The organism is Microbacterium terregens (genome assembly GCF_039534975.1).
GTDB lineage: Bacteria > Actinomycetota > Actinomycetes > Actinomycetales > Microbacteriaceae > Microbacterium > Microbacterium terregens.
In genome coordinates this window covers 1,485,705-1,599,066 of record NZ_BAAAWH010000001.1, presented here as the reverse complement: position 1 = coordinate 1,599,066, position 113,362 = coordinate 1,485,705, and the positions used below count along the sequence as shown (strand labels likewise).

At 68.3% G+C, this 113,362-nt stretch carries 104 protein-coding genes, 3 rRNA genes and 1 pseudogene (1 of these 108 running past the window's edge); 28 read left to right on the top strand and 80 right to left on the bottom strand.

The window, feature by feature from the left end; genetic code table 11:
• From ABD655_RS07190 to ABD655_RS07135, 12 genes are all read right to left on the bottom strand, one after another.
• A protein-coding gene (locus ABD655_RS07190; RefSeq protein ID WP_344712780.1) for an NUDIX domain-containing protein crosses the window boundary here: on the bottom strand, positions 1-513 show its 5' portion. It extends 93 nt beyond the left edge of the window; the window shows 513 of its 606 coding nt (coding positions 1-513); the start codon lies at positions 511-513; its stop codon lies beyond the left edge, outside the window.
• Positions 506-2,215: a CTP synthase gene (gene pyrG / locus ABD655_RS07185; RefSeq protein WP_344712778.1), complete on the bottom strand. Its 1,710-nt coding sequence runs from the start codon at positions 2,213-2,215 to the stop codon at positions 506-508. Before pyrG ends, ABD655_RS07190 begins: the two co-directional genes overlap by 8 nt.
• Before the next feature lie 18 nt (positions 2,216-2,233).
• Positions 2,234-5,161, bottom strand: coding sequence for a hypothetical protein (locus ABD655_RS07180; protein WP_344712777.1), 2,928 nt, complete (start codon positions 5,159-5,161; stop codon positions 2,234-2,236).
• Entirely contained in the window at positions 5,158-6,849 is a 1,692-nt protein-coding gene (gene recN / locus ABD655_RS07175; RefSeq protein WP_344712775.1) for a DNA repair protein RecN, read from the bottom strand. The genes ABD655_RS07180 and recN overlap by 4 nt, the downstream gene beginning before the upstream one ends.
• A complete protein-coding gene (locus tag ABD655_RS07170) occupies positions 6,846-7,787 on the bottom strand; it encodes an NAD kinase (protein WP_344712774.1) in 942 nt (313 codons plus the stop codon). The genes recN and ABD655_RS07170 overlap by 4 nt, the downstream gene beginning before the upstream one ends.
• Positions 7,784-8,599, bottom strand: a complete 816-nt coding sequence (locus tag ABD655_RS07165) for a TlyA family RNA methyltransferase (RefSeq protein ID WP_344712772.1) — start codon at positions 8,597-8,599, stop codon at positions 7,784-7,786. The genes ABD655_RS07170 and ABD655_RS07165 overlap by 4 nt, the downstream gene beginning before the upstream one ends.
• Complete coding sequence (locus ABD655_RS07160; protein WP_344712770.1) at positions 8,596-8,763, bottom strand: hypothetical protein; 168 nt, start codon at positions 8,761-8,763, stop codon at positions 8,596-8,598. Before ABD655_RS07160 ends, ABD655_RS07165 begins: the two co-directional genes overlap by 4 nt.
• A 40-nt stretch (positions 8,764-8,803) precedes the next feature.
• On the bottom strand, positions 8,804-9,841 hold the full coding sequence (locus ABD655_RS07155) for an HAD-IIA family hydrolase (RefSeq protein ID WP_344712768.1): 1,038 nt from the start codon (positions 9,839-9,841) through the stop codon (positions 8,804-8,806).
• Positions 9,841-11,250 carry a primosomal protein gene (locus ABD655_RS07150; protein ID WP_344712766.1) on the bottom strand — a complete coding sequence of 470 codons (1,410 nt, stop codon included), beginning with the start codon at positions 11,248-11,250 and terminating at the stop codon, positions 9,841-9,843. The genes ABD655_RS07155 and ABD655_RS07150 overlap by 1 nt, the downstream gene beginning before the upstream one ends.
• Positions 11,251-11,324: 74 nt before the next feature.
• Positions 11,325-11,441, bottom strand: a 5S ribosomal RNA gene (gene rrf, locus ABD655_RS07145).
• A 134-nt stretch (positions 11,442-11,575) separates the two neighbouring features.
• Positions 11,576-14,679, bottom strand: a 23S ribosomal RNA gene (locus ABD655_RS07140).
• 453 nt (positions 14,680-15,132) lie between these two features.
• Positions 15,133-16,654 (bottom strand): 16S ribosomal RNA (locus ABD655_RS07135).
• Together the 16S, 23S and 5S rRNA genes form the textbook arrangement of a ribosomal RNA operon.
• 787 nt (positions 16,655-17,441) lie before the next feature.
• On the opposite strand from ABD655_RS07135, the gene ABD655_RS07130 reads away from it, so the two are divergent.
• The gene (locus tag ABD655_RS07130; protein ID WP_344712764.1) at positions 17,442-18,815 is read left to right on the top strand and encodes a CoA transferase; all 1,374 of its coding nucleotides are present in this window, start codon (positions 17,442-17,444) and stop codon (positions 18,813-18,815) included.
• Here ABD655_RS07130 and ABD655_RS07125 read toward each other — a convergent pair.
• From ABD655_RS07125 to ABD655_RS07115, 3 genes are read right to left on the bottom strand one after another with little or no spacing between them, the layout of a single operon-like run.
• Positions 18,812-19,657: a DUF4184 family protein gene (locus tag ABD655_RS07125; protein ID WP_344712763.1), complete on the bottom strand. Its 846-nt coding sequence runs from the start codon at positions 19,655-19,657 to the stop codon at positions 18,812-18,814. The genes ABD655_RS07130 and ABD655_RS07125 overlap by 4 nt on opposite strands.
• 37 nt (positions 19,658-19,694) lie before the next feature.
• Positions 19,695-21,002: a tyrosine--tRNA ligase gene (gene tyrS, locus ABD655_RS07120; protein WP_344712762.1), complete on the bottom strand. Its 1,308-nt coding sequence runs from the start codon at positions 21,000-21,002 to the stop codon at positions 19,695-19,697.
• 40 nt (positions 21,003-21,042) lie between these two features.
• A complete protein-coding gene (locus ABD655_RS07115; protein ID WP_344712760.1) occupies positions 21,043-21,393 on the bottom strand; it encodes a VOC family protein in 351 nt (116 codons plus the stop codon).
• Between the two features lie 174 nt (positions 21,394-21,567).
• Here ABD655_RS07115 and ABD655_RS07110 point away from each other — a divergent pair, with 174 nt between their 5' ends.
• Genes ABD655_RS07110 through ABD655_RS07100 form a run of 3 tightly spaced genes read left to right on the top strand, consistent with a single transcriptional unit; the run spans position 21,568 to position 23,654 of the window.
• Positions 21,568-22,176, top strand: coding sequence for a DNA-binding protein (locus tag ABD655_RS07110; protein ID WP_344712759.1), 609 nt, complete (start codon positions 21,568-21,570; stop codon positions 22,174-22,176).
• Between the two features lie 12 nt (positions 22,177-22,188).
• Positions 22,189-22,794, top strand: a complete 606-nt coding sequence (locus ABD655_RS07105) for a hypothetical protein (protein ID WP_344712758.1) — start codon at positions 22,189-22,191, stop codon at positions 22,792-22,794.
• Entirely contained in the window at positions 22,794-23,654 is an 861-nt protein-coding gene (locus tag ABD655_RS07100) for a CHAD domain-containing protein (RefSeq protein WP_344712756.1), read from the top strand. The genes ABD655_RS07105 and ABD655_RS07100 overlap by 1 nt, the downstream gene beginning before the upstream one ends.
• Positions 23,655-23,658: 4 nt before the next feature.
• Here the strand turns inward: ABD655_RS07100 and argH are convergent, their stop codons facing one another.
• From argH to argC, 7 genes are read right to left on the bottom strand one after another with little or no spacing between them, the layout of a single operon-like run.
• Positions 23,659-25,089, bottom strand: a complete 1,431-nt coding sequence (gene argH / locus ABD655_RS07095; RefSeq protein ID WP_344712754.1) for an argininosuccinate lyase — start codon at positions 25,087-25,089, stop codon at positions 23,659-23,661.
• Positions 25,090-25,093: 4 nt separating this feature from the next.
• Positions 25,094-26,227 (bottom strand): heparan-alpha-glucosaminide N-acetyltransferase domain-containing protein, encoded by a 1,134-nt coding sequence (locus ABD655_RS07090; RefSeq protein WP_344712753.1) that lies wholly within the window; start codon positions 26,225-26,227, stop codon positions 25,094-25,096.
• The gene (argF, locus tag ABD655_RS07085) at positions 26,206-27,129 is read right to left on the bottom strand and encodes an ornithine carbamoyltransferase (RefSeq protein WP_344712751.1); all 924 of its coding nucleotides are present in this window, start codon (positions 27,127-27,129) and stop codon (positions 26,206-26,208) included. Before argF ends, ABD655_RS07090 begins: the two co-directional genes overlap by 22 nt.
• Entirely contained in the window at positions 27,126-28,382 is a 1,257-nt protein-coding gene (locus ABD655_RS07080; protein WP_344712749.1) for an acetylornithine transaminase, read from the bottom strand. Before ABD655_RS07080 ends, argF begins: the two co-directional genes overlap by 4 nt.
• Positions 28,379-29,284 carry an acetylglutamate kinase gene (gene argB / locus ABD655_RS07075; RefSeq protein WP_344712747.1) on the bottom strand — a complete coding sequence of 302 codons (906 nt, stop codon included), beginning with the start codon at positions 29,282-29,284 and terminating at the stop codon, positions 28,379-28,381. The genes ABD655_RS07080 and argB overlap by 4 nt, the downstream gene beginning before the upstream one ends.
• A 13-nt stretch (positions 29,285-29,297) precedes the next feature.
• Positions 29,298-30,455 carry a bifunctional glutamate N-acetyltransferase/amino-acid acetyltransferase ArgJ gene (argJ, locus tag ABD655_RS07070; protein WP_344712745.1) on the bottom strand — a complete coding sequence of 386 codons (1,158 nt, stop codon included), beginning with the start codon at positions 30,453-30,455 and terminating at the stop codon, positions 29,298-29,300.
• On the bottom strand, positions 30,452-31,543 hold the full coding sequence (gene argC / locus ABD655_RS07065; RefSeq protein ID WP_344712743.1) for an N-acetyl-gamma-glutamyl-phosphate reductase: 1,092 nt from the start codon (positions 31,541-31,543) through the stop codon (positions 30,452-30,454). The genes argJ and argC overlap by 4 nt, the downstream gene beginning before the upstream one ends.
• 235 nt (positions 31,544-31,778) lie before the next feature.
• Between argC and ABD655_RS07060 the strand changes: the two genes are divergently transcribed.
• Positions 31,779-32,909: an AAA family ATPase gene (locus tag ABD655_RS07060; protein WP_344712742.1), complete on the top strand. Its 1,131-nt coding sequence runs from the start codon at positions 31,779-31,781 to the stop codon at positions 32,907-32,909.
• 30 nt (positions 32,910-32,939) lie between these two features.
• Here ABD655_RS07060 and pheT read toward each other — a convergent pair whose 3' ends face one another.
• The 10 genes and pseudogenes from pheT to infC all read right to left on the bottom strand — a co-directional run.
• The gene (gene pheT, locus ABD655_RS07055; protein ID WP_344712740.1) at positions 32,940-35,465 is read right to left on the bottom strand and encodes a phenylalanine--tRNA ligase subunit beta; all 2,526 of its coding nucleotides are present in this window, start codon (positions 35,463-35,465) and stop codon (positions 32,940-32,942) included.
• Positions 35,465-36,505, bottom strand: coding sequence for a phenylalanine--tRNA ligase subunit alpha (gene pheS / locus ABD655_RS07050; RefSeq protein WP_344712738.1), 1,041 nt, complete (start codon positions 36,503-36,505; stop codon positions 35,465-35,467). The genes pheT and pheS overlap by 1 nt, the downstream gene beginning before the upstream one ends.
• Before the next feature lie 40 nt (positions 36,506-36,545).
• On the bottom strand, positions 36,546-37,481 hold the full coding sequence (locus ABD655_RS07045) for an ABC transporter permease subunit (RefSeq protein WP_344712736.1): 936 nt from the start codon (positions 37,479-37,481) through the stop codon (positions 36,546-36,548).
• Positions 37,478-38,125 (bottom strand): amino acid ABC transporter permease, encoded by a 648-nt coding sequence (locus ABD655_RS07040; RefSeq protein ID WP_344712734.1) that lies wholly within the window; start codon positions 38,123-38,125, stop codon positions 37,478-37,480. Before ABD655_RS07040 ends, ABD655_RS07045 begins: the two co-directional genes overlap by 4 nt.
• An 85-nt stretch (positions 38,126-38,210) precedes the next feature.
• Positions 38,211-39,080, bottom strand: a complete 870-nt coding sequence (locus tag ABD655_RS07035; RefSeq protein ID WP_344712732.1) for a glutamate ABC transporter substrate-binding protein — start codon at positions 39,078-39,080, stop codon at positions 38,211-38,213.
• 89 nt (positions 39,081-39,169) lie between these two features.
• A complete protein-coding gene (locus tag ABD655_RS07030) occupies positions 39,170-39,967 on the bottom strand; it encodes an amino acid ABC transporter ATP-binding protein (protein WP_344712730.1) in 798 nt (265 codons plus the stop codon).
• A gap of 82 nt (positions 39,968-40,049) precedes the next feature.
• The gene (locus ABD655_RS07025) at positions 40,050-40,856 is read right to left on the bottom strand and encodes a TrmH family RNA methyltransferase (protein ID WP_344712729.1); all 807 of its coding nucleotides are present in this window, start codon (positions 40,854-40,856) and stop codon (positions 40,050-40,052) included.
• A 261-nt stretch (positions 40,857-41,117) separates the two neighbouring features.
• Positions 41,118-41,501, bottom strand: a complete 384-nt coding sequence (gene rplT, locus ABD655_RS07020) for a 50S ribosomal protein L20 (protein ID WP_344712727.1) — start codon at positions 41,499-41,501, stop codon at positions 41,118-41,120.
• 30 nt (positions 41,502-41,531) lie between these two features.
• Positions 41,532-41,726: a 50S ribosomal protein L35 gene (rpmI, locus tag ABD655_RS07015; protein WP_344712725.1), complete on the bottom strand. Its 195-nt coding sequence runs from the start codon at positions 41,724-41,726 to the stop codon at positions 41,532-41,534.
• 249 nt (positions 41,727-41,975) lie between these two features.
• Positions 41,976-42,554 (bottom strand): annotated as a pseudogene (gene infC, locus ABD655_RS07010) (translation initiation factor IF-3); the annotation flags it as partial.
• 287 nt (positions 42,555-42,841) lie between these two features.
• Here infC and ABD655_RS07005 point away from each other — a divergent pair.
• The gene (locus tag ABD655_RS07005; RefSeq protein WP_378721346.1) at positions 42,842-43,261 is read left to right on the top strand and encodes a DUF1844 domain-containing protein; all 420 of its coding nucleotides are present in this window, start codon (positions 42,842-42,844) and stop codon (positions 43,259-43,261) included.
• Here ABD655_RS07005 and ABD655_RS07000 read toward each other — a convergent pair.
• From ABD655_RS07000 to ABD655_RS06965, 8 genes are all read right to left on the bottom strand, one after another.
• Positions 43,254-45,191 carry a CASTOR/POLLUX-related putative ion channel gene (locus ABD655_RS07000; RefSeq protein ID WP_344712723.1) on the bottom strand — a complete coding sequence of 646 codons (1,938 nt, stop codon included), beginning with the start codon at positions 45,189-45,191 and terminating at the stop codon, positions 43,254-43,256. The genes ABD655_RS07005 and ABD655_RS07000 overlap by 8 nt on opposite strands.
• A gap of 172 nt (positions 45,192-45,363) precedes the next feature.
• Entirely contained in the window at positions 45,364-46,842 is a 1,479-nt protein-coding gene (locus ABD655_RS06995; protein ID WP_344712721.1) for a pyridoxal phosphate-dependent decarboxylase family protein, read from the bottom strand.
• Between the two features lie 126 nt (positions 46,843-46,968).
• Positions 46,969-47,748 carry an SseB family protein gene (locus ABD655_RS06990; RefSeq protein ID WP_344712719.1) on the bottom strand — a complete coding sequence of 260 codons (780 nt, stop codon included), beginning with the start codon at positions 47,746-47,748 and terminating at the stop codon, positions 46,969-46,971.
• Positions 47,732-48,478 (bottom strand): bifunctional 1-(5-phosphoribosyl)-5-((5-phosphoribosylamino)methylideneamino)imidazole-4-carboxamide isomerase/phosphoribosylanthranilate isomerase PriA, encoded by a 747-nt coding sequence (priA, locus tag ABD655_RS06985; protein WP_344712717.1) that lies wholly within the window; start codon positions 48,476-48,478, stop codon positions 47,732-47,734. The genes ABD655_RS06990 and priA overlap by 17 nt, the downstream gene beginning before the upstream one ends.
• A gap of 54 nt (positions 48,479-48,532) precedes the next feature.
• A complete protein-coding gene (gene hisH / locus ABD655_RS06980; RefSeq protein WP_344712715.1) occupies positions 48,533-49,183 on the bottom strand; it encodes an imidazole glycerol phosphate synthase subunit HisH in 651 nt (216 codons plus the stop codon).
• The gene (gene hisB, locus ABD655_RS06975; RefSeq protein ID WP_344712714.1) at positions 49,180-49,794 is read right to left on the bottom strand and encodes an imidazoleglycerol-phosphate dehydratase HisB; all 615 of its coding nucleotides are present in this window, start codon (positions 49,792-49,794) and stop codon (positions 49,180-49,182) included. The genes hisH and hisB overlap by 4 nt, the downstream gene beginning before the upstream one ends.
• Positions 49,791-50,885, bottom strand: coding sequence for a histidinol-phosphate transaminase (locus ABD655_RS06970; protein WP_344712712.1), 1,095 nt, complete (start codon positions 50,883-50,885; stop codon positions 49,791-49,793). Before ABD655_RS06970 ends, hisB begins: the two co-directional genes overlap by 4 nt.
• Before the next feature lie 58 nt (positions 50,886-50,943).
• A complete protein-coding gene (locus ABD655_RS06965) occupies positions 50,944-51,297 on the bottom strand; it encodes a LysM peptidoglycan-binding domain-containing protein (RefSeq protein WP_344712711.1) in 354 nt (117 codons plus the stop codon).
• A gap of 258 nt (positions 51,298-51,555) precedes the next feature.
• On the opposite strand from ABD655_RS06965, the gene lexA reads away from it, so the two are divergent.
• Positions 51,556-52,236 (top strand): transcriptional repressor LexA, encoded by a 681-nt coding sequence (gene lexA / locus ABD655_RS06960; RefSeq protein ID WP_344712709.1) that lies wholly within the window; start codon positions 51,556-51,558, stop codon positions 52,234-52,236.
• Positions 52,237-52,317: 81 nt separating this feature from the next.
• Positions 52,318-53,748 (top strand): hypothetical protein, encoded by a 1,431-nt coding sequence (locus ABD655_RS06955; protein ID WP_344712707.1) that lies wholly within the window; start codon positions 52,318-52,320, stop codon positions 53,746-53,748.
• Here ABD655_RS06955 and metE read toward each other — a convergent pair.
• A complete protein-coding gene (metE, locus tag ABD655_RS06950; RefSeq protein ID WP_344712705.1) occupies positions 53,738-56,074 on the bottom strand; it encodes a 5-methyltetrahydropteroyltriglutamate--homocysteine S-methyltransferase in 2,337 nt (778 codons plus the stop codon). The genes ABD655_RS06955 and metE overlap by 11 nt on opposite strands.
• Positions 56,071-57,042, bottom strand: a complete 972-nt coding sequence (locus tag ABD655_RS06945; RefSeq protein WP_344712703.1) for a methylenetetrahydrofolate reductase — start codon at positions 57,040-57,042, stop codon at positions 56,071-56,073. The genes metE and ABD655_RS06945 overlap by 4 nt, the downstream gene beginning before the upstream one ends.
• Positions 57,043-57,312: 270 nt before the next feature.
• On the opposite strand from ABD655_RS06945, the gene ABD655_RS06940 reads away from it, so the two are divergent.
• Positions 57,313-59,229 carry a S9 family peptidase gene (locus tag ABD655_RS06940; protein ID WP_344712701.1) on the top strand — a complete coding sequence of 639 codons (1,917 nt, stop codon included), beginning with the start codon at positions 57,313-57,315 and terminating at the stop codon, positions 59,227-59,229.
• Here the strand turns inward: ABD655_RS06940 and hflX are convergent.
• A complete protein-coding gene (gene hflX, locus ABD655_RS06935; protein WP_344712699.1) occupies positions 59,226-60,743 on the bottom strand; it encodes a GTPase HflX in 1,518 nt (505 codons plus the stop codon). The two genes, ABD655_RS06940 and hflX, sit on opposite strands and share 4 nt — an antisense overlap.
• Positions 60,744-60,811: 68 nt before the next feature.
• Between hflX and ABD655_RS06930 the strand changes: the two genes are divergently transcribed.
• Positions 60,812-61,453 (top strand): class I SAM-dependent methyltransferase, encoded by a 642-nt coding sequence (locus ABD655_RS06930; protein WP_344712696.1) that lies wholly within the window; start codon positions 60,812-60,814, stop codon positions 61,451-61,453.
• Positions 61,454-61,466: 13 nt separating this feature from the next.
• Here ABD655_RS06930 and dapF read toward each other — a convergent pair whose 3' ends face one another.
• The 18 genes from dapF to ABD655_RS06840 all read right to left on the bottom strand — a co-directional run bounded on the left by dapF (position 61,467) and on the right by ABD655_RS06840 (position 79,097).
• The gene (gene dapF, locus ABD655_RS06925) at positions 61,467-62,339 is read right to left on the bottom strand and encodes a diaminopimelate epimerase (RefSeq protein WP_344712695.1); all 873 of its coding nucleotides are present in this window, start codon (positions 62,337-62,339) and stop codon (positions 61,467-61,469) included.
• A 159-nt stretch (positions 62,340-62,498) separates the two neighbouring features.
• A complete protein-coding gene (miaA, locus tag ABD655_RS06920; protein WP_344712694.1) occupies positions 62,499-63,425 on the bottom strand; it encodes a tRNA (adenosine(37)-N6)-dimethylallyltransferase MiaA in 927 nt (308 codons plus the stop codon).
• Entirely contained in the window at positions 63,422-64,972 is a 1,551-nt protein-coding gene (gene miaB, locus ABD655_RS06915) for a tRNA (N6-isopentenyl adenosine(37)-C2)-methylthiotransferase MiaB (protein WP_344712693.1), read from the bottom strand. The genes miaA and miaB overlap by 4 nt, the downstream gene beginning before the upstream one ends.
• A 49-nt stretch (positions 64,973-65,021) precedes the next feature.
• Entirely contained in the window at positions 65,022-65,900 is an 879-nt protein-coding gene (locus tag ABD655_RS06910; protein ID WP_344712692.1) for an ABC transporter permease, read from the bottom strand.
• The gene (locus tag ABD655_RS06905; protein ID WP_344712690.1) at positions 65,897-66,817 is read right to left on the bottom strand and encodes an ABC transporter ATP-binding protein; all 921 of its coding nucleotides are present in this window, start codon (positions 66,815-66,817) and stop codon (positions 65,897-65,899) included. Before ABD655_RS06905 ends, ABD655_RS06910 begins: the two co-directional genes overlap by 4 nt.
• Positions 66,818-66,874: 57 nt before the next feature.
• Complete coding sequence (locus ABD655_RS06900; protein ID WP_344712688.1) at positions 66,875-67,534, bottom strand: regulatory protein RecX; 660 nt, start codon at positions 67,532-67,534, stop codon at positions 66,875-66,877.
• Positions 67,534-68,583, bottom strand: coding sequence for a recombinase RecA (gene recA / locus ABD655_RS06895; protein ID WP_344712687.1), 1,050 nt, complete (start codon positions 68,581-68,583; stop codon positions 67,534-67,536). Before recA ends, ABD655_RS06900 begins: the two co-directional genes overlap by 1 nt.
• 444 nt (positions 68,584-69,027) lie before the next feature.
• Positions 69,028-69,252 (bottom strand): DUF3046 domain-containing protein, encoded by a 225-nt coding sequence (locus ABD655_RS06890; RefSeq protein WP_344712684.1) that lies wholly within the window; start codon positions 69,250-69,252, stop codon positions 69,028-69,030.
• 77 nt (positions 69,253-69,329) lie between these two features.
• Positions 69,330-69,638, bottom strand: coding sequence for a helix-turn-helix domain-containing protein (locus ABD655_RS06885; RefSeq protein ID WP_257502690.1), 309 nt, complete (start codon positions 69,636-69,638; stop codon positions 69,330-69,332).
• A gap of 158 nt (positions 69,639-69,796) precedes the next feature.
• On the bottom strand, positions 69,797-70,291 hold the full coding sequence (locus ABD655_RS06880; protein WP_344712680.1) for a CinA family protein: 495 nt from the start codon (positions 70,289-70,291) through the stop codon (positions 69,797-69,799).
• A complete protein-coding gene (gene pgsA / locus ABD655_RS06875) occupies positions 70,288-70,860 on the bottom strand; it encodes a CDP-diacylglycerol--glycerol-3-phosphate 3-phosphatidyltransferase (RefSeq protein WP_344715728.1) in 573 nt (190 codons plus the stop codon). Before pgsA ends, ABD655_RS06880 begins: the two co-directional genes overlap by 4 nt.
• 1 nt (position 70,861) lies before the next feature.
• Positions 70,862-73,504, bottom strand: coding sequence for a DNA translocase FtsK (locus ABD655_RS06870; protein ID WP_344712678.1), 2,643 nt, complete (start codon positions 73,502-73,504; stop codon positions 70,862-70,864).
• Positions 73,505-73,579: 75 nt separating this feature from the next.
• The gene (locus ABD655_RS06865; RefSeq protein ID WP_344712676.1) at positions 73,580-74,071 is read right to left on the bottom strand and encodes a GNAT family N-acetyltransferase; all 492 of its coding nucleotides are present in this window, start codon (positions 74,069-74,071) and stop codon (positions 73,580-73,582) included.
• Between the two features lie 31 nt (positions 74,072-74,102).
• Entirely contained in the window at positions 74,103-75,779 is a 1,677-nt protein-coding gene (locus ABD655_RS06860) for a ribonuclease J (protein ID WP_344712673.1), read from the bottom strand.
• A 72-nt stretch (positions 75,780-75,851) separates the two neighbouring features.
• Positions 75,852-76,829: a 4-hydroxy-tetrahydrodipicolinate synthase gene (dapA, locus tag ABD655_RS06855; RefSeq protein WP_344712672.1), complete on the bottom strand. Its 978-nt coding sequence runs from the start codon at positions 76,827-76,829 to the stop codon at positions 75,852-75,854.
• Positions 76,830-76,973: 144 nt separating this feature from the next.
• Complete coding sequence (locus ABD655_RS06850) at positions 76,974-77,738, bottom strand: SDR family NAD(P)-dependent oxidoreductase (RefSeq protein ID WP_344712671.1); 765 nt, start codon at positions 77,736-77,738, stop codon at positions 76,974-76,976.
• 10 nt (positions 77,739-77,748) lie between these two features.
• The gene (locus ABD655_RS06845) at positions 77,749-78,291 is read right to left on the bottom strand and encodes a dihydrofolate reductase (RefSeq protein WP_344712670.1); all 543 of its coding nucleotides are present in this window, start codon (positions 78,289-78,291) and stop codon (positions 77,749-77,751) included.
• The gene (locus tag ABD655_RS06840; RefSeq protein ID WP_344712669.1) at positions 78,288-79,097 is read right to left on the bottom strand and encodes a thymidylate synthase; all 810 of its coding nucleotides are present in this window, start codon (positions 79,095-79,097) and stop codon (positions 78,288-78,290) included. Before ABD655_RS06840 ends, ABD655_RS06845 begins: the two co-directional genes overlap by 4 nt.
• 125 nt (positions 79,098-79,222) lie before the next feature.
• Here ABD655_RS06840 and ABD655_RS06835 point away from each other — a divergent pair, with 125 nt between their 5' ends.
• From ABD655_RS06835 to ABD655_RS06820, 4 genes are all read left to right on the top strand, one after another.
• Positions 79,223-79,660 (top strand): TlpA family protein disulfide reductase, encoded by a 438-nt coding sequence (locus ABD655_RS06835; RefSeq protein ID WP_344712668.1) that lies wholly within the window; start codon positions 79,223-79,225, stop codon positions 79,658-79,660.
• Positions 79,653-80,255: a DUF4395 domain-containing protein gene (locus tag ABD655_RS06830; protein ID WP_344712667.1), complete on the top strand. Its 603-nt coding sequence runs from the start codon at positions 79,653-79,655 to the stop codon at positions 80,253-80,255. Before ABD655_RS06835 ends, ABD655_RS06830 begins: the two co-directional genes overlap by 8 nt.
• Positions 80,256-80,360: 105 nt before the next feature.
• Positions 80,361-80,786 (top strand): OsmC family protein, encoded by a 426-nt coding sequence (locus ABD655_RS06825; protein ID WP_344712665.1) that lies wholly within the window; start codon positions 80,361-80,363, stop codon positions 80,784-80,786.
• Positions 80,779-81,696 (top strand): TIGR01777 family oxidoreductase, encoded by a 918-nt coding sequence (locus ABD655_RS06820; protein WP_344712664.1) that lies wholly within the window; start codon positions 80,779-80,781, stop codon positions 81,694-81,696. The genes ABD655_RS06825 and ABD655_RS06820 overlap by 8 nt, the downstream gene beginning before the upstream one ends.
• On the opposite strand, the gene ABD655_RS06815 is transcribed toward ABD655_RS06820, so the two are convergent.
• Together ABD655_RS06815 and dapB are read right to left on the bottom strand one after the other, a co-directional pair.
• Positions 81,693-82,142 carry a hypothetical protein gene (locus ABD655_RS06815; RefSeq protein WP_344712662.1) on the bottom strand — a complete coding sequence of 150 codons (450 nt, stop codon included), beginning with the start codon at positions 82,140-82,142 and terminating at the stop codon, positions 81,693-81,695. The genes ABD655_RS06820 and ABD655_RS06815 overlap by 4 nt on opposite strands.
• Positions 82,139-82,951 carry a 4-hydroxy-tetrahydrodipicolinate reductase gene (gene dapB / locus ABD655_RS06810; RefSeq protein ID WP_344712660.1) on the bottom strand — a complete coding sequence of 271 codons (813 nt, stop codon included), beginning with the start codon at positions 82,949-82,951 and terminating at the stop codon, positions 82,139-82,141. Before dapB ends, ABD655_RS06815 begins: the two co-directional genes overlap by 4 nt.
• 78 nt (positions 82,952-83,029) lie before the next feature.
• Here dapB and ABD655_RS06805 point away from each other — a divergent pair, with 78 nt between their 5' ends.
• Entirely contained in the window at positions 83,030-83,557 is a 528-nt protein-coding gene (locus tag ABD655_RS06805; RefSeq protein ID WP_344712658.1) for a GNAT family N-acetyltransferase, read from the top strand.
• On the opposite strand, the gene ABD655_RS06800 is transcribed toward ABD655_RS06805, so the two are convergent.
• The 3 genes from ABD655_RS06800 to ABD655_RS06790 all read right to left on the bottom strand — a co-directional run bounded on the left by ABD655_RS06800 (position 83,554) and on the right by ABD655_RS06790 (position 87,869).
• Positions 83,554-84,156: a histidine phosphatase family protein gene (locus ABD655_RS06800; RefSeq protein ID WP_344712657.1), complete on the bottom strand. Its 603-nt coding sequence runs from the start codon at positions 84,154-84,156 to the stop codon at positions 83,554-83,556. The two genes, ABD655_RS06805 and ABD655_RS06800, sit on opposite strands and share 4 nt — an antisense overlap.
• Before the next feature lie 95 nt (positions 84,157-84,251).
• Positions 84,252-85,286, bottom strand: coding sequence for an aldo/keto reductase (locus ABD655_RS06795; protein WP_344712655.1), 1,035 nt, complete (start codon positions 85,284-85,286; stop codon positions 84,252-84,254).
• Between the two features lie 291 nt (positions 85,287-85,577).
• On the bottom strand, positions 85,578-87,869 hold the full coding sequence (locus tag ABD655_RS06790; protein WP_344712653.1) for a polyribonucleotide nucleotidyltransferase: 2,292 nt from the start codon (positions 87,867-87,869) through the stop codon (positions 85,578-85,580).
• Positions 87,870-88,239: 370 nt separating this feature from the next.
• Between ABD655_RS06790 and ABD655_RS06785 the strand changes: the two genes are divergently transcribed.
• Genes ABD655_RS06785 through ABD655_RS06775 form a run of 3 tightly spaced genes read left to right on the top strand, consistent with a single transcriptional unit; the run spans position 88,240 to position 88,864 of the window.
• Positions 88,240-88,422: a DUF5302 domain-containing protein gene (locus ABD655_RS06785; protein ID WP_344712650.1), complete on the top strand. Its 183-nt coding sequence runs from the start codon at positions 88,240-88,242 to the stop codon at positions 88,420-88,422.
• A gap of 12 nt (positions 88,423-88,434) precedes the next feature.
• The gene (locus ABD655_RS06780) at positions 88,435-88,665 is read left to right on the top strand and encodes a hypothetical protein (protein WP_344712649.1); all 231 of its coding nucleotides are present in this window, start codon (positions 88,435-88,437) and stop codon (positions 88,663-88,665) included.
• Positions 88,666-88,678: 13 nt separating this feature from the next.
• Positions 88,679-88,864, top strand: coding sequence for a hypothetical protein (locus ABD655_RS06775; RefSeq protein ID WP_344712648.1), 186 nt, complete (start codon positions 88,679-88,681; stop codon positions 88,862-88,864).
• Positions 88,865-88,919: 55 nt separating this feature from the next.
• Here the strand turns inward: ABD655_RS06775 and ABD655_RS06770 are convergent, their stop codons facing one another.
• Positions 88,920-90,359, bottom strand: coding sequence for a cation:dicarboxylate symporter family transporter (locus ABD655_RS06770; RefSeq protein WP_344715726.1), 1,440 nt, complete (start codon positions 90,357-90,359; stop codon positions 88,920-88,922).
• Positions 90,360-90,509: 150 nt separating this feature from the next.
• Between ABD655_RS06770 and ABD655_RS06765 the strand changes: the two genes are divergently transcribed.
• From ABD655_RS06765 to ABD655_RS06755, 3 genes are all read left to right on the top strand, one after another.
• The gene (locus tag ABD655_RS06765; protein ID WP_344712647.1) at positions 90,510-91,781 is read left to right on the top strand and encodes a sensor histidine kinase; all 1,272 of its coding nucleotides are present in this window, start codon (positions 90,510-90,512) and stop codon (positions 91,779-91,781) included.
• Positions 91,778-92,461, top strand: a complete 684-nt coding sequence (locus ABD655_RS06760; RefSeq protein WP_344712644.1) for a response regulator — start codon at positions 91,778-91,780, stop codon at positions 92,459-92,461. The genes ABD655_RS06765 and ABD655_RS06760 overlap by 4 nt, the downstream gene beginning before the upstream one ends.
• Before the next feature lie 172 nt (positions 92,462-92,633).
• Positions 92,634-93,449, top strand: coding sequence for a DNA/RNA non-specific endonuclease (locus tag ABD655_RS06755; protein WP_344712642.1), 816 nt, complete (start codon positions 92,634-92,636; stop codon positions 93,447-93,449).
• On the opposite strand, the gene ABD655_RS06750 is transcribed toward ABD655_RS06755, so the two are convergent.
• A complete protein-coding gene (locus tag ABD655_RS06750) occupies positions 93,446-94,600 on the bottom strand; it encodes a N(5)-(carboxyethyl)ornithine synthase (RefSeq protein ID WP_378721521.1) in 1,155 nt (384 codons plus the stop codon). The genes ABD655_RS06755 and ABD655_RS06750 overlap by 4 nt on opposite strands.
• 179 nt (positions 94,601-94,779) lie before the next feature.
• On the opposite strand from ABD655_RS06750, the gene ABD655_RS06745 reads away from it, so the two are divergent.
• Positions 94,780-95,988 (top strand): flavin-containing monooxygenase, encoded by a 1,209-nt coding sequence (locus ABD655_RS06745; protein ID WP_344712641.1) that lies wholly within the window; start codon positions 94,780-94,782, stop codon positions 95,986-95,988.
• Between the two features lie 75 nt (positions 95,989-96,063).
• On the opposite strand, the gene ABD655_RS06740 is transcribed toward ABD655_RS06745, so the two are convergent.
• The 3 genes from ABD655_RS06740 to ABD655_RS06730 all read right to left on the bottom strand — a co-directional run bounded on the left by ABD655_RS06740 (position 96,064) and on the right by ABD655_RS06730 (position 98,956).
• Positions 96,064-96,708: an FMN reductase gene (locus ABD655_RS06740; RefSeq protein WP_344712640.1), complete on the bottom strand. Its 645-nt coding sequence runs from the start codon at positions 96,706-96,708 to the stop codon at positions 96,064-96,066.
• 1 nt (position 96,709) lies between these two features.
• Complete coding sequence (locus ABD655_RS06735) at positions 96,710-97,918, bottom strand: LLM class flavin-dependent oxidoreductase (RefSeq protein WP_344715722.1); 1,209 nt, start codon at positions 97,916-97,918, stop codon at positions 96,710-96,712.
• A gap of 156 nt (positions 97,919-98,074) precedes the next feature.
• Positions 98,075-98,956: an alpha/beta fold hydrolase gene (locus ABD655_RS06730; RefSeq protein ID WP_344712638.1), complete on the bottom strand. Its 882-nt coding sequence runs from the start codon at positions 98,954-98,956 to the stop codon at positions 98,075-98,077.
• Between the two features lie 177 nt (positions 98,957-99,133).
• On the opposite strand from ABD655_RS06730, the gene ABD655_RS06725 reads away from it, so the two are divergent.
• The gene (locus tag ABD655_RS06725; RefSeq protein WP_344712636.1) at positions 99,134-100,351 is read left to right on the top strand and encodes an acyltransferase family protein; all 1,218 of its coding nucleotides are present in this window, start codon (positions 99,134-99,136) and stop codon (positions 100,349-100,351) included.
• A gap of 93 nt (positions 100,352-100,444) precedes the next feature.
• Positions 100,445-101,527: an isopenicillin N synthase family dioxygenase gene (locus tag ABD655_RS06720; RefSeq protein ID WP_344712634.1), complete on the top strand. Its 1,083-nt coding sequence runs from the start codon at positions 100,445-100,447 to the stop codon at positions 101,525-101,527.
• Between the two features lie 72 nt (positions 101,528-101,599).
• Here the strand turns inward: ABD655_RS06720 and rpsO are convergent, their stop codons facing one another.
• Entirely contained in the window at positions 101,600-101,869 is a 270-nt protein-coding gene (rpsO, locus tag ABD655_RS06715; RefSeq protein ID WP_344712633.1) for a 30S ribosomal protein S15, read from the bottom strand.
• A gap of 306 nt (positions 101,870-102,175) precedes the next feature.
• On the opposite strand from rpsO, the gene ABD655_RS06710 reads away from it, so the two are divergent.
• The 3 genes from ABD655_RS06710 to ABD655_RS06700 all read left to right on the top strand — a co-directional run bounded on the left by ABD655_RS06710 (position 102,176) and on the right by ABD655_RS06700 (position 104,791).
• Positions 102,176-102,397, top strand: coding sequence for a DUF167 domain-containing protein (locus ABD655_RS06710; RefSeq protein WP_425561668.1), 222 nt, complete (start codon positions 102,176-102,178; stop codon positions 102,395-102,397).
• Positions 102,394-103,698 (top strand): MFS transporter, encoded by a 1,305-nt coding sequence (locus tag ABD655_RS06705; RefSeq protein WP_344712631.1) that lies wholly within the window; start codon positions 102,394-102,396, stop codon positions 103,696-103,698. Before ABD655_RS06710 ends, ABD655_RS06705 begins: the two co-directional genes overlap by 4 nt.
• 178 nt (positions 103,699-103,876) lie before the next feature.
• Positions 103,877-104,791 (top strand): DMT family transporter, encoded by a 915-nt coding sequence (locus tag ABD655_RS06700; RefSeq protein ID WP_344715718.1) that lies wholly within the window; start codon positions 103,877-103,879, stop codon positions 104,789-104,791.
• Between the two features lie 52 nt (positions 104,792-104,843).
• Here ABD655_RS06700 and ABD655_RS06695 read toward each other — a convergent pair whose 3' ends face one another.
• The 3 genes from ABD655_RS06695 to ABD655_RS06685 form a co-directional block, all read right to left on the bottom strand.
• A complete protein-coding gene (locus ABD655_RS06695; RefSeq protein WP_344712629.1) occupies positions 104,844-105,404 on the bottom strand; it encodes a YceI family protein in 561 nt (186 codons plus the stop codon).
• Positions 105,405-105,576: 172 nt separating this feature from the next.
• Positions 105,577-105,945 (bottom strand): FKBP-type peptidyl-prolyl cis-trans isomerase, encoded by a 369-nt coding sequence (locus ABD655_RS06690; protein WP_344712628.1) that lies wholly within the window; start codon positions 105,943-105,945, stop codon positions 105,577-105,579.
• A gap of 272 nt (positions 105,946-106,217) precedes the next feature.
• Entirely contained in the window at positions 106,218-107,450 is a 1,233-nt protein-coding gene (locus ABD655_RS06685; protein ID WP_344712626.1) for a PrsW family intramembrane metalloprotease, read from the bottom strand.
• 65 nt (positions 107,451-107,515) lie between these two features.
• Between ABD655_RS06685 and ABD655_RS06680 the strand changes: the two genes are divergently transcribed.
• Positions 107,516-108,382 carry a fumarylacetoacetate hydrolase family protein gene (locus ABD655_RS06680; protein ID WP_344712625.1) on the top strand — a complete coding sequence of 289 codons (867 nt, stop codon included), beginning with the start codon at positions 107,516-107,518 and terminating at the stop codon, positions 108,380-108,382.
• A gap of 69 nt (positions 108,383-108,451) precedes the next feature.
• Here ABD655_RS06680 and ABD655_RS06675 read toward each other — a convergent pair whose 3' ends face one another.
• From ABD655_RS06675 to ABD655_RS06655, 5 genes are all read right to left on the bottom strand, one after another.
• Positions 108,452-108,919 carry a DUF4190 domain-containing protein gene (locus ABD655_RS06675; RefSeq protein WP_344712623.1) on the bottom strand — a complete coding sequence of 156 codons (468 nt, stop codon included), beginning with the start codon at positions 108,917-108,919 and terminating at the stop codon, positions 108,452-108,454.
• 66 nt (positions 108,920-108,985) lie between these two features.
• On the bottom strand, positions 108,986-110,470 hold the full coding sequence (locus ABD655_RS06670) for an aspartate ammonia-lyase (protein ID WP_344712621.1): 1,485 nt from the start codon (positions 110,468-110,470) through the stop codon (positions 108,986-108,988).
• 168 nt (positions 110,471-110,638) lie between these two features.
• A complete protein-coding gene (locus tag ABD655_RS06665) occupies positions 110,639-111,550 on the bottom strand; it encodes a phosphodiesterase (protein WP_344712619.1) in 912 nt (303 codons plus the stop codon).
• Positions 111,551-111,585: 35 nt separating this feature from the next.
• The gene (locus tag ABD655_RS06660; protein ID WP_344712617.1) at positions 111,586-111,921 is read right to left on the bottom strand and encodes a peptidase; all 336 of its coding nucleotides are present in this window, start codon (positions 111,919-111,921) and stop codon (positions 111,586-111,588) included.
• Positions 111,918-113,216: an inorganic phosphate transporter gene (locus ABD655_RS06655; protein WP_344712615.1), complete on the bottom strand. Its 1,299-nt coding sequence runs from the start codon at positions 113,214-113,216 to the stop codon at positions 111,918-111,920. Before ABD655_RS06655 ends, ABD655_RS06660 begins: the two co-directional genes overlap by 4 nt.
• Positions 113,217-113,362 lie beyond the last annotated feature (146 nt).

Sequence of the window (113,362 nt, the reverse complement as noted above, 5' to 3'; positions counted from 1 at the left end):
CACTCCGGTGACGGCATCCGACAGCGGTATCCACTCGACGCGGATGTCGGCCTCTTCGGCCTCACGGGCGTGCGCGGTGCCGACCGGCGACAGTCCGCGAGCCAGGAAGACGTGCACGACCTCGTCGTTGCCCCCCGGTGTGGTGTACACGCTCAGCAGCGGTTCCCACTCGGCCGCGGTGAGGTCGGCCTCCTCGATCAGCTCGCGCTGCGCGCTCTGCAACGGGGATTCCCCGGCGACGTCCAGGAGTCCGGCCGGGATCTCCCAGTCCCGACGGCGGATGGGATGCCGGTACTGCTGGATCAGCAGCACACGCTGGTCATCGTCGATGGCCACGATCGCCGCGGCACCCGGGTGATCGACATATTGACGCACCATCTCGCCGTCGCCGTAGCGGACGGTGTCGCTGCGCACGTCCCAGACGCTGCCTTCGTAGACCAGCGTGCTGTCGAGGATCTCGGCGTCGACGGGCTCGTCGTGCAGCTCCGCCCCCGCCGCAGTGAGCTCAGCCATTCTCGACGTCGAACAGTTCGCTGGCGCGGTGTCGCTCGAGCGCCGCGCCGACGAGGCCGCGGAACAGCGGGTGCGGGTCAGTGGGACGCGAGCGCAGTTCGGGGTGCGCCTGGGTGGCGATGTAGTACGGGTGCACTTCGCGCGGCAGCTCGACGTACTCGACGAGGTTGCGGTCTGGTGACAGACCGGAGAAGAACAGCCCCGCGCTGGAGAGCGTGTCCCGGTAGGCGTTGTTCACTTCGTAGCGGTGCCGGTGACGCTCTTCCACGCGTGACGCGCCGTAGACCTCCCGCGCGAGCGATCCCTCAGCGAGCTCGGCCGGGTACATGCCCAGGCGCATGGTGCCGCCCAGGTCTCCCCCGGCGATGATGTCGACCTGTTCGGCCATGGTGGCGACGACGGGGTTGGACGTGTCGGGGTCGAACTCGGTCGAGGACGCGTCCTCGATGCCGGCGACGTTGCGCGCGAACTCGATGACCATGCACTGGAGCCCCAGACACAGGCCGAGGGTGGGGATACCCTGCTCGCGTGCGAACTTCAACGCGCCGAGCTTGCCTTCGATCCCGCGGATGCCGAAACCTCCCGGGACGATGATCCCGTCGAGTTCGCCGAGGGCCTTTGCTGCTCCCTCCGGTGTCTCGCACAGGTCGGAGGGGATCCAGGTGATGCTGACGTGCGTCTCGTGCGCGAATCCGCCCGCTTTCAGCGCTTCGGTGACGGAGAGATAGGCATCCGGCAGGTCGATGTACTTTCCGACCAGTCCGATCGTGACTTCGTGCTTCGGGTTGTGGACCGCCTGCAGCACTCGTTCCCACCGCGACCAGTCGACATCGGCCGCCTGCTCAAGGCCGAGCGCGCGGACGATGTACTCGTCGAGGCGCTGGTCGTGCAGCATCGTGGGGATGTCGTAGATGCTCGGCACGTCCACCGCGTTGACGACTGCGGCCTCGTCGACGTCGCACATGAGCGCGATCTTGCGCTTGTTCGACTCCGTGACGGGCCGGTCGCTGCGCAGCACGAGCGCGTCCGGCTGGATGCCGATCGAACGGAGAGTTGCGACCGAGTGCTGGGTCGGCTTGGTCTTCTGCTCACCGGAGGCGTTCATGTAGGGCACGAGGGACACGTGCACGAAGAAGACGTTCGACCTGCCCAGTTCGTGACGGATCTGACGTGCCGACTCGATGAAGGGCTGCGACTCGATGTCACCGACGGTGCCGCCGATCTCGGTGATGATGACGTCGGGCTTCGGTGTCTCGCCGGCCTGCAGCCGCATCCGCCGTTTGATCTCGTCCGTGATGTGCGGGATGACCTGCACGGTGTCACCGAGGTACTCCCCGCGACGCTCGCGCGCGATGACCTCCGAGTAGATCTGACCCGTGGTGACGTTGGCCGCCTGGCTCAGATTGATGTCGAGGAATCGCTCGTAGTGCCCGATGTCGAGATCCGTCTCGGCACCGTCATCGGTGACGAACACCTCGCCGTGCTGGAACGGATTCATCGTCCCCGGGTCGACGTTGAGGTAGGGGTCGAGCTTCTGCATGACCACGCGAAGTCCACGCGCGGTGAGCAGATTCCCCAGGCTGGCGGCGGTCAGCCCCTTGCCCAACGAGGAAACGACACCGCCGGTCACGAAAATGTGCCTGGTGGTGCCGTTCGAAGAAAGAGAGCCGTTGAAAGTATCCGCCGTATGAGTATCCGCCACGGGCTTTTATCCTATCAGTCAGCGTCGGCGCGAAGTTCGCCGCGCGCGCGAGCGTGCGGGAATGGACGCCGGCACGGGCGGCCGACGGGTCGCCATGAGCACCCCGAAAGACAGGACGGCGCTCACCAGCAGGCACACGATCAGGACCGCGAAGAGCGGTTCGTCGCCGCCCATGTCCTCCGTCGCCCAGAACAGGGTGAACACCTGTGCGACGGTCAGCCAGGGCGGCAGCCACCGGACGACGTCTCGCCACAGGCCCCCCTCGACACGCGCCGGCGAACGGAACGCGAGAACGAGGCCGGCGATCGCGGCCGCGATCGCGATCAACGCGAAGCTCACCGGGATGATGAGCACTGTCGCATCAGCGAGCGCGTGCACGACCCACTCGCCCTGGTTCGCGCTCGCGAATGTGCCCTCCGGGAAGAGCAGTTGAGCGCCCAGGTACGACGAGTCCGTCCACCATCCGCCCTCGTCCGGCCGGAGCTCTGAGCGGTAGACCACCGTGTCGCCCGTGGCGTCGGCCGCACCGAACTCCCGCACGGCGACGCCATCGTGCCACGGCGCGTAGTCGAGCCATCCGCTCGCGCCGGTCATCGCCGTCGCGAATCGGGCCGGCATGCGCACGGTCAGGTCGATCCGCTCGACGTCGTCCTCCACCCCGCCCCAGCCGGACTTCCACCCGGGGTTGAGCGCGGTCCATCTGAGCTGATCGTGCCATCCACCGTTCTGATACGCGGCGCCGATGACGTCGTCCATCTCGTAGCGGATGACGACCTCGTGCTCGCCTGGCCATTCGTCGCCGATGCGCGTCTGCAGCAGCGCCATGCCCTGCACCCGCCCCTGCTCGAACGGGACCGCGGCGCCGTCGATCGTCACCGACGTGATCGTCAGGCGGGTGTCGTGACCGTCGACGTGGTCCTGCCATTGCCGCAGCACCTGCGGCACGTCGCGGTAGTTCGAGCCGACGACGACCTGCAGACGTTCGGAGACCTCCATGCGCACTGTGTCGCTCTCGGAGATGAGCGTTGCGTCCGTCTCGTAGGCGTGCACGAACACGCCGTAGTCGCCCGCCAAGTCCCCGCTGTAGACGGCATCGTTGTCGGGGCGGGCGCTGCTGGCCGGCGCCCACGCGATCAGGGCGATCGACGCGACGACGGAGAGGACCGCTGCCGCGCGTACAGCGAGCCGCGGCCCGGTGATGAACGCCGGGTCGTCATGGACCTGCCGGGCGATGCCCTCCTCCGAAAGCAGCCGGCGCATGAGCCGGCGCGCACGTCGAGGCGGAGCGAAGAGAACGGCGTAGGGCAGCAGCGGATCGCTCAGCGAAGTCCGTTCGTCGCCCGATGTCTGGTCCAGGTAGAGCTCCAGTCCGAGCAGGTGCTCTCGGGCCAGCGCGCCACGATGCGTCAACGGCAGTACGGACAGCGCGAGCACGACGATGACCGCCGCAAGCAGGGTGGTCGCGCTCACGATCGCCACCGGCCACCAGTACACACTCAGCGCGAACTGGTGCGAGAGCTGTCGCACCAGTCCCCACTGCACGATGGTCAGTGCGATCGCAGCCCCGAGGAAGCTGTCTCTGACGAAGCCGCGAGGTACGCGTCGCAGGCCGCGCGCGAATTGCTCGCCCCACGCGGGCGCCGAGAGATACTTCGTCCACGCCGCGGGCACGTTGCCCAGCCGGCCGGCGCGCGATGTCTCCCGCACGAGGGCGCGCCGGGCGGCCGCATCGCGGGGGGCGAGCTGAAAGCGTTCGACCGCCGCTGCCAGCGGCGCTGTGAGGACCGAACGGGAGACGCGGGCGGCCAGCGCCGCGGACACATCCTTCTGCGGCCCGTACTGGCTGACGAACCATGCGCGCCCCCGCGCATCGCCCCACGCGACGGCGCGGGCGGCGAGGGCGAACAGGACCGTGACCGAGAGCAGCACCAGCGGCACGAACGGCCCGATCACCTGCAGCCAGTAGAGGGCGGACTCGGGGGGCATCACGAAGGTGCCCGGCACGAAACGGAAGGTGAACCAGAACTGCGCATGCGGCGGCATGCGCTGGTCGTTCTCCAGCGTGTAGGTCACAGCGTCGGAGGTCTCGCTGTCCGGTGTGAGCGTTGCGGAGTCACTCAGAATCAGCCAGGCGATGCCCCCGCTCGGCTGCCGGGTGTAGTCCTCGACGAGATCGGGGGCGAGGGTCACCGTCAACGCGCTGTGCGCCACTGCGTGCGGCCACGCCGGTCCGAACACATCCCAGTCCAGCACCTCCTCCCGCAGCTGCGTGGAGTCGTCCACGGCGGCGTATGCGACATCGAAGAGCGTGTAGCGCAGCACGAACTCGTGGTCGCCGCTCAGCGTCTCGTCACCGTCCAGCAGCACCGTCGTCGCCGTTGCCCCGCGGGTGACGGCCACCGGGATCTCGACGCCGTCCCGTTGCGCGCCGGTGATCTGCGGCGCCAGGTCGTGGCCCTGGTATTGGCTCGCGATCACGCGATCGATCCCGGTCTCGGTGATGTCGTCGGGGAAGAACGCATCGATGCGCTCGACCACCTCCATGCGCATTCCGCCTTGGTCATCACGCCCCACCGTGTACTCGGCAGAGAACGAACGCGCGATCCAGGTCTCCGTGGCCGTGGACGCCGAGGAGGTGATGTCCTCCAGGGAGAGCGGCTTGTTCAGCACCGGACCGAGCAGCAGGAACGCGCCGGCCACGGCGACGATCGCCCAGAAGCCGAGGGTCAGCGCTCGGATGCGTACGGATCCGTGGGAGCGAACCCAGGTCTCCAGCCGCTCCAGCAGGCCGGAGAGCGCGCCATAGAACGGTGTATGCCGACGGCTCTCGACCGGCACGGCCTCGGCGGGCGGTGTCGCGGCCGTGTCGAGTTCGTCTGCTTCGAGGGTCTGGGCGGGAGGCGAGGGAGCGGCGGCGGTCTTCTTCTTCTTGCGGCGCCAGATCATGCGGCCCTGGTCGCGAGCGTGAGCAGCTCGCGGGCGTGGCTGAGGGCGGCGTTCGAGTCAGGCATCCCCGACAACAGCCGCGCCATCTCGGCTTCGCGGTCCGCTCCGTCGAGACGGCGCACGTCGGACGCGGTCACCGAACCGTCGTTGGCTTTGACCACCGAGAGGTGATTGTTCGCGAACGCGGCGACTTGCGCGAGGTGGGTGACGGCGATGACCTGCGACGATCGGGCCAGGCGAGCGAGGCGACGGCCGACCTCGATCGCGGCGGCACCGCCGATCCCGGCATCCACCTCGTCGAAGACGAACGTCGGCACCGGATCGACGGATGCGATCACGACCTCGATGGCCAGCATGACGCGGCTGAGCTCACCGCCCGAGGCGCTTTTGGCGACCGGGCGCGGCTCGGCGCCGACGTGCGGCGCGAGAAGAATGGCGACGTCGTCCCGTCCGGTCGCGGACTCGGTGCCGGGCGTGACCGCGACGACCACGTGCGCGTCGGGCATGGCCAGGGCGTGCAGTTCGTCGGTGACCGCGTCGCCGAGGCGGACGGCGGCCTCGCTGCGGGCGGCGGTGAGTGCGGCGGCGTATTCGTCGAGGGCGGATGCCGCGGCATCCCGTTCCCTGGTCAGCCGCTCGATCCTCGCGCCGTCGTCGTCGAGTTCCGCGAGGCGGGCGGATCCGGACTCCAGAAGCGCGATCGCCGCATCGAGTGATCCGTGCGCGCGAATCAGACCCCCGAGCACCGCGCGGCGCTCCTCGACCGCTGCGAGCTCGTGCGGCCCGGTCTCGTCCAGGTCGGCCAGGTAGCCGGCGATCGCGTGCGCGAGGTCGGCGGCGCGATATCCGAGGTCGGCTACCTGCGCAGCGAGGCCGTCCAGTGCCGGGTCATGTCCACGCTCGAGCGCGCGCCGCGACTCGGCCAGCAGCACGCCCACGTCGGGGGTGTCCCCCTCACCGGAGAGCATCTCGTGTGCGGTGGCCGCCGCGGCGCGCAGCTCCTCGGCGTTGGCGAGCCGCTCGGCGCGCAGGGCGAGTTCGGCGTCTTCGCCGGACCGCGGTTCGGCCTGCTCGATCTCGGCAAGCGCGACGCGCAGTGCCTGCGCCTCGAGCATGCGGGCGTCGCGATCGTCGGTGAGCATCGTCAGTTCGCGGGCGAGCTCGCGGAGGCGCTCGTACGCGGTGCGGTACGCCCGGAGCGCGTCCTCCACCGGCGCGCCGCCGAAGCGGTCGAGCGCGTCCCGCTGGGCTGCGGCGGTGCGGAGGCGCAGCTGGTCGGATTGCCCGTGCACGACGACGAGGTGGTCGGCGAGGTCGGCCAGCACGGTGGCGGGTGCGGCGCGACCGCCGACCGTGGCGCGGCTGCGTCCTTCGCTCGACAGAGAGCGTCCGACGAGGAGCTCGGCCAGGCCACTGCCGATCGGCTCGACATCGCCGCCCGCCTCGTGGACGCGATCGGCGACGGGTCCGTGCTCCGGCACGATCCAGGTGCCGTCCACCGACGCCTGCGCGGCGCCGGCCCGTACCGCACCGGAGTCGGCGCGTTGACCGAGCAGCAGCCCCAGCCCGGTGACGACCATCGTCTTGCCGGCGCCGGTCTCGCCGGTGATCGCCGTGAAGCCGGACCCGATGGGCAGCGTGGCCTCCGCGATGACGCCGAGGTCGCGCAGGCGCATCTCCTCGATCACGGAGCCTGGCCGTTCACGCCGTTGGAGGGCGCGGGTCCGCGCCAGCCTTCGACGGGGAGGCGGAACTTGCGGACGAGCCGGTCGGTGAACGCGGCCGGGTGCAGACGCGCGAGGCGCACCGGACGGTCCGAACGACGAACGACCACACGAGCACCCGGTGGCAGATCATGCGAACGCCGTCCGTCGCACCACAGCACGCCGGTCCCATTCGTTCGCTCGAGCACCTCGATCGCCACAGTGTGCTCGGGGCCGACGACCAGCGGCTTGGCGAACAGCGCGTGCGCGGACAGCGGCACGACCGCGATCGCCTGGACGGTCGGCCAGATCACCGGTCCTCCGGCGGAGAAGTTGTATGCGGTGGACCCCGTGGGCGTCGACACGACCACCCCGTCGCACCCGAACGACGACAGCGGCCTGCCGTCGATCTCGATGACGACTTCGAGCATCCGTTCGCGGCTGGCCTTTTCGACAGTGGCCTCGTTCAGTGCCCACGTGTCGAAGATCACTTCGTCGGAGGCGTTCTTCACCCGCACCTGCAGAGCCAGGCGTTCCTCGACGGCGTAGTCGCGCTCGATCGCCCGGCGCACCGCATAGTCCATGTCGTCGCGCTCGATTTCTGCGAGGAAGCCGACGTGGCCCATGTTGATTCCGAGGACCGGCGCGGTGCCCTCTCGAACGAGCTCCGCTGCACGCAGGATCGACCCGTCGCCGCCGAGGACGATCGCCAGCTCGATATCCTCGACCGGCACATCGACCTCGAGCGTCGCGACATCCCCGAGCAGCGCGAGGGAATCGCCGAGCTCTTCGCGATCGTCGATCGACAGCACAGGTCGGGCGCCGGCCTCGCGCAGCGCGGAGACCACGCGGGCGGCTGCGGCGACCGTGTCGTCGCGGCGCGCGTGCACCACGACCAGGATGCTGCGTTCAGCCTCGTTCATGGACTCCCCGTCAGTCGGTTCACGGTGCTCAACCATTCTGTCGGATTCATCCTGGGGTCCGAGCCGTCGCCCACGGATCGGAAATACGCGATGTACTCGACGTTGCCGTGCGTGCCCGCGATCGGTGAGGCGATGACGCCGCAGGTGCCCAGACCGACGTCCCACGCCGACCAGAGCACGCCGGCCACGGCATCGGCGCGAGACGCGGCATCCGTCACCAATCCGCCCTTCACGGCGGTACGACCGACCTCGAACTGCGGCTTGACCAGAAGCACCAGATCCGCCGTCGGCGAGGCGACGGCCTTTGCGGCAGGCAGAACGTGGTTGAGGGAGATGAAGGACAAGTCCCCGGTCACGATCTGCGGTCGCTCGGAAATGCCGCTCTGTTCAGCGAGGGCCTCGGCTGTCATGTAGCGGACGTTGAATCCTTCGATCGCGATCACGCCCGGATCGGCGCCGACGGATGCTGCAAGTTGACCGTGGCCGACATCGACGGCGATCACCGGATCCGCGCCCCGCTCTCGAAGCACCTGGGTGAACCCGCCGGTCGATGCGCCCATATCGAGCGCGAGCCGCCCCTCGACCGGAAAGTCGAACGCATCCAGCGCGGCGATCAGCTTGTGCGCCGCCCGGCTCACGTAATGGTCGGTCGCCGCGACGTCGATGCGCGCGTCGTCGGCGACCTTCGTGGACGCCTTCACCACGGGGCGGCCGTCGACGCTGACCAGTCCGTCGGCGATGAGGCCGGCCGCATGGGTGCGCGACCGCGCGAGTCCCCGTGCCGGCAGAGCCGCGTCAAGACGCGTGCTCATGACTGTGCGGAAGTGCCCGCGGGCCCTGACTCGAGGCGTCGCGCAATCGCGTCGTGCAGACCTTCGTACGCGGCCGCGCGGGACGCCAGAGGCTGAGCCTCGATCACCTCAAGCGTCGACAGGAGATCCTCCTGCTCGTCATCCTGCGGCGCGGTCTGTTCCATGCCCTCAGGATACGTTGCGGAGGGGAGGAACCCGCCGACCTCACGGGCGATGGAAGGGATCCGCGTAGAGCCGCTCGGGCACCCGGAACCCGTAGATGGCCCGGCCGGTGTCCCAGATCGCCTTCGCGCCGGCGCGCAGCAGATCGACGGGATCGTCGCCCTCGGCGAGGATGCGTACATCGGCGCCATCCACGCACACCCGGGCTCCGCGGACCGTGACGACGCCGTCGCGGACGGTGGCTTCAGGGTAGGGCACGTGCAGCTGTCTCAGATCGCGCAGGATGTAGGTCGGCTGCGAACCGGCGGGAGCCGCCAAGAGGTGCTTGGGGCGGTCGATGCCGGTGAGCACCAGAGCGGAGGGCATACCGGCTCGGTTCGCGCCGAGGATGTCGGTGTCCAGCCGGTCTCCGAGAAAGAGCGGATGCCGCGCTCCGAAGCGGGCGACCGCCTCATCGAAGATCGGCACTTCCGGCTTGCCGGCGACGGTCGCCAGTCGGCCCACGGCCGTATGCACGGCGGACACCAGAGTGCCGTTGCCCGGCGCGATTCCACGTGCTTGCGGGATCGTCCAGTCCGTGTTGGTGGCGATCCACGGGATACCGCCCTCCTCTTCAGGCCGAGCAAGGGCGTAGGCGGCCTCAGCGAGCTGCGTCCAGCCGACCTCCGGCGCAAACCCCTGCACCACCGCGGCGGGACCGTCGGCCGAGCTGCGGGTGACCACGAAGCCGGCCTTGTGGAGTTCGTCGACGAGTCCATCGCCGCCGACGACGAGCACGGTCGAGCCGGGCGTCACCAGGTCGGTAAGAAGACGCACAGCCGCCTGCGGGCTGGTGACCACATCTGAGGGAGCTGTGGCCAGGCCCAACTCATTAAGGTGGTCGGCGACGGACGCGTCCGTGCGCGACGCGTTGTTGGTGATGTAGCCGAGGCGGCGGCCGGCACGACTGAGGTTCAGGCTGTCGACCGCATGCGGCAGGGCACCGTCACCGGCGTAGACCACTCCGTCCAGATCGGCGAGGACGACGTCGACGCCGTCGAGCGGAGTGCGCTCGACCGCGCGACGCGTGAACAGCGCCATCAGCCCTGGCTCTCGGAGTCGACGGCCTCCTCGTGGGCGGTCACGACAACAGACTCATCCTCAGCAGACTCATCCTCAACAGACTCATCCTCAACAGACTCATCCTCAGCGTATGAGTGGTCCTCGATGATCTCCTCGACGATGAGCACCTCGAGGTCGTCGGATCCGTTTGCCGCGTTGAGCGCCGCTTCGGCCACGTCCGCTCGTCGATGCCACTCGATCGCTTCGTCGTCACGACCCAGTTCTTCCAGAACGGTCGCCCGGGCTGCGAACAGCGCGGGGCTCCACTCGAACGCGCGATCCGGATCCAACTCAGGGATATCCAGCTCCTGGAGTGCGCGCTCGGTCTCGCCGAGGTCCAGACGCGCACCCGACATCGCAATCGCGAGCTCGACCCGCACGGACTGAGCGAGCGAGTTCCGGTCGACGGCCCGCCCGACTTCAAGCGCGCGATCCGGTCGTCCGACACCGCGCTCGCTGTCGACCATCAGCGCAATCTGATCGTCACTGCCTGATATGCGGCGGTAGGTGCGCAGTTCCCGCAGTGCGAGCGCATAGTCACCGATCGCATAGGCCGTGATCGCGGCAGTCTCTCGGACCACCCCGATGCGACCCGCACGCCGCGTCGCGGCGATGGCGTGCTGATGCGCCAGCTGCGGATCGGCATCGATCACCTCGGCCGCCATCGCGAGGTGGCGGGCCACGGCCTCGGCGTTCTCCTTGCTCAACGTCTTCAGCTGATTGCGCGCCGCGGCGTTCAGATCGTTTGCCACGACCTCATCAGGCACGATCGGCTCTTCGAACGTGGAGCGGACCGCTCGGAGTTCCTCAGGTCTTGACTGACGATCCTCTCGCCGCTCGTCCCGCCCGGCGCCGGCGCGCGGAGGGCGACTACTGCCATCGCGGGGAGTGAACGGCTTCCGCTCACCATCACGCGGCGGATAAGACTTCCGCTCACCATCACGAGCAGGGTACGGCTTCTTGTCGCCGTCGCGCTTGGGGTAGGAAGGCCGGTCGCCGTCGCGCTTGACGAACGGCTTCCGCTCACCATCACGCGGCGGATAAGACTTCCGCTCACCATCACGAGCAGGGTACGGCTTCTTGTCGCCGTCGCGCTTCGGGTAGGAAGGCCGGTCGCCGTCGCGCTTGACGAACGGCTTCCGCTCACCATCACGCGGCGGATAAGACTTCCGCTCACCATCACGAGCAGGGTAGGGCTTCTTGTCGCCGTCCCGCTTCACGTACGGCTTCTTGTCGCCGTCGCGCTTCACGTACGGCTTCTTGTCGCCCGCGCCCGCAGCACGTGCGGCACGGTCGCCCGTGTCGGAACGCGGAGCGTCTGCGGCATCACGCCGGCGCTGCGGGGGTTCGCCCTCGCGCGAGCGTCGGGTCGGATCGTCGTCTGTCATGTCCTGATCCTCCCGGAGTTGATGCGTTAACGAGAAATGGCCACCCAGCGATGGGTGGCCATTTCACGAAAGAAGTCCGGCGGTGTCCTACTCTCCCACAGGGTCCCCCCTGCAGTACCATCGGCGCTGTGAGGCTTAGCTTCCGGGTTCGGAATGTAACCGGGCGTTTCCCTCACGCTATGGCCGCCGAAACACTATTGATGTTTCAATCTTGGCAAAGCATGTTTTGCTACACGAATGTAGCGGTCGCTGCACGAATGCAGCTCATGCGGTTCTCGACCGTACATCGAGAACCACTCAGTGGACGCAAACACCTAGAACGGTGATTATCAAGTCATCGGCTTATTAGTACCGGTCAGCTACACGTGTTGCCACGCTTACACATCCGGCCTATCAACCCAGTAATCTGGCTGGGAGCCTCTCGCCCGAAGGCATGGAAATCTCATCTTGAGGCCGGCTTCCCGCTTAGATGCTTTCAGCGGTTATCCATCCCGAACGTAGCTAATCAGCGGTGCTCCTGGCGGAACAACTGACACACCAGAGGTTCGTCCAACCCGGTCCTCTCGTACTAGGGTCAGATCCTCTCAAATTTCCTGCGCGCGCAGCGGATAGGGACCGAACTGTCTCACGACGTTCTAAACCCAGCTCGCGTACCGCTTTAATGGGCGAACAGCCCAACCCTTGGGACCTACTCCAGCCCCAGGATGCGACGAGCCGACATCGAGGTGCCAAACCATGCCGTCGATATGGACTCTTGGGCAAGATCAGCCTGTTATCCCCGAGGTACCTTTTATCCGTTGAGCGACAGCGCTTCCACAAGCCACTGCCGGATCACTAGTCCCGACTTTCGTCCCTGCTCGACCTGTCAGTCTCACAGTCAAGCTCCCTTGTGCACTTACACTCGCCACCTGATTGCCAACCAGGTTGAGGGAACCTTTGGGCGCCTCCGTTACTCTTTAGGAGGCAACCGCCCCAGTTAAACTACCCATCAGGCACTGTCCCTGAACCGGATTACGGTTCTAAGTTAGATATCCAGAGTGACCAGAGTGGTATTTCAACAATGACTCCACATGAACTAGCGTCCACGCTTCAAAGTCTCCCACCTATCCTACACAAGCCACACCGAACACCAATACCAAACTATAGTAAAGGTCACGGGGTCTTTCCGTCCTGCTGCGCGTAACGAGCATCTTTACTCGTAATGCAATTTCGCCGAGTTCGCGGTTGAGACAGTTGGGAAGTCGTTACGCCATTCGTGCAGGTCGGAACTTACCCGACAAGGAATTTCGCTACCTTAGGATGGTTATAGTTACCACCGCCGTTTACTGGGGCTTAAATTCTCAGCTTCGCCTTGCGGCTAACCGGTCCTCTTAACCTTCCAGCACCGGGCAGGCGTCAGTCCGTATACATCGTCTTGCGACTTGGCACGGACCTGTGTTTTTAGTAAACAGTCGCTACCCACTAGTCTCTGCGGCCTCCAAACGCTTTCGGAGCAAGTCCTAATACGTCGAAGGCCCCCCTTCTCCCGAAGTTACGGGGGCATTTTGCCGAGTTCCTTAACCACGATTCTCTCGATCTCCTTGGTATTCTCTACCTGACCACCTGAGTCGGTTTGGGGTACGGGCGGCTTGAACCTCGCGTCGATGCTTTTCTTGGCAGCATAGGATCACCCACTTTTTATCCGCATCGTGTCTCAGCCTTGATGAGTGACGGATTTGCCTATCACTCGGCCTACGCACTTGCACCAGGACTACCATCGCCTGGCTTGGGCTACCTTCCTGCGTCACACCTGTTAATACGCTAACCGCCTCAGCATAGGGTCGTGTGCTAGGCCCAACGCCTCACCCCGAAGGGATTGGTCACTGGGATTCAGACACTTAGCATTACTGGATTGGTTTGGGCGGTTCTTCGCCGGTACGGGAATATCAACCCGTTGTCCATCGACTACGCCTGTCGGCCTCGCCTTAGGTCCCGACTTACCCAGGGAAGATTAGCTTGACCCTGGAACCCTTGGTCTTTCGGAGGACGTGTTTCTCACACGTCTTTCGCTACTCATGCCTGCATTCTCACTCGTGTAGCCTCCACGGCTGGTTCACACCGCCGCTTCGCTGGCCACACGACGCTCTCCTACCCATCAATACGGCTGGACCACGAAGGCCTACCAATAATATCAATGCCACAGCTTCGGTGGCGTGCTTGAGCCCCGTTACATTGTCGGCGCGGAATCACTTGACCAGTGAGCTATTACGCACTCTTTCAAGGGTGGCTGCTTCTAAGCCAACCTCCTGGTTGTCAAAGCAACTCCACATCCTTTCCCACTTAGCACGCGCTTTGGGACCTTAGATGGTGGTCTGGGTTGTTTCCCTCTCGACTATGAAGCTTATCCCCCACAGTCTCACTGCTGCGCTCTCACTTACCGGCATTCGGAGTTTGGCTGACGTCAGTAACCTTGTAGGGCCCATCGGCCATCCAGTAGCTCTACCTCCGGCAAGAAACACGCAACGCTGCACCTAAATGCATTTCGGAGAGAACCAGCTATCACGAAGTTTGATTGGCCTTTCACCCCTATCCACAGCTCATCCCCTCAGTTTTCAACCTAAGTGGGTTCGGTCCTCCACGACGTTTTACAGTCGCTTCAACCTGGCCATGGATAGATCACTTCGCTTCGGGTCTAGGACATGCGACTGAATCGCCCTATTCAGACTCGCTTTCGCTACGGCTACCCCACTCGGGTTAACCTCGCCACATATCGCTAACTCGCAGGCTCATTCTTCAAAAGGCACGCTGTCACCCCTACTAAGGAGGCTCCAACGGTTTGTAAGCAAACGGTTTCAGGTACTATTTCACTCCCCTCCCGGGGTACTTTTCACCTTTCCCTCACGGTACTTGTCCGCTATCGGTCATCTGGGAGTATTTAGGCTTATCAGGTGGTCCTGACAGATTCACACGGGATTTCTCGGGCCCCGTGATACTTGGGATACTCTTCGCGTCAAGAGAGGCATTTCGACTACGGGGTTCACACCCTCTATGACCGGCCTTTCAATGCCGTTCGTCTATACCTTCTTGTAACGCCGGCTGCTCGGCAGAGCAACCTGAAAAGTCCCACAACCCCGAATACGCAACTCCTGCCGGATATCACGCGTACTCGGTTTAGCCTGTTCCGGTTTCGCTCGCCACTACTAACGGAATCGCGGTTGCTTTCTCTTCCTGTGGGTACTGAGATGTTTCACTTCCCCACGTTCCCTCTACCCGCCCTATATATTCAGGCGGGAGTCACTAGGTCGGCACGCCGCCCAGTGGGGTTTCCCCATTCGGAAATCCTCGGATCAAGGTGTGCTTATCCACTCCCCGAGGCTTATCGCAGATTGCTACGTCCTTCTTCGGCTCCAGATGCCAAGGCATTCACCGTTTGCTCTTAAAGACTTGAAAATCACATGAGTTCGTCTCTTCGGCCCGGACCGAGGTCCGGTTTGAAATTGACTAATGATCTTATAAAGATCATCTTGATGAAATGATCGCGCACTCGTTCCACCAGCAAGCTGGTTTCTCGATTACGGAGATCATCTCAAAGATGCTCGCGTCCACTGTGTAGTTCTCAAAGTACGGGCGGTACCTTCCCCGCTCGCCTATGCCGGCGAACAAGAAAAGGTCCTGAGTTTCGCATGGCCCGGATCGAAATCCGAGCGCATCCGGTCCCTCAGGACCCAACAGCGTGCATGTGCGTTATCAGATGAGCGTCACGGTTCCGGCTGCAAGCAGCGTACTGAGTGAAGAACGTCGTCCTTCGCACCTAGTCAAATGTTCCACCCATGAGCTACCAGTCGAGAACGTGTGTCTCGAATCTGGCTCTGGAAGGCCCGAAGGCCTCCAAGTGCTCCTTAGAAAGGAGGTGATCCAGCCGCACCTTCCGGTACGGCTACCTTGTTACGACTTAGTCCTAATTACCAATCCCACCTTCGACGGCTCCCTCCACAAGGGTTGGGCCACCGGCTTCAGGTGTTACCGACTTTCATGACTTGACGGGCGGTGTGTACAAGACCCGGGAACGTATTCACCGCAGCGTTGCTGATCTGCGATTACTAGCGACTCCGACTTCATGAGGTCGAGTTGCAGACCTCAATCCGAACTGGGACCGGCTTTTTGGGATTCGCTCCACCTTACGGTATTGCAGCCCTTTGTACCGGCCATTGTAGCATGCGTGAAGCCCAAGACATAAGGGGCATGATGATTTGACGTCATCCCCACCTTCCTCCGAGTTGACCCCGGCAGTATCCCATGAGTTCCCACCATTACGTGCTGGCAACATAGAACGAGGGTTGCGCTCATTGCGGGACTTAACCCAACATCTCACGACACGAGCTGACGACAACCATGCACCACCTGTTTACGAGTGTCCAAAGAGTTGACTATTTCTAGCCCGTTCTCGTATATGTCAAGCCTTGGTAAGGTTCTTCGCGTTGCATCGAATTAATCCGCATGCTCCGCCGCTTGTGCGGGTCCCCGTCAATTCCTTTGAGTTTTAGCCTTGCGGCCGTACTCCCCAGGCGGGGAACTTAATGCGTTAGCTGCGTCACGGAATCCGTGGAATGGACCCCACAACTAGTTCCCAACGTTTACGGGGTGGACTACCAGGGTATCTAAGCCTGTTTGCTCCCCACCCTTTCGCTCCTCAGCGTCAGTTACGGCCCAGAGATCTGCCTTCGCCATCGGTGTTCCTCCTGATATCTGCGCATTCCACCGCTACACCAGGAATTCCAATCTCCCCTACCGCACTCTAGTCTGCCCGTACCCACTGCAGGCCCGAGGTTGAGCCTCGGGGTTTCACAGCAGACGCGACAAACCGCCTACGAGCTCTTTACGCCCAATAATTCCGGATAACGCTTGCACCCTACGTATTACCGCGGCTGCTGGCACGTAGTTAGCCGGTGCTTTTTCTGCAGGTACCGTCACTTTCGCTTCTTCCCTGCTAAAAGAGGTTTACAACCCGAAGGCCGTCGTCCCTCACGCGGCGTTGCTGCATCAGGCTTGCGCCCATTGTGCAATATTCCCCACTGCTGCCTCCCGTAGGAGTCTGGGCCGTGTCTCAGTCCCAGTGTGGCCGGTCACCCTCTCAGGCCGGCTACCCGTCGACGCCTTGGTGAGCCATTACCTCACCAACTAGCTGATAGGCCGCGAGCTCATCCCTGACCGAAGTTCTTTCCAGCTGCTGAAGATGCCTTCGCAGCTCGTATCCGGTATTAGACGCCGTTTCCAGCGCTTATCCCAGAGTCAGGGGCAGATTGCTCACGTGTTACTCACCCGTTCGCCACTGATCCAGAGAGCAAGCTCTCTTTCACCGTTCGACTTGCATGTGTTAAGCACGCCGCCAGCGTTCATCCTGAGCCAGGATCAAACTCTCCGTAAAAGAATTTTGCTGCGATCGAACCGGAATGGGTTCGGCCGAGCGAGTTTGATCTGACGATCGGATGTCATTACTGACATTTCCGTTTAATCTCAAAAGAATCTCATCGGTCAGACAAGCTGACCGCGAGGTTTTTTGGCATTTGACAAGTGCACGCTGTTGAGTTCTCAAGGATCGGATGCTCCTGCTTTCAGCCTTCCGGCTGTCTTTCAGGGCAACTTCTCTATCTTATTCTTCGTGACCCGCTTGTCAAATCGGCGCTTTTCGACGTTTCCGTCGGAAGTGCAATCATCGACCGCATCTCACGAAGAGTGATCAGGTGCCCTGCGCTTCGGCGTATCAGCCGGTCCGCGGGGCAACTTCTCTATCTTACCCCGTTCCGTCAGCCTGTCAAATCGGGCTGTCCGTGACGATCGAACGTCAGCGAACAGCACTCAACGACAGCTTCGAGGAGTGGGGACCTCCATCCTAAACCCGGAGGCACGAACTCTCAATGAGAGATCTGAAGGATGGGGGGTGGTTCTCCACTTGAGGGGGGTGAAGCTTTTCGGCCTCTCCGCTTCCCTGTGGGGCGAACAATCAATAGATTACGTTGGCTTTGACGGGGCTGGCAAATCCGGGCCGTCGCCCGGGCGTGTCTGCCTGGTCGGAGGGCATTTCCGGCGCCCGAGGCGTGCCCAGCTGCGCCGAAGGATCAGGTGGCCGGCGGGCCGGCACGGGCGTAGCCTCCCCCCATGGCCGCGCCCGCGCATCCACCCGTCCACCGGTCTGTACTCGCCGAGGGCGTGGCGTGACCGGCCCCGCTTCCGCCCGGCACCGACTGCTCCGCCGCGTGTGGGCGTCGCTCGCCGGGCATCCCTCGTTCCTTTCCGCACCTCTCGAGACAGGACGGGCGGTTCCCCTGCCGGCGCGCACGGATGTCGCTTCCTTGGCGTGGGCGAGCGTTGCCGCCGCCTCACTGGCCGCAGCCACCCTGACCGGCGAACGCCCCATCACCCTCGATCCGGACCGCATCGCGGTGTCGTACACCAGCGAGCGGCATCTCCTGCTGAACGGCGAGCGGCCGTCCGTCTGGGCTCCCCTGTCCGGCTTCTTCCGGTCATCGGATGGGTGGGTGCGTACGCACGGAAACTATCCGCACCATGCGACGGCGTTGCTGCGCGGACTGGGACTGCCACCCGAGGCAGACGCGGAGTCGGCGGCCGCAGCCCTGCGCGGAATGCCGGCGGGCGTCGCGACGCAGGCGATCACCGCGGCCGGCGGCCTGTGCGTGGGCGTGTCCCATGAGAACGCGGCGGTCGATGCGACGCTGCGTCGCGCTCCGGTCGTCGATCTGCGGCAGGGCGGCGCTGCGCTCCCCCGTCTCCGCGACTCGCGTATCGCGCAGGCGCCACTACGCGGCATCCGCGTCCTTGACCTCACTCGCGTGATCGCCGGGCCGGTCGCGACGCGTACGCTCGCGCTGCTCGGTGCAGACGTGCTGCGAATCGACCCCCGCGCGCTTCCGGAGCCGGAATGGCAGCACCTGGACAGCGGCCACGGCAAGCGTTCCACACTCCTCGATCTGAATGCGGCAGATGATCGCGGAGCCTTCGATCGGCTGCTGGCATCCGCTGACGTCGTGGTCACCGGGTATCGGGCCACCGCGATGGACCGACTGGGCCTCGGGCCTCAGCGGCTCGCCGCGCAGTACCCCGGCCTGATCGTCGCGCGCCTGACGGCGTGGGGGGCGGAGCCCGCCGTCGCCGATCGTCGCGGATTCGACAGCCTCGTCCAGGCCGCCAGCGGGATCGCCTGGATCGAATCCTCCGACGGCGAGCGCCCTGGCGCACTGCCCGCGCAGGCGCTTGATCACAGCGCCGGCTACCTGCTGGCAGCGGGCGTGATGTCGGCCCTTCGCGCTCAGGAGACCGACGGGGGAACGTGGATCGTGGACGTATCGCTCCGGCGCATCGCGGCCGAGCTGCTCGGCATGCCGCGCACGCCCTCGCCCGAGCCGTCCGATGCGCCGCTCGACCCCGCTCCGCATCTGCAGGAGTTCGCGGTGGATGGGCGCTCGGTCATCACGACCGGTCCGGCACTCGCGTACGACGGTGGCCCGAACGCCTATCTTCCGCCGCGACCCTGGGGACGCGACACGCCGAACTGGTCCGAACTGCCCTAGGCGACGCGCACCGACCGGCGCGCGCGCAGAAGCTGGACGAGGACGGCCAGCACGAGGGTGAGGCCTCCCCACAGCGCACACGCCGGCGGAAGAACGCGATAGGCCAGGTGTGCGATCGTCCAGCTCCCGGTAAGTGGGCCGTATGCCACCAGGCCGATGACCCATGCGACGAACAGAAGCACAGGCAGCGAAAGCCACCACCCCCAGCGGGCGACCGCCGGCAGCACACGGCGGATGGACGGACCCGGGTTCCGGCGTGCCAGCCAGAGCATCGCCCATACCGCGATGACCGCGACTCCGACCACCGACGACCCGTGCTGCAGCCACTTGTACCCGGCGAGCGGACCCCACAGTCCTTCCAGCACGGGAAGCACCTGGACGCCCCAGCGTCCCTCGTGCGTGAACAGGTCCCATGCGATATGGCTGAGGACCCCGAGAACGAGGGACGCCAGCAGGAGCAGGATGCCGCGCACCGACGACCGGCTGCGGTCACCGCTGCCAGAGAGAGCGTGTTCCCGGTCGCGTCGGACACCGAAAGTCTCGCGGAGCGCCTCGGGCGGCGCGGCATCCCAGTCCGCCGGCAGGCGCTGGGCCAGCCGATCGGGACACAGATCACGGACCGATGGCCGCAGTACGCAGCGCCAGATCAGGAGCAGCGCGAGTGCGAGCGCGACGGTCAACGGCAGCCACCGCAGATCGTGCGTGAGCCCGTAGTGCAGCGGCAGACCGCGCACGAACAGCGGAAGATCCGGTGTCATCGCACCGACCGCGATCGCCGCCGGCAACAGCGGCGTGCGCACGAATGGCAGCGCGACGACCGCGTGGCTCGGGGTGAACGGCATGCTTCGGTCTGCTCGTCCGAGGGATCTGCGCCGAGGCTCAGCGCCCGGTGATGAACACGCCGGCCAGCGTCTTCTTTCCACGGCGCAGCACGGACACTCCCCCGGGCAGCGACCCGGCCACCACGGCCGCGTCGTCGGGCACTTTCACCCCGTCGACGCTGACCCCACCCTGTGCGATGGCGCGACGCGCCTCGCTGAGGCTGGCGACGAGGCCGGTTTCCATCAGGGCGTTGACGACCGGCGTCCCCGCAGGGAGGTCGGCGTGCGGCAGTTCGCGGAGCGCGCTCTGCAGCGTCTCGGCATCCAGCGCTCGCAGATCCCCCTGGCCGAAGAGCGCCTCGGATGCCGCGATCGCCGCGGCCGCGGCATCCGGACCGTGCACGAGGGCGGTCACCTCGAGCGCGATGCGTTTCTGTCCGATCCGGCGGAACGGCTCGGCCCCATGGGCTGCCACGACCCCTTCGATCTCGGCGCGCGTGAGGAAGGTGAAGACTTTCAACCGATCGGCGACGTCGGCGTCGTCGGTGTTGAGCCAGAACTGGTACATCGCGTACGGGCTCGTCAGCTTCGAGTCGAGCCAGATCGCGTTGCCCTCGCTCTTGCCGAACTTGCGGCCGTCGCTGTTCGTGATCAGCGGCGTGCCGATCGCGTGAACGCTCTCGCCCTCGGCGTGATGGATGAGATCGACGCCGCTGGTGAGGTTGCCCCACTGGTCGCTTCCGCCGGTCTGGAGCACGCACCCGTATTGCAGGTAGAGCTCGCGGAAGTCCAGTCCCTGCAGGATCTGGTAGCTGAACTCGGTGTAGCTGATGCCCTCGTCGGAGTTGAGCCGCGCGCTGACGGCCTCCTTCTTGAGCATCTTCCCGACCCGGTAGTGCTTGCCGATCTCCCGGAGGAAGTCGATCGCGCTCAGCGGCGCGGTCCAATCGAGGTTGTTGACCATGCGGGCGGCGTTCTCGCCGTCGAAGCTCAAGAAGCGCTCCACCTGCGTCTGCAGGTAGCCGACCCACTCGCCGACTGTCTCCTTGGTGTTCAGCACGCGTTCGGCCGTGGGGCGCGGGTCCCCGATGAGTCCGGTCGAACCGCCCACCAGCCCGAGCGGCTTGTGGCCAGCCAGCTGCAGACGTCGCATGACGAGCAGCTGGACCAGGTTGCCCAGGTGCAGACTCGGTGCGGTCGGGTCGAACCCGCAGTAGTACACGATCGGCGGCCCTGCGAGCAGCGCGCGCAGCGCATCCTGGTCGGTGGAGACATGCACGAGCCCGCGCCACACCAGCTCATCCCAGACGTTCTCGAACGACGGGTCGATGGCGGGTTCGCTCGAGGTCAGGGCGGGAGAAGACACGCGTGCCAGGTTATCAGCGGCCCGCGCGCCTCCCACGCGGTCAGGCCGCGGCGATCTCGTCGAAAACTCCGATAAGGTTGCCCTCGGAGTCCTTGATGTAGACCCACCGCGAGTTCTCGCTGAGCGGTTGGATGTCGCCGACCTGTTCGCCGCCGGCGGCCACCGCCCTCGCGACGGTGTCTTCGATGCGGTCGACCGTGAACACCACCGTCGGATGCGGCGTCGCCCCGCGCAGATGCAGATCACCGTTGATGCCCTCGCTGCGGGGCTGCCGCAGCATCCCCATCTCGTCACCCCAGGGCTCATAGTCGAATCCGAGGACCGAGGTGTAGAAGGCCTGCGCCCGCGCGATGTCGTCGACCGGGATTTCGAAGTGCTCCACTTTCGCCATGCCCCGACGTTTCCACAGCGCACGCGTTGCGTCCAGATCGGCTAAGGCACTCAGCTTCATTCGTGAGATGTAAGCCTGCGGGCTGTCGCGAACGACCGATCTGGCGAAGGGAAGTTAAGTCTTGTAACCTGATCTCAACGAATCAAGTCAATTGACTTATTTCTGGGAGGGATCATGTTCGTTCTCACCGCGGACCAGCGAGACAGCAGGAACAGAGCCGATCTGGTGCCGGCGGGAGTGGATATCGTGCAGCGGGTGGCCGGGCATCGGCTTGCCATCCCGGTCCAGCGCAACGCGGGCGACGAACTTCAAGCGCTCACCGGCAGCGCCCCTGCGGCGTTGGCCATCACGCTCGCACTGTTGCGCGACGGAGGGTGGAGCGTCGGAATCGGCGCAGGAGTGGTCGAGACGCCGCTTCCCGACGACATCCGAGCCGGACGGGGGCAGGCATTCGTCCTGGCCCGCGACGCGGTGGATCGAGCAAAGGGCGCACCGGGCCGAGTGGCGGTCTCCTCCTCCGATGCCCTCGCCGCTCAGGATGCCGAGGCCTACCTCCGCCTGCTCGTGGACGTGCGGGATCGCCGGTCCGCGCAGGGATGGGAGGTCGCCGATCTGCTCGCCGAGGGACTGACGCAGAAGAGCATCGCCGCCCGGTTGGGAATCACGCCCACGGCAGTGAGCCTGCGGGCCAAGGCCGGGGGGCTCCGGCTCGAGGAGGCCGCCATTCCTGCGCTCGAGCGCACACTGGCGAGCCTTGACGGGGTGCGGCGACAGGCACCGTGAAAGACTGACCGCATGCCCGTGCTCTTCCCCGAGGCGATCATCGTCGCACTGCTGTCGATCTTCCTGTTCCTGTCGATGTGCGCGGCCCTGGTGCTGATCACACTCAGCCTGCGGCGCCCTGCGACCGCGCCCCTCGTCGCCGCCGCCACGCTGGTGCTGCTCGCATTGATCGTGGTCGTGGTCTCGCCTGTCAATGTCCCGCTTCTGATGGGGCTGATCATCGCCGTCCTGGGCACCGCCGTCGCCGTGCTCGGCGGGAACCCGGTCACCCGACGGATCCTCGAGATCGCGACCCACGGCCGAGTGCGGGACGGAGCCAACGGCGGCATCATGCTGGATGCTCAGGCCGCGGGCATCACCGACGGCACGGAGTCGGCCGGCTCGACCGAGGTCCTGCGCGGGGGGACCACGATCGGCTACCTCGAACGACTCGCGGTCGTGATGTCACTCATCGTCGGCTTCCCGGAGGCACTGGCCATCGTCGTGGCGATCAAGGGCGTCGGTCGATTCTCGGAGCTGGCCGCGGCAGAGGCTCGCGAGAGATTCATCATCGGGACTCTCTCGAGTCTGCTGTGGGCGTGCATCGTCGGCGCCTTGGTGCGACTCGCGATCTGGTGATGGTCCGATCACCTGCGTACGGGGACACCCTCGGATCCCTCGTGCAGGCGTACGTTCGCGAGCAGTGCCGAGTCGTCCACGACGCCCGGCTCCCGATCGCATCCCGCGACGAGAGCGTTGTGCACCCGGTGCGCGTGGCCATCCGGCGACTGCGCGCGACGCTTCGCACATTCCGAGGGGTCTACGACGCCGACGTCGGCGCCGGCTTCGCCACGGAGCTGCGGTGGGCGGGTCTGCTGCTCGGCGAACTGCGGGATCTGCAGGTTCTCTCCGAGCGCTTCGACGACCCGGGGAGTTCGGCGGGTGCTGCTGCACACCTGATCGCAGAAGAGATCGAACGCGACCGCGCAGACTCATGGGACCGCGTGACAGAAGCCCTGAACGGCGCCCGGGGCGCGGCTCTCTATGCGGAGGTCGCGCGCTGGCACGACGATCCGCCGTTCGACGTCGGCTCGGACCGTCCTGCGGACCGCGCGCTGCAGAAGATCGAGAAGACCGACGCGCGGTTGCGAACGCGCCTGCGTCGAGCTCGCGCCGCCTCCGCGGCGGGCGATCCCGCTGCCACCGCCCTACTGCACTCGGCCCGCAAGGCCGGTAAGCGTCATCGGTATGCGATCGAGCTCGCTGAGCCTGTCATGGGCGCCGGTGCCGTGTATGCGATCGAGCGGAGCAAGGCGCTGCAGGACGCGCTCGGCGAGCATCAGGATGCCGTCGTCGCCCTCGCATTCCTGCGCCGCCTCGACGGGGAAGGCCGCCACGGCGAGGCGGCGACCGCGCTGTCCGACCTGATCGCCCGCACGCGCGAGAGCGCGGACGATACCGCCGGTGTGATCAGCGAAGTCGACCGGATCCGCGGCTGAGTCGCTACAGACCGAGCGCGTGAGCCGCTGCCTGCACGCGCGAGATCAGCTCCGCCCGCTGCTCGGCCACGCGCACGGGCGCTGTGCCGCCGACCCCGTCGCGGCTGGCGACCGATCCTTCGATAGTGAGCACGTGCCGGACATCAGGCGACAGGTGCGACGAGACCGAGGCGAGCATCTCGTCCGTGACCTGGTCGAGTTCGAGACCGCGCTGCTCGCAGAGCTTCACGAGCGACCCGGAGATCTCGTGCGCGTCGCGGAACGGCACGCCCCGTTTCACGAGCCATTCGGCGACATCCGTCGCGAGCGAGAAGCCCTGTGGCGCGAGCTGCGCCATCCGCGCCGTGTCGAACCGCAGGGTGGCGACCATGCCGGCGAAGGCGGGAAGCACCAGCTCGAGGGTGCGGACCGAGTCGAACACAGGCTCCTTGTCCTCTTGGAGGTCACGGTTGTAGGCCAGCGGCAGGCCCTTCAGCGTGGAAAGGAGGCCGGTCAGGTTGCCGATCAGTCGTCCGGCCTTGCCGCGGGCGAGCTCGGCGATGTCGGGGTTCTTCTTCTGCGGCATGATGCTCGACCCGGTCGAATACCCGTCATCGAGCGTGACGAAGCCGAATTCGCGCGTGTTCCACAGGATGATCTCCTCCGCGAAACGCGAGATGTCCACGGCGATCATGGCGGTGATGAATGCGAACTCCGCCACGACGTCCCGCGCGGACGTGCCGTCCAGCGAGTTCTCCGCGGGACGGTCCATCCCCAGCTCGCGCGCGATCAGCTGCGGGTCCAGTCCGAGCGTCGACCCGGCCAGCGCGCCCCCGCCATAGGGCGAGACGGCTGCGCGGGCGGACCAGTCACGGAAGCGCTCCAGATCGCGCACGAGCGGCCAGGCATGCGCCTGAAGGTGGTGCGCGAGCAGCACCGGCTGCGCGTGCTGAAGATGAGTGCGCCCCGGCATGATCGCTTCGGGGTGCGCCTCGGCCTGCGCCACGAGGGCGTCCACCACCCGAAGGATGTCGCGGGCGACCGTGCGCGAGTGATCCAGCAGATACATGCGGACCAGCGTCGCGATCTGGTCGTTGCGGCTCCGCCCGGCGCGCAGCTTGCCGCCGAGCTCCGGACCGACCGTGACGATGAGCGCCTGCTCGAGGGCACCGTGCACGTCCTCGTCGTTCGGGCCCGGAAGCAGGGTTCCATCGACGATTCCGCGCGCGAGCGTGTCCAGTCCGGCGTGCATGGCCGCTTCCTCGTCGGCGGTCAGATAGCCCGCGGCCGCGAGCGCCTTGGCGTGGGCGTGCGAACCTGCGATGTCGTAGAGCGCGAGATCCCAGTCGAAGTGGGTCGAGCGGCTCAGCGCGGCCAGCTCCGGAGAAGGTCCGGTCGCGAACCGCGCACCCCACAGTGCGCCCTCGTTGGTGCCTTCGCCCTTCGTATCGCTCATCCGCTCAGCCTATCCGCGCGCGCACCAGCGCCCGCGCGAGCCGGTCCATCGCCCATTCGAGCGGACCACGACCGATCAGCAGCGCCCATGCGGTGCAGCCGGCCACCAGGCCGATCGTCAGGGGCCAGAACGGCTCCAGGTCGCGGAACCCGCTCAGGTCGCCGGAATTGCCGAGGATGACCGTGGCGGCGATCGCCCAGACCACGAGCTGCGCGGTGTAGGCCGTGAGCGGCATGGCGCCGACGGCGCGCAGCGGCAGGACCACCCAGGTCAGGATCGTGCGGCACACGAGCAGGCAGAGCCCGATCACCGCGAGCGCGAAACCACCCGAGCCGATCACTTCGAGGACTCCGCTGGAGTGCGGATCGGCCGTCCACACCGCGCCCCAGAACGTGACCGCCTCCGTGGGCTGATGGGCACCGCTGACGCCGTGCAGCCCGTAGCCCACCACCGCGAGGATGGATCCGGCGCCCAACAGCCAGAGCTGAACCTCAGCGCGAAGGATGCCGGAGCGCGCCGCGCCGATACCGGCGACCACGAATGCGATCCAGACCGGGAAGGGGTAGTGCCATCCGAGGGCGTTGTCCAAGAGCCACCCGCCGGGCGTGAGCCAGATCGGCAGGTGGTCCAGGTAGACGACGACGAACGGCATCACGAGGGCGAGCCCTCCGGCGAGAAGGAACAGCGCGCGGGCGCCGAGCGCGACGAGCGGCACGGCGAGCAGGAAGAGGACCGCGTACGCGGGAAGGATCACGAAGACGGGGACTCCGGTGGCGATCAGCAGGATGCCGATCACCCACAGCACAGCGGCCCGGACGACGAGGCGGCCCCGGGCTACGCGCAGCTGCGCACGCGGCAGCGGGTTCCGTCCTCCCGTCACCAGCCCGATCGACACGCCGGCGAGTGTCGCGAAGAGGATCGATGAGCGTCCATCCACGACCCCGACCCATGTCGACGCGTCGTCGAAGTCGAACTCCGCGATCCACAGCAGGTGCGCAGCGATCATGCCGATGACCGCGAGACCACGGGCCAGGTCTATTCCGGCGATCCGCTGCGGCCCGTTGAGCCGGTCCCACCGGGATGCGAACCATCCGGTCGCCTCTGCCGGGGCCGGCGCTACTCCTGGCGAAGAAGCCACACCAGGAGCGCCTTCTGTGCGTGGAGTCGGTTCTCGGCCTCGTCCCACACGACGCTCTGGGGGCCGTCGATGACCTCGGCTTCGACTTCGTAGCCGCGGTCCGCGGGAAGGCAGTGGATGAAGATCGCGTCCGGCTTCGCCAGTGACATGAGCTCACGGGTGACCTTGTATTGGCCGAGGTCTCGCAGGCGTGCCAGCTTCTCCTCCTCCTTGCCCATCGACACCCAGGTGTCCGTGACGATGACGTCGGCGCCCGCGGCGGCCTCGATCGGGTCGGTGTAGAGCGTCAACGATCCGCCGGTCTCGGCGGCCCGGCGGTCGGCGTCGGCGACGACGTCATCGCGGGGCGAGTAGGACTCCGGGGATGCGACGCGCACGTGCATACCGGCCGTCACTCCGGCGAGCATGTACGAGTGGGCCATGTTCGAGCGACCGTCGCCGAAGAAGGCGAGAGTGAGCCCGCGCAGCTCGCCCTTGTGCTCTTGGATCGTCAGCAGATCCGCGAGCAGCTGGCAGGGGTGGAAGTCATCGCTCAGAGCGTTCACCACGGGTACGCGGGTACCCGCGGCCATCTCCTCCAGGCCCGCCTGCGCGTAGGTGCGCCAGACGATGGCCGCCACCTGCCGCTCGAGCACGCGCGCCGTGTCCGCCGGCGTCTCCTTGCCGCCGAGCTGGCTGTTCGCGGTCGAGATGATCAGCGGGGTTCCCCCGAGGTCGGCGATCCCGACGGCGAAGGAGACCCGCGTGCGGGTGGATGACTTGTCGAAGATCACGGCGACGGTCTGCGGGCCGGCAAGCGGCTTCAGCTTCCACCGGTCCTTCTTCAGGGCGACCGCGAGGTCCAGGATCTCGGACTGCTCCGCGGCGGTCAGGTCGTCGTCGCGCAGCAGGTGACGTGTCATGCGGAGACCTCTCTCGCCGTGCCGCCGACACCGGCCCGGGTGGACGCGTCGAGCACGAGGGCGTCCTCCACGGTGCGCAGTGCCGCGGTGAACAGTCGCACGAACTCGTCGATCTCGACGTCTCCGATGTTCAGCGGGGGGACGAGCCGGATGGTCTCGTCGTTCGGCGCGTTGATGATGAGTCCGTGCTCCTGCGCGGCGGCGACGACCGCCTTGGCGACCGGATGCCGCAGCCCGATGCCGATCAGGAGGCCTTGGCCGCGGCATCCGCCGACCAGTGTCGAGTCGATCGCGCCGATGGCCGTGCGCAGCTGACGCCCGCGCTCGGCCGAGTTCGCCACCAGACCTTCGTTCTCGATCTCACCGAGGACCGCGCTGGCGACGGCGGTCCCGAGGGCGTTGCCGCCGAAGGTCGAACCGTGCGTGCCCGGGTAGAACAGGTCGCTCGCCGCGCCGAACGTGATGAGCGCGCCGATCGGAAACCCTCCGCCGATGCCTTTGGCCACGGTCACTGCGTCGGGGGTGATGCCGGCGTGCTGGAAGGCGAACCACTCCCCCGTGCGTCCTGCACCGGTCTGGATCTCGTCCACGATCAGCAGCGCCCCGTGCTCATGAGTGAGCGCGCGGGCCGCCCTCAGGTACCCGTCGGGAAGATCGAGCACGCCCGCCTCGCCCTTGATCGGCTCGACGAAAACGGCGGCTACGCGGTCATCCAGCGCCGCCTCCAGTGCCTCGATCGTGGAATCGATGAACTCCACGCCGGGAACCATCGGAAGGAACGGCTCTTGCATGTACGGCTTGCCGGTCAGCGCGAGCGTGCCCATGGTGCGCCCGTGGAACGCGTCGGTCAGCGCGAAGATGCGGGGACGCGCGGCCTTTCCCTCTGTCGCGGCGCCGTGGAGGCGGGCGAGCTTGAACGCCGCCTCGTTGGCCTCGGCGCCGGAATTGCCGAAGTACACGCGCCCGGAATCACCGGTGCCGGCCAGGCGCTTCAGTCGCGAGGCGAGCTCCAGCTGCGGGAGGGTGGCGAAGTAGTTCGAGACGTGCGCCAGCGTTGCCGCCTGGGTCGCGATCGCCTCGACGAACACCGGGTGCGCGTGCCCGAGCGAGTTCACCGCGATGCCGGCGAGGAAGTCCAGATAGCGTCGCCCGTCGGCATCCCAGAGATACGCGCCTTCACCGCGGACGAACAGTTCCATCCGCTCGCCGAAGCTGCGCACCAAATCGCGCCCTGCGTCATCCTGCCAACTCATCCGAGGACCACCTCTGTTCCGATTCCCTTGCTGGTGAAGATCTCCACGAGCACCGAGTGCGGCACGCGTCCGTCGATGATCGCCGCCGTCTCCACTCCGCCCTCGACCGCGTCAAGACAGGCCTGCATCTTCGGGATCATGCCCGACTCGAGCGTCGGGAGGATGCTGCGCAGCTCGGTCGTGCTCAGGTGCGAGACGAGCGAGTCCCGGTTCGGCCAGTCGGCATAGAGCCCGGGCACGTCGGTGAGCACGACGAGCTTCGCGGCGCCGAGCGCGACCGCCAGCGCGGCGGCGGCGGCGTCGGCGTTGACATTGAGCGAGTGCCCGGGCCGATCGAGGTCGGGCGCGATGCTGGAGACGACGGGGATGCGGCCGGCGGCGAGCTGGTCGAGCACGGGCTGAGGATCGACTTCGACGACGTCGCCGACGCGCCCGAGATCGTGCTCGACCCCGTCGAGGATGACGCCGCGCCGACGGCCGCCGAACAGTCCGGCGTCCTCGCCGGAAAGGCCCGCGGCGTGCGGTCCGTGCGCGTTGATCTTGGCGACCAGCTGCGGGTTGATCTGCCCGGTCAGCACCATCCGCACGACGCCGATGGCCTCGGTGCTGGTGACACGGTAGCCGCCCTTGAACTCGCTCGGGATCGCGAGGCGATCCAGCATCGACGAGATCTGCGGTCCGCCGCCGTGGACGACGACGGGCTTGACGCCGACGTAGCGGAGATAGGCGATGTCGGACGCGAACGCGTCCTGCAGTTCGTCGCTGACCATCGCGTTGCCGCCGTACTTGATCACGATGATCTGGTCGTTGAAGCGCTGCAGCCAGGGCAGCGACTCGATCAGGGTCGCTGCTTTGGCGCTCGCATCGGCGGGGTCGGTGACCTGCAGGTCGATGTCGGTCATCTCAGGTGCTCGTTCATGATGCGTAGGCGCTGTTCTCGTGCACGTAGTCGTGCGTCAGATCGTTCGTCAGGATCGTCGCCGACGCGTCGCCGACGCGGAGGTCGATGAGGAGGTCCGTCGCCCGCGGGGTCAGGTCCACGTCATCGCGGGACGCGTCGGGACCGCCTTTGCTGCACACGCGCACGCCGTTCATCCAGACATCGACGTCATAGGGGTCGAAGGCCGCGTCGGTGGTGCCGATGGCTGCCAGGACCCGGCCCCAATTGGGGTCATTGCCGAAGATGGCCGCCTTGAAGAGGTTGTTGCGGGCGACCGAGCGGCCCACCTCGACGGCGTCGGCCTCGGATGCCGCGTGCACGACCCGGATGGCGATGTCGTGCGAGGCACCCTCGGCATCGCCCTGGAGCTGCGTGGCGAGGTCGAGGCAGACCTCGGCGAGCGCCGCGGCGAAGTCCTCGGCGGTCGGCGTGACGCCGGAAGCACCGCTGACCATGAGGGTGACCTGATCGTTGGTCGACATGCAGCCGTCCGAGTCGAGGCGGTCGAAGGTCACTCCGGTCGCCTGACGCAGCGCGGTGTCGGCGGCGGCGGCGTCGAGCACGGCGTCGGTCGTGATCACGACCAGCATCGTCGCCAGCCCGGGTGCCAGCATCCCGGCGCCCTTCGCCATGCCGCCGATGGACCAGCCGTCCCGCCCCACGACCGAGCGCTTTGGGCGCGAATCGGTGGTCATGATCGCGAGGGATGCCGCTTCGCCGCCGTCGGGGCTGAGCGCGGCGATGGCTTTCGCGGTGCCGTCGAGCACTTTCGCGCGGAAGACCTCATCGCCGGTGCCGATCAGCCCGGTGGAGCAGATCAGGACGTCGCCCGAACTCACGCCGAGCAGTTCCGCGGCTCGCTCGGCGGTCTGGTGCGTGGTCTGGAAGCCGAAGGTGCCCGTGAAGCAGTTCGCGCCGCCGGAGTTCAGGACGATCGCCTCGACGACGCCGTCCTGGATGGCCTGCTGCGACCACAGGATCGGGTTGGCCCTGGCGCGGTTGGAGGTGAACACCGCGGCGCCGACCTTGAGGGGACCACGGTTGACGACGACGGCGACGTCGGTCTTCCCGGTGGACTTCAGGCCCGCCGCGACTCCGGCAGCGTCGAACCCCCGGGGGGCTGTGACGCTCACGGCGCGAGTCCGTTGACGCTGAGCGCGCGACCCTCGGGCAGCCCGAGCGCGAGGTTCATGGACTGGATTGCGGCCCCGGCGGTGCCCTTGACCAGATTGTCCACGGCCGCGACCACGACGACGCGGTTCGCGTCCCGGTCGATCGCCAGGCCCAGAAGCGCCGTGTTGGCGCCGAGAACGTCCGCGGTCCGTGGAAAACGGCCGGGGGGCAGCAGCTGCACGAAGGTCTCGTCGCCGTATGCCGCCTCCCAGGCGTCGCGGATGTCGGCATCCGTCGCCCCACGAGAGATCGGAGCCGTGCTCGTGGCCAGGATGCCCCGCGCCATGGGCACGATGATGGGCGTGAAGGAGATCCGGATGCCGGCATCGGCGGTCTGCGCCGCACCGGATTCTGCTGCTCGCGCTGGATCGCCGGCTCGTGCGCCGGCCAGCGCCTGGCGGATCTCGGGGATGTGCCGGTGCGCGCCGCCCACCGCGTAGGGGTTGGCGCTGCCGAGGATCTCGCTGGCCAGCAGGTCGGTCTTCAGGCTCTTGCCTGCGCCGGAGGGCCCCACCGCGAGAACCGTGACGATGTCGGACGTGTCGATGACTCCTGCCGCGACGCCGGGCGCCAGGCTGAGGCTCACCGTGCTCGCGTTGCATCCCGGCGCGGCGATGCGCCGGGCGCCGACGAGGCGCTCTCGCTGCTTGGCTCCGCTGACCAGCAGCTCGGGGACGCCGTACTCCCACGGCTCGTGGAAGTCACCCCCGTAGAACTGGTCCCAGTCACTGCGGGCCACGAGGCGGTGGTCGGCTCCGGCGTCGATGACCAGGGGCGTGTCCGACAGCGCGTCGGTGAACCGTCCGGATTCCCCGTGCGGCAGCGCGAGGAAGACGATGTCGTGCCCGGCCAGCACCTCGGGCGCCGTCTTCTGCAGCGTCAGGTGGGCCAGCGACCGCAGATGAGGCTGCTGCTGAACGAGGTCCTGTCCCGCGTTCGAGTGCGCGGTGACGGTACGGATCTCGACGTCGGGATGCGCGGCGAGGATCCGCAGGATCTCGCCGCCCGCATAGCCCGAGGCGCCGGATACGGCGACCGAATATGTCATGGATTCAACCTTAGAGTCTGGGGTCGGGGCCCTTCGACGGGCTCAGTGCTCCGGCGACGCCCACGGCTCCCTTTCCCAGGGTGCGCGGGGTCGCCTAGAGTCGGCGTCCGTCCAGACGTCGGCGCGCGGGAGCGACGCTCGGTACGAGCGTGGCGGAGAAGTGCGCTGCCGAAGGCATGGGGCGACGATAGCCCCTGCGGCGCCGGCCCTGCAAATCGCCTGCGATGATGACTCCGTGCTGACCACCGTTGCCGTCGCCGGCTACCGATCCTTGCGTGATGTCGTGCTGCCGTTGGGGTCGCTCACGGTCGTCACCGGCGGAAACGGTTCAGGTAAGTCCAACCTGTACCGCGCCCTTCGGCTGCTGGCTGCGGCGGCGAGCGGGGCGCTGGTGCCCGCCGTCGCGAGGGAAGGCGGCCTGCCGTCGCTGCTGTGGGCCGGACCGGAGACGGGCGGGCCGGAGGGCACACGGCGACAGGGACCGGTCGCCGTGCAGCTCGGCTTCGCCACCGACGCCGTGGGCTACCTCGTGGACCTCGGCATCCCGCAGGTCGACCCGCAGAGCCTGTTCGCCCGGGATCCGGAGCTCAAGCGGGAGCAGGTCTTCGCAGGGGCGGTCCCCCGCCCCGCGTCGCTTCTGCTGGAACGGCAGCGCGGTGTCGTGCGCGTGCGCGAGGGGTCGTGGCGGATGCTGGATCAGCAGCTGGCGCCGTGGGAGAGCATCGTCACCGACCTGGCCGACGCGGAGGCGGCCCCGGAGCTGCTTTCCCTGCGGCGCACGCTGAGCGGGTGGCGGTTCTACGACAACTTCCGCGTGGACGCGGACTCCCCCGCGCGGCAGCCGCAGGTGGGCACGCGCTCGCCGACGCTCGCGCACGGAGGCGAGAACATCGCAGCGGTGTGGGCCACGATCCAGGATGCCGGGCACGGCAGTGCGCTGGCCTCGGCCGTCGCCGACGCCTTCCCCGGGTCGACGGCACGGGTGGAGTCCGTTGACGGCCGGTTCCGGCTCGTGATGCGCCAGCCGGGTCTTCTGCGGGAGCTCGACGCGGCCGAGCTGTCGGACGGGACGCTGCGCTACCTGCTCCTGTGCGCAGCCCTGCTGCCGGCACAGCCGGCGCCGCTCATCGTCCTGAACGAGCCGGAGGCCAGCCTCCACCCGGATCTGCTGGAGCCGCTCGCGGATCTGGTGGTGACAGCATCCGCTCGTTCACAGGTCGTGGTGGTCACGCACGCGGAACGCATCAGCACCGCGCTGGAGCGCGCCGGCGCGGTGACCCACCGTTTCGAGCCGCACGCGGCCGGAACGCGTATCGCGGGCCAGGGTGCGCTGGATCGTCCACCCTGGCATTGGGGATCACGCTGAGTTCCGCGCCCGGACCTGCGAACGCCGGCGCTACTCGCGCAGCGTCGCACCGAATCTCTCCGCCGCGACGGCGACTCCGGCGAGCTTGGCCTCGGTGGCCTCGGCAGCCGTCAGCGTACGGTCGGGGGCGCGGAAGCGCAGCGCGAAGGTGAGGCTCTTCGCGCCCTCGGGCACGCCGGCGCCGCGGTAGTCGTCGACCAGTCGCATCGACTCCAGCAGCGCGCCTGCGCCGTCGGCGACGACCGCACGGACCGCCGCGGCGGGCACGTCGGCACCCACGACGAGGGACAGATCCTGCGTTGCGGCGGGATAGCCGGACAGCGACTCCGCGACGACCTTCTCGCCCGCGAGCGAGAGGATGAGATCCAGGTCGAGCTCGGCGACGATCACGCGACCGGGCAGATCCGCGGCTTCGGCGACGGCGGGAAGAAGCTCGCCCGCGTATCCGACCGCGGTCGCACCCACCGACAGCACGGCCGTCCGCCCGGGATGCAACGCGGCGCGCTCGCCCTGGGACACGTCAAGGCTCACGCCGGCGGCGGAGGCGATCGTGCGCGCCGCGTCGAGGGCGTCCGCCAGACCAGCCGCCTCCGCAGTGGTGCCCGGCTGCTTCGGCGTGATCGAGCCCGCCAGCAGCACCGCGACGTGACGGTGCTGCGGCGGGATGGACGCATCGAGCGCAGTCAGGGTCGCGGCATCCGGGCGAACCGCGAGGGGCGGCACGAACGGCGTGCCGTACGTCACCCCGGGCTCCGGCAGGAACACCGCGCCGGTCTCGAAGATCTGGAGGTCGGTGAACCCGCGCGCGACGTTGCGGTGCGCGACGCGCAGCAGCGCCGGCACGAGGCTGCGGCGCAGGAACGGCGCCTGCCCGTCGAGCGGGTTCGCGAGCTTGACGCTCGGCAGATGCCCACCGGACGCGGATCCGTGCAGATCGTTCTGGTCCGTGGTGGTGAACGGGAAGGACGGCGTCTCGACGTAGCCGGCAGCGGCGAGCGCGTTGCCCACGCGGCGTCGACCCTGTTGCGCGGCCGTGAGTCCGCGACCCGACGGCGGAGTCGGAAGCAGAGAGGGGATGCGGTCGTACCCCTCGATGCGGGCGACCTCCTCGGCCAGGGTCCATTTGTCGGTCAGGTCGGGACGCCACGAAGGCGGTGAGACCACCAGCTCGTCGCCGCGATCGTCCACGTCGCAGCCGATGAGCCGCAGCGCACCGATCACCTCCGACGTCGGATAGTTCACGCCGATCAGACCCTGCACGAAGCCCACCGGCAGCACGATCTGCGACCCCGCCCACGGGGCGAACAGCGCTCCGCCGAGCGCGTCGATCGAGCCGCCGGCGAGCTCGACCATGAGGTCGGCCACCCGCTGGGCGGCCACGAAGGGGATGTTCGGATCGACGCCGCGCTCGAAGCGCCGGGATGCTTCGGAGGGCAGCTTGTGGCGACGGGCGGTGCGTGCGATGGAGATGGGGTCGAAGATGGCGGCCTCGATGAGGACGTTCTTCGTCTCTGGACCCATCTCGGTCGTCCCGCCGCCCATGACTCCGGCCAGTCCGATGGGACCGGATTCGTCGGTGATGAGCAGATCCTCCGGATCGAGCGCGCGGACTTTGCCGTCCAGCGTCTCGAGCTTCTCGCCGGGGGTCGCGCGACGCACGGTGATGCCGCCGGACAGCTTGTCCAGGTCGTAGCCGTGGATCGGGTTGCCGAGCTCCAGCATCACGTAGTTCGTGATGTCGATCAGCACACCCAGCGAGCGGATGCCGGCAAGACTCAACCGCGCGGTCATCCACGCGGGCGTGGGTGCCGCGGCATCCACGCCCCGCACCGTGCGCACGACGAACTCCGATGCCCCCACGCGGCCGCGGATCGGCGCGGCGTCCTCGACGGCGAGCGCGAAGCCCGCACCGGGCTCGACCTGGTGCGGCGGGCGCAGCCCCGGATCGCGGAAGGTCGCGCCGGTCGCGTGCGAGTATTCGCGCGCCACTCCACGGATGGACAGCGCGTAGCCGCGATCCGGGGTGACGTTGATCTCCACGGCGACGTCGTTCAGACCGAGCAGCTCGAGCGCGTCGGTTCCCACGGGTGCGTCGATGCCCAGAGTCGCGAGGCGGAGAATGCCATCGTGCTCCTCACCGAGGCCGAGCTCTCTGGCCGACGCGATCATGCCGTCGGAGACGTGACCGTACGTCTTGCGCGCCGCGATGGGGAACGGCCCGGGGAGAACGGCACCCGGGAGCGTCACGACGACCTTGTCGCCGACGAAGAAGTTGCGCGCACCGCACACGACACCGTGCACCGCCGGGCCCCCGTCCGCGGCGACCATGCCGTCGGGCGCGACCCGCACCTGGCACCACCGGATCGTCTTGCCGTTGGACTGGGGCTCCTCGACGAATTCGAGCACCTCGCCGACGACGATCGGCCCGGACAGCTCGAAGCGGTGGATGTCCTCCTCCTCGAACCCGACGCGCACCAGCGCGGCGAGCACCTCCTCGGGGGTCGCATTCACCGGCACGTCGACGTACTCGCGCAGCCATGAGAGTGGGACGCGCATCAGACCACCATCCCGAACTGCTCGCTGAAGCGGATATCGCCCTCGGCCATGTCGCGCATGTCCTGCACGTCGCTGCGGAACATCAGCGTCCGCTCGATGCCCATTCCGAAGGCGAAGCCGGAGTACTGCTCGGGGTCGATGCCGGCCGCCCGCAGCACGTTCGGGTTGATCATGCCGCAGCCGCCCCATTCGATCCAGCGCGCACCGCCCTTGAAGGTGGGGTGCCACAGGTCCAGCTCCGCCGACGGCTCCGTGAACGGGAAGAAGTTCGCGCGGAAGCGGGTCTTGGCCTCGGGTCCGAACAGCACGCGGGCCGCGTGGTCGAGCGTGCCCTTCAGATGCGCCATCGTGATGTTCTTGTCGATGACGAGCCCCTCGAACTGGGTGAACACCGGCAGATGGGTCGCGTCGAACTCGTCGGTGCGGTAGACCCGCCCCGGGCAGAGGACGTAGATCGGGATCTCGCGCTCCAGCATCGACCGCACCTGTACGGGGCTGGTGTGCGTGCGCATCACGAGGTGACGCTCCACCGGATCGACGAAGAACGTGTCCTGCATCTGACGCGCAGGATGATCGGCGTCGAAGTTGAGGGCGTCGAAGTTGTACCACTCGTGCTCGAGTTCGGGGCCCTCGGCGATCTCCCACCCCATGCCCACGAAGATGTCCGCGATCTGCTCCTGCAGGAGCGAGATCGGATGCCGCGCCCCGACGCGCGCGCGCGACGGCAGCGCGGTGACATCCACGCGCTCCGCTTCGAGCCGCGCCGCGGTCTCGGCTTCGGCGATCACGCCCTCGCGGGCAGCGAGCGCCTGGGTGACCCGGCCGCGTGCCTGACCGATCAGCTTGCCGAACTCCGCCTTGTGCTCGGGAGCGACTTCGCGCATGCGGGAGTTGAGCTTCGCGAGGGGTGAGGCCTCTGCGGTGTGCGCCGCGCGCACTGCTTTGATGGCAGCGCTGTCGGATGCCTCGGCGATGGCATCCAGAGCGGCCTGGGCGGCGGCATCCACCGCCTCGGGCGTGATTTCGGGAAGGTCAGACACGAGAAGCGAGTCTACCGAGGGCGGAGAGGCCCGTTCCGCATCAGCGCGGTGCGGAACCCTCGGATTGCTTCGCCGCAGCGGTGGCCTCGGCGACCAGGATCGCCTGCGTCGGATCCAGTGGCTGCGCCGGGCCCTTCGCCTTGCGTCCGCGCATGCCACCGCTCGCGGTGCGGCGGGACAGCCAGCGGGCGAACCAGGACAGCGTGAGGTTGATGGCGAGATAGATCGCCAAGGTCACCGCGAACAGCGAGAACAGGTATCGGTTGCCGTAGAAGCTGCCGAGGTTGTTGATGTTGTTGCGGATGATCTCGTTGTAGCCGACGATGTAGCCGAGCGAGGTGTCCTTCAGGAGCACCACGAGCTGGGCGACGATGATCGGCAGCATCTGACGGAACGCCTGCGGGAACTCCACGAGCATCTTGGACTGGAACTCGCGCATGCCCACGCTGAGAGCCGCCTCGCGCTGGCCGCGCGGCAGGGCGACGAGACCGGCGCGCAGGATCTCGCCGATCAGCGTGCCGTTGTAGAGGATCAGCGCGATCACGACGGCCCAGAAAGCACCCGTCGATGCGATCAGCAAGATGAACAGCATCATCAGCAGCACGGGCATGCCGCGCAGGAACTCGATGATCCACGCCGTCGGCACGCGCACCCACGCGATGGTGGAGCTGCGCATCAGCGACAGCACGATGCCGAGCGCGATCGCGCCGACGCCCGCCACGGCCGCGGCCTGGAGTGTGGCGACGACGCCCTCGCCGATGAAGGCCCACACTTGCGGGTCGGCGAAGATGTTCCACCGCGTGCCGTCGAACATCCCCGGCAGGGTGATGCCGCCGGACTGGCGCGGGGCGGCCAGGAGGGTGTACACCCAGAACCCGCCGGCCAGGATGAGCAGGAGCGCGACGATCGAGATGACGAGGGAGATCCTGCGTGCCCGCGGTCCGGGTACGTCGAACAGCACGCTGTTGCCGCTCATCGCCGCACCACCCATCGCTTCTCGAGTCGCCCGGCGAAGTAGCCGAGGGGCACGGTGATGACCAGGTAGAGCAGGGCTGCGGTGAACAGGATCTGAAGCACGATGTTGCCGTTGTCGTTGGCCAGTTGACGCGTGGTGGCGAACAGTTCGACGACGAAGAAGCCGCCGGCGACCGACGTGTTCTTCGTCAGTGCGATGAAGACGTTGATCAGCGGAGGCACCGTCATCCGGAACGCCTGCGGCAGTACCACCAGGCTGACGGTCTGACCGAAGCCCAGCCCGATGCTGCGCGCGGCCTCAGCCTGGCCGATCGGCACGCCGTTGATCCCGGACCGCAGCGCTTCGGCGATGAAGGGCGAGGTGTAGTAGGTCAGGGCGAGGAACGCGAGGATCAGGTACGGCGCCCGCACGCCCAGCATCGGCAGCACGAAGGCGGTGAAGATGAAGACCAGCGTGAGCGGGGTGTTCCGGGCGATCTCGACCCAGAAGGCGGCGAACATGCGCAGCGACGCGACCGGCGAGATGCGCATCGCGGCGATCAAGGTGCCCAGGATGAGCGCGGCGATGCCGGCCACCACGAGCAGGAGCAGCGTCACACGGAAGCCCTCCCAGAACTCGGGCATCAGCGACCACAGCTGTTCCATCGGGCCTCCTCTCGTGGGTGGGTCGGCATGCGGGGGGTGGGATGCCCCGAGGCGGCCTCAGGGCCGACCCGGGGCATCCGGTCGATCAGTAGCGGTCGACTGCGGGCGGGTCGATGAACGGCAGCACTGTGCCGGCCGTCGCATCCCATGCCGCTTCGTAGCGTCCGTCTTCGAAGGCCTTCTCGAGCACGTCGTTGATCCACATGCGGAACTCGGTGTCATCGAGGGCCAGGCCGATGCCGTACGGCTCGTCCGTGAACGGCTCGCCGACGACCTTGAACTCGCCCTCGTTCTGCGCGGCGAGCCCCGCGAGGATGACGTTGTCCGTCGAAACGGCGACGACCGTGCCGTTGCGCAGCGGCTCGAGGCAGTTCGAGTAGGTGTCGGTCAGGACGACCTCGGCACCCAGTGCCTCGAGGTTCGCGGCGGGGGTCGATCCCGTCACCGAGCAGACCGGCTGCCCGACGAGGTCCTTCTCATCCGCGATGTCCTCGTTGTCGGCGAGCACGAGGATCGACTGACCGGCCATGTAATAGGGCCCTGCGAACGAGACGACTTCCTTGCGCTTGTCGTTGATGGTGTAGGTCGCCACGACGATGTCGACCTCACCGTTCTGGATGAACGGCTCGCGGTTGGCGGAGACCGCTTCCTTCCATTCGATGTCGTCCTGCGCGATGCCGAGCTCGGCGGCGATGATCTTGCCGATCTCGACGTCGAATCCCTCGGGACCGTTCGGACCGTTCAGGCCGAACAGGGGCTGATCGAACTTCGTTCCGATCGTGATCGTACCGGCCTCGGCCAGCGCTGCCATCGTGCTGCCTTCGGCGAACGTGGGAGCCGGCTCGGGGGTCGCCGTTGCGTCTCCGCCGGCGTCTCCGCCACCCGAGGCGCACCCGGCGAGCGTGAGCGCGCCCGCGGCAGCCAGCGCAATCAGGGTGAGTCGTGTTCTCTTCATGTCCTACCAGTCCTTTGCTGTGGCCGGACCGCTTGTGGCGGCCCATTCGTTTCGTGGGTCCTGGCCGCGGTGCAGCGGCCGAGGTTGCATCAGTGCTCGAGGATCTTCGACAGGAAGTCCTGCGCCCTCGCGCTCTGTGGGTTTGTGAAGAACTCCTCAGGGGTGGCCTCTTCGACGATGGCGCCGTCGGCCATGAACAGCACCCGGTCCGCGGCTTTGCGCGCGAAGCCCATCTCATGGGTGACGACGATCATGGTCATGCCGTCCTTGGCGAGACCGATCATGACGTCGAGGACCTCGTTGATCATCTCCGGGTCGAGCGCGCTCGTCGGTTCGTCCATCAGGATCAGCTTCGGATCCATGGCGAGCGAGCGCGCGATGGCCACGCGCTGCTGCTGACCGCCCGACAGCTGCGCCGGCATCTTCTTCGCCTGGTTCGCGACACCGACTCGGTCGAGCAGCGCCATCGCCTTCTCATCGGCCGCCTTGCGGGAGAGCTTGCGCACCTTGATGGGACCGAGGGTCACGTTCTCGAGGACGCTCTTGTGCGCGAACAGGTTGAAGGACTGGAAGACCATGCCGACGTCGGCACGAAGGTGCGCCAGCGCCGTGCCCTCCTCGGGAAGCGGCACGCCGTCGATGGCGATCTTGCCCGAGTCGATGGTCTCGAGGCGGTTGATCGCGCGACAGAGCGTGGATTTTCCGGAGCCGGAGGGACCGATGACCACGACGACTTCGCCGCGGTTGACCGTGGTGTTGATGTCTTTGAGGACGTGAAGGTCCCCGAAATGCTTCTCGACGTGCTCGACGACCACGAGCGGTTCGCCGCGGCGAACGTTGATATTCGAGGTCCTCGGCGCCGCTGCGGGTGATTCCGGTGTCGCCATGGTGCCCACACTATTGGCCGCGCGGGCGTCGGCGTGGATACTCCGCGCGAGCTTTACCGGACTGTAACAGGACGCGAACAGCTCAGGACGGCTCGCCGGACCGCTGCGCGAACGCGGTTTCGTACAGGCAGACACTCGCGGCGGTCGCCAGGTTCAGCGATTCCGCACTGCCGTAGATGGGCAGGCGCAGTGACAGATCGGCCAGCGCCAGGGCATCGTCATCGAGGCCGCGCGCCTCGTTGCCGAACAGCCACGCGGTCGGCTCCGCGAGCAGCGATCGTGCGGCCAGGAAGTCTCCGCCGCCGATATCGGCCGCCACGACGCGCACGCCCGCGGCGCGGGCGCGGTCGACGGCGTTGACGAGGTCCACGCCGACGGCGATGGGCAGGTGGAACAGCGAGCCGGTCGTGGCTCGTACGACCTTGGGGTTGTACGGGTCGACGGTGCGGCCGGTGAGGATCACGGCGTCTGCGCCCGCGGCATCCGCTGCCCTGATGATCGTTCCCAGGTTGCCGGGATCGCGCACTTCTTCGCAGATCGCGACCAGCCGGGGCGAGGCGGCGAAGATCTCGCGCAGAGAGGAGGGCGTCTGGCGGGCGACCGCGACGATCCCCTGTGGGGTGACCGTGTCGGCCATGGCGTCCAGGACGGCCTCGGTCGTGAAGACGACCTCGACACCGGAGTCGCGCGCGGAGTCGCGCAGGTCGCCGTGCCGCTCGAGAGCGGACGGCGTGGCGAACAGCTCCAGAACGGTTTCGGGACGGTACGCAAGGGCTTCGCGAGCGGCCTGGGGGCCTTCGAGCAGAAAGAGCCCCGTCTCCTGTCGCGCGCTGCGCTTGGTCAGCTTGGCCACGGCACGAACGCGGGGCGAGCGCGGGTTCTCGAGCACTCGTTCAGTGTAGGGCCGAGGCGCACTGGCCCTCTCCACTGCGCGTGTCAACCGCAGGCCCCGCGTCTGCCGCCCGATCCCTGGCGCCCCGCGTCTACGGCCCCGCCCTCTTCTTGTTCACTTGCGCTGTTTGTACGCCCCGAGGCCCCTTTCGCGTACATCCAGGGCAAGTGAACAGGGTGGATGCCGCGAACGACGCCACCGGACACGCGGAAGGGGCGCCCTCCCGAAGGAGGACGCCCCTGCACCGGATGCCGGAAACTACGCCGTCTTGGGCGCGTTCACGTCGCCGGGCAGTGCTGCCTTTGCGGTCGCGACGAGCGACGCGAAGGTCGCCGGCTCGTGCACGGCGAGCTCGGCCAGCATGCGCCGGTCGACCTGCACACCCGCGAGGCCGAGGCCCTGGATGAAGCGGTTGTACGTCATGCCGTTCGCACGAGATGCGGCGTTGATGCGCTGGATCCACAGGCGGCGGAAGTCGCCCTTGCGCTTGCGACGGTCACGGTACGCGTAGACGAGCGAGTGGGTGACCTGCTCCTTCGCCTTGCGGTACAGGCGCGAACGCTGACCCCGGTAACCGGAGGCGCGCTCGAGGATGACGCGACGCTTCTTGTGGGCGTTGACGGCCCGCTTGACTCTAGCCATTTCTCATGTTCCTAACGTGATTCGGCGCGTTCAGCGACCGAGAAGCTTGTTGGCCGTCTTGGTGTCGGCCTTCGACAGGACCTGGTCCTGGTTGAGGCGACGTGTGCGCTTGCTGGCCTTGCCCTCGAGGTTGTGGCGCATGCCGGCCTGCTGCTTCATCAGCTTGCCGCTGCCAGTGATCTTGAAGCGCTTCTTGGCACCCGAGTGGGTCTTCTGCTTCGGCATCTCATCGTTCCTTTTGTTGAATGTCGCCCTGCTGGGCGTCGTTGTGCATCCCCGCAGGGCGGGAGTCTGGGGCGGCTACTCGGCGGTCGCCGGCGCCGGTTTGGTGTCGCTGTCGCTGTCGCTGTCGCTGTCGCTGTCGCTGTCGAGATCGTCGTCGTCATCGAGCTCGTCGTCGTCGTCGAGCTCGTCGTTGTCGTCAAGCTGGTCGTTGTCGTCGAGATCGTGGTCGTGGTCGTCGTCGTGGTCACCGGACGATGAGCCGCGCGAGGCTTCCTTGTTGGCGACCCGCTGTGCGTTCTGCTCGGTCTTCAGCTCGGACTTGTTCTTGTGCGGTGCGACCACCATGACCATGTTGCGGCCGTCGATCGTGGGGCTGGATTCGACCGTTCCGAACTCCGCGACGTCCTCAGCGAACTTGCGCAGCAGGCGTACGCCCTGCTCGGGACGGGACTGCTCCCGGCCGCGGAACAGGATCATGGCCTTCACCTTGTCGCCGCCCTTGAGGAAGCCCTCGGCGCGCTTGAGTTTGGTTATGTAGTCGTGGGCCTCGATCTTCAGACGGAACCGGACCTCTTTGAGGATGGTGTTGGCCTGATTGCGCCGGGCTTCCTTGGCCTTCTGCGCTGCTTCGTACTTGAACTTCCCGTAGTCCATGATCTTGACGACGGGCGGCTTCGAGTTGGGAGCCACCTCGACAAGGTCGAGATCGGCATCCTGCGCCAGACGCAAGGCAACCTCGATGCGTACGACGCCGACCTGCTCTCCGTTCGGGCCTACGAGGCGGACCTCGGGCACGCGGATGCGGTCATTGGTGCGGGGATCGCTGATGCGGAACTCCTCTTCGTGCGGATGTCAGCCACCGCGACACGGGATGTATCACGGGCGGAAGAGAGACTCGATTCCACCCGCACGACGCGCAAGCGCCGGCTTCCTGCACCCGATATCCCCTGCGCGGCGTTTTACGTCCGTGCCTTGGAGCTACTCCGGCCGCAAGCGGACGGAGCGGAGTGCGTGACCCGGTAGCCTGGAGCGGCAAGCGCGGGTGGGATGTGAATCCTCTTTCGGTCCGAAGCACAGCGCTCCGGAGCCCGCCAAAGTCTAGCAGAGAGTGACACGTGGATACGATTCCGGCCCCCGATGACGACCTTGAAGCCGGGAAGGTGGCACAGGATGCCGAGCGCCAGGCCCGCTGGGAAGCGCAAGATCGAGCGGCATCCGCCGCCACGCGAGACATCGCGGACGTCCCCGCCGTCGAGGTGATCACCACCGCGGCCGTGCACCTGATGAGCGCCGCTGCGGTCAAGGTCGGCCTCGCCGACGACCCGTCGACGCAGACCGACCTTGATGAGGCACGCAAGCTCATCAACGCGCTGGCCGGCCTCATCACCGCAGGGGCGCCGGAGATCAGCGACATGCACGCGCGCTCACTGCGCGATGGCCTGCGCTCGCTTCAGCTCGCGTTCCGGGAGGCCTCCACGATCCCCGACCCGATCGGCAAGGGCCCCGGCGAGAAGTGGACCGGACCCGTCAACTGACCGGGACCGAGACCGACGATGCGACGGTTGGTGCCGTCGTATCGCGCCGACGCGCTTGAGCCTCGTCCTGTGCGAGGACGATGATGGCGTCGCCGGGCTCATAGGCGCGCCGCTCCGTCTTGAGCGGATTCAGGTGCACGCCGTACGCCGCCACGCTGGAATACGCATCAGAGGCGACGCGGTATCCGATCGCCGTCTCGCCACGCGCTGAAGCGGCCGCGACGACCGTGTAGAAGTCCACCGTCATCCCCGCAACGATGTACAGTTCCGCGGGCCGCAGGTAGATCTCGACGCCCGAGCTGGAGAACAGCTCGGCGAACACGGAGACGAGGTCCTCGCTCTCGCTGATCTGCGAGAGCATCAGGCTGACCAGCCGGTCACTCACGATGAAGTCATCCGCTCGGGTGACCTCGGCCAGCTCACGGTTCCTGTCATCGAGCATTTCGCTGACGATGTTGAGGCTGACGGCCTGCTTGTCAGCGATGTCGCGCAGGTGCAGGAGAGTGACGAGCGTCCGGGCGTCCGCCGCCTGGATCCCCAGCTCGCGGTATGCCAGGACGAGGACGTGGTCGAAGCCGACGATGTTCAGCGCGTCCAGGACCGCGCGGCTGGTCGAGTCCACGCTGTGGAAGGACACGTCCACGCCCGCCGGGACGCGCAGCTGGGGTGCGACGACGTCGGCCGCGATGCAGACCGTCGACCCCGGCGCGACGTAGGCGCCGAGTTCGTCGAGCATCGTCTGCATGCTCGAGTTGTAGCCGAGGATCAGCGTGTGCTCGGGGCGAGCGGGACTGGACACGGCCAGGCGCATCGCGCTTTCATCGGGAGCTCCGCGCTCGGACGTGCGGATCGTGCTGTCATCCTCGGCGATGACGATGAGCCGGTCGCCCGGCTCGATCAGGTAGTCGGCCGGCGGGTTGAGCTGCACGACCGCGTCACGCTGGATGCCCAGGACGGTGGAGGCGGCGAAGCGGTATTGGGCATCGAGGTAGGACGGCCCGGTGAACGGCGTCGCGTCCGTGAAGTAGATCTCGTCGCCGGCGAAGTCGAGCAGTTCCGTGTACACGGCGCTGAGTCCGCTCTGTCGGCAGGTCTGCACCGTCATGCGGCTGACGAGTTCGCTCGCAAGCAGCCAGTGCGCCCGCCCGCGCGCGACCAGGCCCGCCGCTTCGAGGTTGCGTGGGTCGCGCAGCTCGGCGACGATCCGCGGAATGTCATCCTCGGCCGCATGACGCGTGAGCGCCAGAGCGATCTTTATCACCGCCGCATCCGGGTCCGCCTCATCGTCCGACGGGAGGATGACGACACTGCGGGCCGCGCGAGGACTTGCGATCGTCAGGTCGAGCACCGACATGGGGTCGCCCCGCCGGCAGATGATCGCCGTTCTGCCGGGGTTGGGTACACGCGCGCGGATCTCCTCCTCCATCTCGAGCTTGTCGCGATCGGCGAGGATGACGATGACGCTCCGCCGGCGCGACTCGTTCGCAACGCAGATCTCCGAGACGATCGGGAAGAGCTTGCCGCTCCAGCCGAGGATCAGGGTGTGGCCCTCTTCAACGACGCGCGAACGCCCGTTGCGCAACGACGCCATCTTGTCGTCGAACGCGCCCGAGACGATGCCGATCAGACTCGCGACGATGACGAGCCCACCGATCGTGACCACGAGCATGAGGATCCGGAAGCCCCATCCGGTGTCCGCCCCCATTGTTCCGGGGTCGAGCGTGCGCATCAGGTTGCCCCAGACGACGTCCCAGAAGTCGCCCTCTTCGACGCCGTCGGGGAACACGCGGAACACCACGATAACAAGCGCGATGAACAGCACGAACGCGATCGTCGCGGCGCCGAGCAGCGCCATGATCGCGATGGTTCCCCGCGCCATCCAGTTGTCGAACCGATACTGCAACCGCGCGCGCACGCCCAGTGTGTCCATCTCGTCCCCCACGTCCACGGTCGCCCCCGGCGCACCGCACCCCCCGGCACCCCACGCGTGGGGCAACCATAGCGTCTCCCGACTGACGGCCTGCGCTCGCCTCAGCGTGCGCGGCCCGAGGCGTCGACCATCCCGGTCGGCAACGGCCTCGGCGAGAAAGGGACCGGACCCGTCAGCGGACCGGGATCGGCGGCAGATCTCGGATGCCGATGGCCACCGCCCCGCGAGCCACCGCGTCGACGGTGCGACGCACGGCCTCGGCGTCGGTGCCCCAGTTGCTCACCGCGAAACGCACCACTGCGCGACCGCGCCACGTGGAGGACGACGCCCACACGGTGCCTTCGGCCCGCAGCCACTCCCCCAGTGCGAGAGTGTCCTCGTTCTCACGCGCGGCCAGGCACACCTGCGTGAAGACGACGTCGTTGAGCACGTCGAGTCCCGGGATGCCGCGGAAGCGCTCGGCGAGCGCGAGCGCGGCGTCGACGAGCCCATCGACCAGGCCGGCCACTCCGCGGCTGCCCAGCGAGCGCAGCGCGGCCCACACCGGCACGCCGCGTGCGCGGCGCGAGAGTTCGGGGGTGTGGTCATATGGATCGGCCACGCTGGCCAACGCCGGCAGATACGCCGCGTGGGCACCGAGCGAGGCGGCCATCGCGGCTTCGTCGCGCACGATGGCCACCCCGCAGTCGTACGGCACGTTCAGTGTCTTGTGGGCATCCGTGGCCCAGGAATCGGCATCCGCGACCCCGGCGACGAGGTGTCGTGTCCGCGGGCTCGCCCCCGCCCACAGCCCGAAGGCACCGTCGACGTGCACCCACGCACCGGCCGCTTTGGCCACACCCACCGCGCGCGTGAAGTCGTCGAACGCCCCGGAGTGGACATCACCGGCCTGGAGCGCCACGATCGCGGGACCCTCGTGCTCGGCCAGCGCCGCGGCGAGCCCATCGACGTCGATGCGACCCTGCGCGTCTGCGCCGACGGTGACCGGCTCACCGAGTCCGGCGATGCGCCCGGCGAGAACCACGGATGTGTGCACGGCGTCGCCCGCGAGGAAGCGGATCGTCGGCGCACCCTGGATGCCGCGCGACGGGTCGTGGCCCCGTGCGCGCAGCACGGAGTCACGCGCCACCAGCAGGCACGACGTGTTCGCGCTGGTCGCGCCGGTGACGAAGCCGACCCCGCTGTCGGCGGGAAGCCCGAGCAGTTCGAGCAGCCAGCGCGCCGCGACCTCTTCGACCCCGGCGGTGCCGGGAGTGGGCTGACGAGAACCGGTGTTCTGGTCCCACGCCGAGACGAGCCAGTCGGCGGCGAGCGCGGCCGGATAGGCGCCGCCGATCACGAACCCGTAGAAGCGCGGTGACCCCATGGCCATCAGGCCCGGGCCGGCCGCGGCGGCGAGCTCGTCGATGACAGCCGCGGCATCGGCGCCGGTCGCGCCGAGCGGACGGTCCAGAGTCGCGAGGATGCCGTCGGCGTCCAGCTCGGGGCGTATCGGGCGCTCCGCCACCGACCCCAGCCAGGTCAGGGCGTGGCGGTGGGCGGAAGCGAGCGCCGCGCGGTACTCGGACAGCGCGCCCGTCTCGACGGGCTCAGCTGCGGGCGCGGGCGGTCGTGCGCCCGGGTTCGGTGGCGGGAAGTCATGCAGGTCCATGACCAGCATTGTGCGCCGCCGCGAGCGCATGCACCACCGTGCGCCCGACAGCGCGCCGGAAGAACGTCCGCCACGACGCGGTGCGCACAGCGCCACCCGACACGGACGGGCGGGGTGGGGGCCGGCTCAGCGCGACCGGACGAGCTTGACGGTCAGCGAGTCGACCAGGACCGCGATCCGGTCATCGGCCGCCCATCGCGTGGCCAGCCGGGCGAGGACAGCATCGAGCTCGGATTGGTCGAGCCCGTGGATCAGTTCGAGGCGCACGATCAGCTCGGGGCCGCGCAGCCGGGCGGTGGGGTCGCCCTGCTCCACCGAAAGGTCGAGCACCGCCAGTTCACCGCCGATGCTGCGCTGCAGACCGGAGAAGACCTCGGGTGACGCGAAGCTGGGCTCCCAGGGGGCGCCTTGGGCGATCGCCCACACGGCGGGACGTCGCAGCACGAACTCGGTGGCCGATCCCGGATCGATGACGATCAGGTCGGTGTCGTCCGCGGATGCCGCGACCGCTGTGCGGACACCGTCCGCCGGTACGGGGCGCGCGCCGGCATCCCACCGGCCCATGGCGGCCATGGATGTGAACACCGGCAGCACCCGTCGCCCATCGGGCGCGGCCACGGTCACGATCGACAGCTCCTGGGTCTTGTCGACGGCCAGGCCGTGGACGCCGATGCCCTCGTCGCCCCGCTCCGCCACCAGCGGGATGAGCAGCCGCGCCGTGCGATACGCGTCGATGACCGCCACCTGGTCGCCGGCACCGTCGCGGAACGCCGTGAGCGCCGCGAGGAGCGCGTCGTCGGCCGAGCCATCGTCGCCGGCGTGGGGGTTGGGCTCGAACCGGCGCCCCTCCCAGGGGACGCCCGCGGAGTCGCCCGTGTGGTCGTGCGGGTCAGTGTCCGGCGACATCCAGCGCCTCGGCGAGCGTGAACGCCCCTGCGTAAAGGGCCTTGCCCACGATCGCTCCCTCGACGCCGAGCGGCACGAGCTCGCGAAGCGCGGCGATGTCATCCAGGCTCGCCACACCGCCGGACGCGACAATGGGCTTCGGCGTCCGTGCGGTCATCTCCTGAAGAAGCTCGAGGTTGGGGCCCTTGAGCGTTCCGTCCTTGGTGACGTCCGTGACGACGTAGCGGCTGCACCCGGCCTCCTCGAGGCGTTCCAGCACATCCCACAGGTCGCCGCCCTCCTGGGTCCAGCCGCGCGCGGCCAGGGTCGTGCCGCGGACGTCGAGCCCGACGGCGATGACGTCGCCGTAGCGGCCGATGACATCGGCGGCCCACTCCGGGTTCTCCAGGGCGGCGGTGCCCAGGTTGATCCGCGAGGCTCCGCTCTCGAGCGCCGCGTCAAGGCTGCGGTCGTCGCGGATGCCGCCGGACACCTCGACCTGCACGCCACGCACCTGTTTGATCACCTTGCGGATGATCGAGGCGTTGTTGCCCCGGCCGAAGGCCGCGTCCAGGTCGACGAGGTGGATCCATTGGGCACCCTGACGCGCCCACGCCAGGGCCGCGTCCACCGGGTCGCCGAAGTCGGTCTCGGTTCCCGCCTCTCCCTGGGTCAGGCGGACGGCCTTGCCGTCGGCGACATCGACTGCCGGCAGCAGGATCAACTCAGGCATAGACGCGAAATCGTTCATAGCTCCTCATGCCGGACGACGCGGGGGCGTTGCGCTCTCGCAGATGGCACGAGTTCAGAGGTTAGTCTGGCCGAGCCCGCCGAGCCAATTGGACAGCAGACGGATGCCCGCCTCCCCGGATTTCTCGGGGTGAAACTGCGTCGCCGAGAGGGGTCCGTTCTCGACTGCTGCCAGGAAGCGCGTGCCGTGCGTGGACCAGGTGAGCGCCGGCTGCGGGAAGGGCGGCTGCACGTCCAGCAGCCACTGCTGGGCGGCGAACGAGTGGACGAAGTAGAACCGTTCGTCCTCGATGCCGCGGAACAGCCGCGAGCCCGGCGCTGCCTCGACGGTGTTCCATCCCATGTGCGGCAGGACGGGGGCATCGAGCTCGGTGATCACTCCGGGCCACTCACCGAGTCCTTCGGTGTCCACTCCGCGCTCCACCCCGCGCTCGAACAGGACTTGCATGCCCACGCAGATTCCGAGTACCGGACGCCCACCGGCAAGACGGCGGTCGATGATCTCGTCGCCGCGGCTGGCTCGCAGCGCGTCCATGACCGCGCGGAACGCGCCCACTCCGGGTACGACCAGCCCGTCGGCGTCGTCGATGAGTCCGCGATCGGCGGTGAGCCGCGCGTCCGCACCCGCCGCGGCCAGCGCCTTCACCGCCGAGTGGACGTTGCCGGATCCGTAGTCCAGAACCGCGACCAGCGGCTTGCTCGTCACAGAGCGCCCTTCGTGCTCGGAACGCCCCGCACCTCCGGATCCAGGGCCTTCGCCTGGCGGAACGCTCGTGCGAAGGCCTTGTACTCGGCCTCGGCGATGTGGTGGGGGTCGCGACCTGCCAGGACTGTGACGTGAACCGTGAGCCCGGCGTGGAAGGTGATCGCCTCGAACGTGTGACGCACGAGCGAGCCGGTGAAGTGCCCCCCGATGAGGTGGTGCTCGAAACCGAGCGGCTCGCCGCTGTGCACGAGGTAGGGACGGCCACTGATGTCCACCACGGCCTGGGCGAGCGCCTCGTCGAGCGGCACGAGGGCATCTCCGTAGCGCGAGATGCCCGACTTGTCGCCGAGGGCCTCGCGGATCGCCTGCCCCAGGACGATCGAGACGTCCTCGACGGTGTGGTGGGCATCGATCTCCGTGTCGCCGGACGCACGGATCGTGAGGTCGGTGAGGGAATGCTTCGCGAAGGCGGTGAGCATGTGATCGAAGAACGGCACGGTGGTGTCGATGTGACTGCGGCCCGTGCCGTCGAGGTCGAGCTCGAGCTCCACGGTGGATTCGCTCGTGGACCGGCGCAGCGACGACGTGCGGGGGGTTGCGAGGCCAGTCATGAGCCCGAGTCTATCGACGCGAGCGCGTCCAGGAACGCGGTCGTCTCCTGCTCGGTGCCCGCCGTGACCCGCAGGTGGTGCGGGATCCCGACATCGCGGACGAGTACGCCCCGGTCATACAGCGCCTGCCACGTCTCGGCCGAGTCCTCCACGCCGCCGAACAGAACGAAGTTCGCCCACGAGTCGTAGGGCTCGTAGCCGATCGCCTCGACGGTTGCTCCGATGCGGTCCCGCTGGGCGACGATCTCATCGACCATCTGCAGCATCGTGGAGGCGTGGCGCAGGGCGGCCGTCGCCGCCGCCTGGGTCAGCGAGCTCAAGTGGTAGGGCAGGCGCACGAGTCGCAGCGCGTCCACCAGCGCCGGGTCGGCGGCCATGTACCCCACCCGGGCGCCGGCGAACGCGAAGGCCTTGCTCATCGTGCGCGAGACGACGAGCCGCTCGCGCCCCGGCAGCAACGCGAGCGCCGATCCGGCGTCCCGAGGCGCGAATTCCTGGTAGGCCTCGTCCACGACGACGATGCCGCGGGAGGCGTCGTATACGGCTTCGATGACCTCCAGTGTCATCGGCGTGCCCGTCGGGTTATTCGGTGCGCAGAGGAAGACGACATCCGCGCCCGCCTCGGCGACCTGGAATGCGGCGCTCTCCGCGTCCACGGAGAAGTCCGCGGCCCGCGAACCGGCCACCCACGTCGCTCCGGTCGCCCGCGTCAGCAGCGGGTACATGGAGTAGGTGGGAGCGAAGCCGAACGCCGTGCGTCCGGGACCGCCGAAGGCCTGCAGGACGTGCTGCAGAACCTCGTTCGATCCGTTCGCCGCCCAGATCTGCTCCCGAGTCACGCCGTAGCCGAGATAGTCGGCGAAGCCTTCGCGCAGCTCGGTGAACTCCCGGTCCGGATAGCGGTTGACATCGCGCAGCGCCAGGGCGACGGCATCCAGAATGTCATCCGCCACCTCTTGCGGCACCGGATGCGTGTTCTCGTTCACGTTGAGAGCGACCGGCAGCGGGGCCTGCGGAGCGCCGTACGGTGTCAGACCGCGCAAATCATCGCGGAGGGGAAGATCGTCGAGGCGGATACTCACCTCGCCCATCGTAGGGCCCGCGTCTGCGCACGTCCCCCGAAGGAGCGTGCCCGAGTGCGCTCGGCCGCTACGGCGCCGAGGCGTACTCGGCCGGAATGGACAGTCGCTGACCGGCGGACACGACGACCCCATCGAGCGCGTTCAGCCGCACGATCGCATCCACGACGTCGCGCGGGTCTGCGCCGGGCGCGACCTGCTCGGCGATGGACCAGAGCGATTCGCCCGACGCCACCGTCAGTGTGGCGAACGTTCCCGCCGGAGCCCCGTCGTCAAGATTCGCGAGCGCGCTTCCACCGCTGAGGACCGCGAGGCTGAGCGCGACGACGGCCGGCAGCGCAGCGAGCGCGGCAAGAATGCGGCGACCGCGCGGCGTGAGCCGCAGTCGCGTCGCACGGTGCGCCGGGATGCTGATCGCTGTCATGTCGTCCTCCTGCTGAAAGGGAAGAGGTTCGCATTCCCGGCTCGGCCGGGAGCGGGGAATGCGAAGCTCTCTTCCGAATGTATCTTCGAAGTAATAAGATGTCAATCGCGGATGCGGGCTCGGATGTTCGAACGCGACACGCGCACGTGGTGCGGTATCGATGTGCCGTTACCGGATACGGTTTCGATAGGGACACCCCACCATGGGCCTCCGACATTCGAAGACCGATGCCCCCACGGCGAGACAGGAGCTGGGATCATGACCGAGGTGAACGGGCGCGAAAAGCCGCAGACGCGCAGGCGCAAGAGCCTGAGCGACAAGCAGCTCGCCATCCTCGAGGTCATCCAGCGATCGATCGCCCGGTACGGCTACCCGCCGAGCATGCGCGAGATCGGCGATGCCGTGGGTCTCAAGTCTCTTTCCAGCGTCACGCATCAGCTCAACCAGCTCGAGCTGAGCGGGTATCTGCGGCGGGACGCGGGCAAGACGCGCGCGATGGAGGTCTTGATCGACCTGCCCGGGATGTCCACCGAGAATCCCGCCGACAGCGCGCCGTCCGTCGGCGACGCCGCGATGGTGCCGTTGGTCGGGCGCATCTCGGCGGGCGTGCCGATCACCGCCGAGCAGCAGATCGAGGAGATCTTCCCCCTTCCCCGCCAGCTCGTCGGCAAGGGCGACCTGTTCATGCTCCGCATTTCGGGCGAGTCCATGATCGACGCCGCCATCTGCGACGGCGACTGGGTCGTCGTGAGGTCGCAGGCGGATGCCGAGAACGGTGACATCGTCGCGGCGATGCTCGATGGCGAGGCCACTGTCAAGACCTTCCGGCGCCGCGATGGGCACACGTGGCTGCTCCCCCGCAACTCCGCATTCGAACCGATCCTGGGCGACGAGGCCGTCGTGCTCGGCAAGATCGTGGCGGTCCTGCGCGCCGTCTGAGTCCGCGCAGATCCGCGCGCAGTGGTGCGGCGCGCGGATCGCATTTGCGCCACAATGGCCTCATCCGTCGGAGGAGGCCTCATGTCCGCAGCAGACGTCGACGATCTTCAGACTCAGCTCGAGACGCTGCGTGCCGAGAACCTACGGCTGCAACGCGATGCGGACCTCCGCGAGCGCCCGGTGCCGCGAAGCGGCGGAGGCGGGTGGTGGCGGGGGCTGGCATCGGCCGTGTGCATCGTCGTCGCGACGATCCTGGTCCCGGTGTCCATCGTGAGCGCCTGGGCACGGATCCAGCTCGTGGAGGAGGACGCGTTCGTCGCCTCGCTCGCCCCGCTCGTGGACGATCCGGCCGTGCAGGCTTTGATCATCGACGAGTCGATGGAGGCCATCTCCGCTCAGGTCGACTTCCAGGAGATCACTGCGGACGTGTTCGACGGAGTCGCGGCGCTGGGACTGCCTCCGCGGGCGGCCGACGCGTTGCAGCTGCTCGAGGCGCCCGCGGCCAACGGCCTGCAGAGCCTGGTGACCACGACGGTGACGCGCGTCGTCGAATCCGACGCGTTCTCCGAGGTCTGGGCCACGGCCACCCGCGCCGCCCACCGTGCCCTGGTCGGCACGGCGACCTCCGATGGCGGCGGCCTGGTGGTCCGCACGGACGAAGGCGTCGGCATCCAACTGGGGGCGGTCGTCGAGCGGGTCAAACAGAATCTCGTGGACCGTGGCCTCGGCGTGGCCGAGTTGATCCCCAGTGTCGATCGCGTCGTCATTCTCGGCGAGGGCCAGAACCTGGCGATGATCCGCACCGGATACGCGGTCGCCACCACCCTCGGGTACTGGCTGCCGGTGATCACGATCGCGCTCTTCGCGCTCGGCATCGCGATCGCCCGCCGACGCAGCGTAGCCGTCCTGGGCACCGGGCTCGGATTCGTCGTCGGGGGCGGCTCGCTCGCGGCGGTGCTGGCCGTGGGCGGGACAGCGATCGGCGGAGTAGCCGCATCGCTGGGCCTGGCCCCCGACGCGTTGAGCGTGATCTATGCGCAGCTGGTCGGCAACATGACGCAGACCGCGCTCGTGTTCGCGCTCCTGGGCGCCCTGATCGCCCTCCTCGGGTGGGTGATGGGGCGATCCGGCCCCGCGCAGGGGTTCCGGCGGACCATTCGCGGGGTGAATGCCTCGGCCCGCCGCCAGCTGGCAGCACGGGGTCTGAACACCGGCGCGTTCGGCATCTGGCTGGGCAGGCAGCGAATCCTGGTTCGGACGCTGGTGGCGGTATTGGCGGTCATCTGGCTGTTCGCACTGCGACCCGTTTCGCTGGGCGACGTCGCGCTCGTGCTCATCGTGTCCTTCGGCGCAGCCTGGATCCTGGAACTGCTGCAGCGCCGACCCGACGAGCTGAACGCCGCCTCTGCGGGCGCCCCGGTCACGGCCGGTGCGCAGGGGGACGACGCGGTTGCACCGGATGCCGAGACCACTGTGGTCGCGGCATCCGGCGACGCGCCCCTCAGACGGTGACCTCCACCCGCTGACGCACCTTGTGCGCGGCTTCCACGAGGTTCTCCAGGGCCTTGACCGTCTCGGGGTATCCACGTGTCTTGAGTCCGCAGTCCGGGTTCACCCAGAGCTGACGCAGCGGCAGTACGGCCGCGGCGCGTTCCAGGGTGGTGATTACTTCTGCGACCGTGGGCACGCGCGGGGAATGGATGTCATACACGCCGGGTCCGATGTCATGCGTGAATCCCCCGCCCGCGATGTCACCGATCACCCCGCCGCCGCTGCGGGCCGCCTCGATGGAGGTGACATCGGCGTCCAGCGCCGCGATCGCCTCGATCACCGCGTCGAAGTCCGAATAGCAGAGGTGCGTGTGGACCTGGGTCGCGGGCGCCGCGCCGGCCGTGGCGAGCCGGAAGGCGCCCACCGACCACTCCAGATAGGCATCGCGGTCCGCGCTCTTAAGGGGAAGGAGCTCCCGCAGCGCCGGCTCGTCGACCTGAACGATCCTCATGCCGGCGCCTTCGAGATCGGTGATCTCGTCGCGCAGCGCGAGGGCCACCTGACGCGCCGTCTCCTCCAAGGGCTGGTCATCGCGCACGAACGACCACGCCAGTATCGTCACCGGACCCGTGAGCATCCCCTTCACCGGGCGCTCGGTGAGCGACTGAGCGAAGGTGGACCATCCCACCGTGATCGGCTCGGGCCGCGACACGTCGCCCCAGAGGATCGAGGGGCGCGTCGCACGTGACCCGTAGGACTGCACCCACCCGTTCTCGGTCACGGCGAAGCCCTCGAGATTCTCCGCGAAGTACTGGACCATGTCGTTGCGCTCCGGCTCGCCGTGCACGAGCACATCGAGCCCGAGCTCCTCCTGCAGGCCGATCACCGCGAGGATCTCGACGCGGAGGAAGTCCTCGTAGTCCTCGGTGCGGAGCAGGCCGCGCGCGTGCTGTGCGCGCGCACGGCGGATGTCGGCGGTCTGCGGGAACGATCCGATCGTCGTGGTCGGCAGCAGCGGCAACCGGAGCGCCTCCGTCTGCGCCGTCCGACGCACCTCGTAGTCGCCGCGGACGACATCGTCTGCGCGCAGTGCCGCCGCGCGGACGCGCACGGCGGCATCTCGGACACCCGGCGCGTTGCGCCGGTCCGCGAGTGCGGCCGACGCCGCGGCGAGATCGCCCGTGAGGGCGGCCGGGCCCTCGACCAGCCCGCGAGCGAGGGCGACCACCTGGCCGACCTTCTGGTCGGCGAACGCCAGCCATGACACGAGACGAGGGTCCAGTCGAGGCTCGGCGGCGACGTCGTGCGGTACGTGCTGCAACGACGCGGAGGTCCCTGCGGACACGGCGGCGGCGCCGAGACGGCCGAGTCGCCCGAGAGCCGACCAGGAGGCGGCGAGGTCGCCCCGCCAGATGTTGCGCGCGTCGATGACTCCGCCGACCAGTGTCTTGGTCTCCAGCCCGGGGACAGCCGCGGGGACCGACCCGCGGCTCAGGTCCACCGCGAGCGCCTCGACCGGGGATGCCGCCAGCGCCCTCCACGCCGCATCCGACGGCGCGGCGTATGGGGCGGCGACGAGGATCGCCGGTCGACGGGTCCCGGCACCCAGCGCGCGGTAGGCGTGAGCGGCGGCATCCGCCAGTTCGTCCGGAGCAGCCGCGAGGTTCTCGCTGACCAGGGCGGGCTCGTCCAGCTGGACCCAGTCCGCGCCGGCCGCGCGGAGGTCGGTCAGCAGCGCAGCGTACACCGGCAGCAGATCTTCGAGACGGTCCAGGGGCCGGTAGCCCCGGGGTGCGGCATTCGACGGCTTCGCGAGCGCGAGCAGGGTCACGGGACCGACGAGCACCGGGCGGACGGCGAACCCGTCGGCGCGCGCTTCCGCCACCTGGCGGGCGAAGCGCGCGCTGGAGGGGGCGAAGAGCGTCTCGGGTCCGATCTCGGGAACAAGGTGGTGGTAGTTGGTGTCGAACCACTTCGTCAGCTCGAGCGGGGCGGTCTGCGTGTCCCCCCGCGCGGCGGTGAAGTACGCACCGAGCCCGACCGAGCCGTCTTGACCGCGGAGGCGGGCGAACCGGTCCGGGAGCGCACCGACCGCGGCCGCGGCATCGAGCACCTGATCGTAGAAGCTGAACGACTCGGGGATCGACGAGTTCTCGCGTTCGAGCCCGAGCGCGGCGAGATGCTCCCGCGTGCTGCGGCGCAGGTCCGCGGCGATCGCCTCGAGCTCCGGCTCGTCGATCTCGCCGGCCCAATGCGATTCGACGGCGCGTTTGAGTTCGCGATGCGCGCCGATGCGCGGATAGCCGAGAATCGTCCCGGCGGGGAAAGTGGGGCGGATGTCGCTCATCGTGCTGCCTCCTTGTGAGGGTGGGGGGTCAGGATGCCGGCTTCGCGGAGGACCGCGAGGACCGTGTCGTGATGGTTGAAGGCGTACAGGTGGATTCCGGGTGCGCCACCGGCGACGACGGCACGGACGAGCGCGGCCGCGTAGGCGACGCCGACCTCCCTTCGGCCGTCGGCGGTCGGCTCGATCTCGAGGGCGACCGCCAGTTCGCCGGGCAGGTCCTCGCCGCTGAGCTCGAGCACGCGGCGCAGTCGTCCGGGCGCGGTGATCGGCATGATGCCCGGCAGGATGGGAATGGTCACGCCGGCTTCACGCGCGCGGCTGACGAAGCTCAGGTAGTCGTCGGCGTGGAAGAACAGCTGGGTGATCGCGAGCGTCGCCCCGGCCGCCTGCTTGGCCACGAGAGCGTCGATGTGCTCGCGCGGATGCCGCGAGCGGGGGTGGCCGCGAGGGAACGCGGCGACCGCGATCTGAGCGCGCTCGCGTCGCTGGACGTGCGCGGCGCCAGGCAGTCCCGGCACCCTGGCCTCGGTGTACGGGACGCGCGCTGCCTGCACGCGGTCGATCAGCTGGACCAGTTGAGCGGAGCTCTCCAGATCCCCGAGGAACGCGGCGTCCTCGGATGAGCCGGCGGGCGGATCGCCGCGCAAGGCCAGAAAGCTCAGGATGCCGGCATCCAGGAATTCGCGAATGAGGGCAGCCGCGCCGGAGTACGTGTTTCCCACGCAGGTCAGGTGCGCCATGGGCTCGGTGTCGGTCGTCGCACGGATGCGGCGGAGGACCTCCAGCGAGCGGCCCCCGGTTGACCCTCCGGCACCGTAGGTGACCGACAGGAACGCCGGACCGGCATCGGCGAGGATCCTGATCGTGTCGTGCAGCGCGAGCGTCGCGGCATCGGAGCGCGGCGGGTACAACTCGAACGAGAACGGCAGCGGCGTCGGCACTGCCGGTGAGTCGGGGTGGAGCGGCATATCGCACTCTTCGGATCGATGACGGAGGCCGGACGGCCGCGGACAGCACACGGGTGCGCACTGTCATCGCGGGCGGGTGCCGGGCTCGGCTGTCGCTCCTGCCCGGATAGCTCCGGGCGACGATGGGTCGAAGTTAGCCGACCATCCGGTGGCAGGCGCCGCGTGTTTCCGCGTGTTTCGAGGTGCCTACGCGCAGATCTCTACCGCCATAGCCATCCCCGACGCGCGGTTTCGGACACCTGCATCGGCCGCGCCGAATACGGTGGGGGCATGACGAGAATCCTTCCCTTCGGCTCCTGGGACTCACCGCTCTCCGCCGCAGAAGTGACCGCGGCGACACCGCGCATCGAAGGCGCCCGCTTCGTGGGCGAGGAGATCTGGTGGGGGGAGGGGGTCCCTACCGAGGGTGGTCGGACGACCGTGCGCCGCCGTGATGCCGACGGCGCCGTGAGCGTCGTCCTGCCCCTGCCGTGGAGTGCACGCTCGCGTGTGCACGAGTACGGCGGTGCGGCGTGGACGACCACCGACGATGGAATCCTGCTGTTCGTGGAGAAGTCGGATCAGTGCGTGTGGGCACTCGTGCCAGGACAGGAGCCCCGTCGGCTCACCCCGCCCGACCAGGGGATGCGATTCGGCGGCCTCACCTGGCAGGACGGGCAGTTGCTCGCGATCCGTGAGATCCACGCCGGGTCACCGGTGCCGCAGCGGTCCATCGTTCGGATCGCGCTGGACGGGTCCGGGGTGACCCCGCTGGTCGCCGACAGCGACTTCCTCGCGCACCCGTCGCTGTCACCGAGCGGTCGCCGCCTCGCCTGGATCGCGTGGAACCACCCCGACATGCCCTGGGATCGCGCCGAACTCCGGGTGGGGCGGCTGGAGGACGGCATCGTCGTCGAGTGGACCACCGTGGCGGGCGGCAGCTCATCGCCCCTCCAGCCGGTGTGGATGGACGAAGACGATCTTCTCTACGCCGATGACACGAGCGGCCGCTGGAATCTGTGGCGCCGGCACCTGTCGGCAGCGCTCGAGGCGCATCCGGTCGCTCCGGCCGACGCCGACACCGGTGGTCCACTCTGGGTTCTGGGCAGCCGATGGTTCGCCCGGCTCGATGACGGGCGGGTGGTCGCCGTGCGCACCAACGGCGACGACGAGCTCACGCTGATCGACTCGGATGGCAGCGCCGCCGCGTTCGGTGCGCCGCTGAGCTCGGAGGTCCTCATCGAGGACGTCCGCGGTAACCGGGTGCTCGTCTCCGGGGCAGGGCCGAACTCCCCCGCGGGCCTCTGGGTGGTGGATGCGGATCGCCTCGAGGAGAGCGTGCTGGTCCGGGGCGGGTCCGTTCCATGGGGGCCCGAATGGATGCCGCAACCCCGTCCCGCGACCTTCGAGGGTCCGGGAGGCCCCGTGCACGCATTCGACTACCCGCCGACGCATCCGGACACGGACGGGCCGGACGGGGAGCAACCCCCGTATCTGCTGTACGTCCACGGCGGGCCGACCACTCACCGGGGCGGGGCGGCGTCTGGCCGCATCGCCTATTTCACCAGCCGCGGGATCGGCGTACTCGACGTGAACTACGGCGGGTCCAGCGGCTACGGCCGGGCCTACCGCGAGCGCCTGCGCGGACAATGGGGCGTCGTCGATGTGGAGGACGTCGCGGCCGCCGCGACCGGGCTGGCGAACTCGGGTGGCGCCGATCCGGCGCGGATCACGATCGCCGGCGGCTCCGCCGGTGGTTGGACCGTCCTGGCCGCGCTCGTGCAAACGGATGTCTTCGCCGCGGGCATCTCGCGCTACGGCGTCGGTGATGCCCGGGCGCTGGCCGTCGACACGCACGACTTCGAGGCACGGTACCTGGACGGACTCATCGGCCCGCTGCCCGACGCCGAGCAGCTGTACCTCGAGCGGTCACCACTGTCCCACCCGGATCGGTTCCGGGTGCCCCTGCTGCTGCTCCAGGGCGCGGAGGACCCGGTCGTGCCTCCTGCGCAGTCCGAAGCCATCCGCGACGCGCTCGCGGCACGCGGGATCCCGCACGCGTACGTCGTCTACGAGGGCGAGGGCCACGGATTCCGACGGGCGGACAACGTCGTGAACGCGCTCGAGACCGAGCTGGCCTTCTTGGGCGCGGTCTTCGGCTTCGACACGCCGGGGGTACCGCCGCTGGAGCTGAGTCGAGGCTCCTAGACCGCGAAAGGTGCGAGCTCGGCGGCCAGCCGCTCCGACACGTGGGCGTGCAGCGCCGTACCGGCAGCCTCATGCGTCTGCGACACGATGTGCCCGGACTCGTGGGCGGCCGAGACGAGGTCGCCGCGGTCGTAGGGAACGAGCGCTCGGACCTCGACGGCCGGCAGCGGAAGCGCCGCCTCGATCGCGGCGCGCAGCTCGGCGATGCCCTCCCCCGTCCGCGAGGACGCGAACAGGGCGCGGGGCTCCAGGCCCCGCAGAACCATGCGAGTGTCATCGTCGACGAGGTCGGCCTTGTTGAACACCACGATCTCGGTGATGTCCCGCGCACCGACGTCGCCGATCACATCGCGCACCGTCTGCAGCTGCGCCGCGGGGTCGGGGTGCGCGGCATCCACCACGTGCACGATGACATCGGCGTCGCCGACCTCCTCGAGCGTGGAGCGGAACGCTTCGACGAGCTGGTGCGGAAGGTTGCGGACGAAGCCGACGGTGTCGGTCAGCGTATAGACGCGACCGTCCGCGGCCTCGGCGCGCCGAACCGTGGCATCCAGCGTTGCGAACAGCGCGTTCTCGACAAGCACACCCGCGCTGGTCAGGCGGTTGAGCAGGCTCGACTTGCCGGCGTTCGTGTATCCGGCGATGGCCACCGACGGGATCGTGTTGCGCTTGCGCTCGGCGCGCTTCGCATCGCGGGCGGGAGCGAAATCGCGGATCTGACGACGCAGCAACGCCATCTTCGTGCGGATGCGGCGGCGGTCGAGCTCGATCTTCGTCTCACCCGGGCCGCGCGAGCCCATCCCGGCACCACCGGCGCCGACCTGGCCACCGGCCTGGCGGCTCATCGAGTCACCCCATCCGCGCAAGCGCGGGAGCAGGTACTCCAGCTGGGCCAGCTCGACCTGCGCCTTGCCCTCGCGGCTCTTGGCGTGCTGGCTGAAGATGTCCAGAATGACGGTCGTCCGGTCGATGACCTTGACTTTCACGACGTCCTCGAGCGCGCGCCGTTGGCTGGGGGCGAGCTCGGTGTCGGCGATCACGGTGTCCGCGCCGAGCGCGGCGACCAGGTCGCGCAGCTCCTGCGCCTTGCCGCGACCGAGGTAGGTCGCCGGGTCGGGGTGCGGTCGTCGCTGCAGCACCGCGTCGAGCACGACGGCGCCGGCGGTCTCGGCGAGGGCGGCGAGCTCGCGCAGCGAGTTCTCGGCATCCTCCTGCTCCCCCTGGGGGTGCACGCCGACGATCACGACGTTCTCGAGCCGCAGCTGCCGGTACTCGACCTCGCTGACGTCCTCGAGCTCGGTGGACAGTCCGGGGACGCGGCGCAGCGCAGCGCGCTCCTCGCGATCCCACTGTTCGCCGTCGGTGTCGGTGCGCGAGAATGCCGCCTCGTTCTGAAGCGCCTGGGCGGCACCGAACACGCGCACGCCCGAATGCGCGGCAGCGCGCTCGAGCACACGGGCGACCGGGTCCACCGGCGTCTCGTCGGTGCTCGTCGGGGTTGTCGTATCCGTCATCGGTTCCTTCCGTGATTGCCGTAAACTCTAGCTCCCCGACCGGGGATCTCCTCCGCTACGCTCTCAGGATGGGGGAGGACCACTATTTCAGCGCGTCGCCCGCCAGTGCCGAGAACCTACGTCGCGTTCGCGTGACTCTGGCCGGCTCCGAGGTCGAGGTGACCACGGCTGGCGGCGTGTTCAGTCCTGACCACATCGACACCGGTACCGCGGTGCTGCTGGCCAACACCCCTCCCCCGCCGCCCGGAGGGCATCTGCTGGATCTGGGATGCGGGTGGGGCCCGATCACGCTGTCGTTGGCGATCGATTCACCGCATTCCACGATCTGGGCTGTGGATGTCAATGAGCGAGCCCTTGACCTGGTGCAACGAAACGCCGACGCTCTCGGCCTCGCCAATGTCAACGTCGCGCACCCTGACGATGTTCCCGACGACGTGACGTTCCGAACGATCCGCTCGAACCCGCCCATCCGCGTCGGCAAGAACGAGCTCCACGGCCTGCTCGAGCGCTGGATCCCCCGCTTGGACGAACGGTCGGACGCCTGGCTGGTCGTGCAGCGCAACCTGGGATCCGATTCGCTGCAGCGATGGCTGGCAGCGTCCTTCACCCCGGGGTTCAGCGTGCACCGCGCCGCGACGGGTCGTGGATTCCGCGTGCTCAAGGTCCGACGCCACGGCACCCCGCGGACCGGCGCGATCACCCTGCCCTGACCGGGACAACCGTTCAGGCGAGCGCGACCTCGCCGGAGTAGACCAGCGTCGCCGGACCGGACAACAGCACGTGAAGGTCGCCGCGGACCCGCAGCATCCGCACACCGAGCGTGCCGCCCGGGACATCAACGGTCCATCGGTCCGGCGCTGCGGCGCCGGCCCAGTGGCGCACCGCCAGGGCGGCGGCGGCGACTCCGGTTCCGCAGCTGAGCGTCTCCCCGACGCCGCGTTCGAACACGCGCATGCGGATGGAGCCGACACCCTCCCGCACCAGCGGGTCGCTGGGGACCACGAACTCGATGTTGGCGCCGTGCGGCGGCTCCGGCTGCAGCTGCGGACGCGCCGCCAGGTCGAGGGCGTCCAGTTCCTCGGTGTTCGACAGCGCGACCACGACGTGCGGGTTGCCGACGTCGATGCCCTGCCCGGGACGGGGCACCCCGAGCCCCCGCGCGCGGACCAGGACCTCGTCCGGCTCCACCCGCCAGGGACCGAGGTCGGCTTCGAATCCGAGGTCGCTGCGGGTCACGCTCTTCACGCCGGCACGGGTGCCGATCGACAGCGGCCTCTCATCCAGCACCGCCCAGCCGGCGTCGGCGAGATAGCGGGCGAAGACGCGGATGCCGTTCCCGCACATCTCGGCCTTCGAACCGTCCGCGTTGCGGTAGTCCATGAACCATTCGGCGCCTTCCGCCGCGGCATCCGATCCCTCGTCGATCGCTGCGGAGCGCACCACGCGAAGGATCCCGTCGGCACCGATGCCGAAGCGGCGGTCGCACAGCACCGCGACCTGGTCGTCGCTGAGATCCAGCGCCCCGTCGGCGTCGGGGATCACGACGAAGTCGTTGCCCGTGCCGTGACCTTTCGTGAAGGGGACGGTCTGCGGCATCCGTCCAGCATACGGTTCTTCGGCCACCGCTCTTCGGGCGGCGACGGCAGACACGGGGACTCTCGCAGTCACGCGGTGGGCCGAGCCACGCGGACGGTCAGTCGGCGATGAGCCTCGCGACGGACTCGGTGCCTCTCCGCGCGAACGCGCGGACGCCGGTCATGACTCGAGTATCCGGTGCACCAGGTCATCGGCGTCCGCCGCTGACCACACAACGTTCGCGTAGCGCGTGAACCACGACACCTGACGCCGGGCGTAGCGCCGCGTGAGCGCCTGGGTCTCGGCGATCGCCTCGGCCCGGCTGGCGTCGCCGCGCAGCTGCGCGAGAGCCTGGGCGTAGCCGATCGCCCGCCGGGCGGTCACCCCGTCCTCGATTCCGAGGGGGCGCAGTGCATCGGCCTCGTCCACGAGTCCGTCAGCCCACATGCGCTCTACCCGCGCGTTCAGTCGCACGACGAGTTCGTCGCGGGGCGCGGTGAGACCGATCACCGTCGCGGGGCGCCAGGGAACCGGCTTCTCCGGGAGCGCTGCCCCGTGCGTCTTGCGCCCCTGTGCGAGCACCTCGAGCGCACGCACCACGCGTCGGCCGTTGCGGGGATCCACCCGAGCTGCCGTATCCGGATCCACTGTGCGCAGCCGCTCATACAGCACACCCGGTCCGTGGCGCACGAGCTCGGCTTCCAGCTGCGCGCGCAGGGCATCGTCGCGGGGCGGAAAGCGGAAGTCGAACAGCACGCTCGAGACATACAGCCCCGAACCGCCGACCAGGATCGCGGAGGAGCCTCGGTCGAGGACGCCTTCGATCGCCGTTCGGGCGGCGTGCTGATACCAGGCCACGGCCGCCTCCTGTGTGACGTCGAGGACATCGAGCATGTGATGAGGGATGCCGCGGCGTTCGCCCACCGGGAGCTTGGCCGTGCCGATGTCCATGCCGCGGTAGAGCTGCATCGCGTCGGCGTTGACGATCTCCGCGGATCGGCCCCGCGCGGCGAGAGCCTCGGCCAGGTCGAGCGACAGCTCCGACTTGCCTGTGCCGGTGGCGCCGACGACGGCGTACAGCCGCGCGTCGTGGACCGGTGCGCTCACACCCCGACGCGCAGCGTGGGCAGTCCGAGCGACACGGCACGGGGAGCGCCCTCCGAGTGGCCCCCGCTGACCGGAATCGCGCACGATTCGGCCTGGGTGCGATCCCACGCGTCGCCTGCCCGGGTGCGGCGCACGCGCAGCGGCGCCCCGTCGGTGTCCGCGAGCAGGTGGAACGGCGCCGCGTGTGTGATCCGGACCGAGACGACATCCCCGGGGCGCGGAATGTCGCTTCCCGAGGGGACCTCGAAGTGGATCAGCCGATTGTCTTCGGCGCGGCCCGTGAGACGGTGGGTCTCGGCATCCTTCTTGCCCTCTCCCATCGAGACCAGAACCTCGACCTGCCGGCCGAGCTGTGCCTGGTTCTCCTCGAGGCAGATGCGGTCCTGGAGCGCCATGAGCCGGTTGTACCGCTCCTGCACGACTTCCTTCGGAACCTGGTCGGGCATCGTCGCGGCGGGGGTGCCTTCACGGATGGAGTACTGGAACGTGAAAGCGCTCGAGAACCGCGACTGCTCCACCACGCGCATCGTCTCTTCGAAATCCTCGTCCGTCTCACCCGGGAACCCGACGATGATGTCGGTGGTGATCGCCGCATTCGGGATGCGGTCACGGACGCGGTCCAGGATGCCCAGGAACCTGTCGCTGCGGTACGAGCGGCGCATCGCCTTCAAGACGCGGTCGCTGCCCGACTGCAGCGGCATGTGCAGCTGCGGCATGACCGCCGGTGTCTCTGCCATCGCGTCGATGACATCGTCGGTGAAGGCCGCGGGGTGGGGGCTGGTGAAGCGGATGCGCTCGAGTCCCTCGATCTCTCCGGCTGCACGCAGGAGCTTGCCGAACGCCTGGCGGTCGCCGAACTCGACACCGTACGAGTTCACGTTCTGACCGAGCAGCGTGACTTCGATCGCCCCGTCCTCCACGAGCAGGCGGATCTCGTTGAGGATGTCGCCCGGCCTGCGGTCCTTCTCCTTGCCGCGCAGGCTGGGCACGATGCAGAACGTGCACGTGTTATTGCAGCCGACGGAGATCGACACCCAGCCGCTGTAGATGCTGTCGCGCTTGGTGGGCAGTGTGGACGGGAAGATCTCGAGCGATTCGAGGATCTCGAGCTCGGCCTCGCCGTTGTGCCGGGCGCGTTCGAGAAGACGAGGCAGCGAACCCATGTTGTGCGTGCCGAAGACGACGTCCACCCACGGCGCCTTGTCCAGCACCGCCTGCTTGTCCATCTGCGCCATGCACCCGCCGACCGCGATCTGCATGCCCTCCTTGCGACGCTTCACCGAGGCCAGGTGCCCGAGCGTGCCATAGAGCTTGCCCGCCGCGTTGTCGCGGACCGCACACGTGTTGATGATCACGACGTCGGCTTCTTCGCCCGTCGCGGCCCGGAGGTAGCCGGCGCTCTCCAGGGAGCCGGAGAGCCGTTCGGAGTCGTGCACGTTCATCTGACAGCCGAAGGTGCGCACCTCGTAGGTTCGGACGCGTCCGTCGGCTGCGAAGGAAGCGGGTGACGGCGCGATCGTCGTCGGCGCTGAGGACGGAGGAGTCATGATGCCCTCCATTCTACGAGCCGGGTGCGTGGACCCGGCTCGCGTCGCCTCAACGGATGCGGCCGCGGATGCGCGCCGCGGACAATGCGGTGCACACCACCGCGATGACCACAAGGATGACGACGACGAACCAAGCCGACACCACCCAGTCTCCGACGCTCAGATCGAGCCCGTAGAACGTGCGGAGCGCCTGCTCGGCGCCCGGGGCGTCGGCGGTGATCGCCGCAAGGGTGTCCTCCGAGAACTCGCGGCGCAGAAGCATGCCCGCCTGCGCGAAAGGCAGCGCCGCGACGACAGAGGCGACCGAGTCGGGAAACGCTCCGATGGGGATGTAAGCCGCTGCGATGAACCCGAGGACCGTTCCCACAATCGTCGCCAGACCCGAGAATGCGCCGCTGGTGCGAACGAAGGAGACCACGAGCGCGGACACCGACGTGAATGCGATGCACGCGAGCATCACGATCAGAACGCTTCGCCCGATCGCCGGGACGGTCAGCCAGGTTCCACGCACCACGCCCAAGTACACGACACTGACGGCGAGGACGAACACGGAGAGAATGACGGCAACCGACGCCGCCGACAGAAGGTAGCCCAGCACGAGCTGACCGCGTCGCAGAGGTGCGACGAGAAAGTCACGAAAGCGTCCGGACTGATCGTCGTCCACCAGCACCGCGAGTCCGCCCAGTCCGGTCGTGACGGTGGTGATCAGCACGATTCCGGCGAACATCCAGCTGTCGACGAACGCCTGCACGTCGGCGGTCGAGGCACCGGGGAGGGAGTTCGCGAGGTCGTCGGTCTGCAGGTTGCCGAGGAACAGCGTGTAGAGCCCGAACAGGATCACGGCTCCCAGAAGGGAGAAGAAGACGTTCAGCCGGTCGCGGAAGAAGATGCGCAGGTTGCGTCCGACGATTGCCAAGACGACGCTCATGCCGCCGCCACCTCGGCTGCGGAGCGCCCGGTGAGCGCGAGGAACACATCGTCCATCCGCCCGTGCCGGAATTCGAAGTCGCGAACGGCGTCACCGTGCGCAGCCAGGAGGCGACGAGCCGTCTGCGCCCCCTCCACGGCGATGACGACCAGGTCGCCGTCGCGGGTCGGATCCGCGCCGGCCGCGCGGGCCAGCGCGATCAGGGCCGCAGGATCGTCCGTGGTCACCGTGAGCAGGCTGCGGCTGTACTGCGCGCGCAGGCGTGCGGGCGTGTCGTCGGCGATGATCCGTCCGTCGTCGATGATGCAGACCCGCGCGGCTTCTTCGGTTTCCTCGAGATAGTGCGTCGTCAGGAACACCGTGAGGTCACTGCGGACGCTGAGCTCGTGGAGCGTATGCCACACGAGGGCCCGGCTGGCCGGATCGAGTCCCGCCGTCGGCTCATCCAGGAAGAGCACGGCGGGCTCGTGCAGCAGCGCGCGGGCGATGTCGACGCGCCGGCGCTGTCCGCCGGAGAGCTTTCCGTAGCGCCTGTCCAGGAACTCCTCCAGTCCGATCAGCCCGGACACGTCCGTGATCCTGGCCGCCAGCGATCCCGGTGCCAGGCGAGACAGACTCCCCCGCAGGCGCAGATTCTCTCGCACGGTCAAAAGCGGGTCTAGCAGCGACTCTTGGAAGACCACCCCGATCGATTCGCGGACCTGGTCGCCCTCACGACGTACGTCGTGACCCCTGACCCGGACCTCGCCGGCGTCGAAGGGAAGGACAGTGGTGAGGCATCCGATCGTCGTGGACTTGCCGGCCCCGTTCGTCCCGACGAAGGCGAACACCCCTCCGTCGGGAACGGAGAACGAGATGTCATCGACGGCGACCTTGTCCCGGTACCGCTTCGTCAGTCCGACCACTTCGATCGCCATTTCGCCCCCGTCGCGCTCCTGTCCACCGTAACGTGAGCGTCCGCCCATGGCGGGCGGTCAGCGGAACTGAACGCCGCCCCCGCCGCGTTGCTCGGTGAGGGCCGTACGCGCTGCGGTGGATGCCGCCGATCCTGAGTATCCGCGTCGCGCGAGCTGACCCATCAGGCGCCGCATGGCGGTGTCCATGTCGTAGCTGCGCAGCCCGTTGGCCTTGCTGCGTGCGTACTCCAGCGCCCGCTCATCGTCATCGTCGGGAAGCGCAGCGAGCGCCGCGTCCGCCACGTCTCTGGCGATTCCGCGCGTGCTGAGCGTTTGCGCGATCGCGCGGCGTCCCTGACCCTTGCGACTCGTACCCGCGTACAGCAGCTGCTCCGCCAGGACGGCGTCGTCGATCCAGCCGCGACTGATGAAGCGCTCGACCGTGGCCTCGACGATGGCGGGTGCGACACCGCGCTGCGCGAGGAAGGTGCGTGCCTCTCGCTCGGAGAGTGCGCTGCGGCGAAGCCGACGCGTCAGGAGCGCGTCGGCGTCCTCAGCGGAGGAACCCACCTGTTCGTCATCTTCATCGTCGACCGAGAGTTCGGCGCCGACGTCCTCGCCCGCAGTGGGCTCGAGGGGGATCGTCCAGCGCACTGGTTGCTTGTCGGCCGGCTCGGCCCCGGGCAGGTAGGTGACGGGGGCGAGTCGCTCGCCCCCGTCACCTTCGTGGGAGATCATCAGGCCGGACGCCGCGCAGCCAGCTCGTCGCTGGTGGCCTCGACGACCTTCGGCTGGCCGATGCCGAGCTTCACCTTGATCTTCGACTCGATCTCATTCGCGACATCCGCGTTCTTGAGGAGGAAGTTGCGCGCGTTCTCCTTGCCCTGGCCGAGCTGCTCGCCGTCGTAGGTGTACCACGAGCCGGACTTCTTGACGATCTCGTGCTCGACGCCGAAATCGATCAGGCTGCCCTCGCGAGAGATGCCCGTGCCGTAGAGGATGTCGAACTCGGCCTGCTTGAACGGCGGGGCCATCTTGTTCTTGACGACCTTCACCCGCGTGCGGTTGCCGATGGCATCGGTGCCGTCCTTCATGGTCTCGATGCGGCGGATGTCCAGGCGCACCGAGGCGTAGAACTTCAGTGCCTTGCCTCCGGCGGTCGTTTCGGGGCTGCCGAAGAAGACCCCGATCTTCTCGCGCAGCTGGTTGATGAAGATCATGGTGGTGTTGGTGGTGTTCAGCCCACCGGTGAGCTTGCGGAGCGCCTGAGACATCAGGCGTGCCTGCAGGCCGACGTGCGAATCGCCCATCTCGCCCTCGATCTCTGCCTTCGGCACGAGTGCGGCGACGGAGTCGATGACGATCAGGTCGATGGAGCCGGAGCGGATCAGCATGTCGGCGATCTCGAGCGCCTGCTCCCCTGTGTCGGGCTGCGAGACCAGGAGCTGGTCGATGTCGACGCCGAGCTTGGCCGCGTAATCGGGGTCGAGCGCGTGCTCGGCGTCGATGAACGCGGCGATGCCGCCCAGCTTCTGCGCATTGGCGATCGCGTGGAGCGTCAGTGTCGTCTTTCCCGACGACTCCGGTCCGTAGATCTCGACGATGCGACCCCGCGGCAGACCGCCGATGCCGAGCGCGACATCCAGCGCGATGGATCCGGTCGGGATCACTTCGACGGGCGCTCGGTCGTCGCTGCCCAGTCGCATGACCGAGCCCTTCCCGAACTGCCGGTCGATCTGGGCGAGGGCCGATTCAAGGGCCTTCTCGCGGTTTTCGGGTGAGGGCATGGCGTGCTCCTTATGCTCGCGTTCCGTCGCCTGTAGGCTGTCGCGCTCCACCCCGAGGGTCGGAGAGGATGCTGCGACAAGGCGTGTGGTGTCATCTGACGTGGTTCACGCTAGGGGCGGGCTCCGACATCGCGTCTTCGCCTCTCCCTGACGTGTGGACAACCACGCTTCCGACACCTTCTGTGCAGAAGCCTAGGTCGGCTATCGAACAGATCTTCGACGACACGCCGCGGGATCGGTTGTCGAGTAGCGCGCGCAGCGCGCGTATCGAGACACGACGACACGCCGCGGGATCGGTTGTCGAGTAGCGCGCGCAGCGCGCGTATCGAGACACGACGACACGCCGCGGGATCGGAGGTCGAGTAGCGCGCGCAGCGCGCGTATCGAGACACGACGACACGCCGCGGGATCGGAGGCAGCGCCGAGACGGACCGGCGCCGCTCGTCAGCGTCCCTTCGCCTCGACCCGCCCGACGCCGTAGCGCCGCTCGGGCGGAACGTCGGTCTCCGCGCACAGAGCGAGCCATACCTCGCGAGCGGGGATGCCGGCATCCAGAGCCTGTGCAGCCGTGCGGTTTCCGACTCCGGTCAGCACGAGGTCCGCGATCAGGGCACTGCCATTCGGACCGAATTCATCTCGGACGGCACGCTCGAACTCACTGCGTCGCATGGTTCTCCCGCTGGTTCAGGCGTTCACGCGCGGTTCTGAGCGCCCTCGACGGGCGGTTGTGCACCGGCACGCGGCACTCAGCGAAGCGAGAGTTCGGCGTCGACGGAGGCGACGAGATCGTCGGGCACGACATCGGGGAAGGAATGGATGCCTTCGATGACGGAGATCCGGTCTCCGACTTCACGCATGATCGTCGAGATGGGAACGTCGAGCGCTTCGGCGACCGACGCAAGAATCTCGCTCGACGCTTCTTTCTGACCGCGCTCGACTTCACTCAGATAGCCCAGAGCCACGCTCGCACGACTGGCGACCTGACGGAGGGTGCGGCCTTTCTGCTGCCGGAAGTCACGAAGGACTTCGCCGATCTCTTGACGTACAAGTATCATCTGGTCCCCCCTCCTCACTTCTGCTCGACTCTGTTTCCGGGTGGATAACGGTACAACACCGGTTGACGCCAATCTAATCCCGCGGGCTGTGGAATGGGTGGGAATCGCGGAATGTAACCGACCCGAAACACGAGGTATTCCCTCGCGGGCAGTTGCGCTCACGCCACCTCATCGACGGCGATCGCCAGGGCCGTGCGGGCTGCCTCGGATCGGATCTGCTCCCGCGTCCCGCCGAAGGCGAAAGCCTCGACGCGCACGGTGAGCGGGGTGGCGACCGCGATGTAGACGGTGCCCACCGGCCGGCCGCCCTGCGTTGCCGGGCCGGCGACGCCCGTCGTGGCGATGCCCACGTCCGCGGCGACCCCGCCGTGGCCGGCGAGTTCGCGCACCCCGAGGGCCATCTGCCGCGCTACGTCCGGGTGCACCGGACCCTCTGTGGCGAGCAGGTCCGGGTCCACGCGCAGCAGGCTGTGTTTGAGGTCGGTGGCATAGGCCACCAGTCCGCCGCGCAGGCAGGCCGAGGCTCCGGGGACGGAGACGAGGGATGCCGTCACCGATCCCCCGGTCAGCGACTCGGCGACGGCGAGACTCCAACCGCGCGCGACGAGGCGCTCGATGAGCTCGCGTGCCGCGGAGGACGCGGCATCCGTCACGCGACGCTCCGACCCCGACGCGCCGCGCGCAGTTCGGTGAGGACGTAGTCGATGCCGCTGGCGACCGTGAGCACCACGGCGATCGTCATCGTCACCCCGTTGACCCAGAAGATCCAGTCGCCGACCAGTGTCCACAGCGGCACGAGGGCGAGCGACAGCGCCACCGCCTGAGCGACCGTCTTGAGCTTGCCCATCCATGCGGCGGCGACGACGTGGTCGCCGGCGACGACCAGCCGGTGCACGGTGATCCCGACCTCGCGGATGAGCACGACGATCGTGATCCACCAAGGCAGCTCCCCGAGGATGGAGAGCCCGATGAAGGCGAATCCGGTGAGCACCTTGTCGGCGATCGGATCGAGAAGTTTGCCGAGATCGGTGACGATCTCGTACCGACGGGCGATGTACCCGTCGATGCCGTCGGTGGCGATCGCCACGATGAACAGCACCGCCGCCCACCATCGCAGCGCTCCGTCGGCTCCGCCGTCGGCCAGCAGCAGCCAGAGGAAGACCGGCGCGCACAGGATGCGCACGATCGTGATCGCGTTGGGCAGCTGGCGCGGCACCGCCATGTCAGTCACGCCCCGTCAGGCCCCAGGCATCGTCGTCGCCCTCGGCTTCGACCTCGAGGAGTCCCTCGAACTGGGCGTCCACCGGGTCGGCGGTGCGCGACGGAGCGTCGTCGCCGCGGAGTCGTCCGAGCACCTCGGGGAGCTGTTCCACGGAGACCAGGACGTCACGGGCCTTGGAGCCTTCGGACGGGCCGACGATCTCGCGGGATTCGAGCAGGTCCATGAGACGGCCCGCCTTCGCGAATCCCACGCGAAGCTTGCGCTGGAGCATCGAAGTGGAGCCGAACTGTGTCGATACGATGAGCTCGGTGGCGGCCAGCAGCAGCTCGAGGTCGTCGCCGATGTCGGCGTCGATCTCCTTCTTCTCCGTCGCGACGGCGACCTCGCGATACTCCGGCCGCGCCTGAGCGGTGACGTGCTTGACGACCCGCTCGATCTCGGCCTCGCTCACCCACGCGCCCTGCACGCGGATGGCCTTGGACGTTCCCATCGGCAGGAAGAGCGCGTCCCCCTGCCCGATCAGCCGGTCGGCCCCGGGCTGGTCGAGGATGACGCGGGAGTCGGTGACGCTCGTCACTGCGAAAGCCAGGCGCGACGGCACGTTCGCCTTGATCAGCCCGGTCACGACATCGACCGACGGACGCTGCGTGGCCAGCACGAGGTGGATGCCGGACGCGCGGGCGAGCTGGGTGATGCGGACGATGGAGTCCTCGACATCCCGCGGGGCCACCATCATCAGGTCGGCCAGCTCATCGACGACGACGAGCAGGTACGGGTAGGGCTTGAGGACCCGCTCGCTGCCGGGGGGCAGCACCACCTCGCCCGCGACCACCGCGCGGTTGAAGTCGTCGATGTGGCGGTAGCCGAACGACGCGAGGTCGTCGTACCGCATGTCCATCTCCTTCACGACCCACTGCAGCGCCTCGGCCGCCTTCTTCGGGTTCGTGATGATGGGCGTGATCAGGTGCGGCACGCCGGCGTACGAGGTCAGTTCCACACGCTTCGGGTCGATCAGCACCATGCGGACGTCCGACGGCTTGGCCTGCATGAGAAGGCTCGTGATCATCGAGTTGACGAAGCTGGACTTGCCTGAGCCGGTGGAGCCGGCCACGAGCAGGTGGGGCATCTTCGCGAGGTTCGCGACGACGTAGCCGCCACCGACGTCCTTGCCGACGCCGATCGTCATCGGATGGGTGGCCTTCTGTGCGGCCGCCGAGCGGAGCACGTCGCCGAGCGTCACGATCTCGCGATCCGCGTTGGGGATCTCCACGCCGATGGCGCTCTTGCCGGGGATCGGAGCCAGGATGCGCACTTCGTTGGATGCCACGGCGTAGGCGATGTTGTTGGTCAGCGCGGTGATGCGCTCGACCTTCACGCCATGCCCGACCTCGATCTCGTATTGGGTCACCGTGGGTCCGCGGGAGAACCCCGTCACCCGGGCATCGACCTGGAACTGCTGCAGGACGCTCGTGATCGCGGCCACGACGGAGTCATTGGCCGCCGAACGCGTCTTGTGCGGTGTGCCCGCCGCCAGCGCCTCGACCGACGGCAACCGGTACGTGGCCGACGGCGCCTGGCGCGGGCTGTCGCCACCGAGTCCGGACAGTCCGGGCAGTACGCCGTCATCCGGGGGCCCGGCGCTCTCGTCGTCGCGAAGGGCGGTGTCGGCCTTGCGCGCCCCGCGCGAGCCGGTGGAGACCGGGATGGGCTCGATGACCTCGGTGAGCGCCTCGGACGGAACGGGCGGCGGGGGTATGGTCACCGCGGCCTGCTCGAACCCGCCCTGACTCGCTCCGGGAGTCAGCAACTCGGTCAGGTCCTGCGACCCGATCCCGCTGTCGACGTCCTTCTCGCGACCGGTCTTGTTGCGGCGCCACCAGGGCAGCGAAGAATCCTCGTCCGCGGAGTCGGCTTCGGCGTCCGCGGGCGCCGGCTGCGGACGCTCCGCATCGAACATCCACGCGTACAGATCGCCCAACCGCCGACCGATGCGGTTCGGCGGCGTCTTCGTGAGGATCAGGATGCTGAGCGCCGTCAGGACCCCGAGCACGGCGCACGCACCGATGTCGGTGATCAGCAGCGCGAGCGGCTCCCCCACCATCCATCCGAAGACTCCTCCGGCGTCGCTCAAAGCGGGCAGGCCCTCCCGGGGCTGCGGGCGGCCTCCGCCCACGTGGCAGAACCCGGCGACCGTGACCACGAACAGCGTGAATCCGATGCCGATGCGGCCGTTGTCGTGCACCGATGCCGGATGCCGGAACAGCCAGCCCGCGAGCAGGAGCAGCAGCACCGGCAAGACGAACGCCACGCGGCCGACGAGGCCACCGGTCGTATAGGCACTGACGTTGCGCGCGATTTCGCTGCCGATGAAGAACCACTCGTTGACGGCGCCGGCGATCGCCAGCAGCACGATCAGGAATGGCAGGCCGTCCCGCCGTTGGTCCTTCTCCAGCGTCTCGGGCCCGAAGGCCCGGAACAGGCCGCCGGTGGCGTGGGCGAGGCCCATCCAGGCGCGCACGAGCAGAGGCGGTTTCTCGTCCTCGCCGACGTATCGTTTGGGAGCGGGCGCGGGCTTGCGGGCGCGCGACGAAGACGCGTTCGCGGGCGCACGACCATTCTTGGTCGGGCTTGAGCTCCTGGCCATGACCTCCACGCTACGTCGACAGAGCCGAAAAAGCCCGCAACGACGCGACCGTACCCACTCGGCCCCGGTCGCGGATCAGCGCAGGATCTTGACCATCGTGTCGCGCCCGAAGCCGCTCTGCGTCACCGCGAACCCTTCGCTGCGGTACAGCGTCACAGCGAAATTGCCCCGTTCCACGCTCAGGCTCAGGCGGGCGTAGCCATCCGCGCGAGCCCGCTCGGTGAGGGACTGCAGGAGCGCTCTGCCCACGCCGTGCGCGCGCCAGATCGGTCGCACGCCGATGATGAGCTCCGGAACGCCCGTCCCGACGTAGCCGAACCCCGGATCGCTGCGCGGCAGCAGTCGGTACCACGCCGCGCCGATGGGCGCGCCGGCCCCATCGAGCGCGAGAAACCCGACATCAGTGGGACGCTGCCACCCGGACACGTAACGGCTGTGCTCCGGAGAGGTGATCACCTGATGCTTCGGAAGCGCCGCACCCGGCCGCCAGTTGGCGGCTTCCACGACCATGTCGCCGAGGAAGCCGCCGTCGGCTTGGACGGCCGGGCGGACGCTGAAGGATGCCATCGCGCGATAGTACCGGCATCCCGAGCGTTGCTCAGGCCTCGATCACCAGCGGGATGATCATGGGCCGGCGACGCAGCTGCTGGTTGACCCAGCGGCCGATGACGCGTCGCACGACCTGGGAGAGAGCGCGCGAGTCGCGAACCCCGGACTGGGCGGCCTCGGCGAGCGCCGCGGCGATCTTGGGCTTGACGCTGTCGAAGACCGTGTCGTCCTCCGCGAAGCCGCGCGCGTGGATCTCCGGACCGGTGATGATCCGGCCGGTCGCGGCATCCACCACGACGATGACCGAGATGAAGCCCTCTTCGCCCAGGATGCGACGATCCTTCAGGTCCGCCTCGGTGATCTCGCCCACCGTCGAGCCGTCCACGTAGACGAAGCCGAGGTCGAGCTGGCCCACGACGCGCGCGTCGCCGTCCTTCAGGTCGATCACGGTGCCGTTCTCGCCGATGATGGTCCGTTCGGCCGGGATCCCGGTGTCCTGCGCGAGTCGCGCATTCGCCATGAGGTGCCGGTATTCGCCGTGCACGGGCAGGACGTTCTTCGGCTTGATGATGTTGTAGCAGTAGAGCAGCTCGCCGGCCGCGGCGTGTCCGGAGACGTGCACCTTGGCGTTGCCCTTGTGCACGACGTTCGCTCCGAGCTTGGTGAGCCCGTCGATGACGCGGTACACCGCGTTCTCATTGCCGGGGATGAGGCTGGAAGCGAGGATCACGGTGTCCCCGGGACCGGGCTCGATCTCGTGGTCGTTGTTCGCCATGCGGCTGAGCACCGCCATCGGCTCTCCCTGGGAGCCCGTCGACATGTAGACGATCTGGTCGTCGGGAAGGTCACGCGCCTTCTTGTAGTCGATGAACACGCCCTGAGGCACGTGCAGGTATCCGAGGTCCTCGGCGATGCCCATGTTGCGGACCATGCTGCGTCCGAGCAGCGCCACCCGGCGGCCGTTGGCCGCTGCGGCGTCCAGAACCTGCTGAACGCGGTGGACATGACTGGAGAAGCTCGCGACGATCACCCGACGGGGCGCCTTGGCGATGACCTGGTCCAGCACGGGACCGATGCTGCGCTCCAGCGGGGTGAAGCCGGGGACGTCGGCGTTGGTCGAGTCCACCAGGAACAGGTCGACGCCTTCCTCACCCAGTCGCGCGAAAGCGCGCAGGTCAGTGAGGCGTCCGTCGAGCGGCAGCTGGTCCATCTTGAAGTCGCCCGTGGCCAGCACCATGCCGGCGGGGGTGCGGATGGCCACCGCGAGCGCGTCCGGGATCGAGTGGTTGACCGCGACGAACTCCAGATCGAACGGTCCGATCCGCTCATGCTGACCCTCGGTCACCGTCAGGGTGTACGGCTTGATGCGGTGTTCCTTGAGCTTCGCCTCGATCAGCGCGAGCGTGAGGCCCGAGCCGATGAGGGGGATGTCCTGCTTCAGTTTCAGCAGGTACGGCACCGCCCCGATGTGGTCCTCGTGGCCGTGCGTGAGCACGACTCCGACCACATCGTCGAGGCGGCTCTTGATCGGCTCGAAGTCGGGCAGGATCAGGTCGACGCCGGGCTGGTGCTCCTCGGGGAACAGCACGCCGCAGTCGACGATGAGAAGTTTCCCACCGTATTCGAAGACGGTCATGTTGCGGCCGATCTCCCCCAGCCCTCCGAGGGGGGTCACGCGCAATGTTCCGGCCTCGAGGGCGGGTGGGTCGTACACGGTGCTGGGCATCAGTCACCTTCCTGGGGATGCCGAAGCATCCGCGCTCGCGTGCACGCCCCGCTCAGCGGGTCGCGTGCCGCATCATCTTGTTGTTCCTGGGACCTTCGGCAGTGCGCCGCCCGCGGCGGCGTTGCGGTCGGGACGGAAGTTGGAGAAATCGGCGCCGGGCACGTCGCGGACCAGCGCGAGCTCGTCCTCGATCTTGGCGGCCTCCCACTCCTCGGGACCGACCAGGGGCAGGCGGACACGAGGGCTGCTGATCCGGCCGAGGCCGTGGAGGATGTACTTCGCCGACACGGTGCCGGGTACGTGTGTCATCACGGCGCGCACGAGCGGTTCGAGCTGCTGATGCGCGGCGGTCGCCGCCGCGAGGTCACCACGGTTGACGGCATCCACGATCGCCCGGTAGGGCTGCGCGGCGATGTTGGCGGTGACCCCGATCAGTCCGGTGGCACCGATCGACAGATGCGGCAGCACGTTGGCGTCATCGCCGGAGAAGTACATCAGGTCGGTCTGGTTGAGCACGCGGCTGACCTCGCTGAAGTCGCCCTTGGCGTCCTTGATGGCCAGCACGTTCGGGTGCTTCGCGATCCGGAGGATCGTCTCGTAACGGATCGGCACCCCGGTCCGACCGGGGATGTCATACAGGATGACCGGCAGGTCGGTGGCATCGGCGACGAGGCGGAAGTGCGTCAGGACGCCCGCCTGCGTCGGCTTGTTGTAATACGGCGTGACGATCATGATGCCGTCCGCGCCCACCTTCTCGCTGGCTTTGTAGAGCTCGATCGCGTGCGCGGTCTCGTTCGACCCTCCGCCGGTGATGATCTTGGCGCGACCCGAGGCGACGTCCTTGCCGACCTCGACGAGGCGGATCTTCTCGGCATCCGTCAGCGTGCTCGTCTCACCGGTCGTGCCGGTCACGACGATGCCGTCGGCTCCCGCGGTGATCACGTCGTCCATGTGCTTCTCGACGGCGGGCCAATCGACTTCGCCGTCGGCCGCCATGGGAGTGACGAGCGCAACGAGCACCTGACCGAAGGGATTGGCGGTGTGCGTCATGAGATCAGGCTATCGGCTCGGTGCGGGCCGGTCATCCGCCGGGGCCTCGGCGGCGCCCGGCAGCAGCCGCTCCGCGGCTGGTGTCAGAGTCGGCGATCGAGGCTGCCGCGCGTTCGGTTTCGCACTCGATTGCGGCAGTGCGGATCAGCGGCCGCGTTCGCCGGCGGTCGCAAGCACACGGGCGGGCAGGACGCGGGTGAGCGCGACGAGCGCCTTGTAGCGCAGCGACGGCACCGAGACCGCCCTCCCCCGCGCGACGTCGCGCAGAGCCTCTGATACGACGACGCGGGCGTCCAGCCACATCCAGTCCGGCACGCCCTCCTCGCCCGGCGGCAAGCCCATCCGCTCGTGGAAGCCGGTGTGCGTGAACCCGGGGCAGACCGCCGTCACCGTCACGCCACGGCCCGCGTAGCGGGCGTGAGCCCAGCGGCTGAAGCTGATGAGCCAGCCCTTCGAGGCGCCGTAGGTCGATCGGGGCAGGAAGCCGGCCACCGAGGCGACGTTGACGATGCGTCCGCTCCGGCGTTCGAGCATCGGACCGAGAGCTGCGTGGGTGAGGCGCATCGGAACCTCGACGAGCAGGTCGAGGTGGCGGACCTCGTCCTCGATGTCGTTGCGGGCGAAGCTCAGTGGCAGCCCGAAGCCGGCGTTGTTCACCAGCATGTCGATGGGTCGTTCCGGATCGGTCAGCCGTCGGCGCACCCTGTCGATCTGATCCTCGACCACCAGGTCCGCCGGAAGCACCTCCGCGGTCACGCCGAACTGCGCGCCCAGCGTCGCAGCGAGATCGTGCAGCGCGTCCTTGTCGCGGGCGACAAGCACCAGGTCGGTTCCGCGGGCAGCGAGCTGACGGGCGAACTCGGCGCCCAGACCGGAGCTCGCTCCCGTGATGAGTGCAGTTCTGGACATGCGCAGAAGCTTAGGCGGATGCGGTTCGCTCGTACCGGAGGAACCGGTAGTGGATGCCACCGGCCGAGACGTGCTCCCCCCGCGCCGGGTCTACGGCGCCAAGCCGGAAGCGCTGCGGATCGATGTCCGGCGCACGCACATCGGCGGGCGCGGTGGCGAAGCCCCCCGGGTGGGTCAATTCCGTGACCTCGAGACGGTCGGCCTTGCCGAGCGTCTGCGCGAAGACCGTGCCTCCCCCGATGATCCAGATCCACTCGGGTCGATCCGACGCCGCCAGCTGCAGCGCCGCATCCACGGAATCCGCGCGGTCCGCACCCTCGGCGGACCAGTCCGCCTGGCCGGTGATGACGACGTTGCGGCGGCCCGGCAGCGGGCGATACCGCGGCGAGAGCGAGTCCCAGGTTCCCCGGCCCATCACCACTGGCGACCCGAACGTGATCTGCTTGAAGTGCGCCAAGTCCTCGGCCACGTGCCAGGGCATGCCGCCGTTTCGCCCGATCACGCCGTCGTCGGCCTGCGCCCAGATCAGGCCGATTCTCGGGGCACCGCTCATACCGCGACGGCGCCGCGGATCGCGGGGTGGTGCTGGTACCCCTCGACGACGAAGTCGTCGTACTCGTAGTCGAAGATCGACTCGGGCGTGCGGGTGATGCGCAGAGTCGGCGGCGCAAAGGGCTCGCGCTCCAGCTGCAGCCGGACTTGCTCGAGGTGGTTGTCGTAGATGTGGCAGTCGCCGCCGGTCCACACGAAGTCCCCGACCTCGAGTCCGGTCTGCTGCGCGACCATGTGGGTCAGCAGCGCATACGAGGCGATGTTGAAGGGAACGCCCAGGAACAGGTCGGCGCTGCGCTGGTACAGCTGGCAGGACAGGCGCCCGTCGGCCACGTAGAACTGGAACAGCGCGTGGCAGGGCGCCAACGCCATGTCCGGAATATCGGCAGGGTTCCAGGCCGACACGATGAGACGGCGGGAGTCGGGGTTTCGGCGGATCTCGTCGATGACCCCGGCGATCTGATCGATCGTCTCGCCGGACGCGGTCGGCCAGGATCGCCACTGCACGCCGTACACCGGACCGAGTTCACCGGAGGAGTCCGCCCACTCGTCCCAGATCGTGACGCCGTGCTCCTGAAGCCACGAGACGTTGGACTCGCCGCGCAAGAACCACAGCAGCTCGTACACGATCGATTTCATGTGCACCCGCTTGGTGGTCACCAGCGGAAAGCCCTGCGAAAGGTCGAAGCGCAGCTGTCGGCCGAACACGCTGCGCGTGCCCGTCCCGGTGCGGTCCGTCTTGAGCACACCATGCTCGAGCACGTCGCGCAGCAGGTCTTCGTAGGGGGTCGGGATGGTCGCAGACATCGAATCGATGCTATCCCTCCCCTGGAGCGGATGGCCCGGTTCCCCGGCATGAGTGTTACGGCGCGAAACGTCATAGTCGACGCATCCGGCTCTTATTCAGGCGCAAGCAGTTAGCCTGGGATGCTGTGACCCTCGTTCCCGCCCTCATCGGCCTCGCGCTGCTTCTCGCCGTGACGGTCGCCATCGGCGCGTTCGTCCAGTGGCGCCAGGGTCGCCCGCGCCGGGACATTCCGCACGAAGTGGTGCAGCCCGCGCGTCTGGGAGCGGACGCGCTCGGGCAGACCGCGACGCTGCTGCAGTTCAGCACTGACCTCTGCTCGCGGTGCCCCGGCGTCCACCGCACGCTCGCCGCGGCCGCCGACGCCCGCGACGGCGTCCTCCACCTCGACATCGATGTGACGCACCGGCCCGACATCGCGAAGCACTTCCACATCCTGCAGACCCCGACCACCCTCGTCCTGGACCGGGACGGCGCCGTGCAGACGCGGTTCGGCGGCATCCCCAACCGGGATGTCCTCGAGCTGGAACTCAATCGCCTGACCGCTGAGCCGGCGAATGTCTGATCGAGCGGATGCCGGGACCCCACGTGGCATCGATCCACGCGGCCCCCGCTTCGCCGCCGGCATCACCGCGCTGCTCCTGCTCGTCGACGTTCTTCTCGGGCTGACCGGACTGTCGACGCAGCGAAGCGGTGACGCATCGTTCGGCTGGTTCGCGTATCAGCCTCTCGCCGATGCCACGTTCCGCCCCGGGGGCGGCTGGGCGATTCAGTCGGCGACGCTCGCGCAGCGCGCGCTCGACCCGGCGTTCCTGCTCCTCGTCCTGCTTGCGCTGCTGTTCCTGTGGGGTCTCCTGGCGCCGCGGACGGCCCCGTGGGGAGTGCTGTACCGGACGCTCGTCCAGCCGCGGCTGAAGCCCCCCACCGAGCTCGAGGACCCCCGTCCGCCCCGATTCGCGCAGGGCGTCGGGCTGGTCGTGGTGACCATCGGCCTGGTCCTGCACCTCGCCGGGGTTCCCTGGGCGCTGCCGATCGCGGCGGCGGCGGCGTTCGTCGCGGCGTTCCTGAACGCCGTCTTCGGCCTGTGCCTGGGCTGCCAGCTGTACCTGCTGCTCCAGCGCGCCGGCATCGTGGGGCGCGCGCGCCCCACCGCGGCCTGACCCCGTCGACGACTGCCGGTGTCACCGGTCGCGCCGTGCCAGCCCCGCGGTTAGGCTGACGGCAAAGCGTCCGGAGCGCGGGCGCACCCCGACCAGGAGGTTCAGATGACCGTCACGAGCGAAGCCACTACCGTCTGGAAGGGCAGCTTGACCGAGGGATCCGGCACGGTCGCGTTCCAGTCCTCGGGCATCGGCACGTTCGACATCAACTGGAAGGCGCGCAGCGAGGGGTCGACCTCGGTGACGACGCCCGAAGAGCTGATCGCCGCGGCGCACGCCTCCTGCTTCAGCATGGCGTTCTCGAACGGGCTCGCCCAGAACGGCACCCCGCCCGAGTCCATCGAGACGACGGCATCGGTGACTTTCAAGCCCGGCACCGGGATCACCGGAAGCCACTTGAACGTCAACGCCGTGGTGCCCGGACTCGACCAGGACGACTTCGACCGCATCGCCGCCGACGCCAAGGTCAACTGCCCGGTCTCGCAGGCCCTCGCGGGCATCGAGATCACCCTCGAGGCGACGCTTGCGTGAACCCGCCCTACGGCGGGTGGTCGTTGCCGGCGCGTCCGGTCTGATCGGATCGGCCCTGGTCGACAGTCTCCGCGCGGACGGCATCCGGGTGACCACCCTGGTCCGCCGTCCCGCCGAGACCGCCGACGAGATCGAATGGCTGGCCGACTCGTCGCCGCTCGACCCGGCGGTTCTGGACGGCGCGGACGCGGTGGTCGGACTCAACGGAGCGTCGATCGGCCGGTTCCCGTGGACCCCGCGCTACAAGAACACGCTGCTCTGGTCGCGGATCACACCCACGCGCGCCCTCGCGCGCGCCGTGCGCCAACTCGGAGCCGACGCGCCGGCGTTCGTCTCGGCATCCGCCGTGGGGTACTACGGATCCGCGCCCGGCGCGGTGCTGACCGAACGGTCACCTCGAGGAGAGACGTTCCTCGCGGACGTGTGCGGTGAGTGGGAGAGCGCGGCGCTGGGCGCAGGCGACCGCGCTCGGGTCGCGCTCGTGCGCACGGCACCGATCGTGCATCCGCAGGGCGTGCTGAAGCCGCTCATGCTGCTCACCCGCTTCGGCCTCGGCGGACCGATCGCGCGCGGAACGCAGAAGTGGCCCTGGATATCGCTGGAGGACGAGGTGCGCGGCATCCGTCACCTCATCGACACCGATATCGACGGGCCGGTGAACTTCGCCGGACCGGCTGCGGCCAGCGCGAACGACCTGGGCTTCGCCCTGGCGGTCCGGATGAATCGACCCTTCGTGGTGCCGGCACCGGCCTGGGCGCTGCGCCTCGTCCTCGGCGCCGACGCGACCGAGGCGCTGCTGACCAGCGATGCTGCCGTGCGGCCGGCCGTGCTCGAGCGGTCCGGCTTCCGGTTCTCCCACGAGACGGTGGAACAGGCCGTGGATGCCGCAGTCGCGGCCCCGCAGGATTAGCGACGGCGCGCGCCGGTCTCCAACTGGATCGCCCGCCGCACCGCGGCGCGAGCGCGCCTCCGGTCGCCGGCGGCGTCGTAGGCGAGGCCCAGCCGGTACCACGCGCGCCAGTCGTCAGGATGCGCCTCGACCTGCGCCCGATAGGCGGGGAAGACGAGATCACCGTCCTCGCGCAGCACGCGGCCGCTGGGTCGGACTCCCACCTGGTCATCGGGCAGACCGCCCTCGGCCTCGAGCCGACGCGCGAGCTGCTCGGCGCGGATGCCGAACCACAGCTCGCGGCCCAGCGCCCAGGCGGCGATGACGGGAAGCACCACCAGGGCCGCGCCCATCGCGATCCCGATGGGCTCGCCGCTGACCAGCAGCAGCCAGGCCCGCTGCGCGACCAGGACGATGTACAGCGCGAGGAGCACTGCCATCACGGCGACGCCGATGCGCGCGCTCATGCGCCGGTGACGCGGGCGACCTGCCCCGGCACGTCGACCTCCCGGACCGGTGGTTCGGGCACCGGATGCGGGGTGCGGATGCCGATGTCGAGGAAGCTGTCCAGGCCCACGATGACGCCTCGGGCGTCGCGCGCCGCCCCGAGCGCAAGCCGGATGCCGGGGGCATACGCGAGCGCCGGGTCGACGGTGTCGTGTGTGAGCGTGAGCGACTCCCCCGGACCCGAGAGGACCACGTCCTGCCTCGCCACGACCCCCGGACGACGCAGGGAGTGGATCGGGATGCTGGCCACCTGCTGCCCCCGGGCGCGCTGGTCGACGTGCGGCGATTCGACGGGACCGACCTCTGCGCGTGCCGCGCCGATCAGCTCTGCCGTGCGCACCGCGGTGCCGCTCGGTGAGTCCACCTTCGTGTCGCGGTGGGCCTCGACGATCTCGATCGAGGGGAAGAAGGGCGCCGCGGCTGCCGCAAGCGCCGAACCCAGGACGGAGCCGAGCGAGAAGTTCGGAATGAACACCGCGCCGGTGCCCGCGGCATCCACGAGCGGGCGGATCATCGCGATGCGCTCCGCCGACCACCCCGATGTGCCGACGAGGATGTTGATTCCGCGCTCGATGGCCGATCGCACGACGTCGATCGAAACGGCCGGGGTCGAGGCATCCACGACCAGATCGGCGCCGTCGAGTTCGGACAGCTGCGACCTTGAGGTCAGCGTCGCGATGACCTCGAAGTCGTCCTCCGCGTCGAGCACACCCCGGATGATTAGGCCCAGTTTGCCTGTGCCGCCGACCAGGGCCACGCGTGTCGTCATGGACCCCATCGTATCGGCGGCGCGTCGCCGGGCCGGCGCCGCAGGGCATCCCCGGGGGCCGCGACTACGCTCGAGCACATGCCGACGATCACTCCGCTTCCGGTCGACGACCCCGCCGCGCACGACCTGCTCGCCGACTACTTCCTGATGCGGGCCGCCACGTTCCCCGGCCACACATACACCACCGTGTTCCCGGATCCGGCGGCGTTCGAGCCGCCCGCGGGCGTGTTCCTCGTGCTCGGCGAGGGCGACGCGAACGTCGGCTGTGGCGGGATCCGCCGCATCGAGGACGGGCCGCACGGTCCGCGGTACGAGCTCAAGCACCTGTACCTGCGGCCCGAAACCCGCGGCCGCGGGTGGGGCCGGCTCCTGATGGAGGATCTCGAGCGGCGCGCCGCGGAGTTCGGCGCCGCGGAGCTCGTCCTGGACACGCACCACACGCTCGAGGCCGCCGGGGGTCTGTACGAGGCGACGGGATTCGTCCCGATCGACCCGTACAACGACAACCCCAACGCGACGCGCTGGTACGGCAAGTCGCTCCGCGACAGGGCGATCGGGCGCCCGGGAACCGCCGCGCAGCCTGGCGGAGGAGAAACGCTCGCTTAGACCAACGGATCCTCGGGCAGGCCGGTGCGCAGCTCCATCGGCAGGTGGGCGAGGTCGTTGTGGGAGACCAGCGTCCACGGGCGCCCCTGCTTCTGCGCGATCACCGTCAGCCCGCAGTGCGCTTGGTTCAGAGTCATCCAGCGCCACTCGGGGGCCTGCAGCACCTCGCGGACGAACCATCCGATCACGAAATTGTGCGTGATGAGCAGCTCGTGCACCTCGCCGCTCTTGCGAACGAGGTACTCGCTGGCGGCATCCGCCATCTGCGCTCGGCCGGCGTCCACCTCCGCCTCCGTCACGCTGCCGAAGAAGGGCTCGAAGACCGCGGGAGTCTGGTCGGTCATGCCGGTGGGGACGCAGTCGAACAGCAACGACGAAGGTTCCGGCGAGAGGGACGGCATCCGCTCGGCGACGGCACGGGCGGTCTGGCTCGCACGCTCCAGAGGCGAGTGCCACACCGCGTCGAAGGGAACGCCCGACAGGCGATCCGCCAGCAGCGAAGCCTGACGACGGCCTCGCGGAGAGAGCGGTCCATCGACGAGTCCGTGCTCGGCATCCTGGTGCTCGCCGTGCCGCACGAGGTAGATGTAGTGCGTCACGCCAGCTCGCTTCGTGGGGGGTCGGGTGCTCTACGCGTACCGTCCCAGCCTATGTCACGGTGCGTTGCGGCAGCCCGTGATCGTGCCGTTCGGCGCTATTCTGACGCGCGCGCGATGTCGGCGAGCTGGACGCGGTTGAGCTGGACGCCGACGCCCTGCACCAGCTCTTCGACGTGGTTGGCGGCGTACGCGTTGACGATGGGAGCGACGATCAGCTTCTGCGCCAGCAGCCAGGCGACCGCCACCGCCGCATCGGGCACGCCCAGCTCGGTGCCCACGGCATCGAGCGCACGCAGCGTGCGGCTTCCGCGCCGGTTGATGTTCGCGGCGATCTGCGCGCCGCGCACGGACAGTCCGCCGCGCAGCTTGGTGCGATGCCGACCCGCGAGGAACCCGTGCTCGAGAGGGTGGGACGGGGTGACCGCCATGCCCTGCGCGCCGGCGACCAGACGAAGATCCGCATCGAACTCGTGCCGGCGCAGGACATTGAACGGGACATCCAGCACCGTGATGCGCGGGTAGCCGGCAGATGCGAAGATCCGGGCCTCCACGAGTTGCGTGGCCGTCAGGCCCGCCGCGCCGATCGCACGGGCCTTGCCGGAGTCGACGAGCCACTCCGCGGTGGCGAGGGCGTCCTCCAGCTCCGTACGTCCGTTGGTCGCGTCGAGATAGAGCACATCGACGCGGTCGGTGCGCAGACGGGTGAGGGATGCCTCGACCGCTCGAACCAGGTTGACCGGACCGAGACCGGGGTTGTCGGGGTGTCCGCCGATGCGAACCGTAAGGGTGATGTCATCGCGCAGGCCGCGGGAGTGCAGCCATTGGCCGATGATGTGCTCGCTGCGACCGCCGGCGAAGCTGTCGGCCGTGTGCAGCGCATTGCCGCCCCGCTCGACGTAGGCGTCCATGATCTCGTGGCTGGATTCCAAGTCGACGTTCCAGCCGAACTCGGCGCCCCCGAGGATCAGCGGGAAGATCTGGCAACCCGTCTCGCCGAGAGGCACCCGGATGCTGTCCCCCACCGGTGGTCCCTGCACGGGGATCGGCGAGGAGGGGTGCACGTCAGCGGGCCCGGTCTCGGCGTGCGCGCTCGCCGATGAGACGGCGGAGCCAACACCGAATACAGCCATGTCCCACCCCCTCACGTCAACTCCAGCGGAGCCTCCGTGTCTGCGAAGTCCGCGCCCCCCGGCGCCTTCTTCGAGGTTAGGCCGTCCAGGAACAGGAGCCGGTCATTACACTGGCCTGTCGATAAACATTAGATAACGCTTAGGTCACGAAGAAGGTATGATCCGCGCCCTGTCCACCGTTCGGGGGACAGATGGTCTAAGGCGAATGCCCGCTCCCCCGGGTGGGGGGAACGGGCATTCGGAGTCGATGAGCCGCGATCAACGGCCGCTCGAGTGTTGTGCGGCTCGGGCTCAGCCCTCTGCCGGGGCTTCCGGACCGGCGCTGGCCGCGGCACGGCCTTCCTGGTCGGCAGCCTCTTCGACGACCGGCTCCAGCGACAGCTTGCCGCGGTCGTCGATCTTGGTGATCTTGACCAGCAGCTTCTGACCGACGCTCAGGACGTCTTCGACGTTCTCGACACGCTTGCCACCGGCGAGCTTGCGGACCTCGCTGACGTGCAGCAGTCCGTCCTTGCCAGGCAGCAGTGAGATGAACGCACCGAACGTCGCGAGCTTCACGACGGTTCCGAGGAACTGCTCGCCGATCTCCGGGTTCGTCGGGTTCGCGATCGCATTGACCTGCGCACGGGCGGCTTCGGCGGCAGGGCCGTCGGTGGCGCCGATGTAGACGGTGCCGTCCTCCTCGATCGAGATCTGGGCTCCCGTCTCGTCCTGGATCGCGTTGATCGTCTTGCCCTTGGGTCCGATGAGCTCGCCGATCTTGTCGACCGGGATCTGCACGCTGATGACACGCGGTGCCGTCGGTGCCATCTCGTCCGGACCGTCGATCGCCGCGTTGAGGACACCGAGGATCGTCAGGCGGGCCTCGTGGGCCTGCTGCAGCGCAGCGGTGAGCACCGACAGTGGGATGCCGTCGAGCTTCGTGTCGAGCTGGATCGCGGTGACGAACTCGGACGTGCCGGCGACCTTGAAGTCCATGTCGCCGAGAGCGTCCTCGGCACCCAGGATGTCGGTCAGCGCGGCGTAGCGCGTCTGTCCCTCGTGCTGATCGGTGACCAGTCCCATCGCGATGCCCGCGACCGCGGCCCGGAGGGGCACGCCGGCGTTCAGCAGCGACAGGGTGGATGCGCACACGGAACCCATCGACGTCGAACCGTTGGAGCTGAGAGCCTCAGACACCTGACGGATCGCGTACGGGAACTCCTCGCGGGTGGGAAGCACCGGCACGAGCGCGCGCTCGGCGAGGAAGCCGTGCCCGATCTCGCGACGCTTGGGGCTGCCCACACGACCGGTCTCACCGGTCGAGTACGGCGGGAAGTTGTAGTGGTGCATGTAGCGCTTGTGCGTCACCGGGGACAGCGAGTCGATCTGCTGCTCCATCTTGAGCATGTTCAGCGTGGTGACGCCCAGGATCTGGGTCTCACCGCGCTGGAAGATGGCCGAGCCGTGAACGCGCGGGATGACCTGCACCTCCGCGTCGAGCGGACGGATGTCGGCCAGTCCGCGGCCATCCATGCGCACACCCTCAGCGAGGATGCGCCCGCGGACGATCACCTTGGTGACCGACTTGTAGGCCGCTGAGAACTCGAGCGTCGCGACGGCGGGCAGTTCGCCCGCCTCGACGGCTGCGAGAAGCTCCGCCTTGACGGCATCCTTCAACGCGTCGTCGGCGTTCTGGCGCTCGATCTTGTCGGCGATCTGGTAGATCGGCACGAGCTTGTCGTAGGCGCGACCGGCGACGAAGTCGTAGGTCTCCTGGCTGTACGGCAGGAAGACCGGGAACTCCTTGATCGGCTTCGCCGCGGCGTTCGCCACGACGTTCTGCGCGGCAACGAGCTGCTTGATGAAGGGCTTCGAGGCTTCGAGGCCTTCGGCCACGACCTGCTCGTTCGGCTTGACCGCGCCGGCCTTGATGAGGTTCCAGCTGCCCTCGGTCGCTTCGGCCTCGACCATCATGATCGCGACATCGTCGTTGCCGTCGGCATCGGTGACGACACGACCGGCGACGATGAGGTCGAAGACGGCCTCCTCGAGCTGGGTCACGGTCGGGAACGCGATCCACTGGTCGGCGTTCTCACCGTGGCCGGGGATGAGCGCGAGGCGAACCCCGGCGATCGGACCCGAGAACGGCAGGCCGGAGATCTGCGTCGAGAGCGACGCGGCGTTGATCGCGAGGGCGTCGTAGAACTCGCCGGGAGCGATCGACAGGACGGTCACGACGATCTGCACCTCGTTGCGGAGGCCCTCGACGAACGAGGGGCGCAGCGGGCGGTCGATGAGCCGGCAGACGAGGATCGCCTCGGTGGAGGGGCGGCCTTCGCGGCGGAAGAACGAGCCGGGGATCTTGCCCGCGGCGTACGAGCGCTCTTCGACGTCGACGGTCAGCGGGAAGAAGTCGAAGCCTTCGCGAGGGTGCTTGCCGGCGCTGGTGGCCGACAGGAGCATCGTCTCCTCGTCGAGGTAGGCAGCAACGGCGCCCTGCGCCTGCTGGGCGAGGCGGCCGGTTTCGAAACGGACAGTGCGGGTGCCGAAGCGGCCGTTATCGAGAACGGCTTCTGCAGCGGTGATTTCAGGACCTTCCAAGAGGTCTCTCCTTCTTTGTTTAAGCTCGCTCGCCCGTATGGCGCGCGAGCATGTCGGAGGAGCAGGAACAGGCAGATTATCGGCGCGCGACAGTCCGTCGCGCTGTACCTGCGCTGGTCACCAGTAGAAGACCACCGAGCTTCACCTTGCGGCGATCGAGCAGCGGCGAAGCCGCGCATCGAGATCGGGAACCCACCACAGGGGACCAGCTTGCTGCCGGCCTGCTCCGTGTAGCTCGTGTTGAATTGAGCGGATGCCCGGAGGCAACCCCAGTCAGCCTACCAGTGCGGGCTGGACGCAGAGCGGGCGCGGCAGCGGAACGGGCCGTCGAGGGTGGCGGGAGCGGCGAAGCGGTGCCTAGGCTGGGGGAATGAGCACCGAAGACAAGTCCGCCGACGCTTCCGCAGAGATGAAGCGCAAGTTCAAGGAGGCGCTCGACAAGAAGAACGCCAAGCACCGCGACGGTGAGGCGCATCTGGACGGCGACTCCACCGTGCACGGCACGCACGGCGCCGCGCAGACCAAGCGCGAGTTCCGCCGCAAGAGCGGCTGAGAGGAGCAGGCGATGGTGTTCGACCCGACGTTTCACGAGATCGACCGTGAGGCGGCGAGCCTCCCGGATCTCGCCGGTGCCGATGTGGACATCGCAGGCCGCGACCTGGATCGCGGTCTCGGCCCCGCCGACGGCGATCCCGTCGAGGAGGAGCAGGACGCCGCCGCCGAGGGGACTGTCGAGGCGGACCTCGTCTCGGCCGACGTCCCCGCTGACGAACTCCCGCCCTACGGCGAGGAGTGATCGGAGGCTCGAGATGAGCGGATTCCAGGAGCGCAATCCCGACGACGAGCGGGATGTGCCGCTCGACGACGCCGCAGAGTTCGACACTCCCCCGCCCACGCTGGACCCCCGGGAATCCGTCGAGGACGACATCGACGAGGTCCGGGCCGAGGAGCGCGAGGCGGCAATCGAGGCCGGCCAGCTCGATCCGTCCGACTGACCGCACGCACGCGCTGAGTCCGCCCGCGCGATGCGGGCGGACTCAGGGCGTCGACTCAGCGGCTGAGCGCACCGGCGGCTGCCCGGTGCTCCTTCGCCTCGGCCTCTGCGACGGCGGCCTCTTCCAGACCCTGCGTGCCCACAGCATCCTTCGAGCCGGACATGCCGTCGTGGTCGTCGCCGGAGAGCGCCGTTTCATCGAACGGCAGCTCCCCGCGCAGGACGCGGCGTGCGCGGCTCGCGTCGAACTCCTTCACCCACGTGCCGATGAGCACCGTGGCGACCGCGTTGCCGGTGAAGTTCGTGATCGCACGCCCCTCTGACATGAACCGGTCGATGCCGACGATCACACCGACGCCGTTGACCAGGTCGGGGCGGTAGGCCTGCAGTCCGCCGGCGAGCGTGGCCAGTCCGGCACCCGTGACACCCGCCGCGCCTTTGGAAGCGATGACCATGAACGCCAGCAGCCCGATCTGCTCGGGGATCGACATCGGCGTGCCCATCCCCGCCGCGATGAACAGCGAAGCCATCGTGAGGTAGATGGCCGTTCCGTCGAGGTTGAACGAGTAGCCCGTCGGGACGGTGATGCCGACGACCGGCTTCGCGACGCCGAGGTGCTCCATCTTCGCGATCAGACGCGGCAGCGCTGACTCGGACGACGAGGTGCCGACGATCAGCAGGTACTCGCGAGCGAGGTACTTCATGAGGCTGAAGATGTTGATCCGCGTGACGGCGAACAGCAGCGTGCCCAGGATGCCGAAGATGAACACCGCGCACGTGATGTAGAAGGCGATCATCAGGATGCCCAGGCTGATGATCGCCGCGAACCCCGTTTTGCCGACCACCGCGGCGATCGCACCGAACGCACCGAGCGGGGCGAGCCACAGGATCATGCCCAGGATGCGGAACACGAGCGCCTGGAGGTTCTTCACGGCGTTCATGATGGGCTCGCCCTTCTTGCCCATCTGCTGCAGCGCGAATCCCACCAGGAGCGCGATGAACAGCACCTGCAGCACGCTCTCGCCGGTGAACGCCGAGAAGAACGTCGTCGGGATGATCCCGAGGATGAACTCCTGCGTCGTCTTGGCCTCGGTGGCAGTCGCGTCGTAGGTCGAGTTCGCCATGTTCAGACCCTCGCCCGGGTGGATGAGGTTGCCGACCACGAGCCCGATCGCGAGAGCGAACGTCGTCATGATCATGAAGTACAGCAGAGCGAGACCGCCGATCTTGCCGACCGTCGCAGCCTTCGCGATGGATCCGACGCCGACCACGATGGTGCAGAAGATGATCGGCGCGATCATCATCTTGATGAGGGCCACGAAGCCTTTGCCGATCGGCTCGAGTGCCACGCCCACGTCCGGCCAGATGAGGCCGATCGTCGCGCCCAGCACCACCGCGATGATCACCGCGACATACAGCCAGGTGTGCTTGTCCCACGACGTCTTGCCGCGCCGCCAGTTGTAACCGGGGAGCTTGAACGATTGGGTTCTGGGAATCTGAGCCATCTTCGCCTCCGAAAGGAATTCGATCTTCGTGATCCGGGCCGCCGTTGCGGTGCCGTCCTGAGATCACCTTGAGCGACGGATGCCGGATGCCTCCGGTTGTGGTCGTATTGGTCTCGACGAGTGCGAAACGCGAGGAGGCGAATGGCTGCCACACGCAGAGCGAGCGCAGCATCCCGCGTGTTCCTCGCCTTCCTCGGCGCAGTCGCGGTGATCACCGTGCTGCTGGCCGTCCTTCTCGCCGTCCAGGCGCAGGCGACCGAGCGCGCCGAGGCGGAGACGGTCACCCTGGCCGTCGCCCGAACGATCGCCGAGATGCCCGACGTGCAGGAGGCCGTGACGTCCGGATCGGATGCTGCCGCCACCGCCGCGCTGCAGCCGCTCGCCGAGCGGATCATGGACGAGACGTCGATCGATTTCGTCACGATCATGACCACGGAAGGGATCCGGCTGACCCACGCGGACCCCGGACAGATCGGCAAGCGATACCTGGGCACGATCGGCCCCGGGCTGGAGGGACGCACGCTGACCGAGGAGGCGGTGGGCACACTGGGGCCGTCGCTGCGGTCGGTCGTTCCGGTGACCTCGTCGGGTGAGGTGGTGGCGCTGGTCTCGGCAGGGATCACTCTGGGCAGCGTGGGCTCCGGCGTACTGAGGCAGCTCCCGTTCGTCATCGCGATCGCCGCGGCACTCGCTGCGGTGGGGCTGGCCGCGGCATGGTTCGCGGGACGATTCACCCGCCGCATCGCCGGTGACCTGCCGGCGAGCGCGGTGCGCGACGCGGTCTCCTCCTACGAGTCCATACGCGCCCTCGGAGAGGCGCTGCGCGCGCAGACGCACGAGCACGGCAACCGCATGCACACCGCGGTCGCGCTGCTCGAACTGGGTCGCACGGACGAGGCGATCGGCATCCTCACCGAGACGTCGCGACAGAGCCAGGATCTGGTCGACCAGGTCACCGCGCGGCGGGACGGCGACCCGACGGTCGGCGCGCTCCTGTTGGGCAAGGCGGCGCAGGCTCGTGAGCGCGGAGTCGACTGGAGCGCCGAGATCGACCCGTCCGCGCCGCGCAGCGGGCTGAGGCCGGTCGACGCGGTGTCGGTGATCGGCAACCTGATCGACAACGCGCTCGACGCAGCCGCGGCCGGATCCGAGCCGCGCTGGGTCCGGGTCGTGTTCGCGCCCGCGCCGGGTGACGCGCTCAGCCTTTCGGTGTCGGACTCGGGCGATGGGGTGCACGCCGACCTCCGCGAGCGCATCTTCGAGCACGGCTTCTCGACGAAGCCCGCAGCGGCGGACGGGCGGGGCGTGGGGCTGGCCCTGGTGCGCGCGATCGTGGAGGGTGCCGGCGGCGCGGTGGATCTGACCGAAGCACCCACGACGTTCCGGGTGATCCTGCCGGGGCGGCGGCCGTGATCTCCGTGCTCCTGGTCGACGACGACGCGCTCACGCTGGAGCTGCACCGGAACTACCTCCAGCGGCTGAACGGCTTTCGCGTCGTCGCCGAGTGCACCGGGGCGCGCGCGGCGGTGTCGGCGATCCTGGAGCGTTCCCCCGCGGAAGGCATCGACCTCGTCCTGCTGGACATGACCATGCCGGATGGGACGGGGCTCGATGTCCTGCGGCACGTGCGCGCGCGGGTCGCAGACGTCGACGTGATCGCGGTGACGGGCGTGCGCGATGCCGAGGTCGTCCGGCAGATGGTGGGGCTGGGCGTGGCTCAGTACCTCGTCAAGCCCTTCAGCTTCGCGGTGTTCCGCGACCGGCTCGAGCAGTACCGGGAGTACCGCGAGCGCGCACGCGAGACGACCGGTCCGGCGACGCAGGCCGAGATCGACGCGATGCTCGGCGCGCTGCGCCCGAGCGCGCCGGCCGCACTTCCGAAGGGTCTGTCCGCCGACACGCTCGAGCGGGTCGCGGCTGCGGTGCGCGCCGGAGCGCCGATGTCAGCCGCCGAGGCGGCGACGATGCTCGGGATGTCCCGGGTGGCGGTGCGCCGGTATCTGGAGCATCTCGCCGACGCCGGTCATGTGCAGCGCTCACCACGGTACGGAACGCCCGGGCGCCCCGAGACCGAGTACCGCTGGCAGCGCTGAGCCTTTCCGCGCCGGCCCCGCCCCCTTCGTCGCGCGCGCCACACGCGCCCGGCCCCCCGTGTTCACTTGCCCTGTTTGTACACCGCGTCACGTCTTCCGCGTACATCCAGGGCAAGTGAACAGGGGTGGGAAGGGTCCCGGGAACGTCGGCCGAACCGACGAGACTGAGGACATGACGGAGGCAGCGGGGAGATACGAACCGGGATTCCTCGGTGTTGAGGTGGGGATGCCGCGGCCGCTCGACGATCGCGAGCTCAGGGAGCTGCCCTACCCGCACTTCACCGTCGTCCTCGACGCACGGCGACGACTTGCGGCCGCCACGGGCGTCAACATCGACGGGGCTTCGCTGTGGGACCTGGAACGGACCGGCGACTGGAAGATCGATCCGCGCGTGCCCGCCTCCGAGCAGGCCGGGCGCGCGCTGTACGCCGACAACGACCTCGACCGCGGGCATCTGGTGCGGCGCCGGGACCCGGGTTGGGGAACCGAGGCCGAGGCGCGCGCAGCGGCCGCGGCCACTTTCGCGTACCCGAACGCCGCACCCCAGGCATCCGTGTTCAACCAGTCGAAGGACCTCTGGCTGGGGCTGGAGGATCACGTGCTGCGGTTCGCCGAGACAACCGATCTGCGTGTCTCTGTGTACACCGCGCCGGTGTTGGACGCGGCCGATCCGGTGTACCGCGGCATCGCGATCCCCCGCCGGTTCTGGAAGGTCGCCGCCTGGGCCGAAAGCGGCGCGGACGGGGACCCGGCTCTCGCCGCCTCCGGGTTCGTGCTGGATCAGAGCTCACTCATCCGGCTCGACGACAGAGCGCTCGTCGTGGCCCGCCTCGGCTCCTTCCGCACGTTCCAGGTGCCGATCGCCGACATCGCGCAGCTCGCCGCCGTCGATCTCGGCGCGCTCGTCGCCGCCGACGTGATGCCGGTCACCCCGGTACGGGCAGACCGGTGGACCGAGCTCAGCGGCGCATCCGACATCCGGCTCTAGTCCGCAACGACCGCGTACGGCCTCTCCGCGCTGCGACGCTGGAACTCCAGGATCGCCGGGTTGCGCACCTCGCCGTCGCTGACCTCGATCGCCCGGGACAGGGTGTCGTTCGCGGACCAGGCGTCGGGCCCGGCCATGACGATCGGCAGAAAGCCGAGCAGCGCCTCGCTGATCTCCCAGCTGGCGGAGTTCCAGAGATAGGACGGGCTGTGGTCGACGGCGTAGTAGTTGACATTGCCGCCGACCGTGAACATCGGATCGGTGAAGCTCGTCGCGCGAGCCCACTCGAACGCCATCCCCTCGTCGCAGGAGACATCCACGATGAGGCTGCCGGGACGGAACGCCGCCAGGTCGTCCGTCTTCAGATAGAACAGCGGACGGTTCGGGTCCTGGAGAGTGCAGTTGACGACGATGTCGCTTTCGGCGAGGAACGGGGCCAGCGGCACGCGCCCGTCCTCTGTGAGCACCTCGCTCAGGTACGGCCCGTCGTGGTCGAACTGCATCATCTGCACCGCGTGGATCGGAGACGCCACGGATGCCGTCCGGCGATTCGTCAGCACGCGCACGTCGTGCACCCCATGCGCTCGAAGCGCGGTCACGGCGCCACGGGCGGTGGCACCGAACCCGATCACCACGGCGGTCAGGCGGCGCCCGTAGTCGCCGGTGGAACCGCACAGCTGCAGGGCGTGGAGCACCGAGCAGTAGCCGGCGATCTCGTTGTTCTTGTGGAAGACGTGCAAGCCGAAGCTGCCGTCCCCGCCCCAGTGGTTCATCGCCTCGAACGCGATGACGCTCAGCCGCTTGTCCAGCGCGAGCTGGGTCATCTCCCGGTCCTGCACGAGGTGCGGCCACCCCCACAGGACCTGTCCATCGCGCATGTCGCGCAGATCCTCGTGCTGCGGCTTGGGCAGGAGAACCACATCGGATGCCGCGATCAGAGCGCCGCGATCGAGGATGCCGCCGACGAGCGGTCGGAGTTCGTCGTCGCCGACGCCGAAGCGCTGACCGTAGCCGGTCTCGAGCAGCACACTCGATCGCAGCTCCTCCGGGATCCGGTCCAGGTGGCCGGGATGCAGGGGCACACGGCGCTCGTCCGGCTTGCGCGAGGCGCCGATGACGCCGAGGACCAGGGGGATGCGGGCAGCGATGATCGTCTTCTTCCCTCAGCGGGGCCCGAACCGACTCCGTGTCCCGACGTTATCAGGAGCGGCCCGCGGCGGACATGGAGGCCCTCGAATCGCCGGGGACGGTGCGGTACTCTGACTGCCGCCGGCGACTCACGGGGTCAATGCCCGCTGAGGATCACCGCAGATACTCGGCGGAGGCTGCCATGCGTGCGGACGTCGACGTGCTCGTGATCGGGGCCGGGCAAGCAGGTCTCGCCGTCAGCCATGGCCTGACGCAGGCGCGCATCGACCATGTGGTCCTGGAGCAGGGGCGGAGCGGTCGTTCCTGGGACGGCCGGTGGGACAGCTTCCGGCTGGTGACCCCGAACCACACGATCCTCCTGCCGGGCGGCGCGTACCGCGGCGAGGACCCGGACGGCTATCTCACACGCACTCAGATCGCGGATCATCTGCGCGCGTACGCGGCCTCGTTCGGGGCGCCGCTGGCCGAACAGACCCCGGTCACGTCCCTCCGTCGTGACGACGACGGTTTCGTCGCCGAGACTCCGGTCGGCGGCATCCGCGCTCGTCGTGTCGTCGTGTGCACGGGCGCGTACCAGCGGGAGCACCGCCCTGCCTTCCTCGAGCAGTTCGAACGGCATGTGCCCGTCGTCGGCGCAACCGACTACCGCGCCCCCGACCGACTGCCCGCCGGGCGGGTGCTCGTGGTCGGCGGGGGGCAGTCGGGATGCCAGATCGCCGAAGAACTGTCCTCCTCCGGACGCGAGGTCATGCTGGCGGCCAGCCGCGCACCGGCCCTGCCCCGCCGGGTCGCGGGGCGGGACATCGTCGACTGGCTGATCGACCTCGGCTTCTTCACACACCGGCTCGCCGACATGCCATCGCCCGCGGTGCGCGTCGCCTCCAACCCGCTCGCCGTGGGCAGTGACGACCGTCACGACCTCAACCTGCAGACGCTCGGGGCGATGGGCGTGCAGCTCCTCGGTCACGTGCTCGGCACCGAGAGCGGCCGCGTCGTCGCCGCCGACGACCTCGCCCAGTCGGTGCAGGTGGGTGCCGACGCCTACCGTCAGGTCTGCGCCGGCATCGCACGCCTCTGCGCGGAGCAGGGCGCAGCGGCGCCGAATCTGCCCGATGCTCCGACCTCGGTCCCGGATGCCGCAGAGCCTCCGCAGCTGGCCGACCTCGGCGTCGTGGTGAACGCGTGCGGCTACCGTCCGGCGTACGAGTGGATCGAGATACCGGGGATCGTCGACGAGATGGGATTCCCGGTGCAGGAGAACGGCTCCGCCGCCGACCAGGCGGGATTGTGGTTCGTTGGCGTGCCGTGGATGAGGACGCGCGGGTCACCTCTGCTGCTCGGCGTCGGCGAGGACGCGAACCTCGTGGTCGATCGCCTCTCGGCCGAATGAGCCGTGCCCCTGGTACACGCAGACACGCATCCGTCCGTCGACATCAGATGGACAGTCGACGGACGGATGCTGCCGTCACTCCCCCGCGAGGCCTCCGAGCAGGTGTCCGAACGAGCGTCCCTCGCCGAGGTAGCTGGCCGGATCGAACGGGTCGGCCTGACCCGCGGGCGTGCGCCGCGCGATCGCCTCGGCCAGTTCGGCGGCGCCGCGCTCGATGCGCTCGCCGAGCGGAGCGACCTGGTCGCCCGCGGCGCCCCAATCGCTCGATGCGGCGAACACGCCGGTGGAGACCGGTTCCGCGTGCAGATACGTGAACAACGGCCGGATCGCGTAGTCGATCGCGAGCGAGTGCCGCGGGGTGCCCGCGTTCGCACCGATCAGCACGGGCTTACCGGTCAGCGCGTCGGGGTCGAGGATGTCGATGAACGACTTGAACAGACCCGAGTAGCTCGTCGAGAAGATCGGCGTGACGGCGATGACGGCATCGGCCGAGACGACCGCGTTCACCATGGTCTCGAGCGCCGGCGGAGCGAAACCGGTGAGCAGGTTGTTCGTGATGTCGTGCGCATAGTCGCGCAGCTCGAACACGTCCACCTGCACGTCGATCTCGCGCTCGCCCAGCTGGGAGACTGTGGCGGCGGCGAGGCGATCGGCCAGCAGCCGGGTGGAGGACGGGTTCGACAGACCCGCCGAGATCACCGCGATCCTGCGCGTGGTCATCTCAGACGCCCTTCCGTGTCGCGGCGGCGCCGAAGGATGATCCCGCGGGCACCGGGGCCGCGTCCTGGTACGGCGAGCCACCGGTGAGGTTGTCGCCCCTGTTGGGGTTCGGGCGTGCCTCGCGCGGTGTCTGGTCGCCGTACTTGGCGGCCACGAGCGCCGCGTGGGTGGGAGCATCCGGCACGTCGGCGGGGCGGTTGTGAGCGAGCTCCTTGCGCAGCACCGGCACGACTTCTCCACCCAGGATGTCCAGCTGCTCCAGGACGGTCTTCAGGGGCAGGCCGGCGTGATCCATCAGGAACAGCTGTCGCTGGTAGTCGCCGAAGCGATCGCGCATGCCGGCGTAGCGGTCGATGACCTGCTGCGGCGAGCCCACGGTCAACGGAGTCATCTCCGTGAAGTCCTCCATCGACGGACCGTGGCCGTAGACCGGGGCGTTGTCGAAGTACGGGCGGAACTCCCGCACCGCGTCCTGCGAGTTGGCGCGCATGAACGCCTGGCCGCCGAGACCGACGATGGCCTGCTCGGGGGTGCCGTGGCCGTAGTGGGCGAACCGCTGGCGGTACAGCGTGATCAAGCGCTGGTAGTGCTCGGACGGCCAGAAGATGTTGTTCGCGAAGAACCCGTCGCCGTAGTAGGCGGCCTGCTCGGCGATCTCGGGCGTGCGGATCGAGCCGTGCCACACGAACGGCGGCACGTCATCCAGCGGTCGCGGTGTGGAGGTGAATCCCTGCAGCGGGGTGCGGAACTTGCCCTCCCAGTCCACGACGTCCTCGCGCCACAGCTTGTGCAGGAGCGCGTAGTTCTCGATGGCGAGCGGCAGGCCCTGGCGGATGTCCTGTCCGAACCACGGATAGACCGGGCCGGTGTTTCCGCGGCCGAGCATGAGGTCGGTGCGACCGTCGGAGACGTGCTGCAGCATCGCGAAGTCTTCGGCGATCTTGACCGGGTCGTTCGTGGTGATCAGCGTCGTCGCGGTCGAGAGGATGATCCGCTCGGTCTGCGCTGCGATGTAGGCCAGCGTCGTTGTGGGCGACGAGGACCAGAACGGCGGATTATGGTGCTCGCCCAGCGCGAAGACGTCGAGTCCGACCTCCTCCGCGTGCTTGGCGACGGCGATCGTATTGCGGATCTTCTCGCCTTCGCTGGGTGTGTGGCCGGTGGTCGGGTCCTGGGTGATGTCGCTCACCGTGAAGATGCCGAACTGCATGGCCTGGGCCCCTGCGGACGCTGTGCTGGTGTCGTTCACGTTCTTTCTCCGATTCGGGATGCCGCGGCATCCTGTTCTATTCAGTTGAATGTACCTGGTAGAACAGCGATGGAAGAAATCTATTCCCGCTGACGCCCGATGCGGCCAAGACGAAGGTCAGGGTGCGCGGAAGAGCTCGAGCATGTCGCGCACGAGCTGGTGCGGCGCGGTCTCGCACGGTGCATGTCCGGTCGGATAGACCGTCATGCGGGCTCCGATCCGCTCGGCGTACGACGCGTGCTGCGCGATCGGCCACAGGTCCTGCTCGCCGACGGCGATGAACTTGGGGATGTCGATCGCGGCGACGGCGTCGGCGACGTCGGGCATCGCCATCATGAGCCCCACGATGTCGTCGATGGCCGGGCGGCGGATTTCGCTCATCCTCTCCCTGACGAACGCGATCCGCTGCGGCGGGGTGCGGTTGAGGTTGTAGCGGATGCCCCACAGGATCAGCCCGGCGGCGCGGTGCGGGGGCATGTCCGATATCGGTCCGATGTGCTTGACCCCGCGAAAGACCTGGCCGGTCGCGGGTGGTGCCGACATCAGCGTCAGGCTCGCGAACAGATCGGGACGCTCGATGAGCGCGAGCTCTGCGACCAGGCCCGCGAAGCTGTAGCCGAGGACATGCGCCGGCGTCGCCCCGTCCTCGAGGATCGCGATCAGGTCGTCCAGGAACAGCCGGTAGTCGTAGTGATCGCGCGGCGGATCGAGGTTCTCGGGCCCGGCGCCGACCGACCCGTAGTGACCGGCGAGATCGTACGACTCGACGCGATACCCCGCCGCGAAGAACAGCGGGAAGAGCAGGACGAAATCCTCCTTGGAGCCGGCCACGCCCGAGACGAGCACGACCCGCGGCGCCTCGGGGTCGCCCAGGCGGACCCGCGCGATCGGACCGCTCGGGGTCGCGAACAGGTCGCGCACGGTTCCCTCCGGAAAGACGCGCCAATCGACATCGGGGATCGCCCGATCCTTCGCCCGCGCCTCGTCGATCGTGGTCATCGCGACGCCGAGACTATCGCGCCCCGGCGCTGATGAGGCGGACCTGCGCAGGGGCCGAGGCGACGCCGCCGTCTCACCGGGCAGGGGGGCATCGGGCATGCGGGTCTCCCTCGGGTTCGCGTTGCCGCTCGTCCCCACGGCGGCGCGCTCCCCCAGGATAGGGTGGCGAGCGCAGTGATGACCGAATCAGCGAACGCGACACCGCCTCCGGGTGCGGCCGCAGCATCCTCCGTGGCCGGTCCCCCGACGGGGAGCGGAGCCGTGCCGCGGCCCCGGCGCCGCGTTCCGTTCTGGGACAACGCCCGCTTCGCCTGCATCGTCCTGGTCGTCCTCGGACATGCCGTGCAGCGGCTGACGTACGACTCGGAGGTCGCCCTCGGGCTCTACCTGCTCGTCTACGCCTTCCACATGCCGGCCCTCGCCATCATCTCCGGGTACTTCTCGAAATCGGATCCGCCCGGCCGGCGCCAGATGGCCCGGGTGATCACGGACATCCTCATGCCGTATGTCATCTTCGAGAGCCTCTGGACGGTGACGAAGTGGCTGGTCGAAGGCCAGGCGAATCCGAATCTGACGCAGCCGTCGTGGACGCTGTGGTTCCTGCTGGCACTCGGAATCTTCCGCCTCGTCCTCCCCTACCTCGCGCTGCTGCGCTGGCCGCTGCTGTGGACGATCGTGATCTCGATCGGCGCCGGGTACCTGCCGAACATCGACTCGACCCTCTCGCTGTCGCGGACCCTCGGTCTGCTGTTCTTCTTCACACTGGGGTGGTGGCTGCGCGATCGCGACGTGGTGGAGCGACTCGGACTCCTGCGGTCCCGGCCGTGGTGGGTGTTCGCCTCGTCGGCCGTCGTCCTGGTCGTCGCCGGGTGGCTCGCCTGGTTCTTCGCGGATGTGTGGCGTTCGATGAATCTGCGGCAGTGGCTGTTCTACGACGAGAACTACTCGTCCATCGGCGGCACGGAGTGGTGGGCCGGCGGCGTGCGGCTCGCGCTGATGGGCGTCGCGCTCGTGCTGGCGACGGCGTTCTTCGCGGTGCTGCCGCGCGGGACCCACTGGTGGACGCACTTCGGCCAGTACACGATGTACATCTACCTCCTGCACTCGTTCGTGCTCTACCCGTTCCGCGAATCCGGAGTGCTGCGCGACCTGGATCCCACGTGGATCTGGCTTCCGGTCGTCATCGTCGCATCGGTCCTGATCGCGCTCGGCCTGGCGACCAAGCCGGTGCGCACGGTCTTCCGTCCCCTCGTCGAACCGCGGCCCCGGTGGCTGTTCGCCGACCCGGCCATGGCCGGCAGAGAGGGGCGCCGCTCGGATCCCACGGGCTCCCGGCGACCGCGGGACCAGCCCCGCACCGCCCGCGGGCACGCCGACCCGCGGCAGAACGGCTGATGCACGGCCCGACCGGCAGGATCGCGGGTCGCCGCCCGCTTAACCCTGTGAAACAAACGAGCGGATGCCGCGGCATCCGCCTACTGTCGCCTGATGAGCGACCTCAGCCTGCCGATCCTCGATCTGTCCCAGCTGGATGCCGGACCGCACGCCGCGTCCGCCTTCCGTGACGCCCTGCGCGCCGCAACGCACGATGTCGGCTTCTTCTACCTGACCGGCACGGGGATCTCCCCCGAGCTGGAGGTGCGACTGCACCGCGCGGCGCGCGACTTCTTCGCCCTGCCGGATGCCGACAAGCTCGCGATCGAGAACATTCGCAGCCCGCACTTCCGCGGCTATACCCGCGTCGGCGGGGAACGCACCCAGGGACGCGTGGACTGGCGCGAGCAGATCGACATCGGCCCGGAGCGGGCCGCAGTGACGGATCCGGACGCGCCGGCCTACGCCCGGCTCATCGGCCCCAACCTCTGGCCGGAGGCTCAGCCCGAACTCCGCGACGTGGTCTCGGAATGGCACGACCACCTCTCCGGCGTTGCCCGCAAGCTGCTGCGCGCGTGGGCACTCACCCTCGGCGCCCCCGAGACCTACTTCGATCAGCACTTCGGCGAGCCCTCGACGCTGATCAAGATCGTGCGCTACCCCGGAAAGGACGACCCGACTCCGCCGCCCCCGCGCCCGCTCCACGCCGCGCGGACGCGCGGCGCGGAGCCGTCGGCCGCGTGGGCGCAGGGCGTCGGTGCCCATAAGGACTCCGGCGTGTTGACCCTTCTGTGGGTGGAGCCGGGCAAGGGCGGCCTGCAGGTGCAGCGGGACGGCGAGTGGGTCGACGCGCCCGCAGTGCCGGGCGCCTTCGTGGTGAACATCGGCGAGCTGCTCGAATACGCGACCCGGGGCTACCTGATCGCGACCAACCACCGCGTCGTATCGCCGAGGTACCCCGATGACCGGATCTCGGTACCGTTCTTCTTCAACCCGGCCCTGGACGCGCGGCTGCCGATCATCGAGCTGCCCGCGGAGCTGGCCGCCGAAGCACGTGGCGTCACCCAGGATCCGGCAAACCCGATCCATGCGCTGTACGGACAGAACGCGCTCAAGTCGCGGCTGCGCGCCCACCCGGATGTCGCGGCCATCCACCACGCCGACCTGCTGGCCGCGAGCGCCGCGGCACATCCCTAGCGATCCGGGGCATGCGAAAGGCCGCCCCACACCTGGGACGGCCTTTCAGAAAGCGATTGTGCGCTGGTGCGACTAGCGGCGCAGTCCGAGACGCTCGATCAGCGTGCGGTAACGCGCGATGTCGACGTCCTGGAGGTAGCCGAGCAGACGACGGCGCTGACCGACCATCAGGAACAGGCCACGACGCGAGTGGTGGTCGTGCTTGTGCTCCTTCAGGTGTTCAGTGAGGTCCTTGATGCGCTGCGTCAGCATCGCGACCTGCACCTCGGGGGATCCGGTGTCACCGGGGTGCGTCGCGTACTCTTCGATGATCGCCTTCTTAGCGTCAGATTCGAGTGGCATAGATGGGATCCCCTTCCTGCTCATTGCGCGGCGCCCGACGCCTGATGCGTGAGCTCTGTTTATCCGCGGCCGATCGAACGGCAACCTGGAGAGTCTACCAGCCACGGGGCGGATGACGCGCACGCGGCCCGGCGGCACGGTGTGGCCCGCCCCGGGCACCCGCCGAGAGCATTGGGGGGGCTGCGTCGAGGCCCGGACGGAGGAGTGCAGCCCTGCGACCGCAACGGAAAGAGCGCTCCGAACACCGCGCCGACGCGGGGGCGGTGCGATTCGGCCGTCGCCCACGGTGGCGGCTAGCCTCGGAAGGTGCAGCTCATGGTCCGCGTCAAGCCCGGCAGCCGGCGCGGTCCGCTCGTCGAAGACACCCCCGACGGATTGGTCGTGCACGTCCGTGAACGCGCCGTCGACGGCGCGGCGAACGAGGGCGTGATCCGCGTGCTGGCCGATCACTTCACCGTCGCTCCGCGGCGCGTGAGGATCCTGCGCGGGCACGCCGCCCGCATCAAGCGCGTCGAGGTCGAGGAGTGAGCGCGCGCCGCAGCCATTTCATCGATCTCAGCCCCTTCCGAGCAAGTCCCGCGTTCACGCGCATGTGGATCGGTTCGACGCTGGCCGGCCTCGGCGGCCAGCTGACGATCGTCGCGATCATGCTGCACATGTACGAGCTGACCGGGTCGACGTTCGCGGTCGCGATGATCGCGGTCGCCGGCCTGGCACCGATGGTCGTCGCCGGACTGTATGGCGGCATGCTCGCGGATGCCTTCGACCGCCGCCGCGTCGCTCTCGTCGCCGCCACGATCACCCTCGGCTCGACCGTTCTGCTCGCCGGCGTCGCGTGGGCGCAGCTGGAGACGGTCTGGTGGCTGTACGCCCTCAGCATCGTCAACTCCGCCGCCAACACCGTCGTGATGGCCGCGCGCCAGGCGATCGTCCCGCGTCTGATCCCCCGCGAGCTGCTGCCCGCGGCATCCGCCCTCAACGGCATCACGTTCGGGATCATGGTGATGGCGGGGCCCGCTCTGGCGGGCGTGCTGGTGGCCTTCGCCGGTTACGCGTGGACCTACTCGATCGACGTCGTGCTCATGTCCTCGCTCTTCCTCGGGCTGTGGACGCTGCCGAGCATCCGGCCGGAGGGCGTCATCGTCCGCCCGGGGCTGGAGTCGCTTCGGGACGGCTGGCGGTTCCTCAAGAAGGCCTCGAACATCCGCCTGCAGTTCATCCTCGACATCATCGCCATGACGTTCGGCCAGCCGCTCGCGCTGTTCCCCGCCGTCGGGGCGGTGCTACTGGGCGGCGGCCCGATCACCACGGGGGTTCTGACTGCGTCCGTCGCGGCCGGAGCGTTCCTCTCCAGCGTGTTCTCCGGTCCGGTCGGCCGCGTGCGGCGCCAGGGCCTGGGGATCGAGCGGGCGATCATCGTCTACGGCGGCTCCATCACCGCGTTCGGGCTCGTCCTCGGGGCGGCCGCGCTGGGCTGGTTCGCCCCCGTGTCGGTCGGCGAGACGGCCCCCAACGTGACGCTCATCATCGCGGCCGCGCTGGTCCTGGCGGTCTCCGGCGCCGCCGACAACGTCAGCTCGATCTTCCGCAGCACGATGCTGCAGGCGGCGGTGCCCGACGCGATCCGCGGCCGGCTCCAGGGCGTGTTCATCGTCGTCGTCGCGGGCGGCCCACGGCTCGGCGCGCTGTACGCGGGGACCCTCGCCACCCTGGCTGCCCTCTGGTTCCCGCCCCTGCTGGGCGGGCTCATCATCATCGGGCTGGTATCGCTCCTGGTGCGGCTGAGCCCGCGCTTCCGGACGTACGACGCCGCCCACCCGGCGCCGTGAACCGGCGATTCCGCGGCGCGGCGTAGCCGGACGGTCGTCCACCGGCGGATTTCGGACGCGGCATCCGCGACAGCCCCCGAGCGGCGCGCCCCGGAGCTAGAGTCGCCGGGTGCCCACCGACTCGACCACCGCCACCTCAGCGACCAGCGACCTCGCCCGCGCGGCGAGCGGCCGCCCGCTGTCGCAGGGGTGGATCGGCGTGCAGTTCGTGCTGACCGGGGTGATCTGGGGATCCAGCTTCCTGTTCATGAAGGTCGCCCTTGAGGGGATCTCCCCCGCACAGGTCGCCTGGTCCCGATTGATCCTCGGCGGCCTGACGCTCGGCGTGTTCGTCGCGCTCCGCCGGGACACGCTCCCGCGCAGCCTCACAGTGTGGGCGCACATGACGGTGCTGGCCATCTCGTTCTGCGTCGTGCCGTTCCTGCTGTTCTCCTGGGCTCAGCAGCACGTGACATCCGGCCTCGCGAGCATCTACAACGCGACCACGCCCATCATGACGGCGGTCATGGCGGGGCTTCTGTTCCGCGTCGAGCGGCTCAAGCTCGTGCAGATCGCCGGCATCCTGGTCGGCATCCTGGGTGTGATGGTGATCATCGCCCCGTGGGACGGTCTCGATTTCAACCAGAGCCTGGTGGCGCAGTTCGCGATCCTGGGCGCCACCGCCTGCTACGGCTTCAGCCTCGCGTACATGCGCAAGTTCGTCTCGCACACAGGAATGAGCGCCCTGGTCTTCTCGTTCCTGAACATCGGCATCGCGGCGGCGATCATGATCGTGCTGACGCCGTTCATCGCTCTCACGCCGGTCGCGCTCGACCCCTGGATCATCGGCAGTGTCGTGCTGCTCGGTTGCCTCGGTACGGGTGTCGTCTACATCTGGAACCAGAACACGCTCCGCGCGTGGGGTCCGACTCGCGCCTCCACCGTCACCTACATCACACCCATCGTCGGGGTCGCGCTCGGGATCGTGATCCTGGGCGAATCGGTCTCGTGGAACGAGCCCGCCGGAGCCATCGTGGTGTTCCTCGGGATCCTGCTCGCGCAGAACCGCCTGCGGCTGCGCCGTTCGTCGCGGACGCCTGACCAGACGCTCTGACCGGACCAGAAGAGGGGGGATGCCGCGGCATCCCCCCTCTTTCAGCGTCAGGTCACGGCTGGATGGCGCCCTGCAGGTCGAGCGTGATGGTGACGTCCTTGCCGACGAGCACCCCACCGGTCTCGAGCGCGGCGTTCCAGGTCAGACCGAAGTCCTCGCGGTTGATGACGGTCGTGGCCGTCGCGCCGGCCTTGTAGTTGCCCCACGGGTCGGCTCCGAAACCACCGAAGTCGAACTCGAAGGTGACGGGCTTGGTGACGTCGCGGATGGTGAGGTCGCCGTCCACGAGCATCTCGCCCTTCTCGACGCGCACACCCGTCGAGACGAAGTCGATCGAGGGGTAGGTCTCCACGTCGAAGAACTCCGCCGAACGCAGGTGGGCGTCACGGCCCTCGTCCTTCGTGTCGAGCGACGTCGCGTCGACATGGGCTTCGACCTTGGCATCGAGCGGGTTCTCCGGCGCGATCAGCGTCGCACTCTTGATGCCGAACGCGCCGCGCACCTTGGAGATCATCATGTGGCGGACCGTGAATCCGACCTCGCTGTGGCTCGGGTCCAGCGCCCAGGTGCCGGGGCGGTAGCCGGGAATGTCGATCGTGGTGGCGTCGGTCATTGTCTGCCTTCGTGTCGGTGGTCGCCGCGGTCAGCGACGAGCTCATGGGATCCAACAGCGGCTCACGGCTGATCTATTCCCGTGAATGGAACTTCTTTCCGCTCGGTTTCGTGACAGACAGCAAAACGGGGCGGATGCCGAAGCATCCGTCCCGTTTCGGTATCGAGAATTCTCAGCCGACAGCGATGAGGTCGATGATGAAGATCAGGGTCTTGCCGCCGAGGAAGTGTCCTCCGGCCGGACCGTAGGCCAGCTCCGGCGGGATCACGAGTTCGCGGCGGCCGCCGACCTTCATTCCGGGGATGCCGTCCTGCCAGCCCTGGATCAGTCCGCGGAGCGGGAACTGAATGCTCTCGCCGCGGTTCCACGAGGAGTCGAACTCCTCGCCGGTCTCGTACTCGACGCCCGCGTAGTGAACGGTCACGGTGTCGCCGGGCTTGGCCTCGGCGCCGTCTCCGACGATCAGATCGCGGATCACGAGTTCTTCGGGGGCCGGACCCTGGGGTGCGTCGATTTCGGGTTTGGTGCGGTCATCTGTCATGAGTCCATCCAACCCGAGCGCCCGGCGATGGTCAACGCGAGCGGTGCCCGCGCGTGTCCCGCCGCAGCGCTCCCCCTGCGTCACCCCGCCGCTCGCCTGTCACGAACGGCACGCGCGCGCGGCGTGTCGCGACAGGCGAGCGGGCCCGAAACACCGTCGTGGCCTTGACAGGGGTCGCCTGCCAAGGCAACCTGAACACAGGCCAACTCAGCGCCCGGACGCACGCAGGCTTTGCCGCGGCACCGGGCGCTGGGTTCTTAATTCGGGTCGGCTCAGGGCGCGAACATCGCCGCCCGCGCTGCTCTGGTCCGAGCCAGCAGCACGTGCTCGTCCTCGCGCGCGTTCGCGTCGCGCCCGCTGATCGCGCGTTGACGCGCCGCGGCCAGGGCCGTGGCGTCGGCGACGAACTCCTTCATGATGCGGGTGCGGTCTCCCGGCAGCGTGCGAGCCCACGCGAGCGCCGCGCGCCGACCCGGTGCCGTGGCGAGCATGTCGACTTCCTGCGCGGTGAACCAGCCCGCCGTGGCGTAGTCGCCCAGCCGCGCACGGGTCAACCGCGCCTCTTCGCGCCGCAGCGCGACGATGGCGAGGATGAACCCGACGAACAGCGGGATCTGGAGCGTCAGATAGAGCATGAAGAAGTCCCCGAACACCGCGGAGCCGTTCCACAGGGCGTGCAACGCCATTGCGCCGAACATGCCGAGTACCCACGGACCCACCGCCCGGCCCCCACGCGCACCACGCCGGGCCGCCAGTCCGAGGGCGAAGCCGGTGACGCTGGTGAACATCACGTGCGCGAAGGGCGACAGGATGCCGCGCACGAAGAAGGTCACCGACACATCGCCCACCCCGCCCTCGATGAAGCTGATGGCGAAGTACTGGATGTTCTCGGTGAATGCGAAGCCGGCGCCCACCAGGGCGCCGTAGACGACGCCGTCGACCGGACCGTCGAACGCACGGCGGGCCGTCAAGAAGATCAGGTAGACGCCGAGTCCCTTCGCGAATTCCTCGACGATCGGCGCCTGGACGACGGCGGCGAACGCGTCCCGGATCTGCGAGTCGTCCGCCCCCAGGATCATCGTGATGAGGATGTCGATCCCGAGGGTGATGCCGACCGCGGCGATCGCGCCCCACGCGACGGCCAGGACCAGAAGTCCGCGCGGCTCGGGCTCCCACCGGTCGATGACGCGCACGGCCAGGAGCACTGCGACAAGGGGAACGAACGCGAGGAGCATCCCGATGATCGACGCAGCGGGACCGATGGCGTTGAGGAAGTAGCCGACCAGTCCCACCAGGATCAGCACGATGATGCCGCTGATCCACACCGGCGCGCTGCGCCCCGCCCGCGGCGACACGGGCATGGCGGGCGGCGTCGCCGTCGCGACGGGGATCGACGCTCCAGGGGCCATACGCGGCTGCGCGAGCGCGGAAGCGAATGCCGGTGGCGACAGGGGCGGTCGAGCGGAAGGTGTCCGGGCGTCGAACTGCCCCGGTGGATTCGTCATTGCCACAGCCTAGGCGGGCGCGTCCGGCCGCACCGCGACCCTGAACCGGCGGGTAGCGTAGAACAATGCGCTTCGCCCACGTCACCCTGCCTGCGCACGAGGAGCCGAGGCTCGCGGTGGTGCAGGGCGAGACGGCGATCATCGTAGAAGACCTCTTCGCCGGCGCACCCCGCTTTCTGGAGGAACTCATCGCCGGGGGCGACGAGCTGCTGGATCGGGTACGGGATGCCGCCTCCGACGCCCACACGCGGCATCCGCTGGCCGATGTCGGATTCGCCTCGGCGGTGCTCACTCCCCCGGTCGTGCTCGCGATCGGCCTGAACTACTCCGCCCACTCGAGCGAACTCGGGCTGCAGACGGACTCGACCCCCACCGTCTTCGTCCTGTGGCCCAACTCGCTGAGCGGACACGAGTCCACCACGGCCTGGCCGCGATCGCTCAGCGAGTCCATCGACTACGAAGCGGAGCTGGGCGTCATCATCGGAACGCCCGCGAAGGACGTCTCCCCGGCGGACGCGCTGTCCCACGTGTGGGGTTACACCGTCGTCAACGACATCACGGCACGCGACATCCAGTACTCCGAGGCCCAGTGGTCTCGATGCAAGTCCTTCGACGGGTTCACCCCGACCGGACCGTTCGTGGTGACGGCGGATGAGATTCCCGATCCGCAGAACCTGCACATCTGGACGGTGCTGGACGGTCACACGCTGCAGGACGCGTCGACGAACCAGATGGTGCGTACGGTGGCCACCCTCGTCTCACACCTCTCCATGTCAGCCACGCTCCTGCCCGGCACGCTGATCTCCACCGGCAGCCCCGGCGGTGCCGGGTACTCCCGCGACCCCCAGGTGTTCCTGCGGGACCGGTCGACGGTGACGGTGGGCATCGACGGAATCGGCGCTCTCACGACGCACTGCCGGATCCTGGACTGACCGCTCCGCCGCGTACGTGAAAGCGCCCGGTGCCGCGCGCGGCACCGGGCGACTCTCCCCCGAGCAGTTTCAGGAAGACGGACAGGTCAGCGTCACGGTGACGCCGCCGATCTCGTGGACACCGCTGCCGAATTCAGCGCACAGTCGCGCGTACTCGGCAGCTGCCGCTCCGAACGCGATGAACAGGAAGATTCCGACGATGATGCCGATCACCAGCAGCACCGAGCTGATGATGATCGCGGCGAGCGCCCAGCCGTTGGGATAACCGGCTTTGCGGCTCTGCACGAGCGCGACGATGCCCAGGATCAGCGCGACCAGCTGGACGAAGAACGACAGGATGAACGCGACGATGCCCATGGTCTTGCCGGGAATGGTCGGGTTCCCCGGCGCACCATAGGGCGCCGGGGGTGCCGCCGAGTAGGCCTGCTGCCCGTAGGCGGGTTGGTTCGCCGGGGGCGTCGTGTTGTATGCCGGGGGCGCGGGCGGCTGGTTGTAGTCGTGCGGGGCGGGGACGTCCGGGGTCTGGGGATCGGTCATGGCGAGCTCCTCTCAAGGGTGCTGTGACTTCGAACGCTAGCGCTCCGCGGCTCGACCCGGCAATCCTCAGATCTCCGGCGCCCACACACCGGGGTCGGGTTCCTGGGTGGACCGCGGCACGACGGGGATCGCCGCGGTGATGGTCTCCAGACCTGACAGGCGCGCCGGGGACAGCTGCTTGATGACGTCCTCACGCGACATCAGCCCGGCCTCCACGACCAGATCGGCCACATTGCGGCCGGTCAGAAGCGCGGTCTTGGCCAGTGCAGCGGCGGCGGCGTAGCCGATGAACGGCGTGAGCGCGGTGATGACGCCGACGGACGCGCCGACCATCGCACCGAGGCGTTCATGGTTGGCGGTGATGCCCTCCACGCAATTGACACGGAGCGTGTGCATGGCACGCCGCATCCACGTGATCGACTGGAAGATCGAGTGCGCGATCACCGGCTCGAAGGCGTTCAGCTGAAGCTGGCCGGCCTCCACCGCCATCGTGACCGTCATGTCGGCACCGACCACCGCGAAGGCCACCTGGTTGACGACCTCGGGGATGACCGGGTTGACCTTGCCGGGCATGATGCTCGAGCCGGCCTGGCGGGCGGGGAGGTTGATCTCGCCGAAACCGGCCTGCGGCCCGCTGGAGAGGAGGCGCAGGTCGTTGCAGATCTTGGACATCTTCACGGCGTTGCGCTTGAGCGACGACGAGAAGGACATGAAGGCGCCGGTGTCGCTGGTCGACTCCACCAGGTCGGTGGCCGTGTCCAGGTCCAGCCCACTGATCTCACGCAGATGGCGCAGGACCGCGGTCCCGTAGTCCGGGTGCGTGGTGATGCCGGTACCGATGGCCGTGGCACCCATGTTGATCTCGCACAGCAGGTACGCGTTCTCCTTGAGGCGGCTGTAGTCCTCTCCGAGGGTGGTCGCGAAACCGTGGAACTCCTGCCCGAGCGTCATCGGCACGGCGTCCTGAAGCTGCGTGCGGCCCACCTTGAGCACGTCGTGGAACTCGACCGCCTTGGTGAGGAAGGCGCGGCGCAGCAGATCGAGCTCTTCCAGCAGCGTCAGCAGGTCCAGCCCCAATCCGACCTTGATGGCCGTGGGATAGACGTCGTTGGTGGACTGGCTGCGGTTGGTGTCATCGATCGGGGACAGGAACGCGTAGTCGCCCTTCTCGCGGCCGGCGAGCTCGAGGGCGATGTTGGTGATGACCTCGTTCGCGTTCATGTTGGTCGATGTGCCGGCGCCGCCCTGGATGACGCCGACGACGAACTGGTCGTGGAACTGTCCGTCGATCACCAGCTGCGACGCCTGGTCGATGAGGTCCGCCTTGCGCGGGTCCAGCGCGCCGATCTCGCGGTTGGCACGCGCGGAGGCCTGCTTGACCATCGCGAGACCGCGGACGAGGTCCTTGTAGACGGAGATGGGGCGTTTGGAGATCGGGAAGTTCTCCAGCGCCCGAGCAGTGTGGATGCCCCAATAGGCGTCGGCGGGGATCTCGAGGGAGCCCAGCGAATCGGTTTCAGTGCGGGTGCGCGTCAGTGCGTCCAGAGCCATGTGCATTGTCCTTGTGGGTCGATCACGGCGATGTGAAGGGGTTGCTTCGACCCTACCCGCGGGAGCTTCACCGCGACCCGTACGGGGCGGACAGCGCCCACGCTGGCGCTGTACACGAAGGCCTGCACGACCGAGCGGGCACGACTGGCGCCCACGGACGGTCGCCGCTCACCGCCGGCGTTTGCGCGAGAACACCTCGAGCCGCTCGGCGGGGGTCAGCGCGGCCATCTGCGTGACCCACGCGGCCGAGAAGAAGTCGCTCGTCGGAGCGTCCACGACCGGGACGACGGCGTGCGTGATCGTTTCGTCGTACACGTGGACGAGGTGGAACGACTGTCCGGCATCCATCCCATTGACCTCGACGGCCGGGCGCGCGAGGTTCATCGTGTAGCAGGTGGCCGCCGCCACGCTGACCGGCACCCCGGCGAAGGTGCCGCTCGTCGAGTAATGGAGATGACCCGCCAGGATGCCGCGCACATCGGTGCCGGCGAGCACGTCGGCGAGGCGCTCCTGACGCTGCAGCTCGAGGATGTCGAACAGCGGCAGGTGCGACGGAAGCGGAGGGTGGTGCATCGCAATCAGCGTGCCCAGCGGGGCCGGCTCGGACAGCACGCCGCGCAGCCACAGCAGCTGGGCATCGTCCAGATCGCCGTGGTGCCAACCCGGCACCGTCGTGTCCAGAACGACAAGACGCAGACCGCCGAGGTCCCAGACTCCCGTCACCGGCTGCTCCGTGGGTTCGAGGTCGAGCAGACCGCGCCGCAGTGCGGGGCGCTCGTCGTGGTTGCCGGCCACCCACACCACCGGCGCTCCGAGCCGTTCGGCGAGCGGTTCAACCGCACGACGCAGGGCTGCGTAGGCCTCGGGCTCACCGAGGTCGGTCAGGTCGCCCGTGAACACGATCGCATCGGGGCGGATGCCGAGACGCTCCACGGCGACGAGGGCGCGGCGCAGATTCGCGCCGGCGTCGTACTGACCGGCGAGTGGGACGTCCCCGGCGAGCAGGTGCGTGTCGCTCACATGCACGATCGTGCGTCGAGCGGGGGTGTACTGCCCGAACTGCACGGGTGCCGCGTCCATGCAGTCAGCCTATGTGCGAGCGCCGACGCGTCCGATCAGCGGGTGAAGATGATCAGCACCAGGCCGCCGAGCACGGCCAGCGCGCACAGGCTGAAGCAGATGTAGGCGCCGACAGCCGCCACCTGCTTCTGCTGCGCGGTCAGGGGGCTCTTCCGCGCCGACTTCGCTGCGGCTTTGGCCGCCCGCTTCGACTCCTTCTCGGTGATGATCGCGATCGCATCCGTGAACTCCGCCGGTGCGACCACCGGCACGCGTCCGGCGCGCACGAGAAGCCGCAGCCCCAGCGAGTAGAACACCACGACGACGACCGATGCCACCAGTGCGGCGATGAAGACCTCGACGAAGGCGAGCCAGTCGATCGTGATGTTCATTTCGACTCCTCCTTCTGGGGTTCCTCGGAGCCCAGCGGCGGTTCGGCATCCTGCGGGGCGGCGGACTTCAGGAGCGCCTCGGTCTTCTGGGGCGTTCCGGCGCGCATCCTCGTGCGCGGGCGGCGTTTCGGCGGCGGATTGCGCTTCATCTTCACGGCCGTTCCGGACTCCGCGACATCGCTCATCGCGTTGGATGCCGTCACGGCGTTGCGCCGGGACAGCAGGAAGATCGTGGAGATGATCACGACGGCCGCCACCGCGTCGATCACGATGCCCCAGCCGCCGAACCAGGCCACGACCAGCGCCGCCAGGCCGCCGACGGCACCGGCGGCGGGCAGCGTCAACAGCCAGCCGACCATGATCCGGCCGACCGTTCTCCAGCGGACGGTGGAGCCGCGGCGTCCGAGCCCGGATCCGATGACCGACCCGGACGCGACCTGGGTCGTCGACAGCGCGAAGCCGAGCGCGCTGGAGGCCAGGATCGTCGCCGCGGTGGAGGACTCGGCCGAGAACCCCTGAGCCGGCTTCACATCCGTCAGGCCCTTGCCGAGTGTGCGGATGATCCGCCAGCCGCCCATGTACGTGCCCAGGGCGATCGTGATCCCGCAGGCGAGGATCACCCACAGCTGCGGATCATCCTGCGTGCTGCTCTGCCAGCCCGCGATGATCAGCGTCAGCGTGATCACGCCCATCGTCTTCTGCGCGTCGTTCGTCCCATGCGCCAGCGCCACCAGCGACGAGGTGAAGATCTGTCCCCAGCGGAATCCGTCGCGGCCGTCGGGTTTGCCGTCGAGCCGCCGAGTGATCGCATACGCGAGCCGGGTGGCCGTGAACGCGATCAGCCCGGCCGTGAGCGGCGCGAGCACCGCCGGCAGTATGACCTTTCCGAGCACGACGCCGAAATCGATGGCCATCCAGCCGGCCCCGACGAGGGTCGCCCCGATGAGGCCGCCGAACAGCGCATGCGAGGAGCTGGAGGGCAGGCCGAGGAGCCAGGTGAGCATGTTCCAGGTGACCGCGCCGATGAGACCGGCGAAGATCAGCGGCAGGAACGCCGCGGAATTGATCTCGTCCTCACGGATGATCCCGTGCGATATGGTCTTGGACACCTCGGTGGACAGGAACGCGCCGACCAGGTTGAGGATGGCGGCAAGCAGCACCGCGACTTTGGGCTTGAGCGCACCGGTCGCGATGGGCGTCGCCATCGCGTTGGCCGTGTCGTGGAAGCCGTTCGTGAAGTCGAAGAACAGTGCCAGTCCGATGACCAGCACGACGATCAGGGTTGCGGTTTCCACCGTTTGCTTTCCGAGAGAGTGAAAGTAAGGGGTACCGACGTGATCGGCGTTTGCGAACGAAGAGTTCACGGCGAATTCAGGAACCGGCAACCGGCCAGAAGAATCCTTACACCGGGCCTGTCTCCGGTCAACTCAGCTACTTGCCA

What these genes read in the sequence shown, in the direction of transcription:
- ABD655_RS07180 (WP_344712777.1), bottom strand. Translation starts at nt 5,161, where the DNA reads ATGATCTGGCGCCGCAAGAAGAAGAAGACCGCCGCCGCTCCCTCGCCT.
- ABD655_RS07170 (WP_344712774.1), bottom strand. Translation starts at nt 7,787, where the DNA reads ATGAACGAGGCTGAACGCAGCATCCTGGTCGTGGTGCACGCGCGCCGC.
- ABD655_RS07165 (WP_344712772.1), bottom strand. Translation starts at nt 8,599, where the DNA reads ATGAGCACGCGTCTTGACGCGGCTCTGCCGGCACGGGGACTCGCGCGG.
- ABD655_RS07160 (WP_344712770.1), bottom strand. Translation starts at nt 8,763, where the DNA reads ATGGAACAGACCGCGCCGCAGGATGACGAGCAGGAGGATCTCCTGTCG.
- ABD655_RS07155 (WP_344712768.1), bottom strand. Translation starts at nt 9,841, where the DNA reads ATGGCGCTGTTCACGCGTCGCGCGGTCGAGCGCACTCCGCTCGACGGC.
- ABD655_RS07150 (WP_344712766.1), bottom strand. Translation starts at nt 11,250, where the DNA reads ATGACAGACGACGATCCGACCCGACGCTCGCGCGAGGGCGAACCCCCG.
- ABD655_RS07125 (WP_344712763.1), bottom strand. Translation starts at nt 19,657, where the DNA reads ATGCCGTTCACCCCGAGCCACGCGGTCGTCGCGCTGCCATTCGTGCGC.
- ABD655_RS07115 (WP_344712760.1), bottom strand. Translation starts at nt 21,393, where the DNA reads ATGGCGAAAGTGGAGCACTTCGAAATCCCGGTCGACGACATCGCGCGG.
- ABD655_RS07110 (WP_344712759.1), top strand. Translation starts at nt 21,568, where the DNA reads ATGTTCGTTCTCACCGCGGACCAGCGAGACAGCAGGAACAGAGCCGAT.
- ABD655_RS07105 (WP_344712758.1), top strand. Translation starts at nt 22,189, where the DNA reads ATGCCCGTGCTCTTCCCCGAGGCGATCATCGTCGCACTGCTGTCGATC.
- ABD655_RS07100 (WP_344712756.1), top strand. Translation starts at nt 22,794, where the DNA reads ATGGTCCGATCACCTGCGTACGGGGACACCCTCGGATCCCTCGTGCAG.
- argH (WP_344712754.1), bottom strand. Translation starts at nt 25,089, where the DNA reads ATGAGCGATACGAAGGGCGAAGGCACCAACGAGGGCGCACTGTGGGGT.
- argF (WP_344712751.1), bottom strand. Translation starts at nt 27,129, where the DNA reads ATGACACGTCACCTGCTGCGCGACGACGACCTGACCGCCGCGGAGCAG.
- ABD655_RS07080 (WP_344712749.1), bottom strand. Translation starts at nt 28,382, where the DNA reads ATGAGTTGGCAGGATGACGCAGGGCGCGATTTGGTGCGCAGCTTCGGC.
- argB (WP_344712747.1), bottom strand. Translation starts at nt 29,284, where the DNA reads ATGACCGACATCGACCTGCAGGTCACCGACCCCGCCGATGCGAGCGCC.
- argC (WP_344712743.1), bottom strand. Translation starts at nt 31,543, where the DNA reads ATGACATATTCGGTCGCCGTATCCGGCGCCTCGGGCTATGCGGGCGGC.
- pheT (WP_344712740.1), bottom strand. Translation starts at nt 35,465, where the DNA reads ATGCGCGTCCCACTCTCATGGCTGCGCGAGTACGTCGACGTGCCGGTG.
- ABD655_RS07045 (WP_344712736.1), bottom strand. Translation starts at nt 37,481, where the DNA reads ATGAGCGGCAACAGCGTGCTGTTCGACGTACCCGGACCGCGGGCACGC.
- ABD655_RS07040 (WP_344712734.1), bottom strand. Translation starts at nt 38,125, where the DNA reads ATGGAACAGCTGTGGTCGCTGATGCCCGAGTTCTGGGAGGGCTTCCGT.
- ABD655_RS07035 (WP_344712732.1), bottom strand. Translation starts at nt 39,080, where the DNA reads ATGAAGAGAACACGACTCACCCTGATTGCGCTGGCTGCCGCGGGCGCG.
- ABD655_RS07030 (WP_344712730.1), bottom strand. Translation starts at nt 39,967, where the DNA reads ATGGCGACACCGGAATCACCCGCAGCGGCGCCGAGGACCTCGAATATC.
- rplT (WP_344712727.1), bottom strand. Translation starts at nt 41,501, where the DNA reads ATGGCTAGAGTCAAGCGGGCCGTCAACGCCCACAAGAAGCGTCGCGTC.
- rpmI (WP_344712725.1), bottom strand. Translation starts at nt 41,726, where the DNA reads ATGCCGAAGCAGAAGACCCACTCGGGTGCCAAGAAGCGCTTCAAGATC.
- ABD655_RS07000 (WP_344712723.1), bottom strand. Translation starts at nt 45,191, where the DNA reads ATGGACACACTGGGCGTGCGCGCGCGGTTGCAGTATCGGTTCGACAAC.
- ABD655_RS06995 (WP_344712721.1), bottom strand. Translation starts at nt 46,842, where the DNA reads ATGGACCTGCATGACTTCCCGCCACCGAACCCGGGCGCACGACCGCCC.
- ABD655_RS06990 (WP_344712719.1), bottom strand. Translation starts at nt 47,748, where the DNA reads ATGTCGCCGGACACTGACCCGCACGACCACACGGGCGACTCCGCGGGC.
- priA (WP_344712717.1), bottom strand. Translation starts at nt 48,478, where the DNA reads ATGAACGATTTCGCGTCTATGCCTGAGTTGATCCTGCTGCCGGCAGTC.
- hisB (WP_344712714.1), bottom strand. Translation starts at nt 49,794, where the DNA reads ATGACTGGCCTCGCAACCCCCCGCACGTCGTCGCTGCGCCGGTCCACG.
- ABD655_RS06970 (WP_344712712.1), bottom strand. Translation starts at nt 50,885, where the DNA reads ATGGGCGAGGTGAGTATCCGCCTCGACGATCTTCCCCTCCGCGATGAT.
- ABD655_RS06965 (WP_344712711.1), bottom strand. Translation starts at nt 51,297, where the DNA reads ATGACAGCGATCAGCATCCCGGCGCACCGTGCGACGCGACTGCGGCTC.
- lexA (WP_344712709.1), top strand. Translation starts at nt 51,556, where the DNA reads ATGACCGAGGTGAACGGGCGCGAAAAGCCGCAGACGCGCAGGCGCAAG.
- ABD655_RS06955 (WP_344712707.1), top strand. Translation starts at nt 52,318, where the DNA reads ATGTCCGCAGCAGACGTCGACGATCTTCAGACTCAGCTCGAGACGCTG.
- metE (WP_344712705.1), bottom strand. Translation starts at nt 56,074, where the DNA reads ATGAGCGACATCCGCCCCACTTTCCCCGCCGGGACGATTCTCGGCTAT.
- ABD655_RS06945 (WP_344712703.1), bottom strand. Translation starts at nt 57,042, where the DNA reads ATGCCGCTCCACCCCGACTCACCGGCAGTGCCGACGCCGCTGCCGTTC.
- ABD655_RS06940 (WP_344712701.1), top strand. Translation starts at nt 57,313, where the DNA reads ATGACGAGAATCCTTCCCTTCGGCTCCTGGGACTCACCGCTCTCCGCC.
- hflX (WP_344712699.1), bottom strand. Translation starts at nt 60,743, where the DNA reads ATGACGGATACGACAACCCCGACGAGCACCGACGAGACGCCGGTGGAC.
- ABD655_RS06930 (WP_344712696.1), top strand. Translation starts at nt 60,812, where the DNA reads ATGGGGGAGGACCACTATTTCAGCGCGTCGCCCGCCAGTGCCGAGAAC.
- dapF (WP_344712695.1), bottom strand. Translation starts at nt 62,339, where the DNA reads ATGCCGCAGACCGTCCCCTTCACGAAAGGTCACGGCACGGGCAACGAC.
- miaB (WP_344712693.1), bottom strand. Translation starts at nt 64,972, where the DNA reads ATGACTCCTCCGTCCTCAGCGCCGACGACGATCGCGCCGTCACCCGCT.
- ABD655_RS06910 (WP_344712692.1), bottom strand. Translation starts at nt 65,900, where the DNA reads ATGAGCGTCGTCTTGGCAATCGTCGGACGCAACCTGCGCATCTTCTTC.
- ABD655_RS06905 (WP_344712690.1), bottom strand. Translation starts at nt 66,817, where the DNA reads ATGGCGATCGAAGTGGTCGGACTGACGAAGCGGTACCGGGACAAGGTC.
- ABD655_RS06900 (WP_344712688.1), bottom strand. Translation starts at nt 67,534, where the DNA reads ATGATCTCCCACGAAGGTGACGGGGGCGAGCGACTCGCCCCCGTCACC.
- recA (WP_344712687.1), bottom strand. Translation starts at nt 68,583, where the DNA reads ATGCCCTCACCCGAAAACCGCGAGAAGGCCCTTGAATCGGCCCTCGCC.
- ABD655_RS06890 (WP_344712684.1), bottom strand. Translation starts at nt 69,252, where the DNA reads ATGCGACGCAGTGAGTTCGAGCGTGCCGTCCGAGATGAATTCGGTCCG.
- ABD655_RS06885 (WP_257502690.1), bottom strand. Translation starts at nt 69,638, where the DNA reads ATGATACTTGTACGTCAAGAGATCGGCGAAGTCCTTCGTGACTTCCGG.
- pgsA (WP_344715728.1), bottom strand. Translation starts at nt 70,860, where the DNA reads ATGGCGGTGCCGCGCCAGCTGCCCAACGCGATCACGATCGTGCGCATC.
- ABD655_RS06870 (WP_344712678.1), bottom strand. Translation starts at nt 73,504, where the DNA reads ATGGCCAGGAGCTCAAGCCCGACCAAGAATGGTCGTGCGCCCGCGAAC.
- ABD655_RS06865 (WP_344712676.1), bottom strand. Translation starts at nt 74,071, where the DNA reads ATGGCATCCTTCAGCGTCCGCCCGGCCGTCCAAGCCGACGGCGGCTTC.
- ABD655_RS06860 (WP_344712673.1), bottom strand. Translation starts at nt 75,779, where the DNA reads ATGCCCAGCACCGTGTACGACCCACCCGCCCTCGAGGCCGGAACATTG.
- dapA (WP_344712672.1), bottom strand. Translation starts at nt 76,829, where the DNA reads ATGACGCACACCGCCAATCCCTTCGGTCAGGTGCTCGTTGCGCTCGTC.
- ABD655_RS06850 (WP_344712671.1), bottom strand. Translation starts at nt 77,738, where the DNA reads ATGTCCAGAACTGCACTCATCACGGGAGCGAGCTCCGGTCTGGGCGCC.
- ABD655_RS06845 (WP_344712670.1), bottom strand. Translation starts at nt 78,291, where the DNA reads ATGAGCGGTGCCCCGAGAATCGGCCTGATCTGGGCGCAGGCCGACGAC.
- ABD655_RS06840 (WP_344712669.1), bottom strand. Translation starts at nt 79,097, where the DNA reads ATGTCTGCGACCATCCCGACCCCCTACGAAGACCTGCTGCGCGACGTG.
- ABD655_RS06830 (WP_344712667.1), top strand. Translation starts at nt 79,653, where the DNA reads ATGTCTGATCGAGCGGATGCCGGGACCCCACGTGGCATCGATCCACGC.
- ABD655_RS06825 (WP_344712665.1), top strand. Translation starts at nt 80,361, where the DNA reads ATGACCGTCACGAGCGAAGCCACTACCGTCTGGAAGGGCAGCTTGACC.
- ABD655_RS06815 (WP_344712662.1), bottom strand. Translation starts at nt 82,142, where the DNA reads ATGAGCGCGCGCATCGGCGTCGCCGTGATGGCAGTGCTCCTCGCGCTG.
- dapB (WP_344712660.1), bottom strand. Translation starts at nt 82,951, where the DNA reads ATGACGACACGCGTGGCCCTGGTCGGCGGCACAGGCAAACTGGGCCTA.
- ABD655_RS06805 (WP_344712658.1), top strand. Translation starts at nt 83,030, where the DNA reads ATGCCGACGATCACTCCGCTTCCGGTCGACGACCCCGCCGCGCACGAC.
- ABD655_RS06795 (WP_344712655.1), bottom strand. Translation starts at nt 85,286, where the DNA reads ATGGCTGTATTCGGTGTTGGCTCCGCCGTCTCATCGGCGAGCGCGCAC.
- ABD655_RS06785 (WP_344712650.1), top strand. Translation starts at nt 88,240, where the DNA reads ATGAGCACCGAAGACAAGTCCGCCGACGCTTCCGCAGAGATGAAGCGC.
- ABD655_RS06780 (WP_344712649.1), top strand. Translation starts at nt 88,435, where the DNA reads ATGGTGTTCGACCCGACGTTTCACGAGATCGACCGTGAGGCGGCGAGC.
- ABD655_RS06775 (WP_344712648.1), top strand. Translation starts at nt 88,679, where the DNA reads ATGAGCGGATTCCAGGAGCGCAATCCCGACGACGAGCGGGATGTGCCG.
- ABD655_RS06765 (WP_344712647.1), top strand. Translation starts at nt 90,510, where the DNA reads ATGGCTGCCACACGCAGAGCGAGCGCAGCATCCCGCGTGTTCCTCGCC.
- ABD655_RS06755 (WP_344712642.1), top strand. Translation starts at nt 92,634, where the DNA reads ATGACGGAGGCAGCGGGGAGATACGAACCGGGATTCCTCGGTGTTGAG.
- ABD655_RS06745 (WP_344712641.1), top strand. Translation starts at nt 94,780, where the DNA reads ATGCGTGCGGACGTCGACGTGCTCGTGATCGGGGCCGGGCAAGCAGGT.
- ABD655_RS06740 (WP_344712640.1), bottom strand. Translation starts at nt 96,708, where the DNA reads ATGACCACGCGCAGGATCGCGGTGATCTCGGCGGGTCTGTCGAACCCG.
- ABD655_RS06735 (WP_344715722.1), bottom strand. Translation starts at nt 97,918, where the DNA reads ATGCAGTTCGGCATCTTCACGGTGAGCGACATCACCCAGGACCCGACC.
- ABD655_RS06730 (WP_344712638.1), bottom strand. Translation starts at nt 98,956, where the DNA reads ATGACCACGATCGACGAGGCGCGGGCGAAGGATCGGGCGATCCCCGAT.
- ABD655_RS06725 (WP_344712636.1), top strand. Translation starts at nt 99,134, where the DNA reads ATGACCGAATCAGCGAACGCGACACCGCCTCCGGGTGCGGCCGCAGCA.
- ABD655_RS06720 (WP_344712634.1), top strand. Translation starts at nt 100,445, where the DNA reads ATGAGCGACCTCAGCCTGCCGATCCTCGATCTGTCCCAGCTGGATGCC.
- rpsO (WP_344712633.1), bottom strand. Translation starts at nt 101,869, where the DNA reads ATGCCACTCGAATCTGACGCTAAGAAGGCGATCATCGAAGAGTACGCG.
- ABD655_RS06695 (WP_344712629.1), bottom strand. Translation starts at nt 105,404, where the DNA reads ATGACCGACGCCACCACGATCGACATTCCCGGCTACCGCCCCGGCACC.
- ABD655_RS06690 (WP_344712628.1), bottom strand. Translation starts at nt 105,945, where the DNA reads ATGACAGATGACCGCACCAAACCCGAAATCGACGCACCCCAGGGTCCG.
- ABD655_RS06685 (WP_344712626.1), bottom strand. Translation starts at nt 107,450, where the DNA reads ATGACGAATCCACCGGGGCAGTTCGACGCCCGGACACCTTCCGCTCGA.
- ABD655_RS06680 (WP_344712625.1), top strand. Translation starts at nt 107,516, where the DNA reads ATGCGCTTCGCCCACGTCACCCTGCCTGCGCACGAGGAGCCGAGGCTC.
- ABD655_RS06675 (WP_344712623.1), bottom strand. Translation starts at nt 108,919, where the DNA reads ATGACCGATCCCCAGACCCCGGACGTCCCCGCCCCGCACGACTACAAC.
- ABD655_RS06670 (WP_344712621.1), bottom strand. Translation starts at nt 110,470, where the DNA reads ATGGCTCTGGACGCACTGACGCGCACCCGCACTGAAACCGATTCGCTG.
- ABD655_RS06665 (WP_344712619.1), bottom strand. Translation starts at nt 111,550, where the DNA reads ATGGACGCGGCACCCGTGCAGTTCGGGCAGTACACCCCCGCTCGACGC.
- ABD655_RS06660 (WP_344712617.1), bottom strand. Translation starts at nt 111,921, where the DNA reads ATGAACATCACGATCGACTGGCTCGCCTTCGTCGAGGTCTTCATCGCC.